Origin of the sequence: Proteiniclasticum ruminis DSM 24773 (genome assembly GCF_000701905.1) — a bacterium.
Taxonomy (GTDB): Bacteria; Bacillota; Clostridia; order Clostridiales; family Clostridiaceae; genus Proteiniclasticum; species Proteiniclasticum ruminis.
On sequence record NZ_JNKC01000005.1, the window covers coordinates 1 to 115,343 of the forward strand.

The 115,343-nt window shown below is 43.9% G+C and carries 106 protein-coding genes, 1 tRNA gene, 1 pseudogene and 1 riboswitch (1 of these 109 running past the window's edge); of the genes and pseudogenes, 77 read left to right on the forward strand and 31 right to left on the reverse strand.

What is annotated here, in order from left to right; translation table 11 throughout:
• The first annotated feature begins 74 nt into the window (after positions 1-74).
• The 11 genes from T487_RS0106695 (at position 75) to T487_RS0106745 (ending at position 14,106) form a co-directional block, all read left to right on the forward strand.
• Positions 75-389, forward strand: coding sequence for a hypothetical protein (locus tag T487_RS0106695; RefSeq protein WP_051651567.1), 315 nt, complete (start codon positions 75-77; stop codon positions 387-389).
• Between the two features lie 43 nt (positions 390-432).
• Entirely contained in the window at positions 433-915 is a 483-nt protein-coding gene (locus T487_RS0106700) for a flavodoxin family protein (RefSeq protein ID WP_031575627.1), read from the forward strand.
• A 413-nt stretch (positions 916-1,328) separates the two neighbouring features.
• The gene (locus tag T487_RS0106705) at positions 1,329-3,047 is read left to right on the forward strand and encodes an AMP-binding protein (protein WP_051651568.1); all 1,719 of its coding nucleotides are present in this window, start codon (positions 1,329-1,331) and stop codon (positions 3,045-3,047) included.
• Positions 3,028-3,258: an acyl carrier protein gene (locus T487_RS0106710; protein ID WP_031575631.1), complete on the forward strand. Its 231-nt coding sequence runs from the start codon at positions 3,028-3,030 to the stop codon at positions 3,256-3,258. The genes T487_RS0106705 and T487_RS0106710 overlap by 20 nt, the downstream gene beginning before the upstream one ends.
• Complete coding sequence (locus tag T487_RS0106715) at positions 3,255-3,827, forward strand: 4'-phosphopantetheinyl transferase family protein (RefSeq protein WP_031575633.1); 573 nt, start codon at positions 3,255-3,257, stop codon at positions 3,825-3,827. The genes T487_RS0106710 and T487_RS0106715 overlap by 4 nt, the downstream gene beginning before the upstream one ends.
• 14 nt (positions 3,828-3,841) lie before the next feature.
• Entirely contained in the window at positions 3,842-4,546 is a 705-nt protein-coding gene (locus T487_RS0106720) for an ABC transporter ATP-binding protein (protein ID WP_031575635.1), read from the forward strand.
• A 2-nt stretch (positions 4,547-4,548) separates the two neighbouring features.
• Complete coding sequence (locus T487_RS0106725; RefSeq protein ID WP_031575637.1) at positions 4,549-7,779, forward strand: ABC transporter permease; 3,231 nt, start codon at positions 4,549-4,551, stop codon at positions 7,777-7,779.
• A gap of 17 nt (positions 7,780-7,796) precedes the next feature.
• Positions 7,797-9,170 carry a condensation domain-containing protein gene (locus T487_RS0106730; protein WP_031575638.1) on the forward strand — a complete coding sequence of 458 codons (1,374 nt, stop codon included), beginning with the start codon at positions 7,797-7,799 and terminating at the stop codon, positions 9,168-9,170.
• 198 nt (positions 9,171-9,368) lie between these two features.
• Positions 9,369-11,003 carry a hydroxylamine reductase gene (gene hcp / locus T487_RS0106735; RefSeq protein WP_031575640.1) on the forward strand — a complete coding sequence of 545 codons (1,635 nt, stop codon included), beginning with the start codon at positions 9,369-9,371 and terminating at the stop codon, positions 11,001-11,003.
• 151 nt (positions 11,004-11,154) lie between these two features.
• Positions 11,155-12,063 (forward strand): phosphotransferase family protein, encoded by a 909-nt coding sequence (locus T487_RS0106740; RefSeq protein ID WP_031575642.1) that lies wholly within the window; start codon positions 11,155-11,157, stop codon positions 12,061-12,063.
• Between the two features lie 18 nt (positions 12,064-12,081).
• A complete protein-coding gene (locus tag T487_RS0106745; protein ID WP_031575643.1) occupies positions 12,082-14,106 on the forward strand; it encodes a penicillin-binding transpeptidase domain-containing protein in 2,025 nt (674 codons plus the stop codon).
• Positions 14,107-14,425: 319 nt separating this feature from the next.
• Here T487_RS0106745 and T487_RS16410 read toward each other — a convergent pair whose 3' ends face one another.
• Positions 14,426-14,602 carry a hypothetical protein gene (locus T487_RS16410; protein WP_155953251.1) on the reverse strand — a complete coding sequence of 59 codons (177 nt, stop codon included), beginning with the start codon at positions 14,600-14,602 and terminating at the stop codon, positions 14,426-14,428.
• A 168-nt stretch (positions 14,603-14,770) separates the two neighbouring features.
• On the opposite strand from T487_RS16410, the gene T487_RS15855 reads away from it, so the two are divergent.
• The 19 genes from T487_RS15855 to T487_RS0106845 all read left to right on the forward strand — a co-directional run bounded on the left by T487_RS15855 (position 14,771) and on the right by T487_RS0106845 (position 30,384).
• On the forward strand, positions 14,771-15,547 hold the full coding sequence (locus tag T487_RS15855; RefSeq protein WP_031575645.1) for a CAP domain-containing protein: 777 nt from the start codon (positions 14,771-14,773) through the stop codon (positions 15,545-15,547).
• 137 nt (positions 15,548-15,684) lie between these two features.
• On the forward strand, positions 15,685-16,389 hold the full coding sequence (locus T487_RS0106760) for a hypothetical protein (RefSeq protein ID WP_031575648.1): 705 nt from the start codon (positions 15,685-15,687) through the stop codon (positions 16,387-16,389).
• Between the two features lie 119 nt (positions 16,390-16,508).
• Positions 16,509-17,267, forward strand: coding sequence for a MerR family transcriptional regulator (locus T487_RS0106765; protein WP_031575650.1), 759 nt, complete (start codon positions 16,509-16,511; stop codon positions 17,265-17,267).
• A 91-nt stretch (positions 17,268-17,358) separates the two neighbouring features.
• The gene (locus T487_RS0106770) at positions 17,359-17,628 is read left to right on the forward strand and encodes a hypothetical protein (RefSeq protein WP_031575652.1); all 270 of its coding nucleotides are present in this window, start codon (positions 17,359-17,361) and stop codon (positions 17,626-17,628) included.
• A gap of 208 nt (positions 17,629-17,836) precedes the next feature.
• Positions 17,837-18,208 (forward strand): YbaN family protein, encoded by a 372-nt coding sequence (locus T487_RS0106775; protein ID WP_031575655.1) that lies wholly within the window; start codon positions 17,837-17,839, stop codon positions 18,206-18,208.
• Positions 18,209-18,336: 128 nt separating this feature from the next.
• Positions 18,337-19,632: an O-antigen ligase family protein gene (locus T487_RS0106780; RefSeq protein WP_031575657.1), complete on the forward strand. Its 1,296-nt coding sequence runs from the start codon at positions 18,337-18,339 to the stop codon at positions 19,630-19,632.
• A gap of 294 nt (positions 19,633-19,926) precedes the next feature.
• Complete coding sequence (locus T487_RS0106785; protein ID WP_031575660.1) at positions 19,927-20,898, forward strand: beta-ketoacyl-ACP synthase III; 972 nt, start codon at positions 19,927-19,929, stop codon at positions 20,896-20,898.
• A 43-nt stretch (positions 20,899-20,941) separates the two neighbouring features.
• Positions 20,942-21,166 (forward strand): acyl carrier protein, encoded by a 225-nt coding sequence (gene acpP / locus T487_RS0106790; RefSeq protein WP_031575663.1) that lies wholly within the window; start codon positions 20,942-20,944, stop codon positions 21,164-21,166.
• 12 nt (positions 21,167-21,178) lie between these two features.
• A complete protein-coding gene (fabK, locus tag T487_RS0106795; RefSeq protein ID WP_031575665.1) occupies positions 21,179-22,096 on the forward strand; it encodes an enoyl-[acyl-carrier-protein] reductase FabK in 918 nt (305 codons plus the stop codon).
• Between the two features lie 24 nt (positions 22,097-22,120).
• Positions 22,121-23,041: an ACP S-malonyltransferase gene (locus T487_RS0106800; protein ID WP_031575667.1), complete on the forward strand. Its 921-nt coding sequence runs from the start codon at positions 22,121-22,123 to the stop codon at positions 23,039-23,041.
• On the forward strand, positions 23,041-23,775 hold the full coding sequence (fabG, locus tag T487_RS0106805; RefSeq protein WP_423219169.1) for a 3-oxoacyl-[acyl-carrier-protein] reductase: 735 nt from the start codon (positions 23,041-23,043) through the stop codon (positions 23,773-23,775). Before T487_RS0106800 ends, fabG begins: the two co-directional genes overlap by 1 nt.
• 13 nt (positions 23,776-23,788) lie before the next feature.
• On the forward strand, positions 23,789-25,015 hold the full coding sequence (fabF, locus tag T487_RS0106810) for a beta-ketoacyl-ACP synthase II (protein ID WP_031575671.1): 1,227 nt from the start codon (positions 23,789-23,791) through the stop codon (positions 25,013-25,015).
• Entirely contained in the window at positions 25,016-25,489 is a 474-nt protein-coding gene (accB, locus tag T487_RS0106815) for an acetyl-CoA carboxylase biotin carboxyl carrier protein (protein ID WP_031575674.1), read from the forward strand.
• A gap of 7 nt (positions 25,490-25,496) precedes the next feature.
• Positions 25,497-25,916 carry a 3-hydroxyacyl-ACP dehydratase FabZ gene (fabZ, locus tag T487_RS0106820; protein WP_036909311.1) on the forward strand — a complete coding sequence of 140 codons (420 nt, stop codon included), beginning with the start codon at positions 25,497-25,499 and terminating at the stop codon, positions 25,914-25,916.
• 9 nt (positions 25,917-25,925) lie between these two features.
• A complete protein-coding gene (gene accC / locus T487_RS0106825) occupies positions 25,926-27,281 on the forward strand; it encodes an acetyl-CoA carboxylase biotin carboxylase subunit (protein WP_423219167.1) in 1,356 nt (451 codons plus the stop codon).
• Positions 27,268-28,149, forward strand: a complete 882-nt coding sequence (accD, locus tag T487_RS0106830) for an acetyl-CoA carboxylase, carboxyltransferase subunit beta (RefSeq protein WP_031575682.1) — start codon at positions 27,268-27,270, stop codon at positions 28,147-28,149. The genes accC and accD overlap by 14 nt, the downstream gene beginning before the upstream one ends.
• Positions 28,146-28,943 (forward strand): carboxyltransferase subunit alpha, encoded by a 798-nt coding sequence (gene accA, locus T487_RS0106835; RefSeq protein ID WP_031575685.1) that lies wholly within the window; start codon positions 28,146-28,148, stop codon positions 28,941-28,943. The genes accD and accA overlap by 4 nt, the downstream gene beginning before the upstream one ends.
• Before the next feature lie 123 nt (positions 28,944-29,066).
• Positions 29,067-29,396, forward strand: a complete 330-nt coding sequence (locus T487_RS0106840; RefSeq protein WP_031575689.1) for a PadR family transcriptional regulator — start codon at positions 29,067-29,069, stop codon at positions 29,394-29,396.
• Position 29,397: 1 nt separating this feature from the next.
• Positions 29,398-30,384, forward strand: coding sequence for a permease prefix domain 1-containing protein (locus tag T487_RS0106845; protein ID WP_031575692.1), 987 nt, complete (start codon positions 29,398-29,400; stop codon positions 30,382-30,384).
• A 72-nt stretch (positions 30,385-30,456) separates the two neighbouring features.
• On the opposite strand, the gene T487_RS0106850 is transcribed toward T487_RS0106845, so the two are convergent.
• Positions 30,457-32,094 (reverse strand): M20/M25/M40 family metallo-hydrolase, encoded by a 1,638-nt coding sequence (locus T487_RS0106850; RefSeq protein ID WP_031575695.1) that lies wholly within the window; start codon positions 32,092-32,094, stop codon positions 30,457-30,459.
• Positions 32,095-32,276: 182 nt separating this feature from the next.
• Complete coding sequence (locus tag T487_RS0106855; protein WP_031575698.1) at positions 32,277-33,212, reverse strand: DUF4349 domain-containing protein; 936 nt, start codon at positions 33,210-33,212, stop codon at positions 32,277-32,279.
• Between the two features lie 162 nt (positions 33,213-33,374).
• Between T487_RS0106855 and T487_RS0106865 the strand changes: the two genes are divergently transcribed.
• Complete coding sequence (locus T487_RS0106865) at positions 33,375-39,089, forward strand: DUF4011 domain-containing protein (RefSeq protein WP_031575701.1); 5,715 nt, start codon at positions 33,375-33,377, stop codon at positions 39,087-39,089.
• A 31-nt stretch (positions 39,090-39,120) separates the two neighbouring features.
• Here T487_RS0106865 and T487_RS0106870 read toward each other — a convergent pair whose 3' ends face one another.
• The 3 genes from T487_RS0106870 to scfA form a co-directional block, all read right to left on the reverse strand.
• Positions 39,121-40,548 (reverse strand): aminotransferase class I/II-fold pyridoxal phosphate-dependent enzyme, encoded by a 1,428-nt coding sequence (locus tag T487_RS0106870; protein ID WP_031575702.1) that lies wholly within the window; start codon positions 40,546-40,548, stop codon positions 39,121-39,123.
• Entirely contained in the window at positions 40,549-41,958 is a 1,410-nt protein-coding gene (gene scfB / locus T487_RS0106875; protein WP_036909290.1) for a thioether cross-link-forming SCIFF peptide maturase, read from the reverse strand.
• A gap of 90 nt (positions 41,959-42,048) precedes the next feature.
• A complete protein-coding gene (gene scfA, locus T487_RS16215; RefSeq protein WP_074542643.1) occupies positions 42,049-42,198 on the reverse strand; it encodes a six-cysteine ranthipeptide SCIFF in 150 nt (49 codons plus the stop codon).
• A gap of 239 nt (positions 42,199-42,437) precedes the next feature.
• Here scfA and T487_RS0106885 point away from each other — a divergent pair, with 239 nt between their 5' ends.
• The 6 genes from T487_RS0106885 to T487_RS15860 all read left to right on the forward strand — a co-directional run bounded on the left by T487_RS0106885 (position 42,438) and on the right by T487_RS15860 (position 47,638).
• Entirely contained in the window at positions 42,438-43,088 is a 651-nt protein-coding gene (locus T487_RS0106885; protein WP_031575707.1) for a GDSL-type esterase/lipase family protein, read from the forward strand.
• 4 nt (positions 43,089-43,092) lie between these two features.
• Positions 43,093-43,860 (forward strand): IclR family transcriptional regulator, encoded by a 768-nt coding sequence (locus T487_RS0106890; protein WP_081827578.1) that lies wholly within the window; start codon positions 43,093-43,095, stop codon positions 43,858-43,860.
• A gap of 122 nt (positions 43,861-43,982) precedes the next feature.
• Positions 43,983-44,627, forward strand: coding sequence for a bifunctional 2-keto-4-hydroxyglutarate aldolase/2-keto-3-deoxy-6-phosphogluconate aldolase (locus tag T487_RS0106895; RefSeq protein WP_031575712.1), 645 nt, complete (start codon positions 43,983-43,985; stop codon positions 44,625-44,627).
• A gap of 20 nt (positions 44,628-44,647) precedes the next feature.
• Complete coding sequence (locus T487_RS0106900; RefSeq protein WP_031575714.1) at positions 44,648-45,670, forward strand: sugar kinase; 1,023 nt, start codon at positions 44,648-44,650, stop codon at positions 45,668-45,670.
• Positions 45,671-45,673: 3 nt separating this feature from the next.
• On the forward strand, positions 45,674-46,621 hold the full coding sequence (locus T487_RS0106905) for a sugar kinase (protein ID WP_031575716.1): 948 nt from the start codon (positions 45,674-45,676) through the stop codon (positions 46,619-46,621).
• A gap of 159 nt (positions 46,622-46,780) precedes the next feature.
• Complete coding sequence (locus T487_RS15860) at positions 46,781-47,638, forward strand: GNAT family N-acetyltransferase (RefSeq protein ID WP_051651569.1); 858 nt, start codon at positions 46,781-46,783, stop codon at positions 47,636-47,638.
• A gap of 36 nt (positions 47,639-47,674) precedes the next feature.
• On the opposite strand, the gene T487_RS0106915 is transcribed toward T487_RS15860, so the two are convergent.
• Entirely contained in the window at positions 47,675-48,217 is a 543-nt protein-coding gene (locus T487_RS0106915) for a GNAT family N-acetyltransferase (protein WP_051651570.1), read from the reverse strand.
• A gap of 167 nt (positions 48,218-48,384) precedes the next feature.
• On the opposite strand from T487_RS0106915, the gene T487_RS0106920 reads away from it, so the two are divergent.
• The 3 genes from T487_RS0106920 to nifJ all read left to right on the forward strand — a co-directional run bounded on the left by T487_RS0106920 (position 48,385) and on the right by nifJ (position 54,960).
• Positions 48,385-49,446 carry an undecaprenyldiphospho-muramoylpentapeptide beta-N-acetylglucosaminyltransferase gene (locus T487_RS0106920; protein ID WP_031575722.1) on the forward strand — a complete coding sequence of 354 codons (1,062 nt, stop codon included), beginning with the start codon at positions 48,385-48,387 and terminating at the stop codon, positions 49,444-49,446.
• A gap of 197 nt (positions 49,447-49,643) precedes the next feature.
• A complete protein-coding gene (locus T487_RS0106925) occupies positions 49,644-51,215 on the forward strand; it encodes an MBL fold metallo-hydrolase RNA specificity domain-containing protein (protein WP_031575724.1) in 1,572 nt (523 codons plus the stop codon).
• 208 nt (positions 51,216-51,423) lie between these two features.
• Positions 51,424-54,960 (forward strand): pyruvate:ferredoxin (flavodoxin) oxidoreductase, encoded by a 3,537-nt coding sequence (nifJ, locus tag T487_RS0106930; protein WP_036909291.1) that lies wholly within the window; start codon positions 51,424-51,426, stop codon positions 54,958-54,960.
• A gap of 68 nt (positions 54,961-55,028) precedes the next feature.
• Here the strand turns inward: nifJ and T487_RS0106935 are convergent, their stop codons facing one another.
• The 3 genes from T487_RS0106935 to T487_RS0106945 form a co-directional block, all read right to left on the reverse strand.
• Positions 55,029-55,292, reverse strand: a complete 264-nt coding sequence (locus T487_RS0106935) for a hypothetical protein (RefSeq protein WP_031575728.1) — start codon at positions 55,290-55,292, stop codon at positions 55,029-55,031.
• Positions 55,293-55,326: 34 nt separating this feature from the next.
• Positions 55,327-56,571 (reverse strand): Y-family DNA polymerase, encoded by a 1,245-nt coding sequence (locus T487_RS0106940; RefSeq protein WP_341349281.1) that lies wholly within the window; start codon positions 56,569-56,571, stop codon positions 55,327-55,329.
• A gap of 165 nt (positions 56,572-56,736) precedes the next feature.
• A complete protein-coding gene (locus T487_RS0106945; RefSeq protein ID WP_051651571.1) occupies positions 56,737-57,693 on the reverse strand; it encodes an alpha/beta hydrolase in 957 nt (318 codons plus the stop codon).
• 265 nt (positions 57,694-57,958) lie between these two features.
• On the opposite strand from T487_RS0106945, the gene T487_RS15865 reads away from it, so the two are divergent.
• Positions 57,959-59,491 (forward strand): hypothetical protein, encoded by a 1,533-nt coding sequence (locus tag T487_RS15865; protein WP_051651572.1) that lies wholly within the window; start codon positions 57,959-57,961, stop codon positions 59,489-59,491.
• A 70-nt stretch (positions 59,492-59,561) separates the two neighbouring features.
• Here the strand turns inward: T487_RS15865 and T487_RS0106955 are convergent, their stop codons facing one another.
• Positions 59,562-60,140 (reverse strand): ECF transporter S component, encoded by a 579-nt coding sequence (locus tag T487_RS0106955; protein ID WP_031575739.1) that lies wholly within the window; start codon positions 60,138-60,140, stop codon positions 59,562-59,564.
• Positions 60,141-60,493: 353 nt separating this feature from the next.
• On the opposite strand from T487_RS0106955, the gene T487_RS0106960 reads away from it, so the two are divergent.
• From T487_RS0106960 to T487_RS0106970, 3 genes are read left to right on the forward strand one after another with little or no spacing between them, the layout of a single operon-like run.
• Positions 60,494-61,861, forward strand: coding sequence for an FAD-dependent oxidoreductase (locus T487_RS0106960; RefSeq protein ID WP_162178232.1), 1,368 nt, complete (start codon positions 60,494-60,496; stop codon positions 61,859-61,861).
• Positions 61,862-63,271: an aldehyde dehydrogenase family protein gene (locus T487_RS0106965; RefSeq protein WP_031575742.1), complete on the forward strand. Its 1,410-nt coding sequence runs from the start codon at positions 61,862-61,864 to the stop codon at positions 63,269-63,271. It abuts the gene before it with no gap.
• 49 nt (positions 63,272-63,320) lie between these two features.
• The gene (locus T487_RS0106970; RefSeq protein WP_051651573.1) at positions 63,321-65,456 is read left to right on the forward strand and encodes a RecQ family ATP-dependent DNA helicase; all 2,136 of its coding nucleotides are present in this window, start codon (positions 63,321-63,323) and stop codon (positions 65,454-65,456) included.
• A 32-nt stretch (positions 65,457-65,488) separates the two neighbouring features.
• Here T487_RS0106970 and T487_RS15870 read toward each other — a convergent pair whose 3' ends face one another.
• A complete protein-coding gene (locus T487_RS15870; RefSeq protein ID WP_051651574.1) occupies positions 65,489-66,163 on the reverse strand; it encodes a winged helix-turn-helix domain-containing protein in 675 nt (224 codons plus the stop codon).
• Between the two features lie 192 nt (positions 66,164-66,355).
• Here T487_RS15870 and T487_RS16415 point away from each other — a divergent pair, with 192 nt between their 5' ends.
• A complete protein-coding gene (locus tag T487_RS16415) occupies positions 66,356-66,523 on the forward strand; it encodes a hypothetical protein (RefSeq protein ID WP_155953252.1) in 168 nt (55 codons plus the stop codon).
• Between the two features lie 110 nt (positions 66,524-66,633).
• On the opposite strand, the gene T487_RS0106985 is transcribed toward T487_RS16415, so the two are convergent.
• From T487_RS0106985 to T487_RS0107005, 6 genes and pseudogenes are all read right to left on the reverse strand, one after another.
• Positions 66,634-67,449, reverse strand: coding sequence for an aminotransferase class IV (locus T487_RS0106985; protein ID WP_031575752.1), 816 nt, complete (start codon positions 67,447-67,449; stop codon positions 66,634-66,636).
• 3 nt (positions 67,450-67,452) lie between these two features.
• Positions 67,453-68,085, reverse strand: coding sequence for an HAD-IB family hydrolase (locus T487_RS0106990; protein ID WP_031575755.1), 633 nt, complete (start codon positions 68,083-68,085; stop codon positions 67,453-67,455).
• Between the two features lie 68 nt (positions 68,086-68,153).
• A pseudogene (locus T487_RS16680) lies at positions 68,154-68,360 on the reverse strand (DUF1292 domain-containing protein); the annotation flags it as partial.
• A gap of 26 nt (positions 68,361-68,386) precedes the next feature.
• Entirely contained in the window at positions 68,387-68,557 is a 171-nt protein-coding gene (locus T487_RS16685; RefSeq protein WP_242848030.1) for a hypothetical protein, read from the reverse strand.
• A gap of 83 nt (positions 68,558-68,640) precedes the next feature.
• Positions 68,641-70,278, reverse strand: a complete 1,638-nt coding sequence (locus tag T487_RS0107000; RefSeq protein ID WP_031575761.1) for a putative manganese-dependent inorganic diphosphatase — start codon at positions 70,276-70,278, stop codon at positions 68,641-68,643.
• A 98-nt stretch (positions 70,279-70,376) separates the two neighbouring features.
• On the reverse strand, positions 70,377-70,781 hold the full coding sequence (locus T487_RS0107005; RefSeq protein WP_031575766.1) for a hypothetical protein: 405 nt from the start codon (positions 70,779-70,781) through the stop codon (positions 70,377-70,379).
• 259 nt (positions 70,782-71,040) lie between these two features.
• Between T487_RS0107005 and deoC the strand changes: the two genes are divergently transcribed.
• Together deoC and T487_RS0107015 are read left to right on the forward strand one after the other, a co-directional pair.
• On the forward strand, positions 71,041-71,694 hold the full coding sequence (deoC, locus tag T487_RS0107010) for a deoxyribose-phosphate aldolase (protein WP_031575769.1): 654 nt from the start codon (positions 71,041-71,043) through the stop codon (positions 71,692-71,694).
• 43 nt (positions 71,695-71,737) lie between these two features.
• On the forward strand, positions 71,738-72,070 hold the full coding sequence (locus tag T487_RS0107015) for a hypothetical protein (RefSeq protein ID WP_031575772.1): 333 nt from the start codon (positions 71,738-71,740) through the stop codon (positions 72,068-72,070).
• Positions 72,071-72,126: 56 nt separating this feature from the next.
• On the opposite strand, the gene T487_RS0107020 is transcribed toward T487_RS0107015, so the two are convergent.
• The gene (locus T487_RS0107020) at positions 72,127-72,417 is read right to left on the reverse strand and encodes a hypothetical protein (protein ID WP_031575774.1); all 291 of its coding nucleotides are present in this window, start codon (positions 72,415-72,417) and stop codon (positions 72,127-72,129) included.
• A gap of 165 nt (positions 72,418-72,582) precedes the next feature.
• Here T487_RS0107020 and T487_RS0107025 point away from each other — a divergent pair, with 165 nt between their 5' ends.
• The 5 genes from T487_RS0107025 to T487_RS0107050 all read left to right on the forward strand — a co-directional run bounded on the left by T487_RS0107025 (position 72,583) and on the right by T487_RS0107050 (position 79,854).
• Positions 72,583-73,044, forward strand: coding sequence for a hypothetical protein (locus T487_RS0107025; RefSeq protein ID WP_031575777.1), 462 nt, complete (start codon positions 72,583-72,585; stop codon positions 73,042-73,044).
• Positions 73,045-73,174: 130 nt separating this feature from the next.
• Positions 73,175-73,711, forward strand: a complete 537-nt coding sequence (hpf, locus tag T487_RS0107030; protein ID WP_031575780.1) for a ribosome hibernation-promoting factor, HPF/YfiA family — start codon at positions 73,175-73,177, stop codon at positions 73,709-73,711.
• Positions 73,712-73,990: 279 nt separating this feature from the next.
• Positions 73,991-76,492 carry a preprotein translocase subunit SecA gene (secA, locus tag T487_RS0107035; RefSeq protein WP_031575782.1) on the forward strand — a complete coding sequence of 834 codons (2,502 nt, stop codon included), beginning with the start codon at positions 73,991-73,993 and terminating at the stop codon, positions 76,490-76,492.
• 63 nt (positions 76,493-76,555) lie between these two features.
• Positions 76,556-77,675 (forward strand): peptide chain release factor 2 gene (prfB, locus tag T487_RS0107045; RefSeq protein WP_242848031.1). Its coding sequence is split into 2 segments (ribosomal slippage): positions 76,556-76,633 and positions 76,635-77,675, totalling 1,119 coding nucleotides; the frame shifts between segments, so codons are not numbered across the junction.
• A gap of 10 nt (positions 77,676-77,685) precedes the next feature.
• Entirely contained in the window at positions 77,686-79,854 is a 2,169-nt protein-coding gene (locus T487_RS0107050; RefSeq protein WP_031575789.1) for a Tex family protein, read from the forward strand.
• 45 nt (positions 79,855-79,899) lie between these two features.
• Here the strand turns inward: T487_RS0107050 and T487_RS0107055 are convergent, their stop codons facing one another.
• Positions 79,900-80,193, reverse strand: coding sequence for a hypothetical protein (locus T487_RS0107055; protein WP_031575792.1), 294 nt, complete (start codon positions 80,191-80,193; stop codon positions 79,900-79,902).
• 136 nt (positions 80,194-80,329) lie between these two features.
• Positions 80,330-80,444: riboswitch (FMN riboswitch) on the forward strand.
• A 104-nt stretch (positions 80,445-80,548) separates the two neighbouring features.
• On the opposite strand from T487_RS0107055, the gene T487_RS0107060 reads away from it, so the two are divergent.
• Positions 80,549-81,145, forward strand: coding sequence for an ECF transporter S component (locus T487_RS0107060; protein WP_036909293.1), 597 nt, complete (start codon positions 80,549-80,551; stop codon positions 81,143-81,145).
• Between the two features lie 64 nt (positions 81,146-81,209).
• Here T487_RS0107060 and rimI read toward each other — a convergent pair whose 3' ends face one another.
• The 5 genes from rimI to T487_RS0107085 form a co-directional block, all read right to left on the reverse strand.
• On the reverse strand, positions 81,210-81,650 hold the full coding sequence (gene rimI / locus T487_RS0107065; protein ID WP_031575797.1) for a ribosomal protein S18-alanine N-acetyltransferase: 441 nt from the start codon (positions 81,648-81,650) through the stop codon (positions 81,210-81,212).
• A complete protein-coding gene (tsaB, locus tag T487_RS0107070; RefSeq protein ID WP_031575800.1) occupies positions 81,650-82,357 on the reverse strand; it encodes a tRNA (adenosine(37)-N6)-threonylcarbamoyltransferase complex dimerization subunit type 1 TsaB in 708 nt (235 codons plus the stop codon). The genes rimI and tsaB overlap by 1 nt, the downstream gene beginning before the upstream one ends.
• Entirely contained in the window at positions 82,354-82,815 is a 462-nt protein-coding gene (gene tsaE / locus T487_RS0107075; protein ID WP_031575803.1) for a tRNA (adenosine(37)-N6)-threonylcarbamoyltransferase complex ATPase subunit type 1 TsaE, read from the reverse strand. The genes tsaB and tsaE overlap by 4 nt, the downstream gene beginning before the upstream one ends.
• A 121-nt stretch (positions 82,816-82,936) precedes the next feature.
• Positions 82,937-83,392 carry a GNAT family N-acetyltransferase gene (locus T487_RS0107080; RefSeq protein WP_162178233.1) on the reverse strand — a complete coding sequence of 152 codons (456 nt, stop codon included), beginning with the start codon at positions 83,390-83,392 and terminating at the stop codon, positions 82,937-82,939.
• A gap of 405 nt (positions 83,393-83,797) precedes the next feature.
• A tRNA-Trp gene (locus T487_RS0107085) sits at positions 83,798-83,871 on the reverse strand.
• A gap of 415 nt (positions 83,872-84,286) precedes the next feature.
• Between T487_RS0107085 and yqeC the strand changes: the two genes are divergently transcribed.
• The 3 genes from yqeC (at position 84,287) to T487_RS0107100 (ending at position 86,309) form a co-directional block, all read left to right on the forward strand.
• Entirely contained in the window at positions 84,287-85,021 is a 735-nt protein-coding gene (gene yqeC / locus T487_RS0107090) for a selenium cofactor biosynthesis protein YqeC (protein WP_031575809.1), read from the forward strand.
• A gap of 14 nt (positions 85,022-85,035) precedes the next feature.
• Positions 85,036-85,779: a metallophosphoesterase family protein gene (locus tag T487_RS0107095; protein ID WP_031575811.1), complete on the forward strand. Its 744-nt coding sequence runs from the start codon at positions 85,036-85,038 to the stop codon at positions 85,777-85,779.
• A 77-nt stretch (positions 85,780-85,856) separates the two neighbouring features.
• Positions 85,857-86,309, forward strand: a complete 453-nt coding sequence (locus T487_RS0107100) for a MarR family winged helix-turn-helix transcriptional regulator (RefSeq protein ID WP_031575812.1) — start codon at positions 85,857-85,859, stop codon at positions 86,307-86,309.
• Positions 86,310-86,354: 45 nt separating this feature from the next.
• Here the strand turns inward: T487_RS0107100 and T487_RS0107105 are convergent, their stop codons facing one another.
• Complete coding sequence (locus T487_RS0107105; RefSeq protein WP_051651576.1) at positions 86,355-87,791, reverse strand: sensor histidine kinase; 1,437 nt, start codon at positions 87,789-87,791, stop codon at positions 86,355-86,357.
• Entirely contained in the window at positions 87,792-88,481 is a 690-nt protein-coding gene (locus T487_RS0107110; protein ID WP_031575816.1) for a response regulator transcription factor, read from the reverse strand.
• Between the two features lie 294 nt (positions 88,482-88,775).
• On the opposite strand from T487_RS0107110, the gene T487_RS15880 reads away from it, so the two are divergent.
• The 3 genes from T487_RS15880 to T487_RS16420 all read left to right on the forward strand — a co-directional run bounded on the left by T487_RS15880 (position 88,776) and on the right by T487_RS16420 (position 91,573).
• Complete coding sequence (locus tag T487_RS15880) at positions 88,776-90,143, forward strand: C40 family peptidase (RefSeq protein WP_031575819.1); 1,368 nt, start codon at positions 88,776-88,778, stop codon at positions 90,141-90,143.
• A 77-nt stretch (positions 90,144-90,220) separates the two neighbouring features.
• Positions 90,221-91,351 carry a YcjF family protein gene (locus tag T487_RS0107120; RefSeq protein WP_031575821.1) on the forward strand — a complete coding sequence of 377 codons (1,131 nt, stop codon included), beginning with the start codon at positions 90,221-90,223 and terminating at the stop codon, positions 91,349-91,351.
• Positions 91,352-91,411: 60 nt separating this feature from the next.
• Positions 91,412-91,573, forward strand: coding sequence for a hypothetical protein (locus T487_RS16420; protein ID WP_155953253.1), 162 nt, complete (start codon positions 91,412-91,414; stop codon positions 91,571-91,573).
• Between the two features lie 34 nt (positions 91,574-91,607).
• Here the strand turns inward: T487_RS16420 and T487_RS0107130 are convergent, their stop codons facing one another.
• Together T487_RS0107130 and T487_RS0107135 are read right to left on the reverse strand one after the other, a co-directional pair.
• Complete coding sequence (locus T487_RS0107130; RefSeq protein WP_036909295.1) at positions 91,608-92,099, reverse strand: deoxycytidylate deaminase; 492 nt, start codon at positions 92,097-92,099, stop codon at positions 91,608-91,610.
• Positions 92,092-92,550 (reverse strand): GNAT family N-acetyltransferase, encoded by a 459-nt coding sequence (locus T487_RS0107135; protein ID WP_031575824.1) that lies wholly within the window; start codon positions 92,548-92,550, stop codon positions 92,092-92,094. The genes T487_RS0107130 and T487_RS0107135 overlap by 8 nt, the downstream gene beginning before the upstream one ends.
• 210 nt (positions 92,551-92,760) lie before the next feature.
• Here T487_RS0107135 and T487_RS0107140 point away from each other — a divergent pair, with 210 nt between their 5' ends.
• Both T487_RS0107140 and T487_RS0107145 read left to right on the forward strand, forming a co-directional pair.
• On the forward strand, positions 92,761-94,215 hold the full coding sequence (locus T487_RS0107140) for a hypothetical protein (protein WP_031575827.1): 1,455 nt from the start codon (positions 92,761-92,763) through the stop codon (positions 94,213-94,215).
• A 327-nt stretch (positions 94,216-94,542) separates the two neighbouring features.
• Entirely contained in the window at positions 94,543-95,895 is a 1,353-nt protein-coding gene (locus tag T487_RS0107145) for a sodium-dependent transporter (RefSeq protein ID WP_031575830.1), read from the forward strand.
• Positions 95,896-95,963: 68 nt separating this feature from the next.
• Here the strand turns inward: T487_RS0107145 and T487_RS0107150 are convergent, their stop codons facing one another.
• Positions 95,964-97,463 carry a Ppx/GppA family phosphatase gene (locus T487_RS0107150; protein WP_031575840.1) on the reverse strand — a complete coding sequence of 500 codons (1,500 nt, stop codon included), beginning with the start codon at positions 97,461-97,463 and terminating at the stop codon, positions 95,964-95,966.
• 229 nt (positions 97,464-97,692) lie between these two features.
• Between T487_RS0107150 and ppk1 the strand changes: the two genes are divergently transcribed.
• Together ppk1 and T487_RS0107160 are read left to right on the forward strand one after the other, a co-directional pair.
• The gene (ppk1, locus tag T487_RS0107155) at positions 97,693-99,801 is read left to right on the forward strand and encodes a polyphosphate kinase 1 (RefSeq protein WP_036909296.1); all 2,109 of its coding nucleotides are present in this window, start codon (positions 97,693-97,695) and stop codon (positions 99,799-99,801) included.
• A gap of 14 nt (positions 99,802-99,815) precedes the next feature.
• The gene (locus T487_RS0107160) at positions 99,816-100,481 is read left to right on the forward strand and encodes a hypothetical protein (protein ID WP_031575843.1); all 666 of its coding nucleotides are present in this window, start codon (positions 99,816-99,818) and stop codon (positions 100,479-100,481) included.
• 41 nt (positions 100,482-100,522) lie between these two features.
• Here T487_RS0107160 and T487_RS0107165 read toward each other — a convergent pair whose 3' ends face one another.
• Positions 100,523-101,257, reverse strand: coding sequence for a glycerophosphodiester phosphodiesterase family protein (locus T487_RS0107165; protein WP_031575849.1), 735 nt, complete (start codon positions 101,255-101,257; stop codon positions 100,523-100,525).
• A 125-nt stretch (positions 101,258-101,382) separates the two neighbouring features.
• On the opposite strand from T487_RS0107165, the gene T487_RS0107170 reads away from it, so the two are divergent.
• The 14 genes from T487_RS0107170 to minD form a co-directional block, all read left to right on the forward strand.
• Entirely contained in the window at positions 101,383-102,471 is a 1,089-nt protein-coding gene (locus T487_RS0107170; protein WP_051651577.1) for a metallophosphoesterase family protein, read from the forward strand.
• Positions 102,468-104,981: an ATP-binding protein gene (locus T487_RS0107175; protein WP_031575852.1), complete on the forward strand. Its 2,514-nt coding sequence runs from the start codon at positions 102,468-102,470 to the stop codon at positions 104,979-104,981. Before T487_RS0107170 ends, T487_RS0107175 begins: the two co-directional genes overlap by 4 nt.
• A 103-nt stretch (positions 104,982-105,084) precedes the next feature.
• Positions 105,085-105,504, forward strand: a complete 420-nt coding sequence (locus T487_RS0107180; protein WP_031575863.1) for a CBS domain-containing protein — start codon at positions 105,085-105,087, stop codon at positions 105,502-105,504.
• Between the two features lie 117 nt (positions 105,505-105,621).
• Positions 105,622-106,782: a 30S ribosomal protein S1 gene (rpsA, locus tag T487_RS0107185; protein ID WP_036909297.1), complete on the forward strand. Its 1,161-nt coding sequence runs from the start codon at positions 105,622-105,624 to the stop codon at positions 106,780-106,782.
• The gene (locus T487_RS0107190; RefSeq protein WP_031575869.1) at positions 106,783-108,225 is read left to right on the forward strand and encodes an aminoacyl-histidine dipeptidase; all 1,443 of its coding nucleotides are present in this window, start codon (positions 106,783-106,785) and stop codon (positions 108,223-108,225) included.
• 21 nt (positions 108,226-108,246) lie between these two features.
• Complete coding sequence (locus T487_RS0107195; protein ID WP_031575872.1) at positions 108,247-109,068, forward strand: sulfurtransferase; 822 nt, start codon at positions 108,247-108,249, stop codon at positions 109,066-109,068.
• 22 nt (positions 109,069-109,090) lie between these two features.
• Positions 109,091-109,984, forward strand: a complete 894-nt coding sequence (locus T487_RS15885; RefSeq protein WP_176758091.1) for an FUSC family protein — start codon at positions 109,091-109,093, stop codon at positions 109,982-109,984.
• Between the two features lie 232 nt (positions 109,985-110,216).
• On the forward strand, positions 110,217-110,792 hold the full coding sequence (locus T487_RS0107205) for a Maf family protein (protein ID WP_031575878.1): 576 nt from the start codon (positions 110,217-110,219) through the stop codon (positions 110,790-110,792).
• A gap of 28 nt (positions 110,793-110,820) precedes the next feature.
• A complete protein-coding gene (radC, locus tag T487_RS0107210) occupies positions 110,821-111,501 on the forward strand; it encodes a RadC family protein (protein ID WP_031575881.1) in 681 nt (226 codons plus the stop codon).
• A 22-nt stretch (positions 111,502-111,523) separates the two neighbouring features.
• A complete protein-coding gene (locus T487_RS0107215) occupies positions 111,524-112,537 on the forward strand; it encodes a rod shape-determining protein (protein ID WP_031575883.1) in 1,014 nt (337 codons plus the stop codon).
• Between the two features lie 3 nt (positions 112,538-112,540).
• Entirely contained in the window at positions 112,541-113,389 is an 849-nt protein-coding gene (mreC, locus tag T487_RS0107220) for a rod shape-determining protein MreC (protein WP_031575893.1), read from the forward strand.
• On the forward strand, positions 113,389-113,877 hold the full coding sequence (locus T487_RS0107225) for a hypothetical protein (RefSeq protein ID WP_031575895.1): 489 nt from the start codon (positions 113,389-113,391) through the stop codon (positions 113,875-113,877). The genes mreC and T487_RS0107225 overlap by 1 nt, the downstream gene beginning before the upstream one ends.
• Before the next feature lie 139 nt (positions 113,878-114,016).
• On the forward strand, positions 114,017-114,655 hold the full coding sequence (minC, locus tag T487_RS0107230) for a septum site-determining protein MinC (protein ID WP_031575898.1): 639 nt from the start codon (positions 114,017-114,019) through the stop codon (positions 114,653-114,655).
• Positions 114,656-114,673: 18 nt separating this feature from the next.
• Positions 114,674-115,343, forward strand: the 5' portion of a protein-coding gene (gene minD, locus T487_RS0107235) for a septum site-determining protein MinD (protein WP_031575899.1). It continues 128 nt past the right edge of the window; only the first 670 of its 798 coding nucleotides appear in the window; it begins with the start codon at positions 114,674-114,676; its stop codon lies off the right edge, out of view.

Genomic DNA, 115,343 nt, shown 5'->3' on the forward strand with positions numbered 1-115,343 from the left:
AAAGCACCTGTGATAGATGGTAAAAGTCTATCAGCCTAAGATACTAAATGTACTGTCTTAGGAGGGGCAATGGCATGCCCTCAGCTTGGGGTCATACTCGCCTACTGGAAACAGACTGGCGTTTAATCACCCAAGAATCCCATTGCTTTAGCTGTGGGAGTGTCAAAGGGCTCATCTATGCCACTGTACTCATGAGACCGGACAGATCCATTTCCGTGCTGGAACTGAAAAGCGTGAAGAAGAAATTCAAAGCAGCCAGTTTTGCTCAAGGGGTCAACCGGGATGTCATCAAATCCGGAGCGAAGATGCTGGGAATGGACCTGGATCATGTCATCACGGAAACCATAGAAGGCATGAAAAAGGCCAAGGATCTGCTGGATCTGAACTGATCTATGAAGGCAAAAAGATGAAATGAAAGAAGGGTGTACCAAGATGAAAACGGTGATCGTTTATTATTCCTTATCAAACAACACAAAGGCAGCAGCGGAGCTTCTGTCAGAAAAGCTCAACGCGGAACTTGTGGAGCTGAAAGAAGAGAAGACAGGAAATGTCTTTCAAGCCATCTTCAGAAAGAAGACAACCCTCTTGGGTTCACCCTGGGAGGCTGCAGAAGACGCGGACCGTCTTTATCTTATGTTTCCCATCTGGGCCAGCAAGTCTGTTCCTGCCATGAATGCCTTTGTGAGAGATCCGAAAGCGGATTTCCAGAAAAAAGAAGTATACATTATCACCTTCCAGGCTTCTCCGGACTTCAAAAACAGCGTGAAAGTCCATGACTACATCGGCAATTTTGTCCGAAAAAGCGGCGGAATTGTGAAGGAAACCTATGCCATGCAGGGCGGAAATATGAATGTTTTTATAGGAGATGAAAAAATCAGGGAGCGAATGGACAAGGTTCGTTGGGATGAACTATAGAAAAATTTGCAATAGTAGCAGAATCAAGGTGTTTGCCTTGATTTTTTTTGTCTGTTTTTATCTGAAAGGGGAATAGAAACGGCTTTCTGAAAAAATATACATATGTGTTTAATTCTTCCAGAAAGCTTTGACATTCAAATATTTTCAATCCACATACTTTTTCCATGGACTGTCTATACCTATGAGTACTCCAATATCTGTGTTTACTATTAAAATTTTAACAATACTTTACTTTTTTAGACATTGATAAATATAGTCAATAAATTTATTTAGTGACCTGTCGAATTATGTAAATTATTAATAAATATTCAAATAAATATAGAATTATTTATCGAAAGTTTATATAATGTAACTGACTTGATGACAGATATCATTCACTGGAGAACAAACCTTGCACCCGAGGAGGAGATCTTATGCTGAGAAACTATTACGAAACAGACTATATTCATACACTGCGGGATCTTCTGGAAAGATCCGAGAAAAAATACGGTCTGGACTTCGCTTACAAAGAACTGGATCCGGAAAGAAACCTGCACAGCTATACCTTTGTGCAGCTGAGAGAAGATGTGGATGCACTGGGAACCAGTCTACTGGAGAGAGGACTGCTGGGAAAGCACTTTGCCATCGTCGGTGAGAGTTCTTACAGCTATGTGGTCAGTTATATGGCTGTCTCCATGGGACTGGGTGTTATTGTTCCATTGGATAAAGAGCTGTCAAAAGAAGAGCTTCTTAAACTCATCTGCAAGAGTGATGCGGAGGTGCTGCTCTATTCTGAACTCCTTTCAGATGATGTGGAAGAGCTCAAAGGCAGCTGTCCTGAAGTAAGGACGTTTATCAACATCAGCATGTACGGCACAAAGATGGGGAGCATTTCCATCTTAGATCTTTTGCAGGAAGGAAGAAGCCTCATCAACAGTGGAGATCGGAGGTATAAGACCTTACCCATTGACCGGAATAAAATGGCTGCAATTTTATTCACCTCAGGCACCACCGGCGTCAATAAAGGGGTCATCCTCAGCCATAAAAATATTTTAACGGTGATTCACTCTGCTTTCTCCATGTTCAGATTTTCTAAAGTGTCTTTCTCGGTTCTTCCCATCAATCACACTTATGAATTCAATCTTCATGTCCTTGGCTGCCTGTACGGGGGTATCACCCTCTGCTTCAACGACAGCATCAAACATGTGAAGGACAATCTGATGATCTTCCAGCCAGGGATGACCCTGATGGTGCCCATGATCGTGGAGTCCCTTTACAAGAACATCTGGAAAGAGGCGGAGAAGAACAACCTCACCAAACATCTCCAATATGGCATCTGGTTCAGCAACCTCATCCGGAAAGTGGGCATAGACCAGAGAAAACTCTTTTTCAAACCCATCATGGAGAGTCTTGGAGGAAATCTTCAAACCATTGTCTGTGGCGGTGCACCCTTGCGGCCTGATATTGTGAAGGGGTTTGAGGACATTGGCATTTCTGTCTACAACGGCTATGGCATCACAGAATGCGCTCCACTCATTGCCACAAACTGCACCATGAAAAACATCGCAGGATCTGTAGGGTTTGTCATCCCGGATAATCTGGTCCGCATTGTCGACACCGACGAAGATGGCATTGGGGAGATACAGGTCCAGGGGGACAATGTCATGATGGGATACTACAAGGATCCCGTATCTACAAGGAAAACCTTCACTGCAGACGGCTGGTTCAAGACCGGTGATTTGGGATACCTGGACCGAAAAGGAGCCCTATATATCACAGGCAGAGAAAAAAATCTCATCATCCTGGCCAATGGTAAAAATGTACATCCTGAAGAGCTGGAAGAGTATATTCTGGATCATCTGGCTTACGTGAAAGAAGTGGTGGTATATGCACCGCTTTCTCCAGAAAGGAACGAGGTCATGATCATGGCGGAAGCTTATGTGGAAGATCAGTTTCTCATTGAAAAAGGAGTGGATGAAGTAAAGAAGATTCTAAAAGAAGACATTTCAAAACTGAACCACAAACTCTCCGTTTATAAGCGTATTCATGATGTGGAGCTCCGTGAATGTGAATTTGAGAAAACCTCCACCAAGAAAATCAAACGATATTGTATAGAAAGAGAGGCGTTATCCCATGTTAAGTATCATCACTAATCTCATCATGGAATATGTGGAGGTGGACGAGAATGACCTCACAGAAGAGACCAATCCTGTCCGTGATCTTCATCTGAACTCTTATGATTTCATCAGCATCATCGGCAGATTAGAATCGGAACTGGGGATTGACATCAATGAGCGTGAACTGAAAAACCTGGAAACCCTTGGAGAACTGGATGCTTACATCAAGTCCAAGATGATCCGTTGATTTATCTGCTAAGACTTCTGGAAGAAGAAAAGAAAAGTCCAGAGGAGCTGAAAGATCTGAAAAAGAGGCTGATTTCCTTTGGACTTCAGAGGGAATATGGACTCCCAATAAAGGACGTAGAAGCTTCCTCCACCGGATCTCTTTATCTTAGAAACCATGAAGAAATCCATCTCAGCACAACACAAACCAAAGGACTTCTAGGGGTTTCGCTATCTTCCTGCCCAGTGGGTATTGACGCTGAGTACCGAAGACCCAGGGATCTGTTTGTAGAAAAGAGGATACTGGGGGAGAAGGAAGATTACTGGTATCAGAGGATGCAGAACAAAGATGAAGCTTTACTAAAGTACTTCACCTTAAAGGAGGCCTATGGAAAGGCCCTTGGGACGGGCCTTTCCTATGACTTCAGAAATACAGGCTTTTATTTCGGAGAGAACGGCATAGAAAGCGACCTGAAGGAAGCCCAATTTTATTTTTTGGATTATTGTGAAGAATTTATCATTTCGGTCTGCTTTCTTTGCAGAAAACGAAGGCTGAACTCTTTGGAGATTGTGAAATTTATTCTATCTTAGGAAGGATGAGAACTATGGAAGACACCATCAGATTCGAACAGGTCAAGAAAGTGTACAGAATGGGCGAATACGATATAGAAGCCTTGGCAGGGGTGGATTTCACCATAAAAAAAGGACAGTTTGTCATCATTGCCGGTGCTTCAGGCGCAGGCAAGAGCACCATTTTGAATATTCTTGGCGGGATGGATACATTGACATCAGGAAAAGTTGTGGTTTATGGGAAGGATCTTAGCACCTTCAGCCAGAAAGAAATGGTGGCTTACAGGCGGTATGACGTAGGATTTGTGTTCCAGTTCTACAATCTTGTGCAAAACCTCACAGCGAAAGAAAACATCGAGCTGGCTTCTCAAATCGGTCATAATCCTCTCAATGTGGATGAAGTCATTGAAGGTGTTGGACTTTCAGACCGCAAGAAGAATTTTCCATCTCAGCTTTCCGGAGGAGAACAGCAAAGAGTGGCCATTGCCAGGGCTTTGGCCAAGAATCCGAAGCTTCTTCTTTGTGATGAGCCCACAGGGGCCTTAGACTATGAAACAGGACGCTCCATCTTGAAGCTTCTGCAGGAAACCTGCAAAGAAAGAGAGATCACTGTGGTGGTCATCACCCACAACCTGGCGCTGATTCCCATGGGCGATCAGGTGATTAAAGTTAAGAGCGGCCTTGTGGACAGTATCATGGAGAATGCACATCCTGTGGGGATCGAAAGGATCGAGTGGTAAAAATGAAAAAGTCACTCCTGAAAGACGCCATCAGACAGATCGTAAAATACCCTGGGCGCTTTTTATCCATTTTCACCATCGTCGCCATTGGTGCTGCATTTTTCGCCGGCATCAAAACAGCAGCCCCCAACATGAAATATACCGCGGACCAGTACTATGATGAATACAACATGATGGATCTCAGACTTCTTTCCACCATGGGCTTTGTAGAGGAGGATCTCACTGCGGTGAAAGAGGTGGAAGGCGTAAAAAAGGCTCAGACATCCTATTTTCAGGATGTGGTGGCCACCATCGGCTCCAATGAAATGGTGTTTCGCATCCATTCTCTGCCCAAAGACACCAGCGGAGTCTATCTTAATGAGCCCAAACTTTTATCAGGAAGGCTCCCAGAGGGTAAAGGAGAATGCATCATAGAAGAAAATAAGAACTTTCCCTTGGGACTTGAAATCGGTGATGTCATTGAAGTGTCCTCCGGAAAGAAAGAGGATCTTTCGGATAAACTGAAATCCACTTCTTTCACTGTGGTGGGCAAAGCGGAATCTCCTTATTACCTGACCTTCGACAAAGATGCCACGGATATCGGCAGTGGCAAGGTGAACTTTTTTATGATGATCTCGGAAGAAGAGTTTCTCTATCCGGTGTATCTGGAGATCCTGGTGGAAGTGGATGGCGCAAAAGAGCTGAATTCCTATTCCAGTGCCTATGAACGTAAAGTGGAGCTTGTGAGAAACAAGCTGGAGAATCTAGGTGCAGACCGGGCCATTCTGAGACTGGACGATATCAAGAAAGAAGCGGAGAAGAAGCTTGCAGAAGCCAGAGATACCCTAGCAAAGGAAGAAGAGAACTATAACAAGGAGATTGCGGCAGCGGAAAAAGAGCTTACCGATGCCAGGGATCAGCTGGTGGAAGGGGAAGCCACCTTGGAGACCGAGAAAAAGAACTATGCGGAGCGTGTGGCAGATGCAGAATCCCAAATCAGAGACGGCGAAAGAGCTCTGGCCAGTGCCCAGAATGAGTACAATGAGGGTCTTCGTGAGTACAACCAGGCAAAGGAAGAGTATGGTGATGATCTTGCTCAGCTGAATGACGCTTCCAACTCCCTGAAGAATGTTCAGGCAGATGCCATCACGCAGCGCCAGGCTGTGACAGAAATGATACAGAACGCATCAAGCCCAGAAGAGCTGGAATCTTTAAGCAATCAGCTGGCCACTCTGAATGAGCTGATCAGCACGACTAATGAAGGCATCAATACCATCACAGGACTCAACGATTATGCTCAGAGCCAGATGGTCAGTGCAGAAAACCAGCTGGCCAGCGCTAAAAAACAGCTGGATACCGCAGAGAAGGATCTGGCCAACGCCAAAAGTCAGCTGGCCACAGAAAAAAGAAATGCTGAAATCCAGTTTGCAGCCGCAGAGACTGAGCTGGCAGAAGGCAGAAAAGAATATGAGGCTGGAAGAAAGGAATTCGAGGAGAAGAAAAAAGAAGGGGAAGAGGCCCTTCGGGATGGACGGGAGAAGATCATCCGTGCAGAAAACGAGATTGAGAAGCTGTTAAAGCCCAGCTGGTATGTGCTGGACCGCATGAAACTTTACAGCTACGCAGATTACGCCGCCACCGCAGACAGGATGGATGCCATCGCTACCTTGTTTCCTGTATTCTTTTTTGGCGTGGCCTCTCTCGTGTGCCTTACGACTATGACCCGAATGGTGGATGAACAAAGAGCCACCATAGGGGCATACAAAGCACTGGGTTACAGCAACAACGCCATCGCCTTCAAATATGTGAACTACGCGGCCATTGCAAGTATCGCCGGAGGTCTCTTAGGGTCTTTTCTGGGCATCAAGATCTTTCCAAAGATCATCTTTGACTCCTGGGCCATGATGTACACTCTGCCGCCCATGCTGGAGACCCGGCAGACCCTGCTCATCGCTTTCACCGTGCTTCTTGGATTCTTTGTCATCACCCTGACGGCATACTTTGTCACAAGAACCTCCCTGAAAGAAGTTCCATCGATGCTTCTGCGTCCCAAGGTGCAGTATTTCGGAAAACCCATCCTGTTGGAGAGGATCACAGGTTTCTGGAGACGGCTTTCTTTTTCCCAGAAAGTAACCATGAGAAATATCTTCCGCTACAAAAAGAGATTCATTATGACGGTAACAGGAATTGCCGGATGCGCAGCCCTTCTTGTGGCTGGATTTGGCCTTTCCAGTTCCATTGGGAAAGTGGTGGTGAGGCAGTATCAGGAAATATTCACATACAACCTCAACATGAAATATACGGCAGTGGCCACCCGTGAGGAGAAAGAGGAAGTAGAGAATATTCTTCAGAAGAATGAGCACCTCTCCTCCTACCTGAAAGCTGCCCAGCTCAATGCCACGGTAAAAGGAGAGGAAGACATTGCCGTGACCATGATTTCCCCCTTGGACCCCGAAGCTTTCACGGAGTTTGTGACGTTAAGGCATAGAACCAGCCAGGAAGGTTTCAACCTTCCCACAGATGGCGTGGTCATCAACGAAAAGCTTGCCAAAGAGCTTCAGGTGAAAGAAGGAGACTCCATTTCCGTAGACAATGGAGATGGCGCCATGAAAAAAGTGCTGGTTCGGGAAATCACCGAAAACTATGTCTTCCACTATCTCTATATCCATCCGGACTACTATAAAGAAATCTACCGGCTGGAACCCGAAAACAATGCACTGCTCATCAAACTCAGTGACGACACCAAAGAAGCCGAAAGCCTTTTGGGAAAAACCCTCATCGATCTACCCCAAGTGGCCTCTGTGGCTTATTACCGTGATGCCTCAGAGAAATTTGAAGATTCTGTGGTAAGCCTCAATGCTGTGGTCTATGCCATCATCCTCTGCGCAGCTCTCTTGGCCTTTGTGGTCCTTTACAACCTGACCAACATCAATCTCAGCGAAAGGCTTCGGGAAATCGCCACCATCAAGGTGCTGGGCTTCTATAACAGAGAAGTGGCCATGTATGTGTATCGGGAGAACATGATCCTCACGGTGCTTGGCGGTGGGATAGGTCTTCTACTAGGTGTCTTTCTGCATCGGGTCATCATGACCTCCATCGAGCAGGCAGGCGTCATGTTCGGCAACTATATTTCGCTGCAAAGCTTTCTTTATTCCTTCTTTATCACCTTGGTTTTTGGCATCCTTGTGAATCTGTTCATGTACAGAAAACTTGTGAACATCAAGATGGTAGAGTCTTTGAAATCTGTAGAATAATAAAAGGAGAATCAGTCATGGATGAACGAATTTACTATCCTTTAACCCCAAGCCAGCTCTCCATCTTCCTGTCCAGGAAGTATGCCATCCATAAGTCTGTGGTCAATGTGCCCACTTCCATCATCCTGAAAGAAGCCCTTGACCCGGATATTTTGGAAGAGTCGTTAAAAGAAGCCATCGGCAGATGGGATTCTTTCGGAATCCGCATTATGAAAGACAAAGAACAGGCGAAACAGTATTTTTCCGCCCCTTCTGTAGAGTCCATTGAGCGTCTGGACTTCCAGAGAAAATCAAGACAGGATATGGAAAGAACCTTCCTGAAACTGGCCTCCAAAAAGCTGGAGATCTACGACGCGCCCATGGCCAGATTTTATGTGGTCACCACCCCGGAAGGGTATGGTGGTGTCTTTTCCGTCATCAGCCATCTTATTATGGACTCCTGGGCCATCAGCATGTTCTATAAAGACCTCTTCCAGATTTACTATGCGCATAAAGATGGAAAGCCTTACCCAAAGGCGGTGAAACCCTATGAAGACGTGCTGAAGAAAGAAATCGCCTACAGGCAGACTGAGCAGTATCAGAAAGCGCTGGCGTACTGGAAAAACGAGTTCAGTAGAGAAGAGCCAATCTTCACCCATGTGAACGGCAGGGAGATTCTGGAAAAATTCAGAAAGAAAAAAGGGGATGACAGCATCCGCTATGCGGGGGCATTTTATCTGAGAAGCACGGCAGGCCATGATCTCTACTGGGTCTATAAAGAGGACATTGATGTGATGACAGAGTTCATCAAAGAATACGGCTTCCCAAGTCTTCAAGTTCTCTTTCAAATGGGACTTCGCACCTACCTCGCCTACATCAATGACTATGAAAGTGACGTGTCGTTCTATAATATTGTTGCTAGAAGAGGAACTTTGGAAGAAAAGCTCACTGGAGGCACCCGAGTGCATTTCATGCACTTCCGGACCATCATGGATCCGGACATTACTTTCCTGGAAGGACTCCATATGCTGCTGGATAAGCAAAATGAGCTCTATCGCCATGCGGATTTCAGTCCCATGGAAATGTTCGAAGTGGAGCATGCCCTCACGAAAGTCAGTCCAGGAGTCTCATACAGATCTGCGGCCTTGACGTTCCAGCCAGTGCCCATGAAAATCGAAGGCGTACCGGAGATTGAATCCAGATGGTACAGCAATGGAGCAGTCTCTCAGCCATTGTATCTCACTGTCATGGATGGGGATGGCACCGGAGGATTGAAGGTTTATTATGAGTATATGTCAAACACCATCTCCAAGGAAAAGATTGCGGATCTTCACCGCTACATGACCTATGTAATGGTGGAAGGGGCTAAAAATCCGAACATCCGCCTGAGGGATCTTTACGAGGCGTATTAAGGAATGATCGAGGGAAATGAAACACAAGGTTTGGCGAAAAACCCAAACCTTGTTATTTTTTCTTCGATAAAATCAAATATTGTTAGCATTCTGTGAATTAAAGGGTGAAAGGCTTCCTTCTCCTTGACCTCTTTTGTATGATGAGAGTATCAAAACCAAAGGGAGGATATTATTTTGGACGAACGCGCTACAACAAAAATGTTCTGTTTTCAGTGTGAACAAACGGCCAAAGGAACAGGCTGCACCATCCAGGGAGTTTGTGGAAAGACTGCTGAAGTGGCGAATCTCCAGGACCTTCTCATCTATCAGCTAAAAGGCATCGCAGCGTATCAGAAGCAGCTGATGGATCTAGGAGAGAAGCTCGAGACGGAGACCATAGAATTTGTGGAAGACAGTCTCTTCATGACCCTGACCAATGTGAACTTTGATCCGGAAGAGCACTACCTGCAGCTGAAAAAATCCCAAGAGCTGAAAGACCGTCTGGAGAAAAAACTCGGAAGAGTCCTGCCCATCCCGGAGGCCTCCTATCGGTTAAGTGAAACAAAAGAGGAGATTCTGGAAGATACCACAAGAGCCCGTATTTTCTTTGATGACGCTTTGGATGAGGATATCAGAAGTCTTCGGGAAACCATTAAGCTCGGTTTGAAAGGGATCTCTGCTTATGCCCATCAGGCCAGATTTTTAGGATACGAAAATGAGGAAGTGTCCAAAAATGTCATAGAGCTTCTGGAAGCCCTCACAGACGATAGCCTGAGTCTAGATGACTATGTGGCAGAGATGCTGAAGGCTGGAGAAACCTCCTATAAAATCATGGAAACCCTCGATCAGGCGAATAATGAGACCTATGAAGCGCCCACACCCCATAAGGTCAATGTGCATGTGAAAAAGGGGCCTTTCATCGTCATCTCAGGCCACGATCTGAGAGACCTGGAAATGCTTCTTCAGCAGACAGAAGGAAAAGGCGTGAACATCTATACCCATGGGGAGATGATTCCGTCCCACGGCTATGGCGGTCTTAAGAAGTATCCGCATCTTGTAGGAAACTATGGAGGAGCCTGGCAGAATCAGCAGAAAGAGTTCTCCGATCTTCCTGGATGTATTCTGATGACCACCAATTGTCTCATGAGACCGATGAAGAGCTATGAAGACCGGATCTACACCACCAATGTGGTGGGGTTTGAAGGCATCCGTCATGTGAAGAAAAACCCAGATGGCACCAAGGATTTCAGTGAGATCATCGAACAAGCCATCAAGCTGGGGGGCTTTCCAGAAGATGAGCCTGTGAAAGAGATTTTAGTGGGCTTTGGCCATAAGACCACATTAAGCTATGCAGACAAGATTCTGGAGGCTGTTAAAAACGGCGAGATCTCCCACTTCTTTGTCATCGGCGGCTGTGATGGTGCAAAACCTGACAGAGACTACTATACAAAATTCGCTCTGGGTGTTCCGAAGGATGCCATTATTCTGACCCTTGCCTGTGGCAAGTACCGGTTCAATAAACTGGATTTTGGCGAAGTGGCTGGACTGCCAAGGCTCCTTGATGTGGGACAGTGCAATGACAGTTATTCAGCCATCCGCATTGCCGCAGGTCTTGCGGAGAAGCTTAAAGTCACGGTGAACGATCTGCCTCTTTCCCTCATCATCACCTGGTATGAGCAGAAAGCGGTGGCGGATCTTCTGGCCCTCCTATATGTAGGCGTATTGGGCATCAGGCTCGGACCTACACTGCCGGCTTTTGTCACACCGAATATCCTTGCATTTCTTATGAAGGAGTATCGCTTACAACCCATTACGACACCGGAAAAGGATCTTCAGGACATTCTTGGTTCGTAAAAAATGTTCTTAAAACAGTCTTCTCCATTGGGACCCATGAATTCATCATGGGTTCTATTTTTTCTTGCAGGGAATCCATCAGGCCAAATGGCCGATGCCGCTCAATTTTTCAGTAAATGATGATATAATTTACTGGAAGGGAGGTGTTTGATTGAAAAATGATATGATACGCGAACTCTTCCAGGGGTGGTCCTTGGAACCGCTGAAAGAAGGGTGGTCTGAAGACGAAAAATACCTTCTTCGAAAAAGCGTCACCACAAAAACCTTAAGAATCAGCAGAAACAAATCACTGGAAGATCAGAAAAAAGAGTATGAAGCCATCTCGTCCATTCCTCAGGTAAAAGGCATCATCAGACCGCTTTCTTACGGAGAACTGGAGAAAGGAACGACCTATATTCTCTATACCTACGAAGCCGGCGAAGATCTGAGACCCATCCTTGCCAATATGGCCGAGGGAATTCAGTATGATCTGGGACTTCAAGCGGGGATGAAACTGTCTTCCATTCATTCGGTACAAGATCCTTTTTCTGGATCGAAGGGGAGAGCTGAAGCCTACAGCAGAAAAATAGATTTGAAAATCGAAAAGTTCTATAAGCATCAGGTGCAATTTCCAGGACTTTTGGAAGCAGTCCGATATATCGACAGCCATAGAAGCCTTCTTGATGGAAGACCGTCCGTGCTCCTTCATGGAGATTACCACGTTGGAAACATGGTGGTGGAAGATCATGAACTGAAGGTGCTGGATTTCAACCGGTACAGCTTCGGAGATCCCTATGAGGAGTTTGACCGTATGACCATGAACATCCATTCCAGCAGAACTTTTTCAAAGGGTCTTCTCCATGCCTATTTCAAGGGGACTCCACCCATGGCGTTCTTCGCCTTGTGGAAGCTCTATGCCCTGACCAATGCGGTGGGTTCCATCCCATGGGCGCTGGAGAATTCTCCGGAGAGTCTTTCCTTTGTCAAGGAAATGGTGGCAAACACACTGGAAGAATTTCTAGTGGATGAAGTGCCTGTACCCAGATGGTACAGAGCCATAGAGGATACAACACATTACTGAAACATCGGAGGATAACACATGAAAAAATCACTGTTAGTACTGATGGGCCTTTCACTCATCATTTTTTCCGGGTGCTCGAAGGAAGAGCCCCACGATCCCATGGAGACTTTTTATGCATATCAGAGTGCCTTTGAGCGTCAGGATTTTGAAGCCATGTATGAGTTGCTGGATGAAGAGAGCAGACAGAATCTGAACAAGGAAGAGTACGTGGAGCGCTATGAGCGCTTATATGAAACGGTGCCGCTCACAGACACGAAACTGGAGCCACGGATGGAGATCTTTGACATCGAAAAAGAAATGCAGTCCAAGGATTCCATGAAGGTTCCCGTGAATCTGTCCATGAAAAAAGAGGACGAGACCGTTGCCTACAGTTTTGATGCCACCTTGGTGAAAGAAGTGGATGAGGAAGAAAAAGACTCCTACAGGCTGGCCTTTGATCCGCTTCTTGTGTACCGGAACTATCAGCTCACCGATACCATAGAAGTGGAGGAGAAGCTGCCAGAGCGTGGCGAAATCTTTGACCGCAACGGAAAAGGCCTAGCCATAAATGGAGAGCTTCTCTGGGTGGGCATAGTGCCTGGAAGAATCATCGATAAACCCGCCACGGTATCGGCTCTCAGTGAAGCCCTGGGACTTTCTGTGGAACACATTGAAAAAAGGCTGTCCCTGGATTGGGTGAAAGAGGATACCTTTGTGGATATGAAAAGAGTGTCTTATGAAGAGCTTGATACCTTCGAGTCCCTTCGTCTTCAGTATCCGGGCATCACCTACCGGGTCATCAAAGGCCGTGTATATCCCTATAAGGAAGCGGCAGCACACCTGGTGGGATATGTGGGTCTGGTGAGTCAAGAAGAATACGAACAGCTGAAACCAGAAGGATTCCCCCTGGACACAAGAGTGGGACGCTCCGGCCTTGAATCCCTTTACGAGGAAGATCTGAGAGGGGAAGTCTCCAGAAGTGTGCATATTCTGGATGCCGCCGGAAAAGTGAAAGAAACTTTGAAAGTCATGGGAGAAGCCAAAGGAAAAGATCTCCATCTTCATATCGACATCGATGCCCAGATGGCCCTTTTGAAAGAACTGGGAGAAGACAGAGGAACAGCCAGTCTTGTGGACTATAAAACCGGAGAAGTTCTTGCACTGGTGAACGCTCCAAGCTACGACCCCAATGCCTTTGTGCTGGGACTCAGTCAGGAGGAGTACACCGCACTGCAGGAGAATCCGGACAAGCCGCTTCTCAACCGGTACACAAGACTGTACGCGCCCGGTTCCGTGGTAAAGCCTCTCACAGCGGCCATTGCCCTGGAAACACAGGACTTTGATCCCAACGACACCATCTCAGGCACGGGAGACACCTGGCAGAAGGACAGCTCCTGGGGCAGCTACAGCGTCCGAAGGATCCAGTCTCCTGGAATTCCCGTGGATCTTAGAACGGCCATGATCTACTCAGACAACATCTATTTTGCACAGACCGCGCTGAAGATTGGAGAAGAAAATCTCATCAAGGGTCTTGAACGCTTCGGTATAGGAGAGGAAGATTCAACAGGTCTTGGGTTCATGACGTCACAGGTCTCCAATGATGGCACTCTTTCATCTGAGATCAGACTGGCCGATACCGGATACGGACAGGGGCAGATGCTCTTTAATGCCCTGACTCTTCCAAGAGCGTACACCGCCATTGCCGATGGAGGAATTCTGAAGGAGCTTATGATTGTGAACGAAGAAAGACGACCTAGAGAGACCACAGTCATCAAGGAAGAAACAGCAGAAACTGTAAAATCCTACATGAGGGATGTCATTGTGCAGCCAGAAGGTTCAGGTCATATGGCAAATCTTCCAGGAAGGGTTCTTTATGGGAAGACAGGAACAGCAGAAGTGGGCAGTGGAGACAGCTATCTCACCCTGGGCTGGTTCTCAGTCATCGAAGAGTCCGAAAGCAGGCCTTTTATCACCACCATGATGGTGGAAGACGTGAAAGACCGCGGACTCAGCGGTTATGTCGTGGAAAAGGTGCAGCGGTTTTTAACGGCTTATGGTCAATAGAGCGTAAGCTACTCACCAGAAAACAGCAAATAAAAGAACGGATGCAGCCCCAGGGGGTTTACGCATCCGTTCTTCTTTTAAGGAGTTTTGCGAGGCAAATTCATTTTTTCAAGACAGTGCTAGGATGGCATTCACTACTCAATCTGCTTTATAAAACGTAAAGCCATTGATTAGAGAAGAGGCCATCCTAGCGGAGTCTGGTTGGTTGGTGTACTTATGATGGTACACTCCTTTCTTTTTTGGTATAACTTAATTGTTTCTTGTCTAACCACGATACCTTTCACGTATCTTCTTATAGACTCGAGACTCTGCAATTAAGCTACCCAGCGAATCCTTCGATGCTGTATCTTTTGAAATAAAGCTCTTTGGACTTTATCTCTTCAAGAGTTGGTATGGAAAGATTCTCGAAGCTGATTCTCTTAGATGGACTATGGTTTGTATAAAAGGGGAATCCTCTTCGTACTTTTATTTTACCTGGACGGACCGTACTTCTCAAACCTGAAATTTCACCTTTAAAGACGATTACAGGTTATTTTCTTTCTCCTCTTTCTAATTTCCTTAATTTTCTCACAATTTCATTTTGCTGAACTCCTATCCGAAAAATATCTTCTTCATGGATTTTTCAGAATTCTGGTTTATACTGTAAAAAAGTGGAGGTGGAACCATGGGGAAGAACCGCAAAAAAATCAGCTTATTCGCACTGCTCTTTATGAGCCTCTTTCTGATGTCCTGCGGCACCACCCAAAATGAACCCCTGAAGAAATTTGAGGAGTTCGTGGATGAGGCGGAGGAGAAGGTAGAAGCGTTTTTTAAAGATCTCAGTGTGGATGTGAAAAACTGGGTAGAAACTTTACCGGATTCCATCCGTAAATATCTTCCAGAACCCATGAGAGAGGAGGAAGATGCAGTAGATCCGGAGCAATCCTCTCCTTTGGACAGCTATGCAAGCCGAAGAATTGAAGAAGCTTTTCTCAATCTTCCTGCCACCTACGAGTACTCATTTGATGCAGCTGCTGAAATGGAGATCTTTTCACTCCTGAATGCGTACAGAAGAGAAAAGGGATTATATGAAATGGCCTATCGGGAAGATCTTCACCAGACAGCCAGGTACAAATCCCTGGCAATGCTCCAGCATGACTATTTCAGCCACGACAATCCCAATTTTGGTGGAAAACCCTTTGATGATCTTCTGTGGAATCAGCTGGGTCTAAAGTACAACAGTATTGCTGAAAATCTGGCGTTTATATCGACCTCTTCAGGCGTTGCTTCCTTAGAAGCTGTAGAGCTCTTCACCGGGTGGCAGAACTCTGAAGCGCACAACCGCCAGATGCTCACAACCCTTCATAATTATGTGGGCATCGGTGTAGTCCGTACCAGAAGAGGCGGGCCTTATTATAAAGGATACCAGGTGCTCCTTGGCACCCAACACTTTGGACACTGACAGAAAGTTGGCGCCAATCATGATTCTAACTTTATAACGGTATACCTTATTGAGTCTCATAAGAAAGAAGTATTTTCTTTCTTATATAAAATATGATATACTAATTGAGTTGTAAAGAAGTTATGAAGGAATGAATTATGAAATTAGCAGACAAAAATATAAAACAAGTTCGGTATCTTCTGATTCCGATTTTTATCCTATTAAGCATTTTCCTCTATTTTTATATGGATTATTTCTTTGAGACCGGTTTGGACTATTATGGCCATTACCTCAGTGAAATGGAGAAGCCAACAGGTGAGAAGGAAAGAAGCTTTGAAGGCAAAATAGAAAATGAAAATATGACTCTGAAACTGATCCCGCTGTCCGGTGATGATACCTTTATTGAAGTCACCGGAGAGGAGTTCACTTCGGAGTATCTTTTGGAAGGCGCCCACTTAGAGGAAACGTTCAGGCTTTTCGACGGGAGCAACCATCTTTTATTAAGCGGTACCCTTGGTTCTGAGGGGATCCGCACTGAAAATGGTGAAACCATCGATGCCTACACCTATATGCCCGTTGCAGTGGAGCCCTATGGCATCGAAAAACCAGATCCTGTACTGGTGGTGCTTATTGCTGCCGGCTTACGGGAGAGAAGCCGAGGCACGTTGCCCGTACTCTTTCTTGGTGGCCTCATTCTGTTGTCCCTTTTCATTGACATCGCTTTTCCGGATTTTTTCTTCCGGCTGAAGAACCTGAAATGGAGAGGAGACATTGAAGTTCCAGAGCTTTATCGAACCATGCAGAGACTGTCCTGGTTTATTGGACCGTTTCTCCTCATGGCTTTTCTATACTTTTCCATCTAGACCCGATGAAGGGTCTTTTTTTCTATCTTCATTTCGGTCATTTCAGGAGATCAGAGAGAAATAAGCAGTTGACATTCACGTTACGTAAAGGTTTATGATAGGAACAAGGAGGTGGCAGTTTGGAATACAGCATCAATGAAGTAGCCAGAATGTCTGGCATCAGCACGCGTACCCTGCGGTATTATGATGAAATTGGACTGCTTCGGCCGTTAAAAGTCCGATCCAATGGGTACCGGATTTATGGGCCGAACGAAATCAACACCCTGCAGCAGATTCTGTTTTACAGAGAGCTGGAGCTTCCCTTGGATGACATCCGGAAAGTCCTTGTGGATGATGCTTTCAACCGGGAAGAAGCACTACGGAGCCATTATGAGAAACTGCTTCAGAAAAGGCATCAGATTGATCTGCTGCTGGAGAATCTCAAACAGAGTTTAGAAGAAGAGAAAGGAAGGATCAGAATGAAAGACAAAGATAAGTTTCAAGGATTCAAAGAAAAAAAGCTGAAAGAAAATGAGGAAAAATATGGCAAGGAGATCCGCGAAAAATACGGAGACGATATGGTGGAAAAATCCAATGCCAAATATATGGGAAGCTCAAAGGAGCAGCACGATAGGGCAGAAGTTCTCTCTTCAGAAATTTTGGAGAAACTGAAAACGCTCACTGGAACCGTACCTGCGGATTCAGAAGAAGGCAAAGCTTTGGCAGAGCTCCATAAAGAATGGCTCATGCTGTACTGGCCAGTTTATGATGTAGAAGCGCATCAGGGACTGGGGGATATGTATTTGGAAGATGAACGGTTCAAAGCCTTTTATGATGCTGCCGTAGAAGGAGCCGCTGCCTATCTTCGGGACTGTATCTACGCATACACAAAAAAATAATTAAAAATCGTTTACAAAAATTTCAGTGTGCGTCTTTTCCTATGTGCTACAGTGAATGTACTACAATATCACATGGAAAGGAGACGCTGACATGGATGATAAACTGAAAGATCAGGAAGTGCTGGGAGAACGTTGGGAAGATCTGAAAAACCGAGATCCGAAGAACACAAGCCAGGAAATCAAGCTTCTAAAGAAAAAAATCAGATATCTGAAAGAGAAAGTACAGTCCTATGAGGATGAACTGGCCGTTCTTGAAGGCGGGTATGCTGTAAAAGAACGTTATACCGTTCGGGAAGAAGGGATGGACCATTTGGCGGAACTCACAAACACCGTTGGGGATGATCATACAAGAAAATTCTAAAGCCATTTAGATCAGAAAGCAGGGAATCTTCCGTATAGAAGATCCACCTGCTTTTTGTATTTATGAACCATGCTCTTGATTCTTAAGATAGATACGTAGTCAGAAACAAAAGGGAATTACACAGAGTGTTTATTGACAAGAAGTGTCAATTATGGCATACTTTTTTCAGTAAATAACACTTTACATTCTGCTGGAAGGAGGATACTTATTGAAAATACTCTATATTGTTTTAGGGTTCCTGTTTTTTGGGCTTGGTGCCATTGGCGCACTTCTGCCAGTTTTACCCACTACACCGTTTCTTCTTCTGGCATCCTTTTTCTTCGCCAAAGGATCCGATCGCTTCAATCACTGGTTTATGAATACCAGTTTATATAAGAATCATCTGGAGTCTTTTTATAAAGATCGCTCCATGACACGAAAAACAAAGATTTCACTGTTAACCTTCGCCACCACCATGATGCTCCTGTCTCTACTTCTCATGCCTAACCTCTATGGGAAGATGTTCATGGTGTTTATGATTGTTTTTCTGCATTATTATTTCCACTTCAGAATCAGAACCATTCAGGAGACACAGTCATAAGGCAATCATACTTCGCAGGACGCCTGTAACCGAGGCGTCTTTTTTTCCGTCTGGAATCCTGTATAATAGGTACAATAGACATCTATGAGCCCATCCCAGAAACTAGGAAGATAAGGGGAGATACAACTGTGAATCAAAAGACCAATCCGAATAAACTCATGAACATTCTCATTCTATCTGTACTCTGCCTGGTGCCGCTCTGTACGGTACCGGTGGATGGAAAATTAGAGACTATGTGGCCGAAGCTGATTCTTCTCGCTTTTTTATCTGTTTTCTTTTTATACGTCTGGCTCAGAAACAGAGATGCTCTTCATCTCGTGGAACCGGACAGAGAAAACATCTATCTGGGCGCCTATGTTCTTCTTGCAGGGATTGCAACGGTTCTGTCCATCAGTCCCTATATTTCCTTTTGGGGGTCCTCCTATCGGCATGATGGGTTCCTTGCACTGATTCTTTACGTGTTTGCCTATCTCATGGCACGAAACGCCAAAGGCATCCAGCGGTACTTTTTTCAAGCCCTTACGGTGACTTCAGTCCTTGTGTCGATTTATGCCATCCTGCAGTTTTATAAGATTGATCCAGTCCCCCACAGAATTTACCATATGGACTGGGTGGGGCTCGCCTTTTCCACCATGGGAAACCCGAACTTCCTGGGATCCTATCTGACGCTGTCTTTGCCTGTGCCTCTTTATCTCTACTTTTACAAAGAGAAAAAAGCAGGGCTCGCGGCCTATATGATCATTTTTCTAGCCCTCCTCGCCACGAGAACCCGTGGGGCCTGGATTGGCAGCTTTATCGGACTTCTGTCTTTTCTTTTCTACCATCGGCAGGCCTACGGGTTTCAGAAACGTGAGATCAGAAGAGTCCTCACCGTCATCATTGCGTCCTTCGCAGTCCTCGGATTCTTTATGCTCACTTCAGGGGACACATTTCTCACCCGTTTTCTTTCCATCTTTCTGGACTTCTCCAAAATTGTTAGGCAGGAAGAAGGGGCTGAAATGGGCGGATCCTATCGGGTATATCTATGGGGGAAATCCATAGAGCTGATCCGTATGAAACCTCTCATTGGTCATGGCCTGGACACCATGTACCTTGCGATGAATGAAAACTTCAGACCTCAGATCATCTATGATTTCGGCCGGTATATGAATTGGGACAAAGCGCACAACGAGTATCTCAACATTGCCGTTTCCTCCGGAATTCCATCTCTTATTTTTTACCTGGCTTTTTTGAGAAGAACGCTCAAGAAAGGCTATGGAAAACTGAAGAGTCATCCAGCTTATGTTCCACTCATGGCTTCGGTCACCGGATATCTGGTCCAGGCGCTCTTCAACATTCAGGTGGTGATGGTGTATTATGTTTTCCTGGTATTTATAGGTCTCTTGTCTGCAAAAGAAGCTTTCAAAGAAGAATACCAAGCGTAGATCCATGCTGAGAATCCACACATTTCTTAAAACACCTTCGGGTGTTTTTTTTTTGCGTTCTTTTCAAAAAACCATGGGAATCAGGAGATCAGGCCACGGAAACACCCGTGTAATTCTTATAAAATCTTTAAAATCTGAATTTATATAAATAAGAGAAAAATAGAGGTATATGAAGATAATGAGAGAAAAAACCTGTTAATTTTATTGTAAGGAGGTTCGAGCGGGAAGGTACAATAGGTATATAGTTTGAAAGTCAAATATTTTTTAATTCAAAGGAAATGGGAGGCGGAACATATGGCGAGAATCATCGGAACAGGAAGTTACCTTCCAGAAACAGCATACAGCAATGAAGATATGGAAAAAATTGTGGAAACCAGTGATGAGTGGATTTATACAAGAACTGGAATCAGAAGCCGTCATTTTTCGAATGCATCGGAAAACACAGGCGATATGGGGTATTTCGCAGCGAAGCGAGCATTGGAGAATGCCGGAGTAGATGCGTCGGAAATTGACTGCATTCTCGTGGCGACAACAACCCCTGAAAGTCTGGTGCCAAACACCAGCAGCTACATCCAGGCAAAGCTTGGCGTGCCCGGGGCATCCTGCCTTGATCTCAATGCGGCATGCTCTGGATTCATTTATGGACTGGAACTGGCTGGAGCTCTTCTTCAAATGGGACAGAAAAAGAAAATTCTTCTCATAGGTACGGAAGTGCTTTCTAAAATAACAGATTTTACAGACAGAAAGAGCTGTGTGCTTTTTGGTGACGGAGCAGGAGCGGTGGTGCTTGACAGTGGAGATAATGCATTCCATGTTGTCACTGGCGCAGACGGTTCTAAAGGGGAATGTCTTTCCACTGGAACTTTTAAAGTAGAGAATATACTGGAAAAAAGTGAACCTTATTCCCAGTATATCGCCATGGATGGAAAGGAAGTCTATAAGTTTGCAGTGAATATTTTGCCAGAAGTACTCAGTGAAGCTGTGGAGAAGGGTGGAGGCAGTGTTTCTTCCCTGGATCATGTGATTCCCCATCAGGCGAACTTTAGAATCATTCAAGCAGCAGCAAAGAAACTTCAGCTCCCTCTGGAGAAGTTCTATATGAACATCGATCACGTGGGGAACACATCCGCGGCATCCATTGCCATTGCGCTGGATGAGATGAATCGGAAGAAACTCCTCAAAAAGGGTCAAAAAATCGGTATGGTTGGTTTTGGTGGTGGTCTCACTTATGGGGCATGTTATTTGACATGGACCATTGAGTCCTAGATCCTATCTTACATAAAAAAATAAAATTTTGGAGGAATTATCAATGATTTTTGAAAAAGTAAAGGAAATACTCATGAAGGAACTGAACCTGTCTGGAGAAGAAGTGACCATGGAGGCATCATTTGAAGCCCTTGGCATCGATTCTTTGGATCTTGTGGAACTTGTGATGCAGCTGGAAGAAGAGTTTGACATCAGTATGGAAGAAACAGAAGAAATGAAGACAGTTGAGGATGTTGTACGTTACATCGAAAAAGCAAAAGAAGCGTAATAGAGGTGCACTATGAAGAATCGTATATGTGAACTGCTGGGAATTAAGTATCCCGTGTTCCAGGGAGCCATGGCCTGGCTCTCCGATGGAGCTCTAGCTGCTGCAGTCTCCAACGCTGGAGGCCTTGGCATCATCGCCGGAGGCAATGCGGAAGGGCATATCATCCGGGAAGAGATCCGAAAAGCAAAAGCCTTAACGGATAAACCCTTTGGCGTCAACATCATGCTGCTCAGCCCCTATAAAGATGAAGTCATCGAAGTGGTGCTGGAAGAGAAAGTGGCCATGGTCACAACGGGTGCCGGAAACCCTGGAAAATACATCGAAAGGTTTCATCAGGCGGGCATTAAAGTGTTTCCTGTGATTCCTTCTGTGGCACTTGCTAAGAAAATGGAGAAGTTTGGCGCAGATGGCGTCATCGCAGAAGGAAATGAAGCAGGAGGACACATCGGAAAGCTTTCTTCCATGGTGCTGACTCCTCAGGTTTGTGATGCGGTATCCATTCCTGTGGTCATGGCTGGAGGCATCGGAGACCATCGAGGTGTCGATGCGGCTTTCATTCTCGGTGCGGAAGGCGTACAGCTAGGCACCTACTTCATCCTGGCAGATGAATGCAGAGCCCATGAGAATTACAAAGCCATGGTGGAAAAAGCAGGAGATCTCGACACCACCGTCACCGGACGGTTTACAGGACATCCTGTACAGGTGCTCAGAAATAAACTGACAAGAAGATTTGAAGAGCTGGAAAAAAATGGCGGTTCTCTGGAAGACTATGACACTCTTGGAAGAGGATCTCTCTACCAGTCTGTCATTGTGGGAGACTTGGAAAAAGGATCCTTCATGGCAGGTCAGATTGCAGGGCTTGTATCAAAACGCGGCACCTGCGATGAACTCATGGCTCATCTTCTGAAAGATGTGAAAAGCATAGAGTAACGATAAAAAAGGAGACATGGACAGATGGCAATACGCTTTTACTTCCCCGGACAGGGGGCACAATATGAGAATATGGGCATGGATTTTTACGAATCCTTCGATTCCTATAAAAAACTTCAGGAGGAAGTGGCCCTCGTCGCAGATCTGCCTCTTTTAGAAATCCTGAAGGATCCGGATGCGCTTTCTGAAACGGAGAATGCGCAGCTGGCCATCTTTTCCATGAGCTTTGGCATCGCAAAGCTTCTTTCGGAAGAAGGGATCTTTGCAGATGAAGTCATGGGCATCAGTCTAGGAGAATATGCAGCTCTTGCTTACAGTGGAGCAGTTCGGCAGCTGGATACAGTGAAAATGCTGAAAAAGCGTTCCTATTTCATGTCCTTGGCAGCCAAGGAGAAAGAAGGGTTTCTAGCCGCAGTTTCTTTCCTGGAGGAGTCTCTTGTGGAAGAAGCGGTCTCCACCACAGAAAACGTCTATGTCTCAAACTATAATGCGCCCAATCAGCTGGTTGTGGGGGGAGATGCACAGAAGAAAGAGGAGATTCTTTCAAAACTGAAGGAAAAGGGCGCAAAGAAAGTCACTTTCCTTTCCGTTTCCGGTGCTTTCCATACGAAATATATGGAAAAAGCGGCTCTTTATTATGGAGAATATCTGAAAAACATCAAGTTCTTCCCACCAGAAATTCCAGTCTATGCCAATGTCAAAGGGAACCTCTATGAAAGAGGGGATGACTTCAGAAAACTTCTTTCCGATCATGTGGATCATCCCGTAAGACTGTCTAGTATCCTCTCTTCTATGGAAAAGAAAGAAGAGGATCTTCATGTGGTCCTTGGACCTGGAAAAGCCATGGCGTCCATTCTCAAGCAGAACAAGGTGCCAGGAGAAGTGGTCCTTGTGAGCAGTGTGGAACAGTTCAAAGAAGCAGTTAGAAGAGTGAAGGAGAGGTAATTATGTCAAAAAAGACTTGTATCATCACAGGAAGCGGCAGAGGCATCGGTAAAGCCTGCGCCACTCATTTTGCGAGAAACGGCTACAATGTGGTGGTGAATTATGTGAACCGGGAACCTTCGGCGCTGATTGAGGAACTGGAGGAAATGAACGCCTCCTATCTGGTTGTCCAAGGAGATGTGTCAAAATCAGAAGTTGCCAAAGAAATGGTTCAGAAAGCAGTAGAAGCCTTTGGCCAGATTGATGTTCTCATCAACAACGCAGGAATCACAAAAGATGGACTTCTTATGAGAATGAAAGAGGAAGACTTCATGTCCGTTCTGGAGGTGAATCTATTAGGGGCATTCCAGATGACCAAAGAAGTGACATCCCACATGATGAAGAAGCGTCAAGGAAGAATCATCAATATTTCTTCTGTGGTGGGGATCCATGGAAATGCAGGGCAAAGCAATTACGCAGCCTCTAAAGCGGGACTCATCGGGTTTACCCTGTCCATGGCGAAAGAACTGGGAAAAAGAAACATCACCTGCAACGCCATTGCCCCCGGGTTCATTGAGACGGAGATGACAGATGTCCTCAGCGACAAAGTCAAAGAATCCCTCTATGAGAGAATTTCACTGGGGCATCTGGGAAAGACAGAAGATGTGGCAAACCTTGCCTATTTCCTGGCTGGAGAAGAAAGTGCCTATATCACCGGTCAAGTCATCAAAGTAGATGGCGGCATGAGCCTTTAGGAGGAGTACAGACATGAGAAGAGTAGTCATAACAGGAATGGGGACTGTAAACCCCATCGGAAACAGTGTGGAAGAGCTGAAGGAGAGCCTTAGAAATGGCACCTCCGGTGTAGCAAAAATCACACAATTTGACACAGAAGGATTCAAAGCGACTCTGGCCTGTGAAGTGAAGTTCGAGGGACTGGATGAGCTCATCGGAAAAAAAGAAGCCAGACGTATGGACCGATTCACAAAACTTGCTGTAGCTGCCTGTGAAGAAGCAGTGAAGGATGCGAATCTCATGGATGCCTATGATCCATTTGATGTGAGCATTTATGTGACCTCGGGCATCGGAGGCCTTACCACCATGGAAGAGAATATGAAAAAGTATATGGAAAAAGGTCCAGGCAGAGTATCTCCATTCTTCATTCCCATGAACATTCTCAATATGGCAGCAGGAGAGATTTCCATGCGTTACAAAGCCATGGGAATTTCCTTTGCACCGGTCAGCGCTTGCGCATCTGGGACCCATTCCATCGGAGAAGGCTTCCGCGCCATCAAACATGGCTATACCAAGGCAGCCATCGTTGGAGGGTCTGAAGGATCCATCACACCCATGGCTGTGGCTGGATTCTCCAACATGAAAGCACTGAATGAAACCACCGATGTTCTGAAAGCATCCATTCCTTTTGACAAAGACCGGGCAGGATTTGTCATGGGAGAAGGTGCAGGCGCTCTTATTTTGGAAGATCTGGAAGAAGCACTGAAAAGAGGCGCGACGATTTATGGAGAAGTGGTGGGCTATGGCGCCACCACCGATGCTTATCATATGACACAGCCTCATCCTGAAGCTCTAGGGGCCTATATGGCCATGAAGAAAGCGCTGGAGGAAGCTTCCATCGACCCCTCAGAAGTATCCTACATCAATGCCCATGGAACCAGCACTCCGATGAATGACCGTCTGGAATCCATGGCTGTGATGAATCTTTTTGGAGACAAAACACCCGTATCCAGCACCAAATCCATGACAGGACATCTTCTTGGCGCAGCAGGGGCTGTAGAGTCCATCATTTCCATCATTGCGATTCAGGAAGGATTCATTCCAGCGACGGTGAACACAAAAGAAATCGATGAAGAAGTGAAAGCCAATGTCATCATCGGAAAAAACCTTAAGAAGGATCTTCAGTATGTGCTCTCCAACTCCCTGGGATTTGGCGGTCATAATGCGTCTCTTCTCTTTAAGAAATGGGAGGGAAAGTAGATGGATCTGAAAGAAATACTGCTGCTTCTTGAAAAGTTTCAGGATTCAGACCTGACTCAGCTGAAAGTGCAGCTCTCTGGAGATCTCTTTGAGGCTAAAAGAGGACAGGACTATTCCGAAGAATCCTATGTGAAGCAGGAGACTGCAGCTAAAAAATCTTTTGTTCGGACACAGCCTGAGACAACCACTGAAAAAGAGGAGCCTTCCACTACACTGGAAGAGAGTCTGGAAGGGCTCATTCAGGTGAACGCACCTCTTGTGGGTACATTTTATGCAAGACCAGGAGAAGATGAAGATCCTTTTGTAAACTTAGGGGATACAGTGAAGAAAGGACAGGTGCTCTGCATTCTGGAAGCCATGAAGGTCATGAATGAAATCAAGAGTCCTTGTGATGGCGTTGTAAGGAAAATCCATATGAAGGATGGAGAAGCAGTGGATTTTGGAAAAACCATGTTTCTTCTGGAGGAGGTTTAAAATGGAGATGGACATCAGAGAAATCATGAAAGTGCTGCCCCATAGACCTCCGTTTCTTCTCATCGACAGAATCCTCTCCTGCGAGCCAGGAGAAAAGGTGGTGGCGCTGAAAAACGTCACTTACAACGAAGAATTCTTCCGAGGACATTATCCGGACTACCCGGTGATGCCTGGGGTCCTCATTGTGGAAGCTTTAGCTCAAGCAGGAGGATATGGCATCTTATGTATGCCTGAGAACAAAGACAAGACCCCATTTTTTGGTGGGATGAACAATGTGAAGTTCAGGAAACAGGTGGTGCCAGGAGATACCCTCCGGCTGGAAGTCACCATTGAAAAACTCAAGCGTTCCTTTGGAAAAGGAAAAGGCATGGCGTATGTGGGAGAGGATCTTGTCTGCGAAGCAGAACTTACTTTTATGTTAGGATAGGTGGTTATTTTGAAAATACTCATTGCCAATCGTGGAGAAATCGCAGTCCGGATCATCCGGGCTGCCCATGAGATGAATATAGAGACGGTGGCGGTTTATGCGAAAGCGGAAGAAGACGCCCTCCATGTGAAGCTGGCGGATGAGGCCTACTGCATCGGAGAGAAGCATTCCTCCGAAAGCTACCTGAACATGGAGAATATCCTCATGAGCGCTGTGCACTCCGGTGCGAATCTGGTGCATCCTGGCTATGGTTTTCTGTCGGAGAATCCAACCTTCCGAAAACTTCTCCGGGAATGCAGCATCGGATTCATCGGTCCTAGTGAAGAAACCATGCTTCAAATGGGAGATAAGTCCATGGCAAAATCCCTGGCAAAGAAGGCAGAGGTCCCTGTGGTCCCTGGATCAGAAGGAGAAGTGCATTCTTTGGAGGAAGCAAAGACCACTGCAGAAACCATCGGCTATCCTCTGCTTATCAAAGCTTCCAGTGGTGGCGGCGGCAAGGGCATCCGCATCGTGGAAAAAGAAGAGGAACTGAAGAGTGCATATCTCGGGGCAAAGAAAGAAGCTCTGGCGAATTTTGGAGAAGATGGCGTCTATATGGAACGGTACCTGAAAAATCCGAGACATATCGAGTTCCAGATTCTAAGAGATCAGCATGGAAACACCATCCATCTTTTTGAAAGAGACTGCTCCCTGCAAAGAAGAAAGCAAAAGGTGCTGGAAGAAGCACCCTCACCAAAGCTTTCCGAAACCCTCCGGAAAAAAATGGGGGAAGCGGCTGTGCGCCTTGCTGAAGCTTCGGATTACCTTGGAGCGGGCACCATTGAGTTTTTGGTGGACCGTGAGGAGAATTTCTACTTCATGGAAATGAACACCAGAATTCAGGTGGAGCATCCAGTGACGGAAATGATCACCGGAGTGGATCTCATCAAAGAGCAGATCCGGATCGCCTTGGGCCATCCTCTGTCTGTTTCACAGGAAGAGCTGAAACTTACAGGCCATGCCATTGAGTGCAGAATCAACGCGGAAGATCCGGACAACGGATTTATGCCATCCCCAGGTCTCATCAGCTTCCTGCACTTTCCCTCCGGAAAAGACATCCGGGTGGACAGCGGTTGCTATCAGGGCCTACGGATTCTGCCCTACTATGATGCCATGGTGGCAAAGCTCATCGTTCATGGAAAAAATAGAGAAGAGGCCATTCTTAAAATGCAAAGTGCTCTTTATGAACTGAGCATCGAAGGTATTGTGACCAATCAGAGCTATCAGGAGGATCTTCTCCGGGAAAGCTTTTTCCAAAGCGGAGAGTATCATACGCTGAGCCTGGATTCTTTCCAAAGGGGGACTGTAGATGGCGCTGTTTAAAAAAGAACGGAAATACTTCGCACTGCATACCCATGGAGTGGAAACCCCATCTCCTGAAGCGGTAGAGGTTCTCACTCCGTCTATCCCTGAAGGGCTTTATCATAAATGCAGACACTGCGAGAAACTGGTTCTTCGGGAAGACCTGGAGAAAAACCTGAAGATCTGCCCCAAATGCGGCGGATATGAACGCATGGGTGCCTGGGAACGCATTGACATGATTCTGGATCCATCCACCTTCCGGGAAATCAATGACCGGATTGTGGGGAAAAATCCACTGGATTTTCCAGATTACGAGAAGAAGATCGAACAGGTGCAAAAAAGCTCTGGTCTCACAGAAGCCCTGGTCACCGGTTACGGAAAGATCGATGGAGTGAAGGTGGCAGTTGGTGTCATGGATGCCAGTTTCATCATGGGCAGCATGGGCTCTGCCGTAGGGGAGAAAGCAGCCTCTCTGGTGGAGTTTGCCACCTTCTATAAGCTACCCCTCATTCTGTTCTCCGCCTCTGGTGGCGCCAGGATGCAGGAAGGCATCATGTCTCTGATGCAGATGACAAAGGTGTCCTATGCCCTGAAAAAGCACCATGAGGAAGGTCTTCTCTATATTTCTGTACCGACAGATCCCACCACTGGTGGCGTTACGGCTTCCTTTGCGATGCTGGGAGATTTCATCATTGCAGAACCCAAGACCCTCATAGGATTTGCTGGAAGAAGAGTTATCGAAGGCACCATCAAAAAGAAACTGCCCGAGGACTTTCAAAGTGCTGAGTTTCTTCTGCAGAAAGGATTTCTGGATGCAGTGGTGAAAAGAGAAGAGCTTCGAAAATATCTTGGCAGGATTTTAAGGATCCATGAAGGAGGGGCTTTATGAACGCCTGGGAACATGTACTGAAGGCCAGAGATAAGAAAAGACCTCTGCCTCATGATTTTATGAATCATCTGTTTCAGGAGTTCGTGGAGCAGAAAGGGGACCGGCTTTATGGAGAGGATGGTGCTGTCTATGGCGGAATCGCTTTTTATAAAGGCATTCCCGTGACGGTGATCTCCATCACCAAAGGAAAAGACATGGAGGAGAACATACGCCGAAACTTCGGCAGCCCCAATCCGGAAGGCTACCGAAAAGCGCTGAGGCTCATGAAGCAGGCTGAAAAATTCAATCGGCCGGTATTTATGTTTGTGGACACCAAAGGCGCCGGATGTGCAGTGGAAGCGGAAGAACGAGGACAAGGGGAAGCCATTGCCAGATGCCTCTTTGAAAGCGCATCCCTCCGGGTGCCGATTCTTTCCATCATCACCGGAGAAGGCGGAAGTGGCGGTGCATTAGCTCTCGCCTCAGGAGATGAGGTGTATATGCTGGAGCATGCCATCTATTCTATCTTATCCCCAGAAGGGTTTTCTTCGATACTGTACAAGGATGCAAAAAGAGCAAAAGAAGCCAGCGATATCATGAAAATCACCGCTGAAGATCTATATGCTCTACACATCATCGAAGGGATCATTCCTGAAGGAGAGGACATTTCAGAGAATTTATCTGAAGTTCTCCTGAGGATGGAAGAAATCCTCGACAGATTCATCGGTAAAATGAAAGAAACTTCCGTGGAGACGATGCTGCAGAACCGATATGAGCGGTTCAGAAAGTTTGGCGAAGTCTCCTGGAAACCTTAAAAAAACATCCCATGGTTCAATGGAACTGTGGGATGTTTTTTTAAGTAAAGTACTTGACCAGATGTACTGCATCTGATAGAGTAAAAGTACTACATCAGATGAAATAGTAAAGGGGATGAGCGTTTGATCAGTTCGGATGTCCTACGGGGATACAATGATACCATGGTCCTTTACCTTCTGCTTCAGGAGCCTTCCTATGGCTATGAGCTGGCAAAGAGAATCAAAGAAACCAGCAGTGGCATCTATACCATGAAAGAAACTACGCTGTATGCAGTTTTTCAGAGATTGGAGAAAAATGGTCTGGTCACTTCCTTTTATGGAGATGAAACCGGCGGCAAAAGAAGGACCTATTATCAGATTACTGAAGAAGGAAGAGCGTATTACAAAGAAAAATGTGCTGAATGGTCACTGACAAAAAAAGTCATTGAACGCTTTATTGAGAGGGGAGAATAGAATGGACACCATCAGAACTTATCTAGAAAACATGTTTCTGCATCTGCCGAAGAATCCAGAAGTTAGACGTGCAAAGGAAGAACTTCTCAGCATGATGGAAGATAAATACCAGGAGCTGAAACGCGAGGGCAGGAGCGAGAATGAAGCCATCGGTATTGTTATATCTGAGTTTGGTAATTTAGAAGAAATAGCCGAGGAACTGGGGCTTACAAATTTCATGCATCAGGAGAATAAAAGAAAAAACCTCAGAGTGATTTCCAAGGAAGATGCATCACATTTCATGGAGAATCGGGAGAAAGCTTCTTATAAAGTTGCCTTAGGGGTTGTACTCACCATCTGGTCTCCTATACTGCTCATCATACTATCGTCCACGGAGAAAGAGTTCCTGGGTGTACAAAATGGTGGTATGGCCTTGGGTCTTTTTGTCCTCATCGTCATGGTGGCAATAGCCGTTGGTCTTTTTATTCTGAGCGGTGTAGAGTACGGCAGGTATGATTTGGATAAGAATGCTGATTTTACCTTGGATTTCCAGGCAGAAACCTATCTCAGAAATGAAGAGGAGAGAAACCGTCTGTCCATGGCGATCAAAATCATCATAGGAGTGGTCGTGTGCATTGTCAGTGTGCTTCCACTGATCCTTCTAGGAATCTTAGATGTAAGAGATGAAATGCTCATCATGGCGGTGGCGCTGCTTCTCTTTCTTGTGGGGTCTGCGGTATTTCTTTTTGTCCTGGCAGGTTCACAGCAGTCCAGCATGGATATTCTTCTGAAGAAGGGAGAGTACTCCATGGAAGCGCGGAAGAGATCCAAAAAAGCAGAAACCATCGGCAGCATTTATTGGCCTCTCATTGTCCTTGTCTATCTTTACTGGAGCTTCACCTCAGGACTTTGGGGATTCACTTGGATCATCTGGCCTCTGGCTGGACTTCTCTTTGCAGCCATGGTCGGCGTTGCGGGACTTATTTCTAAAGAAGAAAAGAACGAATAAAGTCAAAAAATTAGAGCAGTGTAAGATTCATGTCTTACTCTGCTCCTTTTTGATTTGATTTCTAAGATAGACTTATTTTTCTAGAAGTCCCAGCACTGTATTTAAGAAAATCGGTGGCAGCTTCTCGAAAGAATACTCCTTTTCAATACGCTCTGTATACTGGTGGGCATCAAAGCCATAAGGTCCGATATTCGCCACAGGAAGGCTCAGGTTTCGGATCTCCTCCAAGGGAAGCTTATAGGAGACGGAAAATCCTGGCATATTTTTCTTTAGAGCCTCAACAGCTTCGGCCTCAGGAAGGGAGAAATAGCTGAGATCAGAGATATAAGGATAAAACTTCCGGAATACCACTGGATGGGGACCATTTTCATCTGTGAATCCTTCCAGAATACTCAGAAGCTTCTTCTCCACTTCTGTTTCTCCTGTCACCGCCATATGAGGATAGTAAGGAGGGGAGAAGTAAAGAAGCATCAGGGGCTCTTTTCTGCCAGAGATCTTTGTGAGCTCCTTGGCCATGTGCATGGAGACTTCACGCTCATCTGTGATTCCTTGGGATAAAAGCTTCTCTGCATAGGCATTCATATGTCCTGAAAGATCCTTGAATGTTCTCTCCACTTGAAGAAAGAGTTCTTCATAAGTCAGCACAAGGACTTTCCAGGGTAAGGTGCCCTTTGGAAGATGCATCCTTTCTGTAAAGACATTGTACTGTGCCTGAAGCTTCGTGATGACGCTCTGGAAGGATTCCTCCGCCTCTTTTTTCAGCTGAGCCAGCACTTTTTCAGGCGTGATGCCGTGGGTGGCGTAGTTGAAGTAAACTTCAGCATCCCGGTTTGTCTGTACGGAGTACTCTGGCTTCAGGTCTCTCAGACGGAGAGTCACAGGAGGTACGGTCACTTCTCCCATGGATTCATCTGAAAGGGCCACATTCAGATTGATCTTTCGCACAAGCTCGGATGCAAGCTCGTTGGCGTCCAAGCCCCCGAAAGGGTCTCCCACATGGGTTTCTTTGCCCACGATATAGAAACTGGGCATCAGTTTTCCTACGGTTCCCGCATAAAGATAACGGTTATTATCATGAAGGGTCCTTGTGGAGGTGTAGTCCGTATCAATAGCCACGGTGTAGTGGAATTTCTCTTTGTTTTTTAATTCCACAAGCTTCGGCACACAGGACAGCATTCCTCTGGAGTTTCCTTCTTCATCTGAAACAAAGCAGGCAACAAGGTTTCCTGAAAAATCAGAAAGACTGCCAGAAGCAGCTTCCAGAAGATGCGCAATCATTGACACACCGGACTTCATATCAAGAACACCACGGCCAAAGAGATACTCTCCACTTTCAAGGTCTTTCTGAACGGCTTCTGGAAGATCCAATTTCTTCAGTTTATCCGGAAGCAGATCCGGATTTGTTGCATAAGGGGCCAAAGCGCCATAATCGGATATACCCACGGTATCAATATGACCGATGAGCACCACTGCAGTACTGTTTTCCTCTTTTTGACCTTTCAGGACCGCCATGAGAGAGTTTCTCCGCTGAGGATCCTCCAGATTCTCCACAAAAAACAGGTCTTCCGGATGTTCTTTATAATAGGGCAGTGCAGAAAGCACTTCATAGAGTTTTTCGCTTACACGGTTTTCCTCTTCTGTGCCCACAACACTTTTTATGTTCACCAGCTCTTTAGTCAGTTCGATAATTCTACGGCTTGACAGCTTCATTTCATGACGCCTCCCATCTGTTCTTCCACTCCATTTTAGATGATTTTCACTGAATAATCTAGGATTCGCCGCAAAAGAATGAGACGATTCTTTCTTAGAGGAGAGAATCGTCTCTTTGAGGTTGTATGATTCATAAACGAAGCGTTCCATACTGTTCTCTGTAAAGAAAGGAGACTGTATCCTTACTCTTTACTGGAAGGTCCGAGGGCTTCTTTGCCTTTTGCAGGTGTTCTCTTCTTCCGTACTTTCACCGCGATGAAGACCAGAACAGAAAGAACTGCCAGGAAGGGAAGAATGTAGATTACAGCGATGGCAAAGGTCACAAGAGATTCCTCAAAGAAAGCCAAGGAATCTTTGAGTGCTTTACCCAGTCTTTCGGAAAGGGTTGCCTGGATGCTCTCGCCGGTGGTAAGCTTCGCCACTTCTTGAACATAGACGCTTACAGTGCTGTAACTTATGGCCTCATTCAGGTAGTTGATTTCACCTTTTAGGCTTTCAATCTGGTACATGATGTCCTGGAGCCTGGATTCGATGTTGATGATATCCTCCATGCGGTCTGCTTCCTCATAGAGCTCATTCAGTCTCTTTCTCTGGGCTTCCAGCGACTCCAGCCTTGCGGTGGTGTCGTTGTAGTATCTTGTGACATTTTGAAGGTTCGAATTCTCTGAAATGATGTGCGCCGTATTTTTCAGTGCCGTATTGAAGGCGGATACATCATTTTTAGGGATCCTGATGGTGTATCTGGCATATTTGAAGATCTTGCCTTCCATGGAGGGCTGATTATATACTTCAGAATACTCAATGTATCCTTTGAACTGAGCCACCAGCTCATCTACAGCTTTTACGGTCTCTGGAAAAGTCAAAGTTTCAAAATTCAAGGAATAGGTGCCGATGATCTTGTCTCCAGCGCCGCCGGTGGGACGTCCTGTATAGTCCGGAGTTCCTTCTCCATAAGAAGGTTCTTCTGCTGGTGCTACCGGCATGCCTGGCGCAACACTTGAGCAGTCTTCTGATTTTTCGTTGAGGCTTCCCCCAAAGAAACTGGATACAAAAACACCAATGAAGAGGATGACAACAACTGAACTGATGCCAATGATGATTTTACTTCTTCTTTTCATGGGAAATCCTCCTTACATACTCTCTTTCTTTAGCTATATTGTAAAAGTTCTGAGAACAGAAGTAATGACAAAATGATGCCAATTTTCACAAGGAGCAGAATTATCTTCAAAATATTTTGATAATGTACTAGAATGAAAGAAGAACGGCCCTGGGAGGATAGTATGAAAGTGAAGAACCTTATCGGACTCGACCTTGTCTACGCAGAAACGCTGCACTATGCCATGACGGTGCAGAACATACCATTCATTCGAAAATGTGTCCTGAAAAATCTGTCAGATGAAGCATTTTCTGAGATTACTGTGAAATTCACCTTTTCCGAAAATCTGGCAGAAGAGGTGCTTATCGCTGTAAGTTCATTGCCTTCGCAAGGAGAGATGGATCTGGGCTCTATACAGATTTCCCTTCGGAAAGAAATGCTGTTTCTTCTCACAGAGATGGTGCATCTGTCCATGAAGGTCCAAGTGATGAAAAATGAGGAGACTTTGTATGAACATCATTACCCCATAGAAGTGCTCTCCTATAATCAGTGGCAGGGCGCAGAAACCATGCCTGAACTTTTAGCGGCTTTTGTGACCCCCAATCATCCATCCATTGATGGCATTCTGGTGGAGGCATCCGAACTTCTGAAATCCTCAGGGAAAGACCCTTCATTCGAAGGATATCAGAGCAGAAATCCCAACCGGGTACAGGAGGAAGTCCATGCGATCTATCAGGCCATTGCCAACCGGGGCATCCGATATATTGGGCCTCCCGCTTCCTTTTATGAAACAGGTCAGCGCATCAGGCTTTCCAGCGAGGTCCTCGAAAACGCCATGGGCACTTGCCTGGATCTCACACTTCTTTTATGCTCCTGCCTGGAAGCCATTTCGCTGCATCCTCTGATTCTTCTTCTGGAAGGCCACAGCTGTCTGGGCTACTGGCTGGAAGAAGAGTTCTTTCAGGATCCGGTCCTTTATGATGTGGCAACCCTTCGAAAGAGGACTGCCGAAGGAATGGGTTATATTGGTGTTTTGGAAACCACCAGTCTTCGGGAAGGCCTGCGTCTTTCCTTTGAAGAAGCTGCGGCTCAAGGCGTGCAGCAGCTGGAAAAAGAAGGGGTCTTTCTTCTCGGAGTAGATGTAAAAAGAGCAAGAGCCGGTGGAATTCTTCCTTTGCCTGAGAGAGTGGAAAAAGATGGGAAAATCCTTCTTCTGGAAGAAGCAGCGAGAAAAGACCGGGCGGATAACATACCCGAACTGAAAGAAGTGGTCCGGGTCCTCTTTGAAGAAAAAGAAGGAATCCTTGACAAAAAATCCAGATGGGAGCGAAAACTTCTGGATTTAAGTCTTCGAAACCAGCTGCTCAGCTATCAGGAAAAAAGAAAAGGTCTTCGGCTTCTTGCACCGGATATCAAGCTTCTGGAAGATATGCTCTATGAGGGCAAAGAATACACACTCCTGTCAAGACTTAAAGATCTGGACCGGATGGAAGGCAGTGATGCCCTTTCTCCAAAAGAGATCGAAGAGCGTTTCCGTGAACTCCTTCAGGGGGAGTTTACTCAGGGGAAACTGCGCACACTCCTTGGAGATGAGGATCTGGAGAAGAAAATCACCAGGATTTTCAGGGAAGCTAGAACGCAGATGGAAGAGTCCGGAGCAAATCAACTGTTTCTGACGGTGGGAATGCTGAAATGGTATGAAACGGACAGCAGTCAGAAGGCCCGATATGCGCCGATCCTTCTCATTCCTGTAGAGCTGAAGAAGAAACTTGGAAAATTCACCTATTCTCTTTCCGCAAGAGATGAAGACACCTTGATGAATGTCACCCTTCTGGAGAAACTGAAGATGGATTTCAGTATGGATGTGAACGGACTGGAAGAGCTTCCTGTGGATGAGCGTGGTGTTCATGTGCTGGAGGTGCTATCGAGAATCCGAGGAGTCATCCTTGGCAAGAAGAGGTGGGACGTGCTGGAAGAAACGCATCTAGGACTGTTTTCTTTCAGTAAATTCGTGTTGTGGCATGATCTGAAGACGCAAGGTGACGCCATGAGAAACAATGAGATCATCGCATCTCTTCTGGAAGGGAAAAGGACTTTTCCTCTGGAGGAAGAAGACCTCGAAGAGACTCCGGAAGCAGACCCTTCAAAGATTCTTTTGCCCGTAAGCACAGATGCTTCACAGCTGAATGCTGTAAAGGAAGCGTTGAAAGGAAAGTCGTTTGTGCTGCATGGTCCTCCGGGAACAGGAAAGTCCCAGACCATCACCACCATCATCGCCAACGCCCTCTATCAGGGGAAGAAGGTTCTTTTTGTGGCTGAAAAAATGGCGGCCCTGTCTGTGGTTCAGAAAAGATTGGAGAATTTGGGCCTGGGCCATTTTTCTCTGGAAGTGCACAGCAACAAGAGCAAGAAAACGGCAATTTTGAAAAAACTGGAAGAAACCACGAAAACAGCGAAACATGGTACCGGACGTTTTGAGGAGGAGGCAGCAAGGCTCAAGGAGATCCGGGATGAACTGGCCACCTATGTGATGAAGCTCTATCAGAAAGATCCCCTAGGGTTCTCGGCCTATGAGTACATCGGAGGGCTTGAGTATCTTTCAGAGGTGCCAAAGATTAGAGATTTCCGAGTTTCAGTGGACAGTCTGAAAAAAGAGGATCTTCTGAAGCTCTGCCGTTTGGCAGAGGAGTTCTCTTCTTCTGTGCAAGCCACCGGTCCCTATGAAGATGCACCTCTTAAAGGAATCGGCCTTACAGACTACCAGCTGCACCTGAAAGAGCGGCTTTACGAGCCTCTGGAAGAACTCACAACCGCTGCAAGTAATCTCCAGAAAGCCTTGGAAATCGAGACCGGGACCCTGCAAGAACAGTTAAGCACCAGAAAAAAGCTCAATGCCTACATGGATTTTATTGCGTTTATGCAGGAGAAGACCATGGAAGATTTGTATTTGTTTGATTTCAGTACAGATGAGATTCTGCCTGCACTGCAAAAAAACTGGAGAGACCTGGAAAACCTTCTAAACACTTTGGATGCGGCGTATACGGATGAACTCTACAAGCTTCCTTGGAAAAACCTTGAAGAAGAGTATGCCAAGGGGGTCACGCAAGGAAAAGTGCTGGGCTTTCTTCAAAGAAGAAAGGTTCTGAAGGCGCTGTCTTCTGTAAAAAAATCCGGTTCCTCCACAGAAGAGGAGATGGTGCCTCTTTTTGAGACCCTTCATAAAATTCAGCGGGTAAAAGAAGAAATAAAGATGCAATCCAGCGGAAGAACACTACCAGGTTCTTCTCATTCTGAAAAGCCCATGTCCCAGGTTTTCGAAACCCTCAGGGGCGAAAAGGAGCATCTTCATGAGATTCTTGGAGCCTTTGACCAGGAGGAGAAAAAACAGATCCTCACCACGAAAGATAAAGTCCAGGGGGAGCCGGGGAAGAGGTTACTTGAGACCCATAAGAGTTTCAGGAGCGCCTTCATGGCCTTGGACTCAATGCTCCAGCTTCAAATAGACACCTTAGACAGCCTGGAAGGCAGCTATCCTGTACGGCTTTTAGACCGCTTGCTCACTTACAGGAACAATCTGGATCAGCTGCGCTCCTTTACAAGGTATAACGAGATCAGCAAAGTTCTCGAAGAAAACGGTCTGATCTCTTTGGTAGAAGCCTATCAGACAAGCAGCATCCCGCCAGAACAGATGAAGGATGCTGTGCTGAAGTCCATCTATACCATAGGATTTCAGGCAGTTCTTGAAAGAGAGCCCTTGCTTATGAAGGTATCAGGGGAATCCTATGAAGAAAAAATCCGCTACTTCAAAGAAGTGACCGTCCAATATGAAGAGGCGGCGATAAAAGAAATTGTTTCGGTTCTTTCAAGCCGGGTACCTGACCTCCTAAAAGAAGCCAGCAGCTCATCTGAGGTTGGCATTCTTCAGCGGGCTATAAGGAGCGGTGGAAGGGGAATGACCTTAAGGTCTCTCTTCGAGAAGCTGCCCCATCTGCTGCCAAGGATTACCCCTTGTATGCTCATGAGTCCTCTTTCCGTTGCCCAGTATCTGGGACCAGCCAAAGCTTATTTTGACCTGGTGATTTTTGATGAGGCTTCCCAGATGCCTACCGCTGAGGCGGTCGGGGCCATGTCAAGAGGAAAACATGTGGTCATCGTAGGGGATCCGAAGCAGCTGCCGCCCACCACTTTTTTCCAGGCGGAAAGAGAACTGGAAGAGGAGGATGGGGTGCTGGAAGATCTGGACAATATTCTGGAGGATGCCTTGGCTCTTTCACTGCCTGAAACCTCTCTTCTTTGGCATTACAGAAGCAGGCATGAAAGCCTCATTGCCTTCAGCAACAAAACCTATTACGAGAACAAACTCTATACCTACCCCTCTCCCAAAGAGAGAATCTCCAAAGTGTCCTATGAGTACGTGTCCTCAGTCTATGGACGAGGCGGAAGCCGGGCCAACAGAGTAGAAGCTGAAAAAGTAGTAGCGGAGATTCTTGCACGGGCGGAGAAAAAGGACGCGATGGAGTCCATCGGCGTGGTGACTTTTTCCACAGCCCAGAAAGACATGATTGAGGATCTTCTGGGAGAAGCATTCCGGGACAAACCCGAACTGGAAGAAAAATTCATGACCCCTGAAGAACCGCTGTTTGTGAAAAATCTTGAAAATGTTCAAGGAGACGAGCGGGATGTGATTCTGTTCAGCATTGGGTATGGACCGGATGAAAACGGAAAAATCACCCTAAACTTCGGTCCCTTAAACCGGGAAAACGGATGGAAAAGACTCAATGTGGCCATCACCCGGGCGAAGAAAGAGATGAAAATCTTCACCAGCATACAGCCGGAACAGATGGACATCACAAGAACTTCCGCTAGAGGGGTGGAGAATCTGAAAGAGTTTCTGGAATACGCCAGACGAGGCAGAAGTCTTCTTACATTGGATGCTCTGAAGCGGGAAGAGAAGGATGAAACTTTTCTCTATAGTGTGAAAAGAGCTCTGGAAGAAAAAGGTCTTCAGGTGGATGCCCTGGTGGGGTCCTCCAAGTATCGCGTGGACCTTGGGATCATCAACGAAACCGACAACAGCTACAAACTGGGCCTACAGTGTTTTGGTGCATCTTATCAGGAGGCGGAAACGGTGAGAGACCGGGATGTGCTGCAAGAATCGGTTCTGAAGGGACTGGGATGGCATATCCATAAAGTACATCCCCTGGACTGGACAGAAAACAAAGAGCATGAGATGGAAAAGATCTTCAGCATACTGAGGAATCTGGAGAACACTTCTTCAGAGAAAGAGCCTGCACGGTCCATGAGGCCTTTAGAGCCTGAAGCCCCCGCTGCACCTTTCTTATCCCAAGAAGGGGGCATCCCGTACCAAGAGGCTTCCTTTACACTGAAGACCTTCAGCTCTGAAGAGTTCAGGATGCCGAAAAATACAAGGCAGCTGAAAGACGTGATCCTTGGGATTGCAGAGATCGAAGCGCCCATCAGCCTGCCGGTTCTTTACCGCCAGGTGCTGAAAGCCTTTTCTGTCCGGTACACAGAAAAAAATGTGGAAACCATAGATGCGGTTTTATCCAGTCTTGGCTTTGAACTGCGAGAAGAAAATGGAATTCTGTTTCTTTACAGCGGTAAAGAGGACTCTCTAAAAACCTTCCGGACGGCCACAAAGACCTTGAAAAGAGAGGTGCTTGATCTTCCAGAGACAGAGCTTCTCCAAGGGGCGAGGTTTCTCTTGAAAACGCAGATATCTCTACCTGAAGAAGCGCTGAAAGAAGAGCTTTTAAAAATATTCGGACTGAAAAAATATACCGAGGAAGAAGCGGGGAAGCTTTCAGATGTTCTTCACCAACTGTCAAAGGAGCCTCAAATTACGGTAAAAGACGGGATTTATGTTTATCAGGCGTGAAAAAAGGAAGACCTCATTTGAGGTCTTCCTTTTATTTTAGAACGGTGATACCCATTTTGCTCTTGCTGGCAGATTTTAAAATGCCGTTGCCCTGAAACAGTTCTATAAGAAGCCTGACTTCTTTTTCTCCAATCCGCTCTCCCGGAAGAATTAGCGGAATGCCTGGCGGGTAAGGTGTGATGGTTTCAGCAGATATTCTGCCAAAAGCATTTTCCACTGGAATCTCTTCCTGCTCGAGAAACAGTATTTCTTCCAGATCATACAGAAGCTCCATCTCCTCACTGTAGTGCAGAATGAATGGAGAAACAGGGCCAGCCCACAGCTCTTCATTTTCTGTCCTTACGGCAGCTATCGCTTCTGGAAGTCTTTCCAGATCCTCTTTTCTGTCAAAGGGAGAGAGGATAAAGACTACACTATTGCCAAGGGTCATTTCTGCTTGGATCCTATGTTTTTTTCTCAGCTCTCCCATGAGAAATTCACCGGGTAATGGTGTCCTGATCACAAGGCGGGCAGCATCGGTGAAGGCATCCTCATTTCCGTACACCTCCACCTGAGGGATGCGGGCGAGCTGTTCTCGCAGAAGCCTCGCTTCTCCCAGAAGCTGATCATACAGTGCTTCGCCTTCTTCTTCCATAAGAGCCCGGGCGTTTTCCATGGACACCAGCATAGTGTAGGAAGGGCTGCTGGTTTGAAACACCCGCAGATAATGACGGATTCTTGACCGTTCACTTTCCTGAAGATCTTCTGAAAGATTAAGCACGGCTCCTTGGGTCAGCACCGGGAGTGTTTTATGAAAACTCACAGAGGAGACATGGGCTCCCATAGCCATGGCTGTGGGAGGCAGCTTGTCTGAAAAGGCGAAATGAGCACCGTGGGCTTCGTCCACTATGAGGTACAGACCGCGCATCTTGAGAAAATGCGAGATTTCTTTTAGTGGCGCCACCTTTCCATAATAATTGGGGGAGGTGAGGATCACAGCTTTGATCATGGGATACTTCTCATAGGCTTCTTTGATATCCGTTAAAGCCGGAGGCAAAGGCAAGGCCCATTCCGGATCCAGCTGCGGCTTTATGAATCTGGGTTTTAGGCCTCTTAGTCCTAGCGCCTGGAAAACACTCTGATGGCAGCTTCGTTCAAGAAGCACCTCATCTCCTGGCTTAAGAAGCCCAAAAATCATGGCGTAGTTCACTGCGGTGGAACCATTGACACAATAACAGCTTTCTTTGGATCCTATGGCCTTTGCCAGCAGAATCTGGGATGCTTTGATGCTTTCCTCCGGATAATGCAGATGGTCTGTCCCATTGATTTCCGTCACATCAAAGTCATAAAGATGCTCTTGCAGAAACGCAAGAGAGGGGACCGTTTTCCCGTTCCTGTGTCCAGGCATATGAAAACGGGAGGTTTCCTCCTTCGTGTAGGTTTCCAGCGCTTTGATCAGTGGCCGCTTTTCCATGTCCATTTACAGGAACAGCACCTTTTCTTCGGGCGCTTCCTCCTCTTCACTGAGCATTCTTTTTGCCTCTACCATGATGGCGCATTCCAGTCTTTTTCTCTGCATCTCGCAACCGATTCTATAAGGTTTCAGAATGTCTCCATTAAAGCTGAGGGCATTGGCGTGACACCCACCAGAACAGTAGAATTTAGAGAAACAGGTTTTGCAGTCTTCTTTGTGGTAGATATGGGCTTCTTTAAACATGGACTGCATTTCTTTGGGAAGGGTGAGTTCCTCATCATAAAGATTTCCCATCTTGTAGGCTTCATTTCCCACAAACTGATGGCATGGATAAAGATCTCCTTCAGGGGTGATGCAAAGATACTCTGTTCCTGCACCGCATCCGGAAATTCTTTTGATGACACAGGGTCCTTGAGTCAGATCCACCATGAAGTGGAAGAAGCTGAACGGATCCTTCTTCTCCTTGAGATCTGCATAGTACACTGCAAGTTTTTCATACTCTTCGAGAATTTTAGGCAGATCCTCTTCCCGGATGGCATAGGGATTCTCCTCAGAGGAGACCACAGGCTCCATGGAGGTATGAACAAATCCAAGCTCTTTAAAGTGCTTCACATCTTCTGAAAAGTCGAGGCTGTCCCGGGTGAATGTACCCCGGATATAGTAGCTTTTATTGCCTCTCTTCTCAATGAGCTTCTGATACTTTGGCACAATCACATCATAGCTTCCTTTTCCAGTGAGGGTCAGTCTCATATCATCATTGATCTGTTTTCTTCCATCCAGAGAAAGCACCGCGTTGTCCATATGGGTGTTGATGAAATCAATGGCCTCCTCATTGAGAAGCACCCCATTGGTGGTGATGGTGAAACGGAAATTCTTATGATACTCTTTTTCCAGTTCTCTGCCATACTGCACCAGGTCTTTCACCACCTGGAAATTCATCAGCGGTTCGCCGCCAAAGAAATCCACCTCAAGGTTTCTTCTGCTTCCGGAGTTCTTCACCAGATACTCCAGGGCTTTTTTTCCAGTCTCAAGAGGCATCAGGCATTTCTTTCCGCCAAAATCCCCTTGTTTTGCAAAGCAGTATTTGCACATAAGATTACAGTCATGGGCAATGTTGAGGCAGAGGGCTTTGACCACGGGTTTTCTATTTTTCATAAAGTCCATGGTTTCGTAAGCATCTTCTGTATATAAAAGTCCATCCTCTTCCAGGGTTCTGATTTCATCATAGGCAGAAGCCAGCTCTTCCTGAGGATACTTGGAAAGCTTCTCCATGGCCTCCTGAAGAGTAAGTTTTCCATCCCGGATCTCTTCATAAAAGTCCAGCATATCATAGGTGATTTCATCCAGCACGTGCACAGAGCCTCCATTGATATCCATGGCAATATGTACGCCGTTCATCGTAAATTTATGTATCATTTTTATCTTTTGCCTCCTTCAGGGCTTGTTGATTCAAGAGAAAAGGGAAGGGTCTATATCATAAACCTTCCCTTTAGGGTCTTTGCGTTCCTATCTGTCCAGATTTTCACATTCCTGATTCGCTACGGTACAGGATGTTTTGCAGGCAGACTGGCAGGATGTCTGGCATTTGCCGCATCCGCCCTTGGCAACGCTCTTCTTTAGAGTGCTTTTTGTCAAGGTCTTAATGTGCTTTTTCATGTTCATTCCTCCTCTAAATTAGCGTTACAATTATATCATATACGAGTATTATTGACCATAAAATGACAAGTTTTATCAACCAGAAGAGCCACAGAACCCCACATCCTCTGGTATCCAAAGGGTACAGCAATTCTCTTTGAGTCCTCTTCTCTTTTGTAACTGTTTTCCTTTCTTGAATTCCAGCTGCAATTGCATCATAATAAAAATGATAATAATAAAAGACCGAAAAGGAGACACCTATGCAGCGAAGAATATTATGTTTTGGAGACTCAAATACATGGGGATATAATGCCGAAGATGAAAGCAGGTTCGAAAAAGGAGTCCGATGGACCTCACTTCTTCAAGAGGCTCTTGGAGAAGAGTATGACATCATTGAGGAAGGACTGAGTGGAAGAACAGCATCCTGTGATGACCCTCTTTTTGAAGGTCTCAACGGATACAGCTACATCTATCCTTGCATTATGAGCCACAGACCACTGGATCTGATCATCATCACTTTGGGCACCAATGACGCCAAAGAACGCTTTAGTCTGACACCACTGAACATTGCCATGGGGATCATCCGACTGGCGGGAAGGGTAAAAAACACCATGACCGGCAGGGACGGGAAGGATCCGGAGATTCTTATTGTTGCACCCGCGCCCATCGGACCGCTATATAAGGAAAAGAATGCCTTCCATTCCATGGGCAGAGAGTCGGATCTGAAGACCAAGGAGATGATTCCTTTTTTGCACACCATGGCCAAAGAGGCGGGATATCATTTTATCTCTGCCGGAAACCATCTTTCCATGGGAGAAGTGGATCACATGCATCTTGATGCAGAAGGTCATAAAAAAATGGCGGAGCTCCTGGAAAGAAAAATCCATGAGATCTTCCAGGTCAGGGGGTGAGATTGTGGCAGATACCGTTCAGTCTATAGACAGAGCACTCTCCCTTTTGGAGATTCTGTCCTCCTCCAAAGAAGGCATGGGTCTTTTGGAACTGGGAGAGGCTTCCGGTCTTTCCAAAGGCACGGTGCACAGACTTCTCTATACCCTCACGGAAAACGGATATGTGAAGCAGCTGGAAAAAACAGGGAAATATCAGCTGACCATGAAGATGTTTGTCTTAGGAGCCAAACCCGTGGAGAAGATGGACGTGCTGATGGTAGCGCGCCCCTATCTTGAGAAGCTCCGGGATCTTTCAGAGGAAGTGGTCCATCTGGTGCTTCCCGATGGCCACGAAATCCTCTATGTGGATAAAGTGGAAACAGAAAACACCATCCGCATGTACTCCAACATCGGAAAGCGGGGCACTTTATATGCCACCTCCGTCGGCAAGGCAATGCTCTCTTATTATTCAGAAGAGGAAGTTCAAAAACTATGGCCCCAAATGGGCGTACATAAGCTGACAGAGTATACCATCACAGAGCTTCCGGACTTTCTTGAGGAACTTGAAACTATCCGAGAAAACGGCTTTGCTCTGGATCGGGAAGAGAATGAACTGGGGGTTCAGTGCATGGGAGCGGCGATTCTTGATTATACAAACACACCGGTGGCCGCATTCAGTATTTCCGGACCCGTTCAGCGAATGACAGAAGAAAAGATCAATACTTTAAAAGAAGCGATGCTGGAAACCAAACGTAAAATCTCAGAAGATCTGGGGTACTATAAAAAACGATAAGAATATCTGAAAATCTTCCATAAACCGATTGCAAGTAAACGGGTTATGGAGTAAAATAAACTTGCATTCAAATTATGGAACCATGTTCCACTATGTGGAACTAAAAATAAAGGAGGCCCATTATGATCCCAAAAATTGAAACCCTCACCAGAATCATAGACGCAGGTATTGTTGCGGTGGTTCGTGCAGACAGCGAGGAACAGGCAGAAAAAATCAGTAAAGCATGTATTGAAGGTGGTGTTCCTGCCATCGAAGTTACTTTTACCGTTCCTGGTGCACAGTATGTGATTTCTTCCCTGAAGAAGAAGTTCCCCAAAGAGGCGCTCATTGTTGGGGCGGGCACAGTGCTTGACTCAGAAACTGCAAGAATTGCCATTCTTGCCGGTGCAGAATATATCGTAAGTCCAGGATTTGATCCTGAAACCGCAAGACTCTGCAACAGATATCAGATCCCTTATATGGCAGGATGCATGACACTGACAGAAATCATCACCGCCATGGAAGCAGGTGTGGATGTGATTAAAGTATTCCCAGGCAGCGCATTTGGCCCTGACTTCATCAAAGCCATCAAAGGACCTCTGCCACAGACCGTGCTGATGCCTACAGGCGGTGTAAGCCTTGATAATGTAGACCAGTGGATCAAGAACGGCTGTATCGCCGTAGGCGTAGGCGGGGAACTTACAGGACCCGCAAAGAAAGGCGAATATGAAAAAATTACAGAAATCGCCAAACAGTTTGTTGAAAAAATCAAAGAAGCAAGAAAATAAAAAGTAGAAGGAGCCGGAATATGAAAAGAGTAGTTACCCTTGGAGAAATCATGCTGAGACTCTCCACCCCAGGATTCGAAAGATTTGTCCAGGCGGACAGTTTTGATGTCTGTTATGGTGGAGGAGAAGCCAACTGCTGTGTTTCCTTATCCAACTATGGTCTGGAAACCAGATTTGTCACAAAAGTGCCAGACAATGAAATTGGACAAAGCGCCGTCAATTCCCTGAGAAGATATGGTGTGGATACCAGTTTCATTTCAAGAGGCGGAGACCGTCTTGGAATTTATTTCCTGGAATCCGGTGCTTCCCAGAGACCTTCCAAGGTCATTTATGACAGAGCTCACGCAGCCATTGCAGAAGCAACAAGTGATGATTTTGACTGGGATGGTATCTTTGAAGGTGCTGACTGGTTCCATTTCACAGGCATCACCCCTGCACTGAGTGATAGCGCAGCAGAGCTGACCCTTGCCGCACTGAAAGCAGCAAAAGCAAAGGGCATCACCGTTTCCGTGGATCTCAACTACAGAAAGAAACTCTGGAGTCAGGAAAAGGCTAAGGAAGTCATGACAAAGCTCATGGACTACGTGGATGTATGCATCGGCAACGAAGAAGATGCAGAAAAAGTCTTTGGCATCAAAGCTCAAGGCACTGATATCCATAAGGGTGAGATCAACCATGCTGCTTACGAAGAAGTGGCAAAGCAGATCATCGAAAAGTTCAACGTGAAGCTTGTGGCTTCCACCTTGAGAGAAAGCTATTCCGCCAGTGACAATGGCTGGTCCGCCATTTTATTTGATGGAGAAAAATCCTATCTGTCCAAAAAGTATGACCTTAGAATCGTAGACCGTGTTGGTGGTGGAGATTCCTTCGCATCTGGACTCATTTATGGTCTGGTGACAGAGCTGCCTTATCAGGAAGCGCTGGAATTTGCTGTGGCAGCATCTGCGCTGAAGCATACCATCCTTGGAGACACCAATCATGTTTCCAAAGAAGAAGTACTGACCCTCATGGGCGGAGATGGCTCAGGCAGAGTACAGAGGTAGAAGATGGATGTAGTGACTTTTGGAGAGACCATGGTGCTCTTCAATCCAGAAACTCAAGGTCCTCTACGATATGTAGGCACTTTCACCAAGTCCATCGGCGGTGCGGAGTCCAATGTGGCCATAGCTTTGGCACGACTTGGACACAAAGCAGGATGGTTCTCCAAACTGGGAGATGATGAATTCGGAAGATACATCAAATCTACGGTCATGGGGGAGGAAGTGGATGTCTCCAGAGTAAAAAAAGATCCCAAACGCACCACCGGAATTCTTTTCAAAGAGCGTTTTTCCACGGTGAACCCGAACGTGTATTACTACAGAAAAGGTTCTGCCGCCAGTCATCTGATGATGGAAGACCTGGATATGGAGTACATCGCCAGCGCGAAGATTCTTCATGTCACAGGGATTTCCCTCGCTCTTTCCGAAGAGATGCGTGAAGCGGTATTCTATGCCGTGAAGGAAGCAAAGAAACGTGGTGTGCTGATTTCCTTTGACCCCAATATACGATTGAAGCTCTGGTCTGAAGAAGAAGCCAGAGAAACCATTCTTGAGATGGTGAAGCTCACAGATCTTCTCTTTCCGGGCAAGGAAGAGGCTGAACTCCTTCTGGGTCTTACAGAACCTGAGGAAATTGCAGACACTTTCCTGAAGCTTGGCGTACAGACCGTTGCGCTGAAGCTCGGAAAAAGCGGATGTTATGTGAAAAACAAAGAAACTGAAGCCTTCGTTCATGGTTATACCGTAGACCACCCAGTAGATACCGTAGGCGCAGGGGATGGATATGCAGCAGGATTTATTTCCGGCTATCTTGAGAACCTCAGCCTTACCGAGTGTGCCCAGAGAGCCAACGCCGTTGGTGCCATGGCAACCCTTGTGAAAGGGGATATGGAAGGTTTTCCTTATAAAGATCAGGTGGAGATCTTTATGGGACTTAAAAACAGCATCGACAGATAAACCCGAATCTGTTTATGTATATAGATTTACCCGATCAAAGAACCCTCATAAATCTCCTTTTTAGGAGATTCTTGGGGGTTCTTTGAATGCCGCTTCTTTTCAAAGAAGAAAAATCAGGATAAAATATAGAAAACGGTCTGGTAGAAGGGGGATAGAGAGATGATGCGATTTGATTGTCATGTGAGAGAAAACCAGATACTGAAGGAATCTTTCTTCAAACTTTCAAAAGAAATCTTTGGGATACGGTTTGATCTGTGGGAAGAAAGTGGATGCTGGACAAATTCTTACATTCCATACTGCTTCCATGAAGATGGACAAGTCCTTGCCAATGCTTCTGTAAATCTCATGAAACTGACAGTGGAGGGTGAAATTTATGAAGCAGTTCAGATCGGCACTGTCATGACCAGAAGAGAGTTTCGGGGACAAGGGCTCTCAGAGAAGCTTCTTCGTAAGATTCTGGCGGACTTTGAAGGAAAGACAGATCTCATCTATCTTCTTGCCAATGAGGATGCAATGTCCCTTTATCAAAGGGCTGGTTTTGAACCTGTACCTGCCGTGCGCTGTTTCCTCCCCGCAGAAGCTTATATCAAAGAAGGAAACCAGCTGCTTTCTATGAAAAAAACCTTAGAAGAGCTCATGGCGCTGAAAAAGGCTTCTGTGCCCGTGACCGACCGTCTCTGGAGCAAAGAGGACAGGCATATTCTCCCTTTTTATTATGTTCATGGATTTCAGGATATGATTCTGGAGCCGATAGAAGATGTGACCATCCTTGCAGAAATGGAAGGAGACACCTTTCACCTCTACGATGTGCTGTCACCCCATAAGGTCTCGCTGGCTGAAGTGCTCCGTAGTATTGTCCCAAGGAATGCCCTTCGGGTGGAGCTTCACTTTACACCTAACGAGGCACTTTCTGGACTCTATAGAGAGCCTGATCCGGATAGTGGTTTTATGGTGCATAAATCCAGCAGGGCAGCAATGCCAAATAACCTCACCTACCCAACAATCATCACAGCTTAAAATAAAAAACGCTGGATTGCAGCCAATCCAGCGTTTTTATAATGCGATCCAGTACCGGTCTATGACCTGCCCATTTTCCTCATAGGCATTTTCCAGTGTTCCGCCAATCTTTTTTATTGTGTTTTTAGCTGCTTTATTGCTTCTTTTCACCGTAACCAGCGCTTTCAGGATGCCATTTATCCGAAGCCGGTTCAGGGCCAGTTTCACGATGATGAACCCATATCCTTTTTTTCGTTCTTCCGGACGGATGCCGAAACTGATGTGACCTCCATAACGCAAAAGATCTTCCGTCATGGCATATCTGAGATTCACAGCACCAAGAATATACCCGTTGTCCTCCACCAGAAAAAGTGTTTCAGCACGGACAAATCCGTGGGGAAGGGTTGCTTCATTCTGAAGAGACAGTTCTCTTTTCTGCCACTCTGAAAAACTAAGTTCCGCCATATCGCAGGAGGAGGGGCATAAAGGTTCATCTCTGTCTTTCCATGCGGAAGTATAGGTGATATAGCTTTGTTCATCCAGTTCTTTGATCTCTACAAGTTTAATGGTTCTCACCCTGCTTTCCGTGTTTTTTACCATTATATCAAAGATTGTTCCCCCTGCTAAGTGGCTGTTTCCGGTGAATACATTTACATGAAAAACTTTTCAATTTTTCTTCAGAACTCTGGTATAATAGATTTGTTTGAATTGATGTGTTTTCTAACACTGTACAATATCCAATGAGAATAAATGAGTGAGTGAGTAAAATGAAAAAAATTATGATGACCGGTGGCGGAACCGCCGGACATGTGGTGCCGAATCTGGCTATTATGCCTTATCTAAATAAGCTGGGGTATGAGATCAAATACATAGGATCCCAAAATGGAATTGAACGTGAGATCATCGAAGGAAAGAAAATCCCTTACTTTGCCATCTCATCCGGAAAACTCCGACGCTATTTCGACTGGAAGAATTTCACAGACCCCTTCCGGGTGGGGGCGGGTTATTTTCAGGCGCTGGGCATTCTAAGAAGAGAAAAGCCCCATCTTGTGTTTTCCAAAGGCGGATTTGTAAGTGTTCCAGTGGTGGCTGCGGCTAAAACCCTGAAGATTCCTGTCCTTGCCCATGAATCGGATTTGACACCAGGTCTTGCCAACAAACTGGCACTGAGATTTGTGGATCATCTTCTGGTGACTTTTCCAGATACTCTGTCCAAAGTTTCCGGAAAAGGCATCCTTGTGGGCAGCCCCATAAGGGAAGAACTGTTTCAGGGTAATCGGAAGAAAGCTCTCGATCTTTGCGGTTTCACGGAGGATAAACCTGTACTTCTTTTCATGGGGGGAAGCATTGGCTCCATGAAAATTAATGAAACCGTCTGGAGTGCTCTGGATCAGCTTCTGGAGGACTATCAGATCATCCATCTCTGTGGAAAGGACAATATGAATCCTCAGTATCAGGACCTGAAAGGGTACAGACAGTTTGAATATGTGGGTGAAGAGATGAAGGATCTTCTTTCTGCTGCAGATTTTATTGTGGCCAGAGCAGGATCCAATTCAATTTTTGAATTCTTAGCCCTTCGAAAGCCTCATCTTCTCATTCCGCTCTCCGCTGCATCCAGCAGAGGAGACCAGATTGAAAATGCGGAGAGTTTTGAAAAAGAGGGCTACTCCATGGTCTTAAAAGAGGAGAGCCTCACAAAAGACACTCTTCTCATGAACCTGAAATCCTTATCTGAAAACCAGAAATCCTTTGTGGACGCAATGAGCAGTTCCTCTCTTGGAAATGCTACCGGAAAAATTCTGGAGCTCATTGAGAAATACGCAAAATAACTACAGAAATTAGTACAGTTTATATGTAGAGAAGCTGCATTCTTGTGTGCTTCTCTGTTTTTTTATAATTATTCTGTTCTTCTGTACTTATATATGGTCATTTTTATAACAAACCTAGAGAAGGTAGAAAGAATGTTAACACAAAAGTCTGATAATAATTGTTATAATTATACTAACAAAAGCAAGGAGGATCAGTTATGCGTATTGAATTTTCAGGAGCAGCCGGTACCGTTACAGGTTCCAGTCATCTGCTAAGAGTTAAGGATAAAAGAATTCTTCTAGATTGCGGACTCTATCAGGGAAAGGATGAAAAAGACAGAGGCAATGATGTGTTTGCCTTCATTCCATCTACCATTGATTATCTGATTCTTTCTCATGCCCATATTGACCACAGCGGACGCATCCCACTGCTTTATAAGCGTGGATTCCGAGGCAAAGTTTTCGCTACACCACCAGCCAAAGCTCTTTCAGAGATCCTTCTCATGGATTCTGCCTTCATCCACGAACAGGATGCGGAATGGGAGAATAAAAAAAGACAGCGGAAAGGACTGGATCCAGTGGAACCGCTTTATACCGTGAAAGATGCGGAAGGAGCACTGACCCTTTTTGAAGCCATTGACTTCAACCAGCGAACAGTCCTTTTCCCCGGTTTTGAGATGCAGTTTCTGGAAGCTGGGCACATGCTGGGTGCTGCCATTACAGAACTCTTCATTCAGGAAGAGGAGCGTAAGGTGAAGCTTGTCTATACAGGAGATCTTGGAAATCAGGGTATCCCGCTGATGAAAGAGCCTGTGGAGGTAGAGGAAGCAGATTTTCTCATCATGGAATCCACCTACGGCAACAGACTCCATCCGGACAACAAAACAGAGCATGAAGAACTCATCAAGATCATCAATGAAACCTACAGGAAAGGCGGGAATGTCATTATACCTTCTTTTGCCGTAGGCAGAACGCAGGAACTTTTATATATCCTCAATGAATTCCAGGAAGCCGGAAGACTGGAGCGGGGCGTGAAAGTATACGTGGATTCACCTCTTGCATCAAAGTCCACCCAGATTTTTAAAGAGTACTCCAGGTATTTTGATGAGGAGAGTCAGGAAAGAATGCGAAGGGGAGACCATGTGCTGGAATTCCGGAATCTGTTTTTCACAGAATCTGTGGAAGACTCCATGGAACTGAACCGCACCAAAAAAGGGTGCGTCATCATCAGCGCTTCTGGAATGGCGACGGCTGGAAGAATCAGGCATCACCTCAAGCACAATCTGTGGCGGGCTGAATGCAGCGTGATTTTTGTGGGGTATCAGGCAGAGGGGTCCTTAGGCAGAATCATTCAAGATGGCGCCAAAACAGTGAATCTCTTCGGAGAGGATATTGCTGTTCATGCAAAGATATACAGCTTTTCCGGCCTTTCGGGCCATGCAGACAGGCGTGGACTTTATAACTGGGTCAAATCCATACGGAAAGGCCCCAAGGAAATTTTTCTGACTCATGGAGATCTGTCCGCAGCAACAGCGCTCAAAGAGCTTCTGTCAGGTGATGGATATAATGTTCGTATTGCCAAAGATGGAGACATCGTACCAATCAGAGATTATGTAAAGCTTGTACCAAAAATTGAGGAAACTGATTTAGAAAAGACCGCTGTAGCCACTGCACTTTCCAGATTGCGAAAAAAGGAAGAACTCATTAAATATATTGAAACCGTTGATTTTACAAAGGTTGACACGGATGAGATATTAAAGGACATCAGCGATGTTCTGAAAAAACAGTAAAAACAGATAAAACCTAAAGAAGTGCCAAAATCCATTGGTAAAAGCCATTCAAATATTGTATAATAATGTTGTGTCTTTTGAGTATAGCTAATGATAAATCATTAACTATACTCAAATTCATGTGTTTATAACCTACGGAAACGTAGTTATAGTTTAGAAATCTTTAGGCCGGATTTCTAAGAAATATATATTAAGGAGAGGTATAGACATGAGAAAAACTAAAACCATGGATGGAAATATGGCTGCATCCTACATCTCGTATGCATTTACAGATGTATCTGCCATCTATCCAATTACCCCATCCAGTACAATGGGTGAAAATGTCGATGAGTGGTCTTCTAAAGGAATGAAGAACATTTTCGGCCAGCCTGTAAGGGTTGTTGAAATGCAATCCGAAGCAGGAGCAGCTGGAGCAGTTCACGGTTCCCTTCAGGGTGGAGCACTGACCACCACTTATACAGCATCACAGGGACTTCTGCTCATGCTTCCAAATATGTACAAAATCGCAGGAGAACTTCTTCCTGGCGTATTCCACGTAAGTGCCAGAGCCATTGCTGCTCATGCGCTTTCTATTTTCGGAGACCATCAGGACGTTATGGCTGCTAGACAGACAGGATTTGCAATGCTTGCTGAATCCAATGTACAGCAGATCATGGACCTTTCTGGTGTTGCTCACTTGGCTTCCATTAAGAGCAGAGTGCCATTCCTGAACTTCTTTGACGGTTTCAGAACCTCCTCAGAAGTACAGAAGGTAGAAGTCATTGAGTATGATGAACTGGAAAAACTTCTGGACAAGGAAGCTGTTGCTGAATTCAGAAACAGATCCCTGAACTCAGAAAGACCAGTGACAAGAGGTACCGCACAGAACCCTGATATCTATTTCCAGGGTAGAGAAGCTGCTAACAGATATTATCTTGCAGTTCCTGAAATTGTTGAAGGATACATGGAAGAAATCAACAAAATCACAGGAAGAAACTACGGACTGTTCAACTATCATGGAGCTCCCGATGCTGAGCATGTAATCATTGCTATGGGATCTGTTTGCGACACTGCTGAAGAAGTTGTAGACTACCTCACCAAGAAGGGTGAAAAGGTTGGTCTTATAAATGTGCATCTTTACAGACCATTCTCCACAAAGCACTTCCTGAACGCGATTCCAAAGACTGTAAAGAAGATCGCTGTTCTTGACAGAACAAAAGAACCAGGTTCTGCTGGAGAGCCACTTTACCAGGATGTCAGAAACGCATTCTACGAAGCTGATGTAAGACCTGTAATCGTAGGTGGAAGATATGGACTTGGTTCCAAGGACGTTACACCAGGACAGATTCTTGCAGTATATGAAAACCTTGGCTATGGCGAAGTGAAGAACGGATTCACCATCGGAATCGAAGATGATGTGACTTATACTTCTCTGCCAAAGCATGCAGAAATTGATACTACCGCTGAAGGTACAGTACAGTGTCAGTTCTGGGGACTTGGTTCCGACGGTACTGTTGGTGCCAACAAGGCATCCATCAAGATCATCGGAGACCATACAGATATGTATGCTCAGGGTTACTTCTCTTATGATTCCAAGAAATCCGGTGGTATCACAGTATCCCACTTAAGATTCGGTAAAAATAAGATCAGAAGCCCATATCTCATCCAGAATCCTGATTTTGTAGCTTGTCATAACCCATCTTATGTAAATAAGTATGATATGACAAAGAGCCTGAAAGAAAATGGAACCTTCCTGCTGAACTGCGCATGGACAGCAGAAGACTTGGATGCACATCTTCCAGCGAAGATGAAGCAGGATATCGCCAAGAAGAACATCAACCTCTACATCGTAGACGCACAGTCTATCGCAACTGAGATTGGTCTTGGCACCAGAATCAACATGATCATGCAGTCCGCATTCTTCAAGCTTGCGAACATCATTCCTGTAGAAGATGCTCTGAAGTATCTGAAGCAGTCTGTGGTTGCTTCCTATGGCAAGAAGGGCGAAAAGATCGTCAACATGAACTATGAAGCCATCGACAGAGGCGTAAACGCTCTTGTGAAGGTTACTGTTCCTGCTGAATGGGCAAACGCTGTAGAAGTAAAGGCAGATGAAAGAAAAGTTCCTGATTTCATCAAGAACATCCTTGAGCCAATGAATGCACAAGAAGGAGACAGCCTTCCTGTATCAGCATTCCTCGGCAGAGAAGACGGAACCTTCCCAATGGGAACCTCCGCTTACGAAAAGAGAGGAATCGCTGTTAATGTTCCTGAATGGAATATTGAAAACTGTATCCAGTGTAACCAGTGTTCTTATGTATGTCCTCACGCTGTCATCAGACCATTCCTTGTGAATGAAGAAGAAATGGCCAATGCTCCAGAAGGATTTGAAGCTAAGAAGGCTATGGGCGGAAAGGCATTCGGAGACCTTCAGTACAAGATTCAGGTATCTGTACTTGACTGTACAGGTTGCGGAAACTGTGCTCAGGTTTGTCCAGCACCTAAGAAGGCGCTTGTGATGAAGCCAATCGAAACACAGATGCATGAAACAAACAACTGGGAATATGCACTGTCACTTTCCCATAAGATCAACCCAATGAACAAGAACACCCTGAAGGGCAGCCAGTTCGAGCAGCCACTTCTAGAGTTCTCAGGTGCATGTGCAGGCTGTGGAGAAACTCCATATGCGAAGCTCATCACACAGCTGTTTGGTGACAGAATGATGATTGCAAACGCAACCGGATGTTCATCCATCTGGGGTGGATCTGCACCAGCTACTGTTTACACCACAAACCATCTTGGACAGGGTCCAGCTTGGGCGAACTCCCTGTTCGAAGACAATGCTGAGTTTGGTCTTGGTATCTACCTTGGACACAAATCTCATAGAGCGAAGCTTCTGCCAGTAGCAGAAAAGCTCGTACAGAACCCAATGGCTTCAGAAGAACTGAAGGCTGCAACACAGAACTGGATTGAAAACTTCGACAAGGGTGACGAATCCAAGGCTGCAAGAGCTGCACTTCTACCACTTCTTAAGACTTCCGAACTGGAAGAAGCTAAGGAACTATATGCTGAAAGAGACTTCCTCACCAAGAAGAGCCAGTGGATCTTCGGTGGAGACGGTTGGGCTTATGACATCGGATTCGGTGGACTGGACCACGTTCTTGCCACAGGTGAAAACATCAACGTTCTTGTCATGGATACAGAAGTTTACTCCAATACTGGAGGACAGTCTTCCAAGTCCACACCTACAGCTGCAATCGCTAAGTTTGCTTCTGCTGGTAAGAGAACAAAGAAGAAGGATCTTGGTATGATGGCCATGAGCTATGGTTATGTATATGTTGCTCAGATTGGTATGGGTGCTGATAAGAACCAGGCCATCAAGGCAATCGTTGAAGCAGAAGCTTACGACGGACCATCCCTCATCATCGCTTACGCTCCATGTATCAACCAGGGACTTAAGCTTGGTATGGGCTTCAGCCAGGAACAGACAAAGAGAGCAGTTGAATCAGGTTACTGGCAGCTGTACAGATTCAATCCACTTCTGAAGGAAGAAGGAAAGAATCCATTCTCACTGGATTCCAAGGAACCAACAAGAAGCTTCAGAGAATTCATTGATAGTGAAGTTCGTTATGCTTCTCTCTCCAAGGCTTTCCCAGATGAAGCAGAAGCTCTCTTCGCTAAGACAGAGAAGGATGCTAAGGAAAGACTGGATAGCTACAAGAGACTGGCTTCCTATGACTACTCTGTAAAGGGTACTGAAGAATAAATCATCCATTGATTTTAAAGAACTGTCATTAAGTTGACAGTTCTTTTTTTGCGCGTAAAAAATGGACCCTACATTTTAAAGAGGGTCCATTGATCCGTATCTTTCTCATATTTCAGCTCAAAGAGCACCTCTTTGTCCTGAACATTTCCCCGGCACAAAAACACCTGCATCAGGTTTCCCGCCAGCTTCTCTTTCTTCCTTTCCTGAATACTCTTGATGGAAATTACCTGGTACTTGCCATCCTCATCAATGAGGCGGAAGCGAATGGGATGGATACGTCCTTTAAAGTCAAACCAAGCGATCATTTCAATGGGTTTTGCAAGGACTTTCAAGAAAATCAACTCCTTGTTGTCATATACTCTTCTTTTATAAATGGCTGTTCATGAAAATATAGTCCTTTTCTACGACACCTCCCGAAAAAGCACGGACAGGAGAATGGAGAAATGTGGCACGGATGAGCGCTTCCTCTCCAAAGTTCTTTCGGATCAGATCCATGACCTGGTCCATTTTTTTCATTTTATCACTCTTATGATCTGGAAAAAGAGAGAGCTGTTCCCGAAACCGGTCCTCCAGCTGAGCAAAAGAAATCCCCAGATGTCTCACAGGCTCCCCATTCCATATTTCGTCAAAGAGCGCGCAAGCCTCTTCCATGAGAAGACTCGTGGAGTCTGAAGAAAAGGGCAGTGTACTCTGCATGCTGATGGATGTGAAATCACTGTAGCGGATGTGGACAGATAGTGTTTTGGCTTTTTTCCCAGCGCTTCGCAGTCTGGGGACAAGAGTCTCTCCAATGGAAAGCAGAACATTGTGACAGGAAATTCTGTCCGAGAAATCGAAGGGAAGGGTAGTGGAGTTTCCCATACCTTTCATCTCTACAGTTCCTTCATTCTTGACAGTGGAAGATTCAATCCCCCTGGCGTAACAGGAGATCATATGACCATACTTTTTGAAGCGCTCATAGAGAAATGAGGGATCCGTATTTGCCAGCTGTCCTATGGTGTGAATGTTCATTTTCCTCAGTTTTTCTGCGGTTCTAGGTCCTACCATAAAAAGGTCTTCAATGGGAAGGGGCCACATCTTCAGTGGCATCTCCTCCTTGTAAAGAGTATGCACTTTATTGGGTTTTTGAAGATCTGATGCCATCTTGGCCAGGAGTTTTCCTGTGGAAATCCCTACGTTGACGCTAAACCCCAGTTCTTCCAGAATCCGGTCTTTCAGCCCTGTGGCTACAGAAACGGCATCTTCTTTCCTGATATGGCACATGTCCATAAAGCATTCATCAATGGAATACCGCTCAATAACAGGAGAATATTCTCTGAGGATCTCCACCATGGCATCACTGGCTTTGAGATACATACTGTATCTGGGCGGAACAATCTTAAGATCCGGACATTTCATCAATGCGGAAAATAAAGTCTCTCCGGTTTTGATCCCGTATTTTTTGCTGGGTAAGGATTTTGCAAGGACAATGCCATGCCGGCTTTCAGGATCCCCTCCAACAATGGAAGGAATGGTTCGAAGATCCAAAGAAGATCCATGCTGCAGATCCCATACTGCATTCCAGGAAAGATACGCGGAGTTCACATCCACATGAAAAATAATACGTTCCATGATTCATCACCTTACTCACTTCATTGTAAACATATGTTCTTAATTCATTATATCAGAACATCAGTTCATAATAAATACCCCCCCTGGTCTAATCCGCGCCGAAATAAATCGCAACAAAAAAACTCTTCCCGGGAAGGAAGAGTTTTTTGTTGCCTGTATCATCTATCAGTGTCCCAAAGGGTACTGCTTCTCCGTACTGATGTCATTTAAGAAATTGGTGATTTCCGCATCATAGCGCTGAGGATCTGAAGCCATGGATGTCCCATGAACTGCACCTTCTGCAATATAAATGGACTTTCTGTCCATCTTGAACGCGTACATGGCTTTGGACATCATCGGGGGAATATACGTGTCATCGGATCCATGTATAAACAGCAGAGGCTGCTTTATGGTTGGTAGCTCTTTCAACGGTGAAACATCTTCAATGGAGAATCCAGCCCGCATCTTGATAAGCACATTGACAAATCCAATCATCTTCTTGCTTTTAAGCTTACTGTCCTGCTGCAGTTTCAAAAAAAGAAGTTCAGCAAGATCAGAAAAAGCACAGTCGATGATACCGAAGGAAATCCTCTGATCCATCGCCATATTGAGCATCGCGATGGTCCCGCCCATGGATTCGCCATGAAGGCCAACCAGAATATCCTGTCCAAATTTTCTATAAAGATAGTCCGTGACCGTACTCAGATCCCATTTTTCGAAATATCCGTAAGAGGTGTTCTCTCCACCGGTTTCTCCGTGATTTCTAAGATCAAAGACGACCACATTAAATCCCTTTTTGTAGAAAAAAGGCAGATACTTAAGGCTGCCATAAAGATTCATCGTAATCCCATGGACAAGAACAGCAAACTCCTTGGACGTTTCTGCACCTTCCTCATGACTCTGGAGATACACACGTCCATGAATCATGTAGCCATAGGGAGACTTCACCTGAAATGTCTCATAGGGAAGACTGTTGATATAGTCCTCTGGATAGTAACCCTGCTTTTTCACTTTATCCAATGCGCTGTCATAAGATTTTGTTTTCGGATATAAAATCTGATTTGTATACCTGATAGCCAGGAACAGCAGATAAGAAAGGAACAGAACAAGTGCTCCCAGAAGAATATATAGTACAATATCCACAGGTAAAACCTCCAATGCATCTTGATAAGACCATTATAATGCAAAATGACAGAAAATGATAATGATAAATGGTGGAGCAGCAGTGCGAAAACAGAACCTCACACAGGAGACTAGAGTCTTTCTTAACAGGAAAATCGTATATATTGTGATATCCGTGACCGTGGTGTAAAAAGTGTATTAACATTTAATAGGATTACTGAATATTTAGAGTATTGTAGGTATAATTATCTCAAGACTTGAAAATCAAGAGATTGGAGGAACTGGTATGAAATTTGAAATGGATAAAGTAGTAAAAAAGAGTGAGGAACTGATGAAAAAAGGAGAAGACTTAGCTAAAGATGTACTTCCTAAAGTAAAAGAAACTACATCAGAATGGAAAGACTCTCTCAGCAGCATGATGGATAAAGGTGTACACAGCGCCCAGACTATTTTCGATAAGAAAGAGGATATCAAAACTGAAGCTGTTGATTTGATTTCCAACAAGAAAAAAGAGGTGAACTCATTGGTCAGTTCAAAATCAGACAAAAAAAATACAGGTAAAGTCGTGGCTGGCGTAGCTCTTGCAGCAGCAGCGGCAGCGGTATATGCGTTATACAAGAAAAACAAGATCCGCAACGAGAATCTGAAAGAAGAGTATTCAGAAAAGCTCACAAGATGGGCTGAACTGGACCTTTCACAGCTGGATACAGAAACAGATGACCTAAGCACACCTGTAAAGCTTCTTCCAGACAAAATCTATAAGATGGGGACCAATGCCACAGTGGGAAATCTTGTTGTCAATGTCTCTGCACCTTCTTCCAGTGAACCTTTCAATCCGGAAGAATCAGGAGAACCCTTGGCTGATCTGAGCATTAAAAAGGCCTTCTTTGATAAGACTGCTGCAGTGAAGGATAAAATTAAAGCAAAGATTGAAGAGGGAAAACTGCAGACAAAGCTGGGAAGCATGGAAGCCAAAGATAAATATGTGGAAATCAAAGATCTTGCAGAAGATAAAATTGATGCCATGAAGTCCAAAGTGGATGACACCATAACACCGAACGTGAAAGAAAAAGCGGAAGAGCTGAAATTAGAGGCGGAAATCAAAGCGGAAGAGCTCAAGGAAGAGTTCTCTGAAAAGAAAGAAGAAGCCAAAAAGAAATTTGAACATCTAAAAACTCAGATGTCCAAAGGTGCAGATGAACTGGAGGAAAAAGCAGAGGAAACTCTGGATCAGACCGATGGTTTTATGAAAAATGATCTGGCAGTAGGTGAAGAAGATGACTTTATTCCTACAGAAGATGAATTTGTAGACGCTCCTTTCGGTGTTCAGGAAGTATTGGAGGACCCAAAAGAAGAAGGGGAGGGCTTGAAAGAAAAAGCCAAACACCTGGCAGAGGCTGCAAAAGAAAAGCTGAAAGCTGAAAAGCCTCCCGTGGATCTGAAAGATCTGGTGGAGTATAAAGTAACCATCCATAATAAAGGAGAAGAAGACTACACCTTCAATCCTATGCAGCTTCAGCTCTATGATCTGCTGAAGAGAGCTGTATATCTTGTACCAAAACATGCAGAAGGAACCACCATCGGAAGAGTTGTAGTGAAACCAGGAGAAACCTATACCGGAAAACTTTTCGTGAAGAAAAACCTGGGCAAAAAACAAGGCATTCTCTTCTTCGAAGATCTTAGCCTTTCCCATTCTGTACTCTTCCTTGGTGAAGGTGAAGAAACTGTGGAAGTGGATACAGACCTGGTTCTAGATGAAGATTATCTCTATGCAGATGAAGAAGTGCTGGAAGAGCATGTGGAGTACAAGAGGCTCTAGTCTTCCAATTCAAACTGTACTGAAAAGGAAAGGAGATGGGGTGAATCCCATCTCCTTTTAAATGTACCATTTATTTTTTAATTTTATGATAGGCCGCCACTACTGGGACTACGATCATAGCAGATACAATCGCCTCGGGAATTCCATTGGTTCCTGCAATGCCTAAGAGGGCTGCTGTTGCAGCAGATTCAGAAATACCAAGGGCTGAAGCATACCGTGACAGATAGAACAAATACGCCAGACCTAAAACCCCAACCGTATTGGTCAAAGTTCCCAGCAAAGCTGATACGGCAACACCGCTTTTTCTATTCTTCAGCATTCTGTACACATAACCGGATACAACACCTATCAAAATTCTGACACCCACTGAAATAATAGGGTTCCAAAAAATGAAATTCGTAGGGGTTGGGGTCATGAATGCACGAATCATACTGGATACACCGAAGATACCTCCAACAAATGCACCGACCAGAGGCCCTTCAATGATGGCACCTATGATGACCGGGATGTGCATGATCGTTGGATTGATGGGGGGGATTGGGATAAATCCCAAAGGGGTTACTGACAGGAAAATCGATATTCCAGAAAGCAGACCAATGATGGCAAGCTGCCTCGCCTGAAACCGTGTGGTTGATTTTTGTTTTTGCATGTTTTTTCCTCCGTTCTTATTCCTATGATGGGATATAATTCGGAACCGTTGTGGTTTTTGAATTAAGTTCAGTTCTCTAAATGAAATACTGACTAAGAGTATTTTAACATGTTCTCCCTAAAAGTAAACAGAGAACTGCAGATGAATCTCCTAGGGCAATAATTGTTAAAATAATGTTCAACCAAATTGAGTGAGAATGTACTAATATAGAAGAAAGGGTATCAAAAAGAGTTCCATAAAACATGGATGGGTAAAACCCTCTGCAATATGAGACCCAGACACAATGACTGAATGAAAGGTGGTGCAAAGAGTATTCTTCTTTCCTATATGGGAGGAAGATGTCTCTCTATTCTATGAACATTGTAATTATTGGCGGGGTGGCCACAGGGCTTACCGCAGCTTACAGCATCCGAAAAAATCTGCCTTCCTCAAAGATCACGATCCTGGAGAGGGGCGAAGATATTTCCTACGGTGCTTGTGGATTTCCATATTACATTGAAGGACTGATTGAAAAAGAAGAAAAACTCATTGCTAAAGATGCAGCCGAAGTGCTTCATGACGGATTCGATTTGAAACTCCGCCATGAAGTCATCGATGTGGATTTTGACCGCAAAGAGATCACGGTCCGGAATCTTTCTCTAGAGGAGAACCTCAAGCTTTCCTATGACAAGCTGGTGATCGCAACAGGCGCCAATGCGAAACGGCTGCCATTTTTCCAAGGAATGAAAGGGGTATTTCCACTAAATACCTTAGAAGATGCCAACCATATCAAAAAGTACATAGAAGAAGCAAAACCAGGAAAAGCAGTCATCATCGGCGGGGGGAATAAAGGCATTGAACTTTTAGAGACGCTGACCTTGCTGGCTGTAGATACCCAGGTAGTGGAGTTTCTCCCAAGAATTCTAGGCAGGTATGATGAGGAGTTCTCAGAACTTCTTCTGAAAGAGCTGAAAGGGGAGGGACATAAGATTCATACAAGCGAGCAGGTGACAGGAGCAGAGGCAAGTGAGAAAGGATTTGTGAAAAACGTCGTCACGGATCAGAGAACTTATGAGGCAGAACTAGTCATTGAAAGCATCGGTCTAATTCCTAATACCGATTTTCTTCAGGGAAAAGGGCTCCGTATGGAGAAAGGCGCCATTGTGACAGACCGCTACGGCAGAACCTCCATTGAAGATGTCTATGCTGGAGGCGACTGTGCGCTGATATTTGATCACATGAGTGGCCAGAACACGTATCTTCCATTAGGAACCAACGCAAATAAAATGGGCCGCCTTATTGGTCTTTCCATCGCTGGAAAAGAACCGGCATTTAAAGGCGTCCAAGGGAGTGCGATGCTGAAGGTTTTTGAATTTGAAATGGCCATGACCGGGCTCACCGATCAGAGAGCTGCAGAACTTGGGCTTCCCTTTGACAGTGTGATGGTCAGAACAAGAAATAAATCCGGATACTACCCTGGAGGCACGGAATTTTTCGTAAAGGTCACGTTTGACCGTAACACAGGCAAAATACTTGGCGGGCAGGTCTTTGGCAGAGAGGGCAGTGCAATGAGAATCCAAGCTCTTGTAGCCTCTGTACATGCAGGCCTCACCGTAGGGGATCTGGAATATATGGACTTTGGATACATCCCACCGCTGAACAGTGTTTGGGATTCGCTGAATATTGCAGGCAGAAAAGCTGCGGAGAAGTTAGAAATCAGAAGAAGAGGAGCAACAAGCTAAATGAAATCAGAAGGATTCAAGGAATGGACCAAACCAGAAGTGGAGACACTTCTGGAGGAAATGAACCATATTTATAATCAAGGTGTTTTGAAAAATCTGACCTATCGGAAAAGACTCCTGCAAAGACTGAAGCATGTCATCAAAAAATATGAAAAAGAGATTGAGACGGCTCTTTATAACGACTTGGGGAAATCCTCCACAGAAGCCTTTATCACCGAGATTGGAATACTATATTCCAGTATTGACCATATCCTTAAAAATCTGGAGTCTTATGCAAAACCAAGAAGAGTAAAGAAACATACAGCTACCATTTTTTCAGATGGGTATGTCTATCGGGAACCCTATGGGGTTGTACTGATCATCTCTGCCTTTAATTATCCATTTCAGCTCCTGATGGAGCCTCTGATTGGAGCCATTGCAGCTGGAAATGTCGCTGTGGTCAAACCCTCTGAACAGGCTGTATACACAGAAGAACTGCTGGAAAAAATCATCTGTGAAGCATTTCCCAGTGGAATTGTCCGTGTGGTCAAAGGTTCCAAAGAAACGGTAACGAACCTCACCACATCGGATTTTGACTATATTTTCTTCACAGGAAGCACCTCTACTGGAAAAGCTGTTATGGAAAATGCAGCCAAGAATCTGACTCCGGTCACGTTGGAGCTGGGCGGTAAAAGTCCTGCTCTTGTGATGAAACGTGCTGACGTAAAAAACGCAGCCAAAAAAATTGTCTTCGGAAAATTTATCAATGCAGGGCAGACCTGTATCGCACCAGACTATGTACTGGTACACAAAGAGGTTCTGAAGCCTTTTCTCTTGGAAGTCAGAAAGAGTCTTTTGAAGTTTTATGGAGAGGATCCTCAAAAATCAAAGGACTATTCCCGTATTGTCAACAAACATGCTTTAAAACGACTCCAGGAGATTCTGGCAAAAGATCAGGACTTCATCATTCTGGGTGGAAGAACCGACACACTGGAAAATTATATGGAACCGACACTTCTTCTTCATGACAGCATGTCCATGGAGGCGATGAAAGCGGAAATCTTTGGTCCCATTCTGCCAATTATCGTCTATGAGGATATCAATGAAGCTCTGGAGAACATAAAACCCTTGGGCAAACCATTAGCCTTCTATATTTTCACAGAGGATAAGCCACTGGCTGAAAAAATCCTGGAACGTATGTCCTTTGGTGGAGGATGCATCAATGACGTTTTGTTCCACATCGCAACTCCCCATCTTCCTTTTGGTGGTGTTGGTCCATCAGGTATGGGAAACTATCATGGAAAATACTCTTTCTACACGTTCACACATAAAAAGGCTGTGCTGAAATCCAACAGCCGTCTGAGTATGAGTATCAATGAGCCTCCCATGACCGCCTACAAAGAAAAAATCATCAGAATGCTCCTGAAATAGTCTGAAAAGCTGTGTGGATCCACACAGCTTTTGCTATAATGGAGCTTGAATGACGTTGGAAGGAGGTGCGGTTACTATTACACCACAAGAAGCACTGAATAAATATTTTGCATTGCCCTCTTATAAAAAAGAACAGCTGATTCTGATAAAAGAGATTCTGTCCGGCAAAGATGTGCTGGGAGTGCTTCCCACGGGATACGGAAAGTCACTGTGCTACCAGATTCCGGCTCTCCTGTTCAAGCGGCCCACTGTAGTGGTTTCTCCTCTAATCTCTCTTATGAAGGATCAGGTGGATGCTCTAACAGATCGGGGTATTGCTGCAACCTACATCAATTCCTCCTTATCCTTGGAAGAATCCAATGAAAGAAAACGGAACATCCGAAAAGGTAAATACAAACTGATTTATGTCTCTCCAGAGTCATTGAAGCTGAAAAGATTTACCGATCTCTTGCGGGATATCCAGCCAGCTCAGGTGGCAGTAGATGAAGCTCACTGCATCAGTGTCTGGGGACATGATTTCAGACCTTCGTATCTGGACATCCATGAGTTTATTGACACATTGCACCCTCGGCCTGTGCTGACTGCTTTCACCGCCACAGCCACAGCCATGGTTCAAAATGATATTCTGAGCCTTTTGAAGTTAAAAAATCCTGTCACAGTGATGGGGGATCTCAATCGGGAAAACCTCTACTTTGAAGTCATCACTACAGAGCATGAACAGCAGGATCTTCTTCGGGAGATTGAAAAAAGACCGCTAGAGCAGGGAATCATTTACTGTCAGAGAAGAAAAGAGACAGAAGCCGTGGAATCGTATCTTCGTCATCTGGGATACAAAACAGGTCTTTATCATGGAGGCATGGATGATGAAGACCGCAAATCTGTGCAGGAGGCTTTCTCCTATGACCGAATTCAGATTGTTGTAGCGACCAATGCCTTTGGTATGGGCATTGATAAATCGAACGTCCGTTATGTCATTCATCTTGGTATTCCTAAGAATATTGAATCCTATTATCAGGAAGCCGGACGTGCGGGAAGAGACCAGGGGTTCAGCGAGTGTATTCTCCTGTACCGACCGAAGGATTATTACCGTCAGTCACATCTTATCGCTGCTTCCGCAAGATCAGAAGAGCGGAAGGCCATTGAACTTGAAAAACTCAAGTGGATGAATGAGTACGGAAAAACCACCCAATGTCTTCGCAGTTATATTCTGAATTATTTTAAAGGAGTAGAGAAGACTTCGACCGCAAATCATTGTGGCAACTGCTCCACCTGTGTAAAGATGGGTAAGATAGATCTTGCAGATTTCAACAGAAAAATCATGCTGGCCATCCACAGTATGGACTATGAAATGAATCCTGATTCCATCCGGAAATTTCTACTTGGGGAGACTGATATAGAGATTAAAGACGATATCTCACAGCTGCCTCATTTCGGTTTGTTGAGACACTTCAATTCTGATGATTTTTCAGCATACTGGAATCTGTTCCAAAAAGAAGGCTATTTCTCCAAGGGTGCACTGACAGAAAAAGGGCAGGCGTTCATGAAAGAGATGGAACTTTCCCCTCAAAGCACCTCCAGACAGGATCGCATCGGCTACCAGGAAGAACTGTTTAAAAGGCTGAAGGATTTGAGAAAAGAACTGTCCCGAAACATCGGGATCGCACCTTATATTATTTTCCATGATGAAAATCTGAAAGATATCGTACGGAAAATGCCGCTGAATCTTGAGGAGTTTTCTGAAGTTCGAGGCGTAGGAAGAGTAAAAACAGTGAAATATGGACACTTCTTTTTGGAAGAAATCCATAAGTTCGTCAAAGAATATGAGCTGACCACAGAGCATTTGAAATCTCCCGAGGAATCTGAAGGAGAACAGCTTTTCAAAGAGTATGATACGTTCTACCTCTATCAGAAAGGCGCTTCTATTGAGGAGATTGCAAAACTATTATCCATCGTACCCGGAACCGTGGTGGACAGGCTTCTTAAAGAACATAAGGCAGGGAAGGAAGTAAGACTGGATGATCTCTTTAAAAAGGAGCTGGAGGATGAGATCCTGTCCACAATAAAAGACTTGAAGACCGATAAACTGAGGCCCATCAGAGATGCTCTGCTGAAAAAAGGCATTCAGGTAGAATACACTGATCTGAAGGTTGTTTTCTACAAACACTATACAATTTATAAGAAATAAGAAGGAGTGCACAGCAAAACTGCACACTCCTTCTAAAAGGATAAGAAAGAAGAGATTCCGTTCAGGTCCATCTGGTACCCTTTCCCCCAGATGGTTTTGATAAGACATCTGTATTTGCCAAGCTTTCTTCGGAGGGATTTGATATGGGTATCAATGGTTCTGGAATCCCCCAGAAAATTATATCCCCATACGGCTTTAATCAGCTCATCCCTAGTCAGAGTAGATTTCTCATGTAGCCTTAGAAATAGAAATAAATCAAATTCTAATGGCGTCAGTGGAAGAACCTCATTTTGAACAATGATGGTCCGTTCACCATAATTCAAGACCAAGTCCCCACAGGTACAGCCCTTTTCCATTTCCTCCACGAAATTCAGTATTTTGTCCAGAAGAACTCTGTCTATGGTTTTCACCTTCATCGGAAAGTACTTCTTCAGCAGCAGATCCTTATGATGAAAGTCCATAGGTGTCAATTTGCTTAGTAATAAAAAGAACTTTATGTTACGCTGCTTTTCAACCAGCAGATCTATTTCCTTCTGATAACTCTTGTATGTTGAAGAGGGGAGTATCATCAAATCAATTGGTTTGTTCCATGCTTCTATGAAGTCTTCGTGCGACTCTGGAAGAATCACATGAAGCTGCTGATTCACGGATGCCACTTCAAGTAATATAGCCCTGTCTTCCATTCCTGCAATGAGTATAGTATGCATCTATTTCACCTCATAGGGAATCTTACCATGAAGTTTTGAAGTAGATTTAAAGAAATTAAAGGAAGAGAAGGAATTAAGATTTTTTTAAAGACTCCCGATCATGACCGTTCAAAAGCTTTTCTTCATGTTATATTCAAATTATGGTATACTATAAAGGAAATATCCAAACAACAAGAAGGAGGTTGAGCAACAATGAAAGTATGCAAAGCGCTTGTGATTTCAGTTCTTTCCATGGCAGCAGGAGCATTGATCTACAAGACCGTAACAGACCATAAAAATGAGATTGACTCATTTGTGAATGAGTACGGGGAGTTCATTGAAGACGATTTGTTGGAACCTGAACTGCTGGTAGAAGAATAAAAATGTAAAACGACGGATTTTGAATCCGTCGTTTTTTATTTTGATTTTCTAAATAATTCTATAGAAATATTAAATATATTAAACTTAATTCAGAATATACTAGAAGTAGACTACAACTGACTGGTAATATAATCCTGTATTCTATCATTATAAGCATTCAGAAGCTTTCGGACCATGGGGTGAGTGGTTGAGGAGAGTTCTTTTTCATCTATTTTTGAAATAGGCAGGATTTTGGGGGATGTGCCACTGATGAAAGCTGCCTCCATCCGAGAAAGGTCTGATAGTTTTACAGGTTCTTCTTTTACTGGAAAAGAGAGTTCTTCTGCAATCTGAAGAATTCTTTTTCTGGTGACTCCACCTAAAACATCCTTGAGAGGCGGTGTATAAAGAGTCTCATCCAGAACAAAGAACACATTGGATTTCGATCCTTCTGTGATCTCATCTTCTCTGTTCACAAGAAGGGCTTCATAAATATGATGTTCCTCAATGAATGAAGTCACTTTTTCTTTATAGGACAGTCTCACAACCTTGGCATTGGGATTACTTCTCTCAAGGAAAATCGTCTTTGTCTTGATGCCTTCCGCATAAAGGAATGCATCCGGATAACTGTGGGGAATGAAGTACAGATAAAGGGCAGGTACCTTCTCACCATTCACCACCAGCTTGATGTTGCCTTTTGTGAACCCATTCTTATGACAAAGATTTTTCATCAGTCCCTTTATTTCTTCCAGGCTGAATGTAAAAGGCATATTTAAAAGTTCTATCGATGCTGCCATTCTTTCCATATGCTCTTCCAGAAACAAAGGAACTCCCTGAATGATCCGGATCACCTCATAGACATTGTCTTTTTCGAGCACATAGTGAAATTCATCTGCTTGTATAAATTCCTGATTTCTTAATGCAAAAGCGCCACGTATTTTCTCCATCTCTTACCTCCAATACAACACAGGATACTTGGGATTTTTCTTTTTATAGTTGATGAGATAGGGTTTTCCCACCAGTTTCAGAAGGGGATCATCACTCATGGAATCAGAGAACATGTAGGATTCTTCCCATTCAATCTGATGCTCAGGAATCATTTCATACAGTCTTCTCACTTTTTCATTCCCTTTATTATTTTCTCCTACCATTTTCCCGGTAAAATACCCATTTTTCACTTCAAATCTTGTGCCCATCACATAGTCCGCATCAAATATATCCTTCAGCTTCAGAATGTAGAACTCAGGTGATGCGGAGGTCAATACGATGGTATAGCCTTTTTCTTTCAGTTCCTGGACTTTACGCAGTCCATCCTTATAGAGGAAGTTTCTTAGTGAATCCTGAAGAAAACCCTCCACATGCGTTTCCAGTTCTTCTTTTGGGGTATTCTCCAAGAAAGTCAAAAACATTTCTTTCGTTGCTTTTTCTTTTTGAACTCCCAGCTTGAACAGTGCACCGCTGAGAAGAGCCTTTGGAAGGTGCAGAAGAAGAGCAGGGTTTTTCTTCGTCAGATAGGCATAAAAAGCAATGAGTGTCTCTTTTCCCGTCAGTGTAAAATCCACATCAAAGAGTGCCAGTTTCATAGAATTCCTCCTAACAGTAAAACCTTGAGAATTTCTTCCCAAGGTTTTCTTCAGTTTGTTCAGTTATCTTACTGAAGCGGCTCTTCATCCTCTTCAGCTTCCACCATTTCTGCGTAAGCTTCTGATACCTTGTTGAACTCTTCTTCGTCTAGGAATATCAGTTCGCCGTCTTCACCTTCAACGCGAAGAGGGGTTACAGTTTCATCCTGATTCATGACAAGCACATAGACATTTCCTTCTAATTCGAACTCATCCACAATTGGAAAATCTTCGGTGGTGCCGTCTTCATTTTCAAATGTAACTACTGGAGTGTGATGGTGTTCGTGGTCATGGTCATGACCTCCACAGCAGGATTCGTGGTCATCATGGTCATGCCCTCCACAGCAAGATCCCTGGTCATGATTGTGATCATGGCCTCCACAGCACTCCTTGTCTTCCTGGTCATGTCCGCCGCAGCAGCTTCCGTTTTCATCGTGTATATGTGTCATAGATTTCCTCCAAAAAATTAATAATCAGCTTATTCTATCATAAAAACTCAAAAATACCTATAGGGAACTACCGGTTGATGACAGAAGAAATAGGGGGAATAACCTGCTTCTTCCTGGAAAGAATACCTGGGATATATACAGAGTTTTCTTTCATGGTAACCCCAAATGCTTTGTTTATGATATCCTTCTGTTTTCCAACAACAATCAGTTCAGAACCTTCTTTGTAAATATCTGTGACGATCAGCACTTGAAGGGTGAACCCAAAATCACTGGTCATTTCTTCCATGGCTTCTATGATGTCACCTTTAAGATCATTCAGTGACTCCGCATCCATAGTATAGACCTGAGATACACCAATCCGGCTGCTGTCGTAGGTGAATATTTTAAAGTCCTGCTTCAGAATTTCTTCCGGAGTCTTTCCAGCCAGGGACGTTCCATACTTAAACATCTCCAATGCAAATTCCTCTACATCAATGTCTGCAATCTGAGCCAATCTTTCCAAGGTCAGCCTATCTACATTGGTGGAAGTGGGGGACTTGAAAAGCAGCGTGTCAGAAATGATCGCTCCAGCTAGAAGACCTGCGGTCTTCTTAGAAGGTCTGATGCCATTTTCAAAGAAAATATTGGCTACGATGGTTGAGGTACTTCCCACAGGCTCATTCCTGAAGAAAATAGGAGAGGAGGTCGCAACATCCGCAACGCGGTGATGATCAATGATTTCAAGTATTTCTGCTTCATTGAGACCTTCAACGGATTGACCTTTTTCATTGTGGTCTACTAAAATCACTTTCTTCTTCTTGCCAGAAATGAGATGATATCGGCTGATGGTTCCAATGACCTTGCTTTCTTCATTCACCACAGGATAACTTCTGAATCTGGTCTCTGCCATAGTGTTTCTGATGTCTCCGATATAATCATCAGAAGAGAAATAAATGATATCCTCCCGGCTCATCACATAGCTTACAGGAACCGCTTGGGTGATGAGTCTGGAAGTGGTGTACGTGTCATAAGGTGTGGATAAAATGGTCACTCTATTCTCATTGGCTTTTTCAATAAGCGATTCTTCCACTTCACCAGATCCCGTGACAATGATCAGTGACACTTTCTTCGAAATGGCCACTTCCAAAGATTCTCTTCGGTTTCCGGTAATGACGATGTCGCCTTCCTCCAGAGTCCTCTGCACATCCTCAGGGGACGCAGACAATGCAAATATCTTGCCATAATAATGCTTTCTGTCTTTATCCAGATGAACGATTTGTCCTGTCAGCGTATCCAACAGATTGTTCACAGTGACTTTGGACTTCCCAAGAATCATGTTATCCCAAACATCCATGTAGCTTTCCGTGACATTGGATACCGAAACCACGCCATTAAGCGTCTCATTCTCGTCTACCACTGGAAGACTTTTAATATTGTTCATCCGCATAATATTCCATGCCATCTTCAATGTGATGTCCGATGAGATGGGCGCAATTTTATCGATGTTCAGGTCACTGACCTGCAGCCTTACATTTTCAATATATTGAGGTGGTTCTACACCAAAATAGGCTAGAATAAAATAAGTCTCCCTGTTGATCTCTCCAAGTCGTACAGGAATATACTGAAAACTGCCGGTTTTATTTTTAAACTCAGCATAAGCGAGTGCCGCACAGATGGAATCAGAATCCGGATTTCTGTGACCTGTGATATAAACGATATCTTTCATAGTAACCTCCTGATGGGTTGTATTTGAAGTATAAAGATGCAATACAGCACAGAGTAGAAAAGAAGTCTGCGACAGCAATTGTAGCAGACTTTAAAACTTTATTTTCTTTTATACTGTACCTGTTTCTTAGGCATTGGCGCATCAATCTTGAAAAGATCCTTTCTGGTTGTCACGTTTCGGATGTTTTTGATTTCCAGAACCTCACTGTTCTCAGACCCTTTTTTACCCTTCAGGGCTTGGATCAAGATTACATGACCTTGAGCTACGTTGATAAAGTCCGGCTTCTTGAACCATCTTTTCGCTTTGTAAACACTTCTCACAACATTCTTAGAACCGTCTGGCTTGATGATGATGGTTGCAGTCAGGACATTAAACAGCCAAAGGTATTTTTTCTCTTCCACTTTAATGGACAGAACACTTCCATAGGCCTGTGTAATTCTGTCACCATATTTCTTCATATAATTGTCCGCATAGTACTTTTGTAATTTATCTCTAAACCCCATTGTTAAACTCCTTTATCCTATGATTGCTACACTATATTATAACATAAACCCTAAAAAAGTATACGGCAAATTCCTTGTGTTTTCAAGGGATTATCCGAATGTTCCTGTTCTTCTGGAGTTATCTGTGTTTAAAGGCTTTATGCATCTGATTTGATGTCCACCTTTCATCCGCCTTCCTGTTTATTTTACGAAGGATACTAGGAGAGAGAAGGGATTCTGTGATAAAATGAGTTTGATTAGAACTAGGAGGTAATGAAAAATGGATAAACTGACATTGGCAAAGCATATTGACCATACATTATTAAAACCGGATGGCACTGAAGCAGAGCTTATCAAGCTTTGTGAGGAGGCGAAAGAATATAAGTTTTTCAGTGTGTGCGTCAACCCTTGCAACATTGAAAAAGCGAAGGAACTGCTGAAAGACTCTGATACAAAGATCTGTACTGTTGTGGGATTCCCCCTGGGACAGATGACCACAGAAGCCAAGAGCTTTGAAACAAAAGAAGCGGTGTTTTTAGGTGCGGAAGAAGTGGATATGGTCATCAATATCGGCAAGCTGAAAGATGGGGATTATGACTATGTTCTGGAAGATATCCGCGCAGTGGTCCTTGCTGCAGGCGGAGTACTGACCAAAGTGATCATCGAAAGCTGCCTACTTACCGATGAAGAAAAAGTAAAAGCATGCGAGCTAGCCAAGGCAGCTGGTGCAGATTACGTGAAGACTTCCACAGGATTCTCCAAATCAGGTGCTACGAAGGAAGACATCGCCCTGATGAGAAAAACCGTAGGCCCAGAAATGGGTATCAAAGCATCAGGAGGTATCCGTACACTGGAAGATGCTCTGGCTATGATTGAGAATGGCGCTTCCAGATTGGGCCTTTCTGCAAGTGTTTCTATTGTAAACTCTCTATAAGCATTCCCCGCCACTTCTGAAGTCTTGGAGAAGGAGAAAACAAATGTATCGTGACATAATAGATGGAGACAAATTAAAAAAACTTCTGCCAGACCTTCCAGAGGACTTATCAAATGGAGAATTGGAAATTTTTATAAGACCTTATTCTGATGACAGCAAGAAGCTGGAAGAGGTTCTTAGAAAGATCAAAAAACAAGTGAACCGCTCTGCGTTTTTAGGAAAAGAAAAAGAAGTTTTCTTTTTTGAAGCAGAGGAAGTTCCAGACGACCTGCGCAAACCTCTAACATCAAAACTGAAAGAGCTTGGGTACAATGCAGACATCAAAGAAGGCGCCCGAGGCACAGTTATCCTGACCCTCCGCTGGAAGAACACATAATAAAACCAGAGTTACGGCTTTTATCAGCCTGAACTCTGGTTTTTTTCATCTTATGATCAGGTTCGTTTATTGGGAATTTTTCTGAAAATGAGATTTCCCACAAGATTGCCAAAAACTACTGAAGCCAGCATAAAGACAAACAGCAGATAGGCCAGAGGCATAAAGCCTTCCAAGTTCCCAAAATATGTTTGATATAAAAGATAGGGAATCAGGAGAAGGCTGAGGAGCGTTGGAAGAAAACGAACCCATTTGTTTTTTGTGAAAAGAGAGCTGATAAAACTGTAAATCCCTCCGGCAAGAAACAGGAGAACAAGTAAAAATATGAGTCTTAGGGTTCCTGTATCCATATGAAAAGCTCCTTTCATTGTTGATTTGAATGATTCTAATTATAACAAAATGTAGTTTGATAAGCAAAATAATGGTAAACTATTAATACATTATTCAGATATTGTCTAAATCCTCGTTGTCTTTCTACGCTACAATAAGAAAAAGGATGGAAGGAGTTTTTGCTGATGATTGACCGCGAAATGCAGAAAATGGAAGGACGCTGGTTCCTTCAGTATTCCGGGTGTCCTTTATGGAAGAAGGGAAGCATTGATACCATATCCTTTGACTTTGAACTGATGCACAAAGGAGAGGATCTGGTCTTGAAGGAACAGGTAGAATATCGAAAAAACAGTAAAATGAAAGTGAAAAAAGGCTTTGAGATTCCTGACGAAAAGACCGGTACTTTCCATTGGCGTGGAGTAGGGATGAACAGACTGTTCAGAAACACTTCCAAAGTGCTGTATAATGCAGAAGGGATTCTCGTTATGTGGTTTGAAAAAACAATTTCCGCACCAGAATCCATTGATATTCTGACCCGAAAAAAGCATCTGACTGCTCAGGAAAGCGGATACATTTTCCGAATTCTGGAAACCATTGAAGATGCACGTAAATTCATCCCTAATCTGGAATCTGTGAATATCTTGTAATTTTGTGGGATTATTCACAATTGCAATTGATTGAAAATTTCGTCAAAGAGCGTAAAAAGCTTGATAAAATGCCGTTTTTCGATTAAAATAGAAGTAACATCAAACAGTAATCAACAAGGGGGCCAAATGTATGAAGACTTACATTTATGCAAGAAACATCACGTTAACAGATGGATTAAAGGAGGCCGTAGAAAACAAACTGAACAGGCTAGACAAATACTTCAACCAGCCTGTGGAGGCTAGAGCAACTCTTAGTGTCACTAAGATGGATCAAACCTTCGAAGTCACCATCCCCTTCGGAAATGTACTGCTGAGAGCTGAAGAATCAAGTGATGACATGTACAAATCCATCGATCTTGTTCAGGATAAACTGGAAAGACAGATCAGAAAATATAAAACAAAAATAGAAAGAAAAGCTGGAGACACTTCCGTCAGATTCAATGAAACTGCTTTTACCAGAGCAGATGAAAAAGATGAGGAAGATGCACCTAGGATTGTAAGGACCAAAAAAATCTCCATGAAGCCTATGTCCAAAGAAGAAGCAGTGCTTCAGATGGAGCTTCTTGGCCACAACTTCTATGTATTTGAAGATGAAGACGGAGAAACCAGTGTGGTCTACAAGAGAAAGGATGGCAATTACGGACTTCTTGAAAGAGAAGAAGAATAAAAGTAAATTATAAACTTTGGATGGAGCACGAAAGTGCTCCATTTTTACATGTCAGTAAAGGGAAATACGGAAAATAGTTCATTCAGGGTTAATGTATATTTAATTTTTTCGTTGTAAACTAAATAGGATGAAAATCAGGCTGTTCCTAATATATTGATATATTTTGTGGATAAGTGCTATAATATTATTTGTGCCATTCTATCTTTTCAGTAAATTGTACAGATAGACTCTGGCGAAGATTACATCGAGTCATTGAAATATGAATATGGAGTTGAAAAAATGGGATTATTTGATAAGGTTTTTGGAACCTATAGTGAAAGGGAAGTAAAACGGATCCTGCCAATCGTGGATCAGGTGGAAGCCCTGGATGAAGAGTTTCAAAAACTAACCGACGACGAATTAAGAGGAAAAACAGAAGAATTCAAAAAAAGACTTTCTAATGGAGAAACTCTGGATGATATTCTCCCTGAAGCATTCGCCACAGTACGTGAGGCTTCTTACAGAGTGCTCAACATGAAACATTTCCGTGTCCAGATTATTGGTGGATTAATTCTTCATCAAGGAAGAATTGCGGAAATGAAAACCGGTGAAGGTAAGACCCTTGTCGCCACACTGCCTTCCTATCTCAACGCATTGTCCGGCAACGGTGTCCACGTGGTTACCGTCAACGATTATCTAGCCTCTAGAGATAGAGACTGGATGGGACAGATCTATGAGTTCCTAGGACTCACCTGTGGTGTCATCCTGCATGGACTGACCAACGAACAGCGAAAAGAAGCCTATGCTTCAGACATCACATATGGAACCAACAATGAGTTTGGGTTTGATTATCTGAGAGACAACATGGTGGTCTATAAAGAAAGACGCGTGCAGCGTGAACTGAATTTCGCCATTGTCGATGAAGTGGACTCCATTCTCATCGACGAAGCAAGAACACCTCTGATCATTTCTGGACAGGGAGATAAATCTACAGAATTCTATAAAGTAGCGGATTTCTTTGTGAAGCGTCTTAAAAAAGAAGAACACTTCACCGTAGATGAGAAAGCAAAGTCCGTTGTACTCTCTGAGGAAGGAATTAAGGAAGCTGAGTCTGTTTTCCATCTGGAAAACTACGCAGAGCCTAAAAATATGGAGCTTCAGCATCATGTGACTCAGGCTTTGAAAGCCAACTATCTTTTTAAAGTAGATAAGGATTACATGGTCAAGGACGGAGAAGTTGTTATCGTAGATGAATTCACCGGCCGTCTTATGGAAGGGCGAAGATATTCTGATGGTCTCCATCAGGCCATTGAAGCAAAAGAAGGCGTAAAGGTAGAAAGAGAGTCCAAAACTCTAGCTACCATCACCTACCAGAACTACTTCAGAATGTATAAGAAGCTTTCCGGTATGACCGGTACAGCACAAACAGAAGAAAATGAATTCAGACATACCTATGGTCTGGACGTTGTGGTGATTCCTACCAATAAAGAAATACGCAGAATGGATCAGCCTGACCTTATTTATAGAACGGTCCAGGCGAAATATAAAGCTGTCGTTCAGGAGATCAAAGAGGCCTACAGCCGCAGACAGCCTGTACTGGTTGGTACCACTTCCATCGAGAAGTCTGAGTATCTTTCAGCGCTCCTGAAAAAGAACGGGGTTCCTCATGAAGTGCTGAATGCAAAGTACCATGAAAAAGAAGCTGAAATCGTCGCTCGCGCAGGTGAGCCAGGTTCCATCACCATTGCCACCAATATGGCTGGTAGAGGTACAGACATCAAACTGGGCGAAGGCGTGGTCGATCTCGGCGGTCTTAAGATCATCGGTACAGAACGTCATGAATCCAGACGTATTGACAACCAGCTGAGAGGACGTTCCGGACGTCAGGGAGATCCTGGTGAGTCCAGATTCTACCTGTCCCTGGAAGATGACCTCATGAGAATCTTCGGATCCGAAAAACTCTTCGGCATGATTGACAACATCGGTCTTGGTGAAGATGCTATTGAGTCCAAGATGGTCACAAAATCCATCGAAAACGCCCAGAAGAAAGTGGAAGGAAACAACTTCGATACGAGAAAAACTCTTCTTGGCTACGATGATGTCATGAATATGCAAAGAGAAGTCATCTACGGTCAGCGCCAGATGGTTCTGGAGGGCAAGGACCTCAAAGAGAATGTCCGTGCAATGCTTCAAAACGTGGTTTCCACTGCAGTAGAACTTCATCTGTCCAATGGTATGGATAAAGAAGAATCATTGAAGAACCTCATTGCTTATATGGAAGATGCCTTCGTTCCCCATAACAGCATCACCGTAGACCAGCTTCGGGAAATGAAAAATAGCGAGATCGAGGAGACGCTCTTTGACATTGGTGTTTCCATCCATGAAGCAAAGGAAACTGAAATTGGCGAGCAGATCCGTGAGATTGAACGTGTGATACTCCTGAAGGTGGTAGACACAAAATGGATGGAACATATCAACAACATGGACCATCTGAAACGAGGTATCGGATTAAGAGCTTACAAGCAGCAGGATCCAGTTCAGGCTTATCAGTTTGAAGGTTCCGAGATGTTTGATGAAATGATTCGTTCCATCAACTTCGATACCATCAAATATATCCTGAAAATCACGGTCAAGAAGGAAGAACCTATTGAGCGAGAGCAGGTAGCAAAGGAAACATCCACCAATCAGGACAACACCCTGAAGAAACAGCCTATTAAGAAGGATACAAGGGTAGGAAGGAATTCCCCTTGTCCATGCGGAAGTGGTAAAAAATACAAGAACTGTCATGGTCTTGGCCAATAAAAGCTGTAAATAGACTTGGGCAACCAAGTCTATTTTAAAGTAAAAGATAAAGGAGTGAAATCTATGTTGCCAAAAATACAGGAAGCGGTAACGGAACTGAAGAGTTTCAAAGAATCACTGGAAGAAATCCGGGTGTCTCTTTGACATCGATGCATTGTCCAGACGCAGAGAAGAACTGATCTTCAAAATGCAGGAAGGATCTTTCTGGAATAACCTCGAAGAAGCCAAACAAGTGACACAGGAAGAGAAAGCTATCGAGTATACCATAAAAGAGTATAAAGACCTTTCCAGCAGAGTGGAGGATGCTCTCGATATGGTGGAACTCACGGATGATGACGGAGAGATGCAGACCTTGCTCTTAGGGGAAGTAAAAGACCTGAGAAAAGGTGTGGAAGCCATGCATCTGAAAGTCCTTTTATCAGGTGAATATGACAACAACGATGTGATTCTGACATTGAAAAGTGGTGTGGGCGGTACTGATGCACAGGATTGGACATCCATGCTGCTGCGGATGTATAGCCGTTGGGCAGAAAAGAAAGGATTTTCTGTAGAACTTCTTTCTCTCCAGGACGGAGATGAAGCTGGCATCAGAGATGCCTCTCTTAAAATCACCGGCCCCTATGCATACGGTTATCTGAAAGCAGAAAAAGGCATCCACAGACTGGTTCGAATTTCACCATTCAACGCTTCCGGCAAAAGGCAGACAAGTTTTGCCTCTGTAGAAGCTGTACCTCTACTTAAAGATGACAGTGAAGTGGTGATTAAAGATGATGAACTTAGGATTGATACCTACAGAAGCACCGGTGCTGGAGGACAGCATGTAAACACCACGGATTCAGCGGTTCGAATCACACACCTTCCCACGGGAATCGTAGTCACATGCCAGAACGAAAGAAGCCAGATTCAGAATAAAGAAACAGCCATGAAAATGCTGAAGTCAAAACTCGTGGAGCTGAAAATACGATTCCAAAAAGAAAAAATAGAAGATATTACAGGCGAAATGAAAGACATGGGCTGGGGAAGCCAGATCCGAAGTTACGTTTTCAATCCCTATAATCTGGTGAAGGACCATAGAACACTGGAAGAGGACGCCAATGTGGATGCTGTGATGGATGGGGACCTGGACAGATTTATCAGTGCCTATCTTAAGAGCATGAGTAATGGAAGCCTTCGGGCAGAGTAGGAGTATAAAGATGGATATAATAGAAAAAATCGCACGAGAACTGAGTGTCAGAAAAGATCAGGTGGAAGGTACCGTAAAGCTTCTGGATGAGGGTGCAACAGTTCCTTTTATCGCAAGATACAGAAAGGAAGCCACGGGTTCCTTGGAGGACCATATGATCCGTTCTGTTTCAGAACGGTTGGAATACTTGAGAGGGCTCCTTCAGAAGAAAGATGATATCAAGAGGCTTCTGACAGAGCAGGGGCAGCTTACAGAAGAGCTGCAGCGCGAAATTGAAAAAGCTGAAACAGTCACAAGGCTCGATGACATTTACTTGCCTTTCCGTCCTAAAAAGAGGACAAGAGGAACCATTGCCCGGGAAAAAGGACTCTCCCCACTTGCAGACTACATCCGCTCCGGCGGCGAAAACCCTATGAAAAAAGCCGCTGAATTTATCACAGATGACGTAAAAACAGCCGAGGAGGCTATGAAATACGCCTTGGATATTCTGGCGGAAGAGTTTTCTGAGGATGCGGATCTCAAAGGACAGCTGCGCAGCATCGTCGTGAGATCTGCTGAAATCAAAACCAGCGGAGAACAGGAAAACACACCCTATGAAATGTATTATGACCACAAGGAGCCCGCACTTCGAATGCCCAGTCATCGGACTTTGGCCATAAACCGTGGTGAAAAAGAAGGGATCCTTAAAGTCACTATAACAGTAGATGAAGTTCGAGCACTGCAGGCAATGACTGCACGCTATATCACTATAAATCCGGACTGCAATGGCCTTCTGAAGGAAGCTTCTGAGGATTCCTTTAAAAGACTGATCCTTCCTTCACTGGAAAGAGAACTCCGCAACACACTGACCGAAAGAGCAGAAGACTCCTCAATCATCGTGTTTAAAGAAAATCTGAAATCCCTTCTGCTTCAGCCGCCAGTTAAAGGATTCAGTGTCATGGGATTTGACCCAGGCTTCCGAACCGGCTGTAAAGTAGCTGTTTTGGATGATACCGGAAAGTACGTGGACCATGCGACGGTATACCCTACAGTACCAAGAAAAGACATCCAGGGGACTATAACCGTACTGAAAAAGCTTATCAAGAAACACAATGTCCAAATCATCTCCTTAGGAAACGGAACAGCCTCACGGGAATCTGAGCTGGTTTTAATGGAACTTATAGAAGAGCTGAAAAAGGAGAACATTGATGTCTCCTATGTCATCACCAATGAAGCAGGCGCTTCTGTGTACAGTGCGTCCAAGCTCGCAGGTGATGAGTATCCAGACCTTGACGTCACCATCAGAGGTGCCATCTCCATCGCAAGAAGGCTTCAAGATCCGTTGGCTGAACTGGTGAAGATTGATCCGAAATCCATCGGTGTAGGGCAGTATCAGCACGATATCGGCAAGAAAAAACTGGATTCTTCCCTCGTAGGCGTTGTTGAGGATACGGTAAATGCTGTTGGTGTGGACCTCAACGTGGCAACACCATCACTTCTTTCCTATGTGGCAGGCATCAACAAAACCATAGCAGAAAACATCGTTGCCTATCGGGATGAAACAGGGAAATTCACTTCCCGAAAAGAGCTGAAAAAAGTAAAAAGACTGGGAGATAAAGCCTTTGAGCAATGCGCAGGATTCTTAAGAATCCGAGAAGGCAAAGATTTCCTGGATAATACGGGTGTGCATCCTGAGTCCTACAGCGCAGCATACACCATTTTAGAAGCACTTGGATACAACAAGAAGAAGCTCAGTGAAGAAGGGCTTCTGGATATCGAAGAACGGGCCCAGGCTTTTGGACTTTCGAAGCTTTGCGAGATCTCCTCTCTGGGAGAGCCTACTGTAAAAGATATTCTGAAGGAGCTGAAAAAGCCCGGCAGAGACCCTAGAGAAGATTTACCAAAGCCTGTCTTCAGAAAAGGGGTCATGGACCTGAAAGATCTGGAAGAAGGTATGATCCTAACTGGTGTCGTTCGGAATGTAGCTGAATTTGGAGCATTCATCGACATCGGTGTTCATCAGGATGGACTGGTCCATAAAAGTGAACTGTCCGACCGGTATGTGAGAAATCCCTTGGAATTCGTACGGTCCGGAGATGTAGTAGAGGTAAAGGTGCTTTCTGTGGATAAAAAAAGAAACAGAATCAGCCTGACCATGAAGGGGCTAAATAAAGATCAGCGCAACATAAAGCAGCAGTAAAAGAAAGAAGGACACAGCCTCGCTGTGCCCTTCTTCCTGCTCTATCTAGTTATGAAGAAAATACTGTTCCAGGACGGACAATATCTTTTTGAATTCGTGCTGATCAATGTTTCCAAGCTTTCCTCGGAAGCTGTTGAGATATTGGTATAACGATAGAGTCTCATACTCCATATCATGATTCTTCACATAAGTGATGGTTTTCCTAAGCCATTTTGTCAGCTCATCATATGTGGTAGAATAAAGAGAATCCTTATAAATCCCAAAGGGATAGGAGAGGGTAAAAGTCTTTTCGAGTTCATACGCTTCCTGCAAAAGTTCATGGGTTACTTGGACATTCATTTTATATTCCACCTTTAACTGAAAAAATTGACAGATGAATTGATGTTTTATTGCTAGATTACCATTTGATTATACCACAGGTTCCGTACTATTGACACATTTCTAACAACGTGGTATTCTTATATTGTAAATTAAATAGCATCTTCAGGGCGGGGTGTAAGTCCCCACCGGTGGTATAGCCCACGAGCCGCAAGGTTGATTCGGTGTAACTCCGAAGCCGACAGTTAAAGTCTGGATGGAAGAAGAATGATTGTTTTTGCGTTCACGCCTTGATTTCTATATTTATATGGAATCAAGGCTTTTTTACGTGAACAATCTTCTGGAGGTTGCAAATAATCTTTAGGAGGGTTTACACATGGTAAACGTATCAAAAAAAACCAACACTGTTGTCAAAGCTGCACTTCTTATGACGCTGGGATTCATCCTCACTTATTTTGAGTTTCCTGTACTGCCTGCTTTCCCTTGGCTTAAAGTAGACTTATCTGCTGTTCCTGTACTTCTTGCAGGATTTGCCTTCGGTCCTCTGGTTGGTGTTGGTGTCGAAATTCTGAAAAATATCCTTGTAATCGTCATTCAGGGAAGTACCACAGGTGGTGTAGGTCAGCTGGCAAACATCATTGTTGTTGGTTCTTATGTATTCTTCGCATCCTTAGTTTTCAAGAAGATGAAGACAAGAAAAGGAGCAATCATTGGTGCTTTCTTAGGATCCGTCGTCATGATCCCTTTGGCCATGCTTTCAAATTACTTTATCCTGATTCCAATGTTTTTCCCAGGTGGTATGGAACCAGAAGCGTTCCGTTCTTACATGTACTACGGAATACCAGCTTTCAACTTCATCAAGGGAGCCATCATCTCTGGTGTAGGGATTCTCTTCTATGATAGAGTAGCATCTCTCATCAACCGTGAGGCCATCTTCCAGGAAAGATACAAGAAGCTTCATAAAGCAAGTTAGTAAAACCACAAAAGCCTCTCTGCAAGCTGCAGAGAGGCTTTACTTATATCCTTGCAATCAGAAATCAGATTTGCAGATTCATGACAAGAGCATCTTCTCCATTGATGTAATAACGCTCTCTTTTTGTGAGCGTAATAAAGCCAAAGGATTTATATAGTTTCTGAGCTGGAAGATTCGACACACGAACTTCCAGAAATATATTCTGGATTCCTTTCACTTTCAGCTGCCGGATCAGCTCGCTCAGGACCATTTTCCCGATACCCAGCCGCTGACAGCTGTTTTTCACTGCGATATTGATGATATCCGCATCTTCGAATGTGTACCAACACTGAACGTATCCCACAACCTCGTCACCAAGGAGCGCCACCAGATTCAGCGCATGGGGATTCACAATCTCCCGAATCAGCTCTTCCTTGGCCCAGGGCAGGGGGAATGCCTCTTTTGAAATTTCATAGACCTCATCCACATGACGGGGCTCAAATTCTTTAATGATGATCCTCTCCATCAAAGGAGCCTTCCTTGTTTTTTCTCATACTCATATTCAGCCTGGCTCTTTCTCATGTAAAGAGGGACCAGAGAATAAATATCCTCTTTCTCCTCACTTTCAATCTTATCGCGAAGAAGATAGGGGAGGGTAGACGCTTTTGGAATGTTCAGATTCTGGGGAGCAAGAATGATATTCTTTCTGGATTGAAGCTCCTCACCAGGAATTTTTGATATGATATCTCCCATGATCATAATTTCTTTTGTCTCATCCGCCACTTTGTCCATGACTTCATCTAAAGTTAGAATGGTGGGTTCCATAATAGTCACAAGCTTTCCTTCGGAGAATGTATAGAATCCAGTATAATACCCATTTCTCAATGCATCCACCATAGGAATTATCAGCCCCTGATACCCGAAGGCACCATACGCCAGAGCTGCTAGAGCATTTGCTGCATAAATAGGGATATCTAAAGCCAAGGCCATGCCCTTCGCAGCCGCTAGACCGATTCTAAGGCCCGTAAAGGAACCAGGCCCCTTAGAGACTGTTATGGCCGAAAGATCCACTGGAGCCATGTGAAGCTTCTCAAGAAGTTCTTCCACCAAGGGCATGAGAAGCACCGAATGCTGCAGGTTAAAATTGATACTGATTTCACCTAAAGTTTCGTACTCTCTTACCACAGCAACTGTACAGTTGCTGGAAGATGTATCTATACTTAAAATATTCACATCAGCACCTCCAAAAACGGATAGATTCTACCGACTTCATGAAATGTAATCTTTCTTTCATCTTCCACATCTGTTTTCTCAATCTTCACCTGAAGGAACTGATCTGGCAATATGGATTCAATGAGGTCTGCCCATTCAATCAGTGCAACGCCATTTCCATATATATATTCTTCAAATCCCACCTGGAGCACCTCCTCAGGATCATGCACACGATACACATCAAAATGATACAGCGGCACTCTGCCAGAATGATACTCATTGACAATGGTGAACGTGGGGGAGGTGATATTTTCTTTGACTCCTAATCCATCTGCCAAACCTTTTGCAAAATGTGTTTTTCCAGTTCCTAAATCTCCTGTCAGACAAACCGTGGTTCCTCGTTCTAAACTCTCTCCCAGCTTTCGTCCCAGTTCCATGGTTTCTTTCACAGAGGATGATTTTTTGATAAATGTACTCATCTTCTCACCTTGTTTCCTATTCTCATTTACATCTCTACATTATAACTCAGGAAAAGTAACTTGAAAAGAAAAACAGCCCACCTGTGAGATCCGACGGATCACGCAGGTAAGCTATACCTCTTTACGCTGCTTTCTTCAGGAAGGTATCAAAATCCATACTGAGCAGATATAAATCTTGTTTCACCATATCACCTTCGAATCCAAAATGTTCGAAGAGGGATAAAGAGCGTTTATTAAGATGTTTGATTTTTGCATTGATTTTTTGTGTGCGAAGTGAAAAGAACGCTTCACAAAGAGCTTTCTTTAATGCTGATTTTCCGTAACCTTTACCCCAAAGTTCTTTTTCACCGATGGTAATGACGATTTCATGCGCATTGGCTTTCGGAATAAACGTAACGTACCCAATAGCCTCATCTTTAAGACAAATCAGGTAAAAAAGACCTTTCTGGTTAAAAACCTGGTTATACAGAGGCATTCTTGATGTTTCCACCAATGAGCGGATCTGTCTGCTCATTTGGGTATCCTCATTGAGGTGTGCAATGATTTCCTGATCTTCTAACCAATCAGCAATTTTCAAAGCATCCTCCATAAAAATATCCTGTCTTAAGCTAATCATAGAAAACTCCTTTAAATCACAATCATTTTAGTGCAATACACTGGTACTGAACCCATCTATGTATTCTAGTATGAGTCAGAGCCAAATTCAAAGCCGTATTCCATGACTTTTTGAAAATATTGGAGTTTACCTGTGTTTTCCTGTGTTTATCTCTATTTATATGAACTTTTCAACGCATTATGATATGCAAATAACATAAACATAAATTAAACAGAATATATTAAGATTCTTATAGAATAACCGCAATATATTCTGTAATCCTTAATAATACATGTGATTTTTTCAGGAAAACAAAAAACGGAGACCCGTAAGAATCTCCGAAAAAAAAGAAAACAGCCTAGTACATCGTACTAGACCGATTCATCATGGCAGGGGTACTAGGATTCGAACCTAGATTTACGGTTTTGGAGACCGTTGCTCTGCCATTGAACTATACCCCTAAACCTTATAGTGCCTCAAATAGGCTACATTGGTTATTCTAACACCCTTAGAATAAGATGTCAACAACTTGTTCACAATTTCTCGAATTTCTCGAATTACCTTAATTGACAATTGCCAAAGTAACTTCCGGTTGGACGAAAGAAAAACAATGAAGCGGAAGTTCCTCTTGTAAAAGGGACAACAGGAGAACTGCTCCTATTTCTGTAGTAAGTTCTTGTTATTTACGAATAAAAGGATTTACTGAAAGACTTTAGGCAGCCGATTCATAGTGATTTTACGGTGCTGAAAATAAGATTTCTGGATGCAGAACCCTTTACATATGCTACAATGATGATAATAAGTGAAAACCCTGCAAGGCCCGGTACGAATAAATATCAGGGATATAAAGAGCAGTTACTTTGAGGAGGTGTCCTTTTGCTGGCAGAATTATTACGTCTTCATAAATACCATGATGTGGCACTGGTTGGTGCTGGTGGTAAAACCACACTCATTAACCGACTTACAGAGTCATTGCGCAAAAAAAAGAAAATCTTGGTGTCCAGCACTACAACCTTCATCAAACCTGCAGAGACGATGTTTGATTTTATCGATGTAGCCTACAGCGAGGATTATGATCTTTCCAGTTATGAGAAAACTGGAATCTATCTCATAGGACGCGGAAAAAACTTGAAAGATCTGGTCATGGGACTGGAAATTTCTGATATTGAGCGAATTTCTGCTCATTTTGATCAGACAATCATTGAATGCGATTTTTCAAATGGTCGCCCGTTGAAGGGCTTCAGAGAGTTTGAACCTGAGATTCCAGAGACAACCGATGTCACCATTGGAATCGTTGATATCCAAGCACTGGGTTTGCAGGTCAACAGTAAAAATATCCATCACCTGGACAAGTATATTGAACTGACCGGCGCTTCCATCGGCTCTTTAGTGACCATACAGGATCTTGTGAAGATCGTTGAGAACTCCGAAGCCTTATTCAAGAATGCAAAAGGAAAGAAAGTCCTTTATATCAATAAAGTTGAAAAAGCAGTGGATCAAGCTCTTGCCACCACTTTACTGGAAGCACTGAACGTTGAGAATCTGGACTTAATCCTGGAAGGTAGTCTTGTTGAGAATCGTTACGATATACTGTATGAAGGGAACTATTAGAGGAGACTAAGAAGATGAAGTATTTGATTCTGAGTGATATCCACTCAAATTATCAGGCATTCACCAAAATACTGAATACAGAAAAATTCGATGAAGTGCTTTTTGTAGGAGATATCATCGGTTATGGAGCAGACCCATACTTTTGCTATAAAAAGTTTCTAGAACTCGGTGGAACAGGAGTCCTTGGAAATCATGAACAGGGTGTCCTAGAACCAGAAACCTTGACAAAATTCAGTGAAAATGCCAGAAAAGGAATCCTCTATACCATAAAGCACATCCCTAAGGAATACATTGACCATATGAGAATACTGCCAGCCGTTCTTGAAATGGAAGATTTTGTTCTCTGCCATGCAATGCTCGGCGATCCTTTAAGTTTTCAGTATGTATTTCCTGAGAATAAAGATTCCATATTCCTGATGGAAAGCTTTGAAGTGCTTGAAAAACTGGGGAAGAAGATCCAGTTTACGGGCCATACGCACAGACCCTGTATTTTTAAAAAGAGAGAGGATGAACAGATTGAGGTTTACCCAATCCACCATGGTGACATTTATCTGGATGATGCTTCTTATGTCATAAACGTGGGAAGTGTAGGGCAGTCAAGAAACGGAATTCCAAAAGCTCATTATATTGTCTATGATTCTGTGAAAAGAAGAATCCGGTTCAGAGCATTGGATTATGATATAAAAGAGGCTGCAGACCGCATCCTCAAAGCAGATCTTCCTGAATTTCTTGGTCAAAGGCTCTACCTTGGCACATAGTCAAGGAAGTTTATTGACAGCAACTCCAGTTTTATGATACAATTTAATTGAATACAATAAAACATGAGGTAATACGTATGATAGATGAATTAAAACTCGAAAATCAATTGTGCTTTGCAGTCTATGCTTTTTCAAGAGAAATCACGAAAATATACCGACCTTTACTGGAGCCGTTGGGACTGACCTATACACAGTACTTGGTGATGATTGTCCTATGGGAAAAAGATGGAATATCCCTGAAAGAGCTTGGAAGCAAGCTGAGATTGGATTCAGGCACACTCACACCTCTATTGAAAAAACTGGAGAATGATGGAAACATCGAGCGAACCAGAGACAAGAGGGATGAGCGTAATCTCATCATCTATCTGAGCGAAAAAGGGAAGGAACTGATGAAAGAAGCAGAAAAAGTTCCGGACAATATCGCATGCAGTTTGCCAATGGACCTGGATGGCATCGTAGGTTTGAGAGAACAGCTGAAACTCATTCTTGACCAGCTGGAAAATCAGACCAAAGACAATTTTTTGAAATAATTGCAAAAATCCTCTGATATCAAGGTATCAGAGGATTTTTTCCTGTCAAATATTATTTTCATCTAGAAGTTCAGAGGATCTTCCCGTTATTTCCATGGATGGACCTCCTACTTCGTACAGTCTGAACTTTATCATGAACGTAGAACCTTTCCCAACAGTGGAAGAGACATCAATGGTCCCTCCGTTGAGTTTCACAAAATTTTTGACGATGGTGAGCCCAATTCCACTGCCTTCAACAAGTTCTCTCGATTTATCCACTCTATAGAACCTTTCAAATACATTGGGCAGATCTTCTTTTGGAATACCAATGCCCGTATCCTTTATCCTGATATAGCAGAACTTATCATCCCTGGAGAGCTTGATGGTGATCATCCCGTTTCTCGGGGTAAACTTGATGGCGTTATGCAGCAGATTGTTGATGATCTGATAAATAGAGTGCTTATCCGCCAGTATCAGAAACTCCCCAGTTCTTTGAGGAATGAACTTTAATTTGATGGATTTTTCTTTGGTGATTCCCTGGAAGTTGTGATATATATCCTGAAGAATCTGCCGGATATCCAATACTGCTATTTTAGACACCATGCTTTCTGCCTCAAACTGTTTCAGGATATTCAGATTGTCCAGGAGCTTTCCGAAACGAACCACTTCTGAGTTCAGTGCCTGAAGTCTCTCTGGAGTAGCTGGAAGAATACCATCTATGATGGCTTCCAGATTTGTCTGAAGAACATTCAGAGGATTTCTCAGTTCATGGGATACGTCTGTGATAAGACGCTTACGGAGCATATCCTGACGATCCAGTTTCTCTCCAAGGGAGTTGATGCTGTTTCTTAAGGTCTCAATCTCCACCACATCCGCTTCCTGTAGTTCTCTTGCAGTCAGCTCACCCATGGATAAGCTGTAGGCTGTATGGGAAATTCTTTCGATAGGATCCGAGAGCTGCCTTGCGACAAAAAGCGCAATTAAAACGATAATGAACACCGCGAGAAAAGCACTAATCAGAATACTCATCGTAATAGAGTTTAAGAAGTTCTTGTCCTCTGTGGAAATCACAAGGGGAGAGAACTGACCAATCACGACATAACCAAGAATCTGATTCTCACTTTTTATGGGATATTCATAGGGAACATACTGCTCCATGGTGAAAGCCCCATCTGGATTGATTTCTTTTTCCTTTTCTACTAGTTTTAGTGGATCCATTGCCCAAAGGACCGATTTATCCCAGTTCAGCAGCGATAATGTGAAGTTTGCTGACTCTGCCTCACGTTCCAGACTTTTCCCCGAGATATTTGTCCATCGTTTATCCCTTAAATAGGCATCCCGGAATGTGGCAATAATCCGCTCGTCTCTTTTGGTCTGGTTCACTTGGAGATAATCATTGAACCGTGCATTCAGCGTCAGGTTTATGACGATATATGCAATAAGAAGAGACAATAAAGCACTGATCGATATGGCCACAGTGAGCTTATATTTAATGCTCCTCAACTATTGACCACCACCAAACTTGTACCCCAGCTTAAATACTGTAATGATATAAGAGGGGTTCTTTGTATCGAGCTCGATCTTCTTTCGGATATTTTTAATATGAACATCAATGGTTCTGTCCACACCTTCAAAATCGGGTCCTAGAACACGATCGATGAGGGTTTCTCTGGATAACACAATGCCAGGATTCTCCGATAACAGCGTAAGAATGTCAAATTCAATCGGTGTCAGGGCTATTTCATCTCCCCGCAACCGTACTTCACGTTTGTCGTTGTCAATGACCAGTTCTCCGCCATTGAACGTGACCACATTTTTATTCTCTGGAATATCTTTAATTCTTCTGAAGAGCGCATTAACTCGTGCAACAATCTCTCTAGGGGAGAATGGTTTCACCAAATACTCGTCCGCACCTAAGTCCAGGCCGCGTATCCTCTCCTCAAGACTGGATTTCGCAGTGAGCATAAAAATATACGTGTTTGATTTCGCACGAATCCTCTTGCATATTTCTTCACCAGAGATGTCAGGCAGCATGAGATCCAGAATAATCAGATCAAAAGCAATATCTTCAGTGTATTCAAGGCCTTTGTACCCGCGTTCTGCAGTATAGACTTCATAACCTTCTTTCCTTAAATACGCGGATATAGCTTCCAGTACGGAAGGTTCATCTTCAATAATCAATATTTTATTCAAATTAACACCTCATTTCTTTGATGTGATTATAACACCTGCCTTCTTGTGTTGGCAAAGAATCTTGACAAAAAGACGAAAGATTCCAGTAAATGGTTTTCAATATTTTTACTTCTCCAGAAAACATTTCTCATAATAATTGAAGCATCACAAAATATAGTGATAAAACAGTAAAAAAAATGATGCGATTATTTTAACAAAATGAGCAAACTTTATACGTTCTTCATAAGTTAAAATTATAATTCAATCTGTAATAAGTTTGTAATCATTATGAATTTTCCCTTTTTGGAGGTAGAAATGAGAAATATAAAATATAAAGTAGCTGCAGCTTTAGTCGCAATTAGTATTGTCTATGGCGGATCTATTCCAGTTAAAGCGGAACCGCTGACCGATGCTCAGCAGCAGGAACTGGATGCGGTTCGGGCAGAGTATGAGAGTATTTTAGCAAAAATGGCTGAAATCGACGGAAAGATTGCAGAAATTTCTGACACAATCACCGATATCACTATTGAAATTGAAGAAAATGACGCCAATATTACTAGATTGGATGAGGAGATTGCTCAAAAGTCAGATGAAATCAAAAACACTGAAATAAAACTACTCCAGAAAGAAACAGAATATGGCGAGCGTTTAAGAGCCATGTATAAGCAAGGCAACAACGGTATGATCGAAACCATCCTTGGTGCTGACAGTATTGCTGATTTTGTAGCTCGTGCAGACGCCATCATCAAATTCGCAAAGATTGACAAACAGCTTTTAGATGAAATTCAGGCAATCAAAGATTTGCTTGTTTCACAGAAAGAAGAACTGGATACAGCAAAACATGAAGTTGAAGTGCTGAAAGCAGAAAATGTCGTAAGACTGGAACAGCAGAAAGTAAAAATGGCCGAAACCGAAGATCTTCTGGAAGATATGGAAGTAGAAGAGAAGAAAATTCTTGGAAACCTGGCGTTCGCAGAACTTTATTTTATCGGAAACAATGATGACATCATCGCAGATTCAAGCAGCAGTGACGAAATGATTCAGGGTGCCATCGACCAGCTCCGTGCTGTCCGCAACAATATCGTGACAGATACGACGGATGCGAAGGTAGTTGCCCTCATTGAGCAGGGTAAATCTGTCCTGAACCAGAGAGCTGCAGCAAGAAGAGAAGCTGAAAGACGGGCAGAAGCTGAAAGACGTGCTGAAGCAGCAAGAATTGAAGCGGAAAGACAAGCACAGCAGTCACAAAACAATAGCAATAACAACAGCAGCAGTTCACAGCAGCCAGCCCCTGTAGCTCCAAGCGCTCCAGCGGTCAGTGCACCAGCCAGCGCATCTGCTCAGGCGGTACTGAACTATGCTTATAAGTTCATTGGCACACCATATGTATGGGGTGGAACCACACCAAGCGGATTTGACTGTTCTGGATTCACTTCTTATGTCTTCAGGAATTTTGGTGTTAACCTTCCACGAGTTTCAAGATCACAGGCAACGGTAGGCGCAAAAGTAGATTATGCTAATCTGCAGCCTGGAGATTTGGTGTTCTTTGGAAGCGGAAGCATCTCCCATGTAGGGATTTACATCGGAAATGGCAACATGGTCCATTCACCAAGACCTGGTAAGAGCGTGGAGATTTCCAGCATGAGATACCACAAATTTATCACAGCAAGACGTGTACTTTAATTGAACAATTCAGGAGTCTGGTGAAAACCAGACTCTTTTTTGGTACACTGTAAGAAAAACCGAAATGAGGAATATAAATGGATGTTGTACATATTGTTCAGGATATCTTACATAAAACCGAAGAAGAGGTGAACTCCATGGCGCCTGTCAATATCCTTGTGGCAGGAAAGACAGGTGTCGGGAAAAGCACGCTCATCAATGCTGTTTTCAGGGAGAATCTCACTCAGACAGGCATTGGAAAACCTGTGACCAAACATTTGGAACGAATCACAAAAGAAGGCATTCCACTGGTTCTCTTTGATACAAAAGGGTTCGAACTGAACGAACAGGTGCAGAAAGAAGTCCGTAAAGAAGTGCTCGAAGAAATACAAAGAGCCATCTCCACAGGAGACAAATCAAAAGAAATCCATGCAGTCTGGTATTGCATCAATGCGGCAAACCATCGTCTGGAATCCTTCGAAGAGGGTTTTCTACGGGAACTCTCAGAAAAACTTCCAGTGATTCTCGTTCTTACACAGAGCATTCTGGAGGAAGAGACCTCCATGCTCATGGAGTACATCCACTCGCTCAAGTTAAAGCTGGAACGAGTTATTCCAGTGGTGGCCAAACCCTACAGAATTGGTACACAAGAAATTCCTGTGACCGGTCTGAAAGATTTGGTCCATGAAACTCTAAGGCTTCTGCCCGAGGAGGTAGAACCAGCTTTTATCAACGCCCAGAAAGTTGATGTGATGAAGAAGGCGGAGCTTGCCCGTAAATGGGCTAGGGGATTTATCACTGAAACTTTCATGGTGGGCTTTACACCAATTCCGTTTGCAGATGCGCCCATCATCGCATCCAGCCAAGTAGCTATGATTGCAAAAATCACAAGTATATTCGGTGTTTCTATGAATAAAGCACTGGTTACCAGCATTGTTTCATCTGTTACAGGAGTTTCAGGAGCTGTCTACACAGGAAGGGCTCTTGTGAGCAACCTTCTGAAACTGATTCCTGGTGCAGGAACAGTCGTAGGAGGAATCATCTCCGGCAGTACAGCAGCGCTGATCACCACAGCACTGGCCTATGCCTACATCAACCTCATGATCCTTGTGGCAACTTCAGAGTATAAAAATACCACCATGAAGCAAAGTGAGATTATTGAGTTCATGCAGAAGGAATTGAAGAAGCAGATGAAAATTGTAAAGAAGGAAAAGCCTTACGAAAAATAACCGCTTTTCTTTAGCCACTTCATAGGATATACTGAAAAGCGGATCAGAAAGGGGAATATTATGGCATTGAATGATACAGCAAAAGAAAAAATGCTTCAGCTCATCGAAGCAAAAAAGAATGGAAATGGAAAAAAAGGGAAGACCGAAAGACCGGAAAAGAGTATACAAGGAACATCCAAACCTAAAAAAATGAAGAAAAACGGCGGTTTATTCGACAAGTAAAAAAAGCCTCATCCGAACTGGATGAGGTTTTTTATTATAGTGTTTCATCTTCCATATGGAGCTTGACTGTCTCAATCTGATTGATTCTCATAAGTTCCAGCGCATAATCATCCAACCTGTAATCATCCAGATAATAAATCGTCCGAATACCTGATTGGATCAGTGCTTTGGTGCAGTTAAGACATGGAAAGTGTGTGACATAGATTTTGGAATCTTTTAGAGAAATTCCCTCTCTGGCGCAATAGGCAATGCAGTTGATCTCTGCATGGAGCGTTGCAATGCAGTGTCCATCCCGCATCACATGACCAACGTCGTCACATTGTGGCGTTTTGCTTCCCACACTCCCATTGTAACCTGTGGCAATAATCCGGTTGTCCTTATTGACGATGACAGCGCCCACATAAGCTCTGTCACAAGACGATCTCATGGCCAGAACTTTAGCGATGCTCATAAAATATTCATTCCAGCTCTGTCTTTTCCGTTTTGGTTTTGTGCTTTTGACAATTTCGTAACTTTTCTCACTCATCTTCCAACACTCCTTTAAACTCCATTTCCACATGGGGGATATCATCTTCCAGATAGGGTTCTTTCTCTGTTCTCTTAAATCCCAGCTTTTTATAAAACTCTTCGGCATAAGCTTGGGAAGAAAGAATGATATGAGATTCTCCAATTTTCAGAAGCTCCTCCATGGATGCTTTCATCACCATTGCTCCATAGCCTTTGCCTCGATGGGCAGGACTTGTGACAACGCGTCCGATGGACGCTTCGGGATACTTGATTCCGCTTCTGAAAATACGGGTGTAGGCGGCCAGATTCTCTTCTTCGTATAAAAACACATGAAGTGCTTTCTGGTCTGTATCATCGAGATCCTGGTAGGGACAGCTTTGTTCAACAATAAAGACCCTCTCTCTCAATCGTAGCATGGCATATAGTTCTGAAACGGTCAGTTCATGAAAGGATTTGATTTCAAATCGCATAAGTCCTCCTGCATCCATCGTGTTGTTTGAACCGGCAAACTGTGAAATAAATAATAACATTCAAAAAAAGAAGTCATTCTTGCTCTAAATATAGGATAATAGAATTACAGATGCTTGTAAAACATTTTTACCATTCAAAATCTGATTCAAAAAAAAACGAAAGACCGCTCCTGGTGTATTCTGAGTGCGGCACGTAACGGAGGTGCATCAATGGAAGAAAAAGAACAGAAGAAATATCTTAAAGAAAAAGAAAAGCTCGTAACGAAAGTCGGTTATCTTCAGCGTGTTCTGAAGGAGTATAAAGTACCCGTGATGATCCTGTTTGAAGGGGTGCATGCCTCAGGCAAAGGAAGATTGTCCAATGAACTGCTCATTGCGCTGGATGCAAGATATACCAAATTCTATGCAACCCATGCCCCAACAGAAACAGAGCGAAGAAAACCATTTTTATGGCAGTACTTTGTGAATACTCCCAGCCATCAGGAAGTATACATCTATTACCGCAGCTGGTACTCATTATACATTGCCATGAAAAACAACATCATCAAAGACAGCTCCTATGAGGACAGTAAAATTCTGCTCCAGGAGATCAAAAACTTTGAAAATACCCTTCGTAATGATGGTACCGAACTGATTAAGTTCTATGTGGACATTGAGGAAGAAAAACAAAAGGAACATATCAGACGGATGTATGATAATCCAAGAACCATGTGGAAAGCCCAGGAATACGACCGTGACAATGATGAGGACTATAAGAAAGAGATGGAGAAGATTGTAGAAGAAGATCAAAACTCCTGGCATCGCATCAAGTATGAAACCAGCATAGTATCCGTCAACGAAGTGCTGGAAACCATCGTGAACCGGCTGGAAAAAAGGCTGAAAAAAGAAAAGAAAAGAGCAGAAGAGGATCCTGAAAAACGAGATGGTTTCTTCAATGGAAAGTATCCGGATATCTTGAAGAAACATGAGGGAAATCACGATCTCAGCAAAGAAGACTATAAGGATCGGCTGGATCGTCTTCAGAAAGAGATGCGGGATGTTCAGTATACGCTCTACGAGAAAAAAATACCGCTCATCCTTGTCTTTGAGGGCTGGGATGCCGCAGGGAAAGGTGGAAACATCAAGCGGATCATACAGCATCTTGATCCAACAGGATACGAAATCAGCACCATAGCTGCACCTACAGACCTGGAGCTTCGTCATCATTATTTATGGCGGTTCTGGAAACAGGTGCCCAAGACAGGCCACATATCCATCTATGACCGCTCCTGGTACGGCAGAGTCATGGTAGAAAGGGTAGAAGGGTTCGCTACCAATAAAGATGTGGAGAGAGCATATGAAGAAATCAATGATTTTGAAGCGTCCCTGACAAATTTCGGTGCCATTGTACTGAAGTTCTTCATCCACATATCAAAAGAAGAGCAGCTGAAGAGATTTGAGGCGCGACAGGCAGATGAGAACAAAGTCTGGAAAATCACAGATGAAGACTGGAGAAACCGTGAAAAATGGGATCTTTATGAAGAGGCCATCAATGACATGCTGGATCAAACAAATACCAAAGAAGCCCCTTGGCTGGTGATCAATGGAAACAACAAACGGTATGCCCGGATCACAGTGCTCGAAACAGTAATTGCCGCATGCACCGAACGGTTCCTTGATAAGTAGTTCACAAAATTAGACTCATTGTAACTGCCGCAAATATTAAAATGTATAATAATATCAAGTTAAAGTAATGAAAAGACATTTGTAAAGGATTGCAGGTGTCTTTTTCTCATAAACTTATAGAAAGTAATGTAATAAATCATCATGAAAATGAAGTTCAATTTACGGATATGGGAATTTTGAGAAGGATTGGCATATTTTTATTGCCAATGTTTTTCTATTGCACTTATAATATAACCTATAATTTTTAGAGAATGTGGCAAGGTTCTCAAATGGTGCAAATCCTGGAGAAAAAATCACAAACTCTGAAAATAAAAAGGGGGAATAATTATGGAAAATAACAGAGGATCCTGGTCCTCACGATTCGGCTTCCTGATGGCTGCCGTTGGTTCTGCCGTTGGATTGGGAAATCTTTGGAAGTTCCCGTATCTTGCGGGAGAGAACGGTGGGGGCGCATTTGTGCTTGTGTACATCGGTCTTGTGGTGCTGCTAGGTTTTACGCTGATGCTGGCTGAAATGACCATTGGCCGACATGCGAACTCTGATGCTTATGGTTCCTACAACAAAATCAAAAAGGGTTGGGGATTTGTCGGTGGTATCGGTATTCTGTCCGGATTCCTTATTTTATCTTATTACTCTGTCGTTGGCGGCTGGGTGATGAAGTATATCGTAGCTTCCTTCACAGGCACCGGTACAGATAAAGCTGCTTTCTTCGGGAATTTTATTTCTTCACCAGTTGAACCACTTGTTTATCATTTAATCTTTATGGGACTCACTGCAATTATTGTTATTCGTGGAATTTCAGGTGGTATTGAAAAGGCATCCAAATTCCTGATGCCTGCACTGTTTGCACTTCTTCTGGTTACCGTGATTCGTTCAGTAACACTGGACGGAGCTATGGAAGGAATCAAATACTTCGTGACACCAAACTTCAGTGAAATCACACTGAAAGTTGTCATCGCCGCACTAGGCCAGGTCTTTTTCTCTCTCTCTCTTGGCATGGGCATCATGGTCACCTATGGAAGCTATCTGAGAAAAGACGAGGACATGGAAAAAGACGCCTTCATCATTCCTTCTCTGGACTCTCTGGTGGCCATCCTTGCAGGATTCGCAATACTGCCTGCTGTATTTGCCTTAGGGTTTAAGCCAGGTGAAGGCCCTGGACTCATGTTCATCACGCTTCCAGCTGTATTTGAGAACATGCCTCTAGGTTCCATTTTCGGAGCACTCTTCTTTGTACTTGTATTCTTTGCAGCCTTATCTTCTTCCATCTCACTGATGGAAGTTACGGTAGCTTTTGGTATTGATAAGCTCAAGTGGAGCAGAAAGACATCCGTAATCATATTCACCACCCTGATGTTTATCATCGGTATCGGTGCATCTTTATCCATGGGCGAATGGAGCGATTTCCTCATTCCTTGGATCGACGGAAAAAGCTATGGAATCTTTGATTTCCTGGATGTGCTTACATCTTATTATCTGCTTCCATTGGGCGGACTCTTGGGGGCTCTCTTCATCGGATTTGTCTGGGGTGTGCCAAATGCAGTGAAAGAAATCAAGATAGGAAGCAAATTTGTCACAGAAAAACTTTGGTCTATTCTGATTAAATTCGTTGTGCCAATTCTTGTGTTCCTTATTCTGTTATCCACCACAGGCCTACTGGATAAATTACTAGGACTGTAAGATTAGATCTATACCTCACAAAAAGCTCTGGCTGTTTCTAGCCAGAGCTTTTCATTACAACAATATGATTATCCACGGTGTTGGAACTGTACTTTTAAGTGTCTTTTATAAAGATATCTGAACTTCGTCAGATAAGGTTTCAGCTCTTCTTCTTTAAAAATCGGGTCCTCTTTGGTATGGACTTCAATGACAAGCGCATCCTCTGTGACTTCCACTTTCTTCACCTGTGCCTCTTTCGAGATACCGAAGTTGATGGCTTCTGCAATCTTAATGAGAATACCAAGCATTTCTATGGTCCTCATATCCCTCTGGGAAAGGATCTTCTTGTTGAAGAACTCCTTCAGAAGATCATTGGCTGAAAATACAGAGGCGCAGGAGGCCGCCATAAGAATCTGTTTCTGACTGAGTCCATTGATGGGGGCATTAAGGATACTGTAGAATGTATTCCGGTCCCGTTGGAAGTAATTGATGCTGGTGCCCAGGTCATATAAATAGGTGGCCGTTTTCAGCACTTTTCCATTGCCCAGAAGGTAGGGGTATTTTTTGGTCAGTGCTCCATAAAGGGGACTGACGATCTTGAAGAGATCTTTCCCTTCATAACCAGGATACATATGATTCTCAATGATGTTGTCCAGAGAAAACTCCAGCACATCACGAACCCGTTTATTTCTGCCAAGGATGTGTTCAAAAAGCAAGCCATCCCGGATACCAGCATTGGACACAAAGATCTTTTTGGCATTCTGAACCTGCATAAGCACATTTAGAGTAGCCAAAGAGCCGATGAAGATATCCTCCCGGTCTTTACTGAGTCCATAGACTCTCTTGACTTTCCCGCTCAGATATCCTCTGATGAGCTCATAAATTTCCTCCACATCTTTCTGCTCCATGCTGTAGTTGTGGGAAATAAACATGGCATTGTCTTTTCTGAACCTGTCGATTTTTCCAAGGGTTCTGATGGACCCCCCAATCCCCACAATGGGGTATCCCTTGGCATTCTTCAGCCAGGGCACATCACGGAACGTATCCTTCAGGTACTGATGAAGCTGATTCTCAGCTTTTGGATTCCGTTTGAGGTCAAACAGTTCTGTCAGCACAATACTTCCAAAGGGAATGGAAATGGACTCCTGAAGTCTGTTGTCATGAATCAGCGCAATCTCTGTGCTGCTGCCGCCAATATCCACCATGAGGCATCGGTCCAGATCCAAAGTGTTCACTGTGGCATAATAATCATAAAAAGCTTCTTCCTCACCTGAAAGAATCCGGATGTCTTTTCCCAGGGCGATTTTTGCTTTTCCCAGAAATTCCTCCTTGTTGCTGGCCTTTCTAATGGCCTCTGTTGCCACCGCAATGACTTCAGTCACATTTTTGGAGTCCATATAGGACTTGAAATGTTTGAGGACACGGATTCCATAATCGATGCGGTGCGGGTGAAGATGATTCTCCACCATATTCTGACCTAGTCTTGCTGAGTGCCGGACCTGCCCCACCACTGTGTAGCTGGTTTTCTGCACATCATAGACGACCAGTCTCATGGAGTTAGAGCCTATGTCGATGATACCAATTCTCATAGCTCCTCCTTTCAATAGTTCCTTATTTTATATTATTATATCAGGGTTTCTTTATCTTTCCTAACACTCTGTCAGGCGGGTGCTTTATATAGCGTGTATCCTCAACAAAAACTGAAGCCGAATACGGCAAAGATGTAAATTCTTATGAACTTATCGCAATTTTTGTATAATTCAAAGTGTGAAATGGATATAATAGAACTAAACAAATGAACGATAGGAGGAGGATTCGATGGATTCATATTTATCATCACCCCAAGATTTCATCAACAGAGAACTTAGTTTTCTGGAGTTCAACCACCGTGTTCTGGAAGAGGTGAAGGATCAGAGCAATCCTCTTTTCGAACGGTTGAAATTTGCTGCCATTGTTATTTCAAATCTGGATGAGTTCTATATGATCCGGTACGGGACTCTATCGGATCAGATACACGCAAAGATTTACAAAAGGGATTCTTCCGGCATGACGCCAAAAGAACAGACCACCGCCATCAACAATCGGACAAGAATCCTCCTGGATGATCTGTATCATCTGGTCAACGGAAAAATCAAAAAGGATCTGAAGAATATCGGTATTGAGTTTCTAGACCACAAGAGCCTTACAGAGGAGCAGCTCTCCTATGTGGATTCCATCTACGAGCACAGCATCTATCCGGTACTGACTCCAATGGTGGTGGATTCGTCCAGGCCTTTTCCTCTGATCACCTCAGAAACGCTCAATATTGCAGTTCTTCTGGAAGATAAAGCTTCCCTCGAAAAACATCATATCGGAACCATCCAAGTGCCAAATGTGCTGGATCGGTTCTACTATATTCCGGGATCTTCAGACACAGAAAAGCAGTATATCCTGCTGGAGGACATTTTGAAGCTGAAACTAAAAGATCTTTTCAACGCGTTCGATATCCTTGGCTATTCCTGTTACAGAATCAGCCGTAATGCCGATCTGGAATATAACGAGGAAGAAGCTGATGATCTTCTGGAAGTGATCAAAGAAACCATTAAGCTGAGAAAATGGGGGAATGTCATCAAACTGGAAGTGGAAAAGCACATCTCTTCCGAACTTCTGGAGTATTTAATGGATGAATTCGAGTTGACGAAGGAAAACGTATTTCAGATTGACGGACCTCTGGACCTTCGTTTTCTTCATAAAGTCAGCAAACTCCAAGTGGATGAGTCTTTGAAATTTAAAGAAATCATTCCGCTGCCTGTTCCAGAACTTCTTTCCCATGACGATCTGTTTCAGTCCATTACCCATAAAGATGCGCTGCTTCACCATCCCTACGACAGTTTCTCCACCATTGTGAAACTGGTGAAACAGGCCGCTACAGACCCGGATGTGCTCGCCATAAAGCAGACGCTTTACCGTGTTTCCGGAAACAGCCCCATCGTAAAAGCTTTGGCTGAAGCTGCAGAGAACGGAAAACAGGTGACTGTTCTGGTAGAACTGAAAGCTCGATTTGATGAGGAAAACAACATCAACTGGGCACTGCGGCTTGAAAAAGCGGGCTGTCATGTCATCTATGGTGTCACGGGTCTGAAAACCCACTGTAAGGCACTGCTCATCATACGGCGGGAAAACAGCGAAATAAAGCGGTATTTTCATGTGGGCACCGGAAATTACAATGACATCACCGCCAAGCTTTATACAGATGTGTCCCTGGTCAGCTGCAATGGAGATCTTGCAGAAGACATCTCTGATCTTTTCAACAGACTTTCCGGACATTATAAGTATGGCAAGATGCGGCAGGCGATACTGGCTCCGGAAGATATGCGAAATCATTTTACACAGCTCATCGAACAGGAGAGAAAAGCAGCAAAGGAAGGGCACAAGGCTTATATCATCGCTAAAATGAATTCTCTGGTGGACAAAGACATCATAGAAAAGCTCTACGCAGCATCCAAAGATGGAGTAGAAATTGATCTCATCATCCGCGGCATCTGCTGTCTGCGTCCTGGCATAAAAGGGCTCAGCGAGAACATCAGGGTCCGTTCCATCGTTGGAAGATTTTTGGAGCATTCCCGTATCTTCTATTTCTATAACAGGGGAAATGAGGAGTTTTACATCTCCAGCGCGGACTGGATGGAAAGAAACCTGAACAAACGTATAGAACTGATGATTCCAGTGACCAACGCTGAAGCAAAGCATAAGCTGAAAACCATCCTTGATCTGAACTTAAAAGATACAGCAAAAGCACGTATTCTCACCTCCACGGGCGAATACAAAAGAATCCAGACCAAAGATGCACCCTATAACTGTCAGGAGGATTTCATTCTACGGACAGAGAAAAAATTCAACAAATACAGAAAAAGACTGGCAAAACTTCAAAGAGAAGGGCGCCTATAAAGGAGAGAAGCAAAATGAAAATCAAACTGAACTCATCAAATCCTAGACACGTGGACATTGTAAAAGCACTGGTGGAGGAGTTTCCGGAAATCTCCTTGCTCTCAAAGGACCGGAAGTGGGGAAGCGAACAACCTTCTTTCAAATATAAAGACCAGCTGTATGAGTTTAAAACCATCGATGAACTCATCCATCAGGTGAATAAAATCTTAGGGCTGAAAAATAAGGATTATCATAAGAAAGGCAAAAAAGTCACTGAAGTTGTTCCAGTGGAAGAAGAACTGCTTCTTGAAATCCCCATCGAAAAGTATAATCTGAACGATCTCAATATAAAATTACGGCTTGGCAGCCACGGGGAGAAGAGCAGCACCTATGAAGCTGAAACCCAGACACTCCACTATGAAGTGGAAGAAACCTTAGATGAAGATCTGGATGATCTTTCCATGGAAGAGCCTGAAATTTCCATGACTTCCATCAATAATGACATTATCCTCGATATTCCTGCAGAGAAGTTCACGCTCCAAGACTTGAAGCTCAATATCAAATTCACACAGTATGGAGAACCCGTATCCTCCTATGAAGTGAAAAAAGAAGAACAGAAAGAAGAAACGGACCAGACAGAGTCAGAACCCGCTGACCTTTCTAAGGAAGTAGGTCCTTTCAGCGCAGAGGAAGAGAAGTAACCAAAAAACCTGATGACCTGTTGCTTGAAGCAGCTCGGTCATCAGGTTTTTTTTATTTTTTCTATCACTTTTTTCAATCTGTCCGGTCTGTCCGTGATGATGCCATACAAATTGGGCATGCGGAGAAGATAACGCATGAATATAGAATAGTTTACTGTCCACGGGGATATTCTAACCTCAAGTTTCATCAGTTTGGCTACATTCCAAGGCCAGAGACTGGTGAATTTTGGATGTACAAATTCCATTTGAGTTTGCTCCATCCAGGAAAGGTCTTCTTCTTTTTTCAATTTTGTAATATAAGCACAGGGAATAAGTGGTGCAATCTCCTTTATTTTCATTAGGCTCTCTTTCTTGAATGAAGAAACGATCACCCGATGTTCCAGTTTGTATTTTCTTATCAGCACAACAAGCTTTTCCTCCATCCCTTCATGGGGGCGCAGATTATTTTTCAGCTCGATGACTGTCATGATCTCCCGGTCCTGAACCCAATTAAAATAGGCTTCCAGGGAAAGGATCGGTGCATAAACATTTCTTTTCAATCGCCTTTTCCTGACTTTATACTGTTCAAGATCAATCCAGTTGTGATCCAGTAAAAAACCTTCAGTCTGAATAAGGCGTGTAAAAGTATCATCATGGAACAGAACCAGTATTCCGTCTTTTGTGAGCTGAACATCCAGTTCAATGGCATCAGAAGATGCTTCTACTGCTTTTTCAAAAGCAAGCAGAGTGTTCTCAGGATATTTTCCGCTGAATCCTCTATGGGCAATGATCTTCATTTTGATTTCCTCCGTTGAATTCATTATTGCAATTATAACATAAGGTGCCCATCGGAAAACAGAACATCTATTCTACACACCGCAAACATGCTATACTAAAGAGAACTAGAGTTCGAGGTGATACGATGAAAACAGTAAAAATAGTACAAAGTGGAGATTTTCATCTGGATTCCCCACTGACCCTTCACAACATAAATTTCAGATCCCAGCGGAAAGAAGAACTTTTGAACACCGTAGAAAGAATCGTTTCACTGGCTGTGAAAGAGAAAGCGGATTTGATTCTGCTGACAGGGGATCTATTCGATTCCATGAGAGTGTCCAGAAAAACGCTTCTATATCTCCAGAAAGAGTTTATGCGATTTCCAGGCAGAATTTTCATTGCTCCGGGAAATCACGACCCCTATACACCAGAGAGCCCCTACGCCACTTTTTCTTTTCCAGAACATGTGCACATCTTTTCCTCTTATGAAGAAGTATATCTAGAAGAACTGGATTGTGTTGTCTGTGGTGCTGGATTCCAATCGGGGTATGTCAAAGAAAGTCTATTTGAAAACAGAAGCTGCTCCACTCCGGCGGAGATCCGAATCCTTCTCATGCACGGCGACGTTACAGAAGGAGCTTCTTTATATAATCCTGTGTCCTGTGAGAACATCCGCCAGAGCGGATTCAGTTACATCGCTTTGGGACATAGACATTCCTTCTCCGGAATCTTGTCAGAAGGCAGCACGCAGTATGCATATGCTGGGATACCCGAGGGCAGGGGATTTGATGAGACAGGAGAGAAAGGTGTTCTTGTAGGATCCATTTACAGCAACGGCAGCGCACTTCAGTTTAAACCGCTGAGCAGGAGAACCTACGAAATCCTTGAAGTAGACATCTCATCTCTTTTGACTACCCAAGAAATCTTCAGTAAAATCCGTTCTAGTCTTCGAAATGAAACCAGTATTTACAGAATACTGCTCTGCGGACAAGTATCGCCCTATCTTTCCATCGATTTTGCGCATCTTTCGCTAATGCTCTATGAGAAGCTGCCCGATTTTGAGCTTAGAGATGAAACGACCCTTGCTGGAGATACTCTCTCTTTTCCACCACACTCCCTACGTGGGATTTTCATGGAACTCCTAAGTGAAAAGCGTGAATCGTCCGATAAAGAATTCTGGAACGAAGTGGAGAAGACAGGACTTGCTGCGCTCTTGCCCGGAGGAATGAAATGAGGATACATAAACTGAACATCAAACAGTTCGGGAAACTGAAAGAACTGGAGCTCTCCTTCACCAAAGGGATTCAGCTCATCGAAGGAGAAAACGAAGCCGGCAAAAGCACTCTACAGAGGTTCTTTTTGTGGATGTTTTATGGAGCCGTTTCTATAAAAGAGTACAATCTGAATCTTCGGGAACTTGCCGTTCCCTATGGTGAGACCTATGCTTTTGGCAGTCTAGAAGTTTCCATGGACTCTTCTTCTCTGATCATTGAAAGAAGAAGCGGCTTGAGCAAAAGAGATGATTTCCTGCGCATCTATGAAAAAGGCACACTGGAACAATGCTATTATCCGGATCCCCTCGGTAAAAGCCTCTTTGGACTGACTGTCCATGAGTTCGTTAAGACATTATTCATGGGATCAGAGAAGACACCTGCGTTCAGTGATAAAAATGACGGTCTTTTTATGAAGCTCTCCAATCTGCTGGATTCTGGAGAAGAAGAGGTTTCCTACAAAAAGGCCATTGAAGACATCGACAGGCAAATAAAAGCCCTGAAGAACGGTAGAAACGCTGGATCGATCCCACAGCTTCAAGGAGAAATCAGGTCTCTATTTGCAGAGCTGGAGGCATCCAGAAGGATGTTTCTGGAAAAGGAAAAAATTCAGAATGAGCTGGAAGTACTGGATACTGAACTGATTTCACTCAAAAATCAGCAAAAACTGCTTTCAGAGCTCCAATCAAAAGCACGTTTATTTCATAAGAAGACTGATATTCTGAAGCTGAAAGGCGCCTTGGATGAACTCAATGAACTCATGGCCGAAAAGGAAAAAAGCTGGATCTCTCTATCGGAAGATGACGCTCAAATGATTCGCGAAAAAATAGAACAGCTCCATCTGGCTCAAGAGGAGCTTCTAAAAATGGAAGAGGAGCATCAGGGAACAGTTCGGGATCTGGAACTTTATCTATCCTTTCAGGAAGACAAGAAACTCATAGACGAAATTAAAGCCGAAACATGGATGCAGCTCATAGCCGAGGAGCAGAAAGAGCATACATTGCAAAAGGAACTCCAGAAGCTTCGTGCGCATCAAGGTCAGGATCACCCCTTTGGTTCGAGAAAAAAAGAAGTGCTTCTTTTACTGAAAAAATACGAAAGGCAGTTAAAGCATCTGAAAAGCACCCACAGGCGTGGAAGGTTTCCACTCATTCTGTCTCTTTTCATTTTCGCTGGAATCTTCTCTCTTCTGAGGCCTTCAGGACTCCTCTTAAGCACGCACTTTCTGCTGGTACCTGGCCTGATTTTCTCTACGCCTCCGGTTCAGAGAAAAAGAAGGTCTCATCTGCTGACAAAAATTAGGGATTCAGAAAAGAACATTGATCAAATCAGCTCAGAGCTTGGTCTTGATCCGAAAGAAGTGCTGAGATCAAAGAAAATCCTCTTGATGGCAGAAAATACAGTACATCTGGAGACGCTCACAAAAAAGATAGAAGACATCCAGAATAAGAGAGAATACTTCTACAGAATCTCAGGCACCTCTACACTGAAGGCATTGGCTTCCGTGATGGAAACCTGCAGACAGAACATCGAAGCGCATCAGGTAAGGCAAACAAAAGAAACCATTCTGAAAGGGAGTATCACTCATCAGCAAGAAAAAATCAGGCTCCTGGAAAGCGATCTGTTTTACCATCTCAATCCTTTGGGCTATGAGTCAGATGCTGACAGCATCGATGATTTCTGGGAGAGTTATGAGCTGAATAAAGTCAGAAGGGTACTTCTTGAGGAGAAAGAAAGCCAGCTTCATCTTTCTATCAAAGGCCTCATCGGAGAGGAGCCCCTGGAAAGAGTCCTGGAAGAACTATCCGCTTTTGAAGAGCTTTCTCTTCATGAAGACATCAGCGAAGATCTGCTGTCAAAGAAAGAACAGAATTTAATTCTGGCGATTGAAAAAAAGACAGCCTGTAAAGCGGAGCTTCTGGAAAAGTATGAGGGACTGCAATTTAGGGATCCTTATTATCTGGAAGACTATCTGAACACAAAGCATATCGAGGAGGAGGTCCTTCATCGGAGGCTGTCTGTACTTTTAAAAACGAAAGAACTCATGATGAATGCAGAAGACCGCCTGAAAAAACAATATGTGCAGATACTGGGGGATGAAGTCACTAGAAGATTTGAGCATATTACAGGATTTCGCAGAACTGTTTTAGTGGAAGACCTCAATACCATGACCTTTCAGGAAGGAAGCCATGCGCAAGACGATAAAAAACTTTCCACCGGTGCTCTTTCACAGCTATACCTGTCCCTGCGGCTGACAATGATCAAAAGAATCTTTAATGAGAACTCTGTTCCGCTCTTTATGGATGAAGTGTTCAGCACCTTTGATGATCTACGTACTGAGAATACACTGAAGCTCCTTTTAGAGGAGTTCTCTTCCCACCAGATTTTCATTTTTACCAGCCATAAAAGAGAACGTGTTTTTCTTGAAAACTGTGCTGAGATCCTTACTCTAAAACAGCAAGTCAACTTGTGAAGCAGTTGTAAATAAGTCCTTAATATCTTCTGAATACGATTACTTATTTCTTTGTTGTGGTATAATGAAAGTGTAAATAAATCATGAAAGAGGTACTTTGCATATGAATATTGCTTTTTTCCTTACACCGAAATCAGAGCTGATTTACGAAATGGTTGATTCAACCATGCGACAGGTGCTTGAAAGAATGGAACATCATGGCTACTCGGCCATCCCGATTCTGGATCGTGAAGGAAAATACGTGGGAACCTTAACAGAGGGTGATTTGCTTTGGAAAATCAAAAATACGCCAGGGCTTTCTTTCCGCAACACCAATAAGGTAAAAGTCTCTGATATAGAGCGACGTAAGAAACACGAGGTTGTCACCATCAGTGCAGAAATCAACGACATCATTGTCCTCGCAAGAACACAGAATTTTGTCCCGGTTGTGGATGATGAAGGTGTGTTTATCGGTATCATCAAGAGAAGTGATATCATTGACTATTGCTATAACCTCATATCCGACAAAAAGATGATTGTATAGTTATTTTCCTAGGAAAAGCTGAAGATTCTTCAGCTTTTTTATGTTAGAATTCTTTATATAATGCGCTATTGCAAAGAATAGAAAGGGGGAGGCAGTGATAAAACTGCCTGCACGTTTATGGATGAACAAATGAATCAGGAAATGTCTATGGCTGAAGCCATGGAGGGCTTTACGCTCAATAAAGTGAAAGATGGGGATATCCTTGAGGGTACGATTCTGAAGGTCAACCCGGATGAAATCATCGTCAACATCAATTATTTTGCAGATGGTGTTGTGCCAAGAGAAGAGCTCACCAAAGACCATAATGAGAGCCTCAGTGATCTCTATCAAGTGGGCGATTCTGTTAAAGTCATTGTGCTGAAAGCAGATGACGGTGAGGGCAATGTGCTCTTGTCAAAGATACAAGCAGATGCCATCGTCTCCATTGAAGAAGTGGAAGCTGCGTTTAAAGACAAGACACCTCTAAAAGTGAAAGTGCTGGATGAAGTAAAAGGCGGACTCAGAATCTTTTACAAGGGTCTGAACGGATTCATGCCAGCCTCTCTTGTCTCCGACAGCTATGTGGAGAATCTGAAAGATTATGCTGGAAAGACCTTGGATGCTCTCGTGGAAGAATTTGATGATGTTCAGAAAAAACTCATTTTCTCCAGAAAAGCATATCTGAAAATCCAGGGAGACAAAAACAAGAAAAAGCTTCTGCAATCCTTAAAACCAGGAGATACCGTAGAAGGAACCGTAGCAAATATTGCTTCCTATGGGGCTTTTATTGATTTAGGCGGTCTCACAGGCCTATGCCATATCAGTGATCTTTCTCACAGAAGAATTGACCATCCGAGTGAAGTGGTCTCCATCGGAGATACAGTAAAAGTACATGTGATTCGGGTAGACCTGAAAAACGAAAAAATCTCCCTGTCTTTGAAGAGTAAAGAGGAAGATCCTTGGATCAAAGCCGGAAGCCTTAAAGCAGGACAGTTTTACACCGGCACAGTGCGCAAACTTCTGGATATTGGCGCTATAGTTGAGCTGGAAAATGGTTTGGACGGACTCGTCCACATCTCAGAAATCAGCCAGGAACACGTCTCTCATCCAAGAGATGTGCTTTCAGAAGGACAAGAAGTCACCGTTAAAATCCTCGAAATTGATGAGGATAAGAAAAGAATCAGCTTCACATTGCGTGAAGGAAATGGAACAGATGAAAGCTACTATGAAGAAGAAGAATCAGTCACTCTGGGAGATCTTTTCAAAAATCTTCTGGACCAGCTGAAGGAGGAGGAATAAATGAGCGTACTACAGTCCTACGAACCTAAGAAAGTCATGCATTTTTTTGAGGAACTGACAAAAATCCCTAGAGGATCCGGAAATGAGAAGGCAGTTTCAGACTATCTGAAGAAATTCGCTGAAGACAGAAACCTCTTTGTGGTACAAGATGATGTGATGAACATTCTGATCAAGAAACCCGGTGCTCCAGGCTATGAAAACAGTGTACCTGTAATCATCCAGGGACATATGGATATGGTGGATGAAAAAAACAATGACACAGTGCATGACTTCACCAAAGACCCCCTGAAACTAAGAATTGAAGGAGAACATCTCTATGCCACCGGTACCACCCTTGGTGCAGACAACGGTATTGCTGTAGCCTATGCTCTGGCCATCCTCGATGGGGAAGATCTTCCTCATCCCCCTCTAGAAGTGCTCATTACCGTAGAAGAAGAAACCGGTATGCTAGGAGCAGCTTCAGTGGATGGTACTCTTTTTGAAGGAAAGATGCTGATCAATATTGACTCTGAAGAAGAGGGAACATTCCTTGTAAGCTGTGCAGGTGGTGCAAGACAGACTGTGAAGCTTCCACTGACTTACGAAGAGGCTACAGGGTCCGTTTATAAGCTTTCCATCTCAGGTCTTCGGGGCGGCCATTCAGGAATTGATATCCCGAAAGAGCGCGGAAACTCCAATGTGCTTCTCGGAAGAGCGCTATATCTTCTCTCAAAGAAGTATGAATTTGTTCTTTCCAATCTGCATGGCGGATCCAAGAACAATGCCATTCCTAGAGAAGCAGAAGCACTGCTTCTTGTGAAGGGTAACGAAGAGCACCTAGCCGATGCCGTATCAGAAATCGAGACTCTCCTTGCTAAAGAGATTGAGACTCAGGACAGCGGTTTAAAGCTGAAGATTGAAAAATCCGATGCTTCTGGCGCTTTCTATACCCCTGAAACAACGGCCAAAGCCATTGGTCTTCTGTTCACACTGCCCAATGGTGTCATCAGCATGAGCCAGGACATCCAAGGTCTTGTGGAAACATCGCTGAACCTAGGTGTGCTTCATGAAAAGGACAACCATCTTTATTTTGATTTTGCAGTTAGAAGCAGTGTTGGTTCGAGAAAAGAAATGGTGCTTCAGAAAGTGAATGCCATCGGAGAAGTTTTCGGTGCTGTATCCGAAATCACTTCCTCCTATCCAGAGTGGCAATACGCAAAAGAATCAAACCTAAGAGATACCTTCATAAAAGTTTATGAAGACAAGTACGGCAAGAAACCCCAGATAGAAGCCATTCATGCCGGTTTGGAATGCGGTATACTTGCTGGAAGAATACCAGGCCTTGATATGATCAGCCTGGGGCCAAATCTTTATGATGTACATACACCGGATGAACACATGGACCTTGTTTCAGTGAAAAATGTGTACGAGTTCCTGCTGGATGTATTGAAAGAACTTAAATAAAAGCGAAGTGGAGTGCCATCGATGAAAAATTTTAAAGACCGTGACTTTCTTATAGAGAATTCAGATCTCATTGTTCTTGATGTGCGGTACAGTATGAGCGATGCGGAGTATGGAAGAAAATCCTATGAAACTTCTCATTACAAAGGGGCTCATTTTCTTGATATGGATCAGGATCTGGCGGATGAAGTAGGAAGACATGGTGGGAGACACCCTCTTCCAAACACGAAGCTTTTCGAAGAAAAGTTAAGATCCATCGGTTTGGAGAACCACAGCCGGGTGATGATCTACGATGATGGAGATAATTCATCCGCTGGAAGACTCTGGTGGATGCTGAAGTATTATGGATTGGAGCATGTATATGTTCTCCATGGCGGGTTCAAAATGCTTCTTCCTGAAGACCTGACCTCAGATATGCCTGAGAAAAAACAGGGAAACATCTCTTTAACAGAGCATCCGGATATGACTGCCCCCTCTGAGGAGATCGTAGACTATGCAAAGAAGGGTTCTACTTCCGCAAAACTTCTCATAGACTCCAGAAGTGGGGATCGCTACAAAGGTTTTGTAGAACCTGTGGACCACAAAAAAGGCCATATTCCCCATGCTGCGAACATCTTCTTCAAAGACCATTTCAATGAAGATCAAACTTTGGATCTTGAAAAGGCAACGAAAAACTTCGCAGATATTATGAATGTGGATGATGTGATTTTCCATTGTGGTTCTGGAGTAACCGCCTGCACCAATATCATGGCCTTGGATGAGCTGGGCAAAAAATCAAGACTCTATGTCGGCAGCTTCAGTGACTATATCAGCTATGAGGATAACGTGGTGGAAAGGGACGTCTAAGATGAAAAACAGACTCATCGGAATGAGAACAATTAAAACTGCACTTGTAGTAGTACTGTCTTATATTGTCTCTTCCATCATCAATGATGAACTGTCCTTTGCCCTGATTTATGCAGCTGTGATTTGTGTAGAGACTTCTGTAGTATCTAGTTTTAAGATTGGATATAACCGAGTTCTAGGAACCGTAGTGGGTGGTATTATTGGACTGTTCATGTCGTATATACCACTCTATGGAGCCATCACCATGGCAGCAGGCGTGGTCATTACCATCTTATTCTGCAACCTCCTGGATATTAAGAAAGCTACAGGAATTGCCATCACGCTGGTCATTATCATTGTCACCGGTTCCTCAGAAAGCTCTCCTGCCATCTATGCCATGCAGAGAACGCTGGACACGGTCATCGGAATCGTCATTGCTACCATCGTCAACTTGCTGATTTATCCGCCGGATCAGATGATCCGGGTCCGCGACAGCTTCCAGAAATTCAGAGACACTGCACGACATGTGGTTGGGGATCTGATACTATATGGAATCTCTGACGGATTGGACACATTAGGATCTCAGCTGGATGGTTTTAAAGACACCTTCAATGAACTGAACAAAGAGCTGTTCATCCTGAAGAAATATGACAAAGAGGAATATGACTATTATGCACTTATGGTAGAAGCATCCGAGAAGGTTTTTATTTATGCAGAAGCAACTTCTCTTAGTGAAACCAACGTGAAAATGACGAAGGACAATCACCAGAAACTTTACAAACTGCTCTCTCTAGAAATTTTCCAGACAGAGTTTGTTACCATGGAAAGTTCCACCAGAGAGGATATGATTTATAACTATAACCTGGCGAAACTGATTTCTGCGTTGGAGAAGATTCTAAAAGAGAGGACATTTCAGGTAGACAACAGTAAATACTGATGAAAAATACTTCCGATAAATCGGAAGTATTTTTCATTGCATAAGTTTAAAAAGAATTTGCATACTATTCTTGTTCCCATATTTTTGCTCAAAATAAACCACCCCTGATGTTTCTCTTAAAGTAACTTTAAATCATATTTACCACCTTGTTTAAAAAATTCTATGATGGTAAACTATTAAGTAGGAATTTTTTAGGTAAAATTCTGTAACTGTCTGGAATGGAGTGATAATTGTGCATTTCGTATTGGCATCTGCTTCTCTGAGAAGACAGGAACTGCTTCAAAGAATGAACATCCCGTATGAGATCATCGTATCTGATTTCGACGAAGATACTGTTCCTTTTGAGGGCAATCCTGAATACTATGTAAAAAAACTTGCTGAAGAGAAAGCCAACAGTGTCTCACAAGTGCTTTCTGACGACGCTGTCGTCATTGGTGCTGACACCATTGTATTTGCAGATGGTCAAATTCTCGGGAAACCTAAGAGCCGGGAAGATGCGAAGCGAATGATGAAAATGCTCCAGGGTACGTCCCACTTTGTTTATTCAGGCGTAGCGCTCATACATCCAGCTCGAAACTTGAAAACGACCTTTTCCGTAGTGACTACTGTCTCTTTTTCCGAAATGGATGATGAAGAGATTGAATTCTATCTCGCTCAGGAGGAGTGGCAGGATAAGGCTGGCGCTTATGGTATTCAAGGTGCCGCGGGTATCTATATCCGTGAGATCCATGGAGACTTTTATAATGTCATGGGCTTACCTTTACAGGAACTTTATACGCATCTGAGAAAATATTCCTATATTATGTAAATGGGTTGGGCAATCTTTGGAGGATTTTATGGAAAATCGCATCATGGATATGGCCCTTAACGAAAGACCACAGGAAAGACTGCTCCGATACGGTGCAGAAAGTCTTTCCAACAGTGAGCTTCTTGCAGTTATACTGCGTGCTGGCACCAGAGAAGAAAATATTATCCAGCTTTCACAGAAGGTGATCACTGTATTCAACGGCATCAACGGACTTCTCGAAGCCTCTCAGGAAGATCTTATGAAAATTCCTGGCATCAAAGAAGCAAAAGCATCCCAGATTCTGTCTGTGGCTGAAATGGCTAAAAGATTTCAGACCTATCGAAGTGGAGACAGCTATAAGATCAATGCCCCAGGAGATGCGGCTGATCTTCTTATGGTAGAGCTAAGAGAATACAAACAGGAAGTACTGAAAGTGCTTCTGCTAAACACAAAAAACATTGTCATCGGCACTTATAATGCGTCTGTAGGAAGTCTTAACTCCTCCATCGTGCATCCGCGTGAAATCTTTAAAGAAGCCATACGGAAAAGTGCCGCGTCGATCATCATGGTTCATAACCATCCTTCGGGAGATCCTTCTCCAAGCAGTGAGGACATCGCTGCCACGAGCAGAATCAAAGAAGTAGGAAAAATTGTCGGTATCGACCTTTTAGACCATATCATCATCGGTGATGGGAAATATATCAGTTTAAGAGAAAAGAACTTATTGTGAATTTGAAAGGAGAAAATCATTCATGCGTTTATTTGGAATGAGCAAGGATATGGGGATTGACCTGGGAACGGCTAATACCCTAGTATATGTAAAAGGAAAGGGGATTGTTCTGAGAGAGCCTTCTGTTGTTGCGTTCAACACACATACCAACAAGCCTCTAGCTGTTGGTGAAGAAGCAAAAAGAATGATCGGACGTACACCAGGAAATATTGTGGCTGTTCGACCACTGAAAGATGGTGTCATTGCAGACTTTGACGTGACACAGACTATGCTGAGACAGTTTATTGAAAAGACGGCTTCTAAGTCTGCCTTCACTTCTCCAAGAATCATTGTTTGTTTCCCATCAGGAGTTACTGAAGTGGAAAGACGTGCCATTCTTGAAGCAACAAAACAGGCCGGTGCAAGAGACGTTATCCTTATGGAAGAACCAATGGCTGCAGCCATCGGAGCTGGACTTCCTGTGGATGAGCCAACTGGTTCTATGATTGTTGATATCGGGGGAGGAACAACTGAAGTTGCAGTAGTTTCCCTAGGCGGTATTGTTGTTGCCAAATCTCTCCGCGTAGGTGGAGATGAGATGGATCAGGCCATCATCGCTTATATCAAGAGAGAATACAATCTCATGATTGGAGAAAGAACAGCAGAAGCCATCAAGATGACCATAGGATCCGCTTTCAGAATTGAAGGACAGGATGAAGCGTATATGGATGTGAAGGGAAGAGATCTTGTTACAGGACTTCCAAAAGTGATCTCTGTTTCAGAAACCCAGATCAGAGAAGCACTTCACGAACCCATCTCCGATATTATTGAAGCCATTAAGACCACACTCGAAAAAACACCACCAGAATTATCTGCAGACATTATGGATAAGGGCATCATGCTTGCAGGAGGAGGGGCGCTGTTAAGAGGCCTTGGAGAACTCATCACCCATGAAACCCATATGCCAGTTGAGATCTCAGATTCTCCACTTGACTGTGTTGTATTAGGCGCAGGTAAAGCACTGGACAATTTTGACAAAATAGCGCGCAGCTATTAATTGATGTCCAAACTTTTGAAAAACAAGCTGTCAAGACGAATTGTTCTCTTGGCAGCTGTTCTCATTGTACTCTTCGGGTTCACTGTTTACAAAGATCAGAAAACCCTGGTAGAAAGCGGTGCAGGCACAGCCCTAAATCCTGTGCAAAGCGTTCTCTATACTGTTAATAAACGTATGGAGAGTTTCATTGACTTTTTTCTGCGCTATGAAGAAGTCAAAGAGGAAAATGAGTCGCTTTTATTGGAAAATATTGAACTGAAAGCAAATCTTCGAAATTATGAAGCGCTGAAGACCGAAAACGAACGCCTTCGTGAAATGTTCAGTTTCAAGACCAGAATGGACCAGTATGACTACGTGGGAGTCAATATCATTGGCAGATCCGGTGGCGGTATCATTACTTCCTATGTCATAGACAGAGGAGAAGAGGATGGTTTGCTCTCTGGAATGGTGGTGATGACAGAAGAAGGAATTGTAGGTCAGATTACTGAGACTGCGAAAACCTGGTCTCTGGTTGAAACACTTTCCAGTGAGAACATTGCCATTCACGTGAAATCAACAGAAGATGTCTCTATCAGTGGCATCTTGGAAGGCCATATCGGCAGCGGACAGACTCAGATGGCTAAAATATCCTTCCTGCCTATTGATTCAACTATCAAAGAGGGGGATACCATTGTCACCTCAGGTCTAGGCAGATTTTACCCTCCGGATTTCCTCGTGGGAACAGTGATGAGAGTAGAAGAAGACAAAGGAAATCTCATGAAGACAGCCATCGTAGAAACTGCCGTTGACTTTAAGCGAGCGGCACAGCTTTTTGTGGTGAAGCCAAAATCAATGGGAGATGTGGAGTACTGATGAGAAAGATATTTATTTTCCTGACTGTACTCCTCTGGCTTCTTCTGGATCAGACCCTTCTGCCTTTTCTGTCTGTCTATGAATCAAGCGGAAGTCTTCTGTTCACATTCATGGGTCTCTTCATGCTCATGACTGATGAGCATGATGCGTTCTATGTCGGGTTAGTTACTGGGATCATGCAGGATCTGTTTTTCCCCTATGTATTTGGATTGAACACCTTTCTCAATGTAGTGATCTTTCTGATCTTGTCAAAAATTGGTCTTACGTTGAAAGAAGGAAAGAAAACCGTGCCCGTCCTTTCTGTATCCATTGCCCAGGGAGTTAAAACCCTCATCATGATTCTTGTGCTTTGGATTTTTGGTATAAAAGGGAATTATTTTGCCCTCATCGTCATGCCTCTTTACACCGCTGCTCTAAGTATGGTTCTATATCGTCCATCCGTATCTTATAGCAGAATACCTATTGTAAAGAAAGAATGGCGTTTCTAACTTGCTTTTTTGAAGCAAGTTCTTTTTTTTGATGAAAATTTGTCAATTTCCAGGTTTTTCCTGATTAGAGTGGAATTATTCCAGTAAATCCTATAAAATAGATTTTAGATGTATTTTTTTAAGCATTTGGAGGAACTCAATGAGTACTATGGACCGTATTCAGATGAAAGGAAACCGTAAAGGCCTGAATCTGATCATAAACCTGCTTGAATTCAATTCTTTTGAAGAACTGATTGAAGCAGTCAAATCAAAACTGGAACCTGTAAAAAATTTCTACAGCGGAAATGCTGTCTTTGTAACAACGTACCCCATCCGGCTGAAAGAAGAGGAGAAAGCCCTGCTGGAAAAGCTTCTTTATGATACGATCGCACTCTCTAGTGTTACGTTTGAAGAGTCCAATCGAAAGGAAGATCTCCCTTCTATATTTGACGGCGTAGAAGAAGGCCAAACGAAGTTCATCACAAGATCTCTCCGGGGCGGTCAGATGGTGGAGTTCAAAGGCAATGTCGTAGTTGTTGGAGATGTTCATATCGGGGCGGAAATATTCGCCGAAGGAAATATCGTGATTTTAGGTCAGCTCAAAGGAAGAGCCTTTGCCGGAACTTCCGGAAATGAGAAAGCTTTTGTAGCAGCACTGAAACTTACCCCGGCACTTATGTCCATAGCAGGCACCTTTGCCCGCTCGGCAGAAAATGAACCAAACTTCCCAGAAGTTGCAAAACTTGTAGATGGAAACATCTATGTAGAACCTTACATCCCAACAAAGTTCGAATATTAGAAAGAAGGAGAGACTTAAATGCCAGAATCCATTGTAATCACATCCGGAAAGGGTGGGGTGGGAAAAACCACTACCACAGCCAATATAGGAACAGCTCTTGCTCAGCTCGGTCACAAAGTTGTTGTCATCGACGGAGATACAGGACTTCGTAATCTCGATGTCCTCATGGGGCTTGAAAACAGAATTGTATATACTCTGCTTGATTATTTTGAAGGAAGATGCAAACTGAAGCAGGCACTTATCAAAGACAAGCGCCTTCCACATTTATGTCTGCTGCCTACTGCTCAGACCCGTGATAAGAATGACATCACCACGGAACAGATGATTGGACTCATTGAAGAGCTGAAGAAAGAGTTTGATTACATTCTCATCGACTCTCCTGCAGGTATAGAGCAAGGCTTTGAGAATTCTGTAGCAGCTGCAGACAGTGCCATCATCGTTGTCAATCCTGAGGTCACTTCTGTTAGAGATGCGGACCGTGTCATCGGAAAGCTTGACTCCAAAGGTATTGAGAACCATAAAGTCGTCATCAACAGACTGAACTATGAGATGACCGAAAATGGGGAAATGCTGAATGTAGAAGATATTTTGGAGATCCTCTCCGTAAAACTGCTGGGTATCGTTCCTGATGACAGAAACATCACAATTTCCACCAACAGAGGGGAACCCATTGTTACCGTTGAAGGAA

Coding starts and splice junctions, on each gene's coding strand:
- T487_RS0106695 (WP_051651567.1), top strand. CDS start 75: ATGCCCTCAGCTTGGGGTCATACTCGCCTACTGGAAACAGACTGGCGT.
- T487_RS0106700 (WP_031575627.1), top strand. CDS start 433: ATGAAAACGGTGATCGTTTATTATTCCTTATCAAACAACACAAAGGCA.
- T487_RS0106705 (WP_051651568.1), top strand. CDS start 1,329: ATGCTGAGAAACTATTACGAAACAGACTATATTCATACACTGCGGGAT.
- T487_RS0106710 (WP_031575631.1), top strand. CDS start 3,028: ATGTTAAGTATCATCACTAATCTCATCATGGAATATGTGGAGGTGGAC.
- T487_RS0106720 (WP_031575635.1), top strand. CDS start 3,842: ATGGAAGACACCATCAGATTCGAACAGGTCAAGAAAGTGTACAGAATG.
- T487_RS0106725 (WP_031575637.1), top strand. CDS start 4,549: ATGAAAAAGTCACTCCTGAAAGACGCCATCAGACAGATCGTAAAATAC.
- T487_RS0106730 (WP_031575638.1), top strand. CDS start 7,797: ATGGATGAACGAATTTACTATCCTTTAACCCCAAGCCAGCTCTCCATC.
- hcp (WP_031575640.1), top strand. CDS start 9,369: ATGTTCTGTTTTCAGTGTGAACAAACGGCCAAAGGAACAGGCTGCACC.
- T487_RS0106745 (WP_031575643.1), top strand. CDS start 12,082: ATGAAAAAATCACTGTTAGTACTGATGGGCCTTTCACTCATCATTTTT.
- T487_RS15855 (WP_031575645.1), top strand. CDS start 14,771: ATGGGGAAGAACCGCAAAAAAATCAGCTTATTCGCACTGCTCTTTATG.
- T487_RS0106760 (WP_031575648.1), top strand. CDS start 15,685: ATGAAATTAGCAGACAAAAATATAAAACAAGTTCGGTATCTTCTGATT.
- T487_RS0106770 (WP_031575652.1), top strand. CDS start 17,359: ATGGATGATAAACTGAAAGATCAGGAAGTGCTGGGAGAACGTTGGGAA.
- T487_RS0106785 (WP_031575660.1), top strand. CDS start 19,927: ATGGCGAGAATCATCGGAACAGGAAGTTACCTTCCAGAAACAGCATAC.
- acpP (WP_031575663.1), top strand. CDS start 20,942: ATGATTTTTGAAAAAGTAAAGGAAATACTCATGAAGGAACTGAACCTG.
- fabK (WP_031575665.1), top strand. CDS start 21,179: ATGAAGAATCGTATATGTGAACTGCTGGGAATTAAGTATCCCGTGTTC.
- T487_RS0106800 (WP_031575667.1), top strand. CDS start 22,121: ATGGCAATACGCTTTTACTTCCCCGGACAGGGGGCACAATATGAGAAT.
- fabF (WP_031575671.1), top strand. CDS start 23,789: ATGAGAAGAGTAGTCATAACAGGAATGGGGACTGTAAACCCCATCGGA.
- accB (WP_031575674.1), top strand. CDS start 25,016: ATGGATCTGAAAGAAATACTGCTGCTTCTTGAAAAGTTTCAGGATTCA.
- fabZ (WP_036909311.1), top strand. CDS start 25,497: ATGGACATCAGAGAAATCATGAAAGTGCTGCCCCATAGACCTCCGTTT.
- accD (WP_031575682.1), top strand. CDS start 27,268: ATGGCGCTGTTTAAAAAAGAACGGAAATACTTCGCACTGCATACCCAT.
- accA (WP_031575685.1), top strand. CDS start 28,146: ATGAACGCCTGGGAACATGTACTGAAGGCCAGAGATAAGAAAAGACCT.
- T487_RS0106845 (WP_031575692.1), top strand. CDS start 29,398: ATGGACACCATCAGAACTTATCTAGAAAACATGTTTCTGCATCTGCCG.
- T487_RS0106850 (WP_031575695.1), bottom strand. CDS start 32,094: ATGAAGCTGTCAAGCCGTAGAATTATCGAACTGACTAAAGAGCTGGTG.
- T487_RS0106855 (WP_031575698.1), bottom strand. CDS start 33,212: ATGAAAAGAAGAAGTAAAATCATCATTGGCATCAGTTCAGTTGTTGTC.
- T487_RS0106865 (WP_031575701.1), top strand. CDS start 33,375: ATGAAAGTGAAGAACCTTATCGGACTCGACCTTGTCTACGCAGAAACG.
- T487_RS0106870 (WP_031575702.1), bottom strand. CDS start 40,548: ATGGACATGGAAAAGCGGCCACTGATCAAAGCGCTGGAAACCTACACG.
- scfB (WP_036909290.1), bottom strand. CDS start 41,958: ATGATACATAAATTTACGATGAACGGCGTACATATTGCCATGGATATC.
- scfA (WP_074542643.1), bottom strand. CDS start 42,198: ATGAAAAAGCACATTAAGACCTTGACAAAAAGCACTCTAAAGAAGAGC.
- T487_RS0106885 (WP_031575707.1), top strand. CDS start 42,438: ATGCAGCGAAGAATATTATGTTTTGGAGACTCAAATACATGGGGATAT.
- T487_RS0106895 (WP_031575712.1), top strand. CDS start 43,983: ATGATCCCAAAAATTGAAACCCTCACCAGAATCATAGACGCAGGTATT.
- T487_RS0106900 (WP_031575714.1), top strand. CDS start 44,648: ATGAAAAGAGTAGTTACCCTTGGAGAAATCATGCTGAGACTCTCCACC.
- T487_RS0106905 (WP_031575716.1), top strand. CDS start 45,674: ATGGATGTAGTGACTTTTGGAGAGACCATGGTGCTCTTCAATCCAGAA.
- T487_RS15860 (WP_051651569.1), top strand. CDS start 46,781: ATGATGCGATTTGATTGTCATGTGAGAGAAAACCAGATACTGAAGGAA.
- T487_RS0106915 (WP_051651570.1), bottom strand. CDS start 48,217: ATGGTAAAAAACACGGAAAGCAGGGTGAGAACCATTAAACTTGTAGAG.
- T487_RS0106920 (WP_031575722.1), top strand. CDS start 48,385: ATGAAAAAAATTATGATGACCGGTGGCGGAACCGCCGGACATGTGGTG.
- T487_RS0106925 (WP_031575724.1), top strand. CDS start 49,644: ATGCGTATTGAATTTTCAGGAGCAGCCGGTACCGTTACAGGTTCCAGT.
- nifJ (WP_036909291.1), top strand. CDS start 51,424: ATGAGAAAAACTAAAACCATGGATGGAAATATGGCTGCATCCTACATC.
- T487_RS0106940 (WP_341349281.1), bottom strand. CDS start 56,571: ATGGAACGTATTATTTTTCATGTGGATGTGAACTCCGCGTATCTTTCC.
- T487_RS15865 (WP_051651572.1), top strand. CDS start 57,959: ATGAAATTTGAAATGGATAAAGTAGTAAAAAAGAGTGAGGAACTGATG.
- T487_RS0106955 (WP_031575739.1), bottom strand. CDS start 60,140: ATGCAAAAACAAAAATCAACCACACGGTTTCAGGCGAGGCAGCTTGCC.
- T487_RS0106960 (WP_162178232.1), top strand. CDS start 60,494: ATGAACATTGTAATTATTGGCGGGGTGGCCACAGGGCTTACCGCAGCT.
- T487_RS0106965 (WP_031575742.1), top strand. CDS start 61,862: ATGAAATCAGAAGGATTCAAGGAATGGACCAAACCAGAAGTGGAGACA.
- T487_RS0106970 (WP_051651573.1), top strand. CDS start 63,321: ATGACGTTGGAAGGAGGTGCGGTTACTATTACACCACAAGAAGCACTG.
- T487_RS15870 (WP_051651574.1), bottom strand. CDS start 66,163: ATGCATACTATACTCATTGCAGGAATGGAAGACAGGGCTATATTACTT.
- T487_RS16415 (WP_155953252.1), top strand. CDS start 66,356: ATGAAAGTATGCAAAGCGCTTGTGATTTCAGTTCTTTCCATGGCAGCA.
- T487_RS0106985 (WP_031575752.1), bottom strand. CDS start 67,449: ATGGAGAAAATACGTGGCGCTTTTGCATTAAGAAATCAGGAATTTATA.
- T487_RS0106990 (WP_031575755.1), bottom strand. CDS start 68,085: ATGAAACTGGCACTCTTTGATGTGGATTTTACACTGACGGGAAAAGAG.
- T487_RS16685 (WP_242848030.1), bottom strand. CDS start 68,557: ATGAAAACGGAAGCTGCTGCGGCGGACATGACCAGGAAGACAAGGAGT.
- T487_RS0107000 (WP_031575761.1), bottom strand. CDS start 70,278: ATGAAAGATATCGTTTATATCACAGGTCACAGAAATCCGGATTCTGAT.
- T487_RS0107005 (WP_031575766.1), bottom strand. CDS start 70,781: ATGGGGTTTAGAGATAAATTACAAAAGTACTATGCGGACAATTATATG.
- deoC (WP_031575769.1), top strand. CDS start 71,041: ATGGATAAACTGACATTGGCAAAGCATATTGACCATACATTATTAAAA.
- T487_RS0107015 (WP_031575772.1), top strand. CDS start 71,738: ATGTATCGTGACATAATAGATGGAGACAAATTAAAAAAACTTCTGCCA.
- T487_RS0107020 (WP_031575774.1), bottom strand. CDS start 72,417: ATGGATACAGGAACCCTAAGACTCATATTTTTACTTGTTCTCCTGTTT.
- T487_RS0107025 (WP_031575777.1), top strand. CDS start 72,583: ATGATTGACCGCGAAATGCAGAAAATGGAAGGACGCTGGTTCCTTCAG.
- hpf (WP_031575780.1), top strand. CDS start 73,175: ATGAAGACTTACATTTATGCAAGAAACATCACGTTAACAGATGGATTA.
- secA (WP_031575782.1), top strand. CDS start 73,991: ATGGGATTATTTGATAAGGTTTTTGGAACCTATAGTGAAAGGGAAGTA.
- T487_RS0107050 (WP_031575789.1), top strand. CDS start 77,686: ATGGATATAATAGAAAAAATCGCACGAGAACTGAGTGTCAGAAAAGAT.
- T487_RS0107055 (WP_031575792.1), bottom strand. CDS start 80,193: ATGAATGTCCAAGTAACCCATGAACTTTTGCAGGAAGCGTATGAACTC.
- T487_RS0107060 (WP_036909293.1), top strand. CDS start 80,549: ATGGTAAACGTATCAAAAAAAACCAACACTGTTGTCAAAGCTGCACTT.
- rimI (WP_031575797.1), bottom strand. CDS start 81,650: ATGGAGAGGATCATCATTAAAGAATTTGAGCCCCGTCATGTGGATGAG.
- tsaE (WP_031575803.1), bottom strand. CDS start 82,815: ATGAGTACATTTATCAAAAAATCATCCTCTGTGAAAGAAACCATGGAA.
- T487_RS0107095 (WP_031575811.1), top strand. CDS start 85,036: ATGAAGTATTTGATTCTGAGTGATATCCACTCAAATTATCAGGCATTC.
- T487_RS0107100 (WP_031575812.1), top strand. CDS start 85,857: ATGATAGATGAATTAAAACTCGAAAATCAATTGTGCTTTGCAGTCTAT.
- T487_RS15880 (WP_031575819.1), top strand. CDS start 88,776: ATGAGAAATATAAAATATAAAGTAGCTGCAGCTTTAGTCGCAATTAGT.
- T487_RS0107120 (WP_031575821.1), top strand. CDS start 90,221: ATGGATGTTGTACATATTGTTCAGGATATCTTACATAAAACCGAAGAA.
- T487_RS16420 (WP_155953253.1), top strand. CDS start 91,412: ATGGCATTGAATGATACAGCAAAAGAAAAAATGCTTCAGCTCATCGAA.
- T487_RS0107130 (WP_036909295.1), bottom strand. CDS start 92,099: ATGAGTGAGAAAAGTTACGAAATTGTCAAAAGCACAAAACCAAAACGG.
- T487_RS0107135 (WP_031575824.1), bottom strand. CDS start 92,550: ATGCGATTTGAAATCAAATCCTTTCATGAACTGACCGTTTCAGAACTA.
- T487_RS0107140 (WP_031575827.1), top strand. CDS start 92,761: ATGGAAGAAAAAGAACAGAAGAAATATCTTAAAGAAAAAGAAAAGCTC.
- T487_RS0107145 (WP_031575830.1), top strand. CDS start 94,543: ATGGAAAATAACAGAGGATCCTGGTCCTCACGATTCGGCTTCCTGATG.
- T487_RS0107150 (WP_031575840.1), bottom strand. CDS start 97,463: ATGAGAATTGGTATCATCGACATAGGCTCTAACTCCATGAGACTGGTC.
- ppk1 (WP_036909296.1), top strand. CDS start 97,693: ATGGATTCATATTTATCATCACCCCAAGATTTCATCAACAGAGAACTT.
- T487_RS0107160 (WP_031575843.1), top strand. CDS start 99,816: ATGAAAATCAAACTGAACTCATCAAATCCTAGACACGTGGACATTGTA.
- T487_RS0107165 (WP_031575849.1), bottom strand. CDS start 101,257: ATGAAGATCATTGCCCATAGAGGATTCAGCGGAAAATATCCTGAGAAC.
- T487_RS0107170 (WP_051651577.1), top strand. CDS start 101,383: ATGAAAACAGTAAAAATAGTACAAAGTGGAGATTTTCATCTGGATTCC.
- T487_RS0107175 (WP_031575852.1), top strand. CDS start 102,468: ATGAGGATACATAAACTGAACATCAAACAGTTCGGGAAACTGAAAGAA.
- T487_RS0107180 (WP_031575863.1), top strand. CDS start 105,085: ATGAATATTGCTTTTTTCCTTACACCGAAATCAGAGCTGATTTACGAA.
- rpsA (WP_036909297.1), top strand. CDS start 105,622: ATGGATGAACAAATGAATCAGGAAATGTCTATGGCTGAAGCCATGGAG.
- T487_RS0107190 (WP_031575869.1), top strand. CDS start 106,783: ATGAGCGTACTACAGTCCTACGAACCTAAGAAAGTCATGCATTTTTTT.
- T487_RS0107195 (WP_031575872.1), top strand. CDS start 108,247: ATGAAAAATTTTAAAGACCGTGACTTTCTTATAGAGAATTCAGATCTC.
- T487_RS15885 (WP_176758091.1), top strand. CDS start 109,091: ATGAGAACAATTAAAACTGCACTTGTAGTAGTACTGTCTTATATTGTC.
- radC (WP_031575881.1), top strand. CDS start 110,821: ATGGAAAATCGCATCATGGATATGGCCCTTAACGAAAGACCACAGGAA.
- T487_RS0107215 (WP_031575883.1), top strand. CDS start 111,524: ATGCGTTTATTTGGAATGAGCAAGGATATGGGGATTGACCTGGGAACG.
- mreC (WP_031575893.1), top strand. CDS start 112,541: ATGTCCAAACTTTTGAAAAACAAGCTGTCAAGACGAATTGTTCTCTTG.
- T487_RS0107225 (WP_031575895.1), top strand. CDS start 113,389: ATGAGAAAGATATTTATTTTCCTGACTGTACTCCTCTGGCTTCTTCTG.
- minC (WP_031575898.1), top strand. CDS start 114,017: ATGAGTACTATGGACCGTATTCAGATGAAAGGAAACCGTAAAGGCCTG.